Source organism: Mesorhizobium sp. WSM3859 (assembly GCF_002295065.1).
In the GTDB taxonomy this organism is placed as follows: Bacteria; Pseudomonadota; Alphaproteobacteria; order Rhizobiales; family Rhizobiaceae; genus Mesorhizobium.
This window is the reverse complement of record NZ_NSGG01000005.1, coordinates 229060-344402: the sequence shown is the minus strand read 5'-3', so window position 1 is coordinate 344402 and position 115343 is coordinate 229060. Positions and strand designations below refer to the sequence as shown.

The window sequence follows — 115343 nt, the reverse complement described above, 5'->3', positions numbered from 1 at the left end:
CGCCGTTCCCACGGCGCTGGCCATGGTCGCGCGGCTGACGACGCCGTTCCGCGAAAAGCATCCTGGCGTCACCTTCTCTATCCTGTCGCGCACCTCGATCGAGGTGCTGACGCTCCTCGGCAATTTCGACGTCGATGCCGGCATCACCTATCTCGACAACGAGCCGCTTGGGCGCGTCATCAGCGTGCCGCTCTATAACGAGCGCTACCAGTTGATCACGGCGGTCGGGAACCCCTATTCCGACCGCGACAAAGTGACGTGGGCCGAGATCAGCCAGCTACCGCTTTGCCTGCTGACGCCGGACATGCAGAATCGCCGCATCATCGACCAGCATCTGGCGGAGGCCGGCGTGCAGGTGCGGCCCACGCTGGAATCGAATTCGATGATCGTTCTGTTCTCGCATATCCGTACAGGCAAATGGTCGTCGATCATGCCGCTCAACCTCGCGGAAACGTTCGGCTTTTCGGAGCCGATCCGGGCCATTCCGATCGTCGAGCCGGACGCCAGCCACACGGTCGGTCTGGTGGCGGCGCCGCGCGAGCCGCACACGCCGCTGGTGCAGGCGCTGCTGGGCGAGGCGATGGCGCTGGCGGACGATTTCCGCCGCCATCGCTAGGCTAGAGAATGCGAGCCGCCGCTTCTTGATAGAAAATTTCTATCGATCGACGGGAGCGCTTTATTGATTTCGGAGGTTTCCTCTGATTTCGTAAGGACTTAGCGATATTGCGCCCTATGCATGTCGTTGCCCCGAAACCGCTCTATATCCTGGGGTGACATACATTGGCCGCCACGACCAGGGAGGGCGCTGCGTGACCATGCAGGCCGCAAGTACCGAGATCGCGTCGCGCACGGCGTCGATCATTGACGAGATGAAGGGCCTCGAAGGCCCGCTGCTGCCGATCCTGCACAGCATACAGGAAGAGTTCGGGCACGTTCCGAAGGATGCGCTGCCGGTGATCGCCGACGGGCTGAATCTTTCCCGCGCCGAAGTGCACGGCGTTGTCAGCTTCTATCACGATTTCCGCGCCAAGCCGGCCGGACGGCACGTGCTGAAGCTCTGCCAGGCGGAAGCCTGCCAGTCGATGGGCTCGGAAGCGGTCGCGGCCAAGGTCAAGCAGCTGCTCGGCATCGGTTTCCACGAGACCACACGCGACGGATCAGTTACACTGGAGCCGGTCTACTGCCTCGGGCTTTGCGCCTGCTCGCCATCGGCGATGCTCGACGGCGAAGTCATTGGCCGGCTCGATGACGAGAAGATCGAAGAGATCGTCGCGGAGGTGCGTTCATGATCCCGCGCATCTATATCCCCGCAGACTCCGGCGCGCTGGCGCTCGGCGCCGAGAAGGTCGCCAGGGCGATCGAGAAAGAGCTCAAGGAGCGCGGCGTCGAGGCCAAGATCGTGCGCAACGGCTCGCGCGGCGCCTATTTCCTGGAACCGATGGTCGAGGTGGCCACGGCCGAGGGCCGCGTCGCCTACGGCCCGGTCAAGCCGTCCGACGTCAAGAGCCTGTTCGACAGCGGCTTCCTCAAGGGCGGTCACCACAAGCGCTGGCTGGGCGCGCCCGACAAGATCCCCTTCTTCGCCAAGCAGACCCGGCTGACCTTCGCGCGCTGCGGCATCAACGACCCGCTGTCGCTCGATGCCTACAAGTCGCTGGGCGGCCTGCGCGGCCTGCAGAACGCCGTCGCCATGGCGCCGGCCGATGTCGTCAAGCAGGTTACCGAGTCCGGCCTGCGCGGCCGTGGCGGCGCCGGCTTCCCGACCGGCATCAAGTGGAAGACGGTGCTGGATACTGCGGGCGCGCAGAAATACATCGTCTGCAACGCCGACGAAGGCGACAGCGCTACTTTCGCCGACCGCATGATCATGGAAGGCGATCCCTTCGTGCTGATCGAAGGCATGGCGATCGCCGGCATCGCGACCGGCGCGACCAAGGGTTTCGTCTATATCCGCTCGGAATATCCGCATGCGGTGGCGACGATGAACAAGGCCGTCGCGATCGCCCGCAAGGCCGGCGTGCTGGGCCTCAACGTCCTGGGCTCGCCCAACGCCTTCGACATGGAGATCCGCGTCGGCGCCGGCGCCTATGTCTGCGGCGAGGAAACCTCGCTGTTGAACAGCCTCGAAGGCAAGCGCGGCGTGGTGCGCGCCAAGCCGCCGCTTCCCGCCATTCAAGGGTTGTTCGGCAAGCCGACGGTGATCAACAATGTCATCAGCCTGGCCTCGGTGCCGATCATCATGGACAAGGGCGCCGCCTACTATAAGGATTTCGGCATGGGCCGCTCGCGCGGCACGATCCCGATCCAGATCGCCGGCAACGTCAAGCATGGCGGCCTGTTCGAGACAGCCTTCGGCCTCACCCTCGGCGAAATCGTCGACGAGATCGGCGGCGGCACGGCTTCGGGCCGGCCGGTGAAGGCGGTGCAGGTCGGCGGACCACTCGGCGCCTATTTCCCGCGCGCGCTGTTCGACACCCCCTTCGATTATGAGGAATTCGCCAAGCGCGACGGACTGATCGGCCATGCCGGCATCACCGTGTTCGATGACAGCGCCGACATGCTGAAGCAGGCGCGCTTCGCCATGGAGTTCTGTGCCATTGAAAGCTGCGGCAAGTGCACGCCCTGCCGCATCGGCTCGACGCGCGGCGTCGAGGTTCTCGACAAGGTCGCCGCAGGCATCGAGGCGGAGAAGAACCTCGCTTTGGTCACCGACCTCTGCAACACGATGAAGTTCGGATCGCTCTGCGCGCTGGGCGGCTTCACGCCTTATCCGGTGATGAGCTCGATCACGCATTTCCCCGAGGATTTCAAGCCCGCGCCGGCGCGCGTGGCGGCTGAATAGGAGCTGGCAGATGAACATCAAGGCCGACTTCCCGACGCTCATCGAAGAGATCGACTACGGAACGCCGGAGTCGAAGGCGACGAAGCAGGTCACGCTGATCGTCGACGGGCAAAGCATCACGGTGCCGGAAGGCACCTCGATCATGCGCGCGGCTATGGAAGGCGGGGTCGAGATTCCGAAGCTTTGCGCCACCGACATGCTGGACTCTTTCGGTTCCTGCCGCGTCTGCTTGGTCGAGATCGAAGGGCGCGGCGGCACGCCGGCCTCCTGCACGACGCCGGTCGGCGAAGGCATGGTGGTGCGCACCCAGTCGGACCGGCTCGACGCCATCCGCCGCGGCGTCATGGAGCTCTATGTCTCCGACCATCCGACCGGCTGGAACGAGAAGGCCGGCACCGGCGCCAGCGAATTCGACGCGGTGGCGAAGTCGGTCGGCCTCACCGAGAACCGCTACGGCACCGAAGGCCGCAACCACGTCAAGGAAGATGGCGGCGTCGCGCCCGGCCATGGCTCGCTCGCGGTCGACTATATCGCCCGTGACGAATCCAACCCCTATTTCACCTATGACCCGGCGCAGTGCATCGTCTGCTCGCGATGCGTGCGCGCCTGCGAAGAGGTGCAGGGCACCTTCGCGCTGACCATCGAGGGCCGCGGCTTCGAATCGCGCATGGTCGCGGGCATGCATGAGGATTTCATCGCTTCGGAATGCGTCTCCTGCGGCGCCTGCGTGCAGGCCTGCCCGACCGACGCGCTGCGCGAGAAGACCGTGCTCGAAAAGGGCATGCCTGAGCGCTCGGCGGTCACCACTTGCGCCTATTGCGGCGTCGGCTGCTCCTTCAAGGCCGAGGTGAAGGGTGACGAAGTCATCCGCATGATGCCTTACAAGGACGGCAAGGCGAACCACGGCCATTCCTGCGTGAAGGGCCGTTTCGCTTACGGTTATGCCACCCACAAGGACCGCATCCTGTCGCCGATGATCCGCGAGAAGATCTCCGATCCGTGGCGCGAAGTGAGCTGGGAAGAGGCGATCGCCCATACGGCGAAGGAATTCCGCCGCATCCAGTATCAGTATGGACGCACCGCGATCGGCGGCATCACCTCCTCGCGCTGCACGAATGAGGAGACCTACCTCGTCCAGAAGCTGGTGCGGCAGGGCTTCCGCAACAACAATGTCGACACCTGTGCGCGCGTCTGCCACTCGCCGACCGGCTATGGCCTCGGCCAGACCTACGGCACCTCGGCCGGCACGCAGGATTTCGATTCGGTCGAATTCACCGACGTTGCCGTCGTCATCGGCGCCAATCCGGCTTCCGCCCATCCGGTCTTCGCCTCGCGGCTGAAGAAGCGGCTGCGCCAAGGCGCAAAGCTGATCGTGCTCGATCCGCGCCGCACCGAGATGGTCAAGTCGGCGCATGTCGAGGCCGACTATCACCTGCCGCTGAAGCCCGGCACCAATGTGGCGGTGCTGACGGCGCTGGCGCACGTCATCGTGACCGAAGGCCTGTTCGACGAAGCCTTCATCCGCGAGCGCTGCGACTGGGCCGAGTTCCAGGACTGGGCGTCGTTCGTTGCGCTCCCGGAAAACAGCCCGGAGACGGTCGGCAAGCTGTCGGGCGTCGACCCGGAAGCCATCCGGGGCGCTGCGCGCCTTTACGCCAAGGGCGGCAATGGCGCGATCTATTACGGCCTCGGCGTCACCGAACACAGCCAGGGCTCGACCACGGTGATGGCGATCGCGAACCTTGCCATGGCGACTGGCAATATCGGCCGTCCGGGTGTCGGCGTGAATCCGCTGCGGGGCCAGAACAACGTGCAGGGCTCGTGCGACATGGGTTCCTTCCCGCATGAGCTGCCGGGCTACCGCCACATCTCGGGCGAAGCCGTGCGCGACATCTATGAGAGCCTGTGGGGCGTGAAGCTGGACGACGAACCCGGCTTGCGCATCCCCAACATGCTGGACGCCGCCGTCGACGGCTCGTTCAAGGGCATCTACATCCAGGGCGAGGACATCCTGCAGTCCGATCCCGACACCAAGCACGTCGCCGGCGGCCTCGCCGCGATGGAATGCGTGGTCGTGCACGACCTCTTCCTCAACGAGACGGCCAACTACGCGCATGTCTTCCTGCCGGGCTCGACCTTCCTCGAGAAGGACGGCACCTTCACCAATGCCGAGCGCCGCATCAACATGGTGCGCAAGGTCATCGAGCCGAAGGCGCGCTACGCCGACTGGGAAGCGACGCAGGAGCTTGCCCGCGCCATCGGTCTCGACTGGAACTACACGCATCCGTCTGAGATCATGGACGAGATTGCCAAGACGACGCCGAGCTTTGCCGGCGTCTCGTTCGAGCTGCTCGACCGCGTCGGTTCGGTGCAGTGGCCCTGCAACGAGAAGGCGCCGCTCGGCACGCCGATCATGCATGTCGACGGCTTCGTGCGCGGCAAGGGCAAGTTCATCCGCACCGAATATGTGGCGACCGACGAGCGGACCGGTCCGCGCTATCCGCTGCTGCTCACCACCGGCCGTATCCTGTCGCAATACAATGTCGGCGCGCAGACAAGGCGCACCGAGAATGTCGCGTGGCATGCCGAGGACCGGCTGGAGATCCATCCGCACGACGCCGAGGTGCGCGGCGTGCGCGAAGGCGACTGGGTGCGGCTGGCCAGCCGCTCCGGCGAAACCACGCTGCGCGCGCTGATCACCGACCGCGTCTCGCCCGGCGTCGTCTACACGACTTTCCACCACCCGGACACGCAGGCCAACGTGATCACCACGGACTTCTCGGACTGGGCGACCAACTGTCCGGAATACAAGGTCACCGCCGTGCAGGTGGCGCCGTCCAACGGGCCGACCGATTGGCAGAAGGACTATAACGAGCAGGCCAAGCAGAGCCGTCGCATCGCGCCGCTGCAGGCGGCGGAGTAGTCTTGACCGCGCGGCGCAAAGCCACGACGCAAATCTCGCGGCTGGCGCATCGCGCCGGCGGCACCGCTGCCGCGAACCGTATGGTGCCGGAAGAGACGCCGGTGGCGTTCTCCTTTGCCGGCACAACGCATGCCGTGATGATGGCGAGCCCCGCCGATTTCGAGGATTTCGCGCTTGGCTTCTCGCTGACGGAAGGCATCATCGCCGACCCGAAGGAGATCGAGGCGATAGAGGTCGAGGATCTCGGCGCCGGCATCGACATCCAGATCCGGCTGAAGGACCAGGCCAACACGCGCTTCCAGGCGAGGCGGCGCCGGCTGGCCGGGCCTGTCGGCTGCGGCTTGTGCGGCATCGAATCCATCGAGGAGGCGATGCGCTCGGTCGACGCAGTTGGTGCGTCACGGCTTACGCTTCAGGCCAAGGACGTCACAAGCGCCGTCCGCCTGCTGTCGAAGCAGCAGCCGCTGCATTCGGAGACCGGCGCGGTGCATGCCGCGGGTTTCTATGTTCCCGGAAAGGGCATCGTCATGGCGCGCGAGGATGTCGGCCGCCACAATGCGCTGGACAAGCTCGCCGGCGCGCTGGCCAAGGCCGGCGTCGACGGTTCGAGCGGCGCCGTCGTGGTGACCTCGCGCGTCTCGGTCGAGATGGTGCAGAAGACGGCCGCCATCGGCGCGGCGATCATCATGGCGGTTTCGGCGCCGACGGCGCTTGCCATCCGGACGGCGGATACCGCCGGCATGACGCTGGTCGCGCTGGTGCGCGGCGATGATTTCGATATTTTCACCCACCCTGAACGGGTGGCTTCCGGAGTTGCCAAGCATGTCGCATGACGAAGACCACATCACCAGCACCAGGGAAAAGCTGGTGCGCATGGCCAACCAGATCGCCACCTTCTTCCATTCGAAACCGCGCGAGGAAGGCATCGCCGGGCTGGCCGAGCATATCAACAAGTTCTGGGAGCCGCGGATGCGACGCCAGCTCTTCGAGATGCTGGATGCCGGCACGGAGCATTTCGACGACCTCGTGATCGCGGCCTCGGCCAAGATCAAGCGGCCGCCGACGGCGGAGCAGGCCGACAAGAGCGTCGGCTATGCAAGACAGGCATAGACCGGAAGGGTCGCGCGGACGGCGCGAATAACCCGGCAACAAAGGTCTTACATTTCAACTCGCTAAAGTTTGTCTGCCGGAAGCGGGCTGCTTCTGCTATGGTCCGACGGCAGGAGATCGTCTGGCCGGGCGGGATAGTTGCGTGAGGCCTATCGAGACCAGATACGCCCGTAGCGGGGATGTGCGGATCGCCTATCAGGTGATCGGCCAAGGTTCGTTCGATCTGGTCTTCGTGCCGGGCTTCATCTCCAATCTCGACCTGCAATGGGAAGACGAAGGTTACAGCCGGCTCTTGAAGCGGCTTTCCGCCTTCTCGCGGCTGATCCTGTTCGACAAGCGCGGCACCGGGCTTTCCGATCGCGTCGACACCCACCATTTGCCCAGCCTCGAGACGCGCATGGACGACGTGCGCGCGGTGATGGATGCCACCGGCAGCGGCCGCGCCGCGATCCTCGGTGCCTCGGAAGGCGCGCCAATGGCGATGCTGTTCGCCGCCACCTATCCCGAGCGGACACGGGCGCTGGTGCTCTATGGCGGCTACGCGCATTTCCACAAATGGGTGATGCCGCCGGAACGGCTGGAAGCGTTCATCGAGACCGCGGAAACGTCCTGGGGCACCGGCGCCACCTTGCCCAATTTCGCACCGGGACGGGTCGACGATACCCACTTCACCCAGTGGTGGGCCCGGTTCGAGCGGCTGTCGGCCAGCCCGACGGCCGCGGCAGCGCTTGCCCGCATGAATGCAGGCATAGACGTGCGCGACATGCTCGGGACGATCAGCGTGCCGACATACCTGATCCATCGCCGTAACGACGCCCGTGTCGACCCCGACGCCAGCCGCTTCCTGGCCAGGAAGATCCCCGGCGCCCGCCTGGTCGAGATTTCGGGGCGCGACCACCCGATCTGGACCGGAGACGTCGACCGCGTGGCCGACCTGATCGAGGAATTCCTGACCGGGGAGCCGGCGGTCGCGGATGTAGAGCGCGTGCTCGCAGCACTGCTGGTGACGCGCATCTACGACACCGCGCGACTTGGCGATCGCTTGTGGAGCGAACGCAGCCTGCGCTTCCAGGAGAACTGGCGCATGCTGGTCGGCCGCCATGGCGGGCGCGTCGCCGGCACGCATGGCGAGCTGATGATTGCGCGTTTCGATGGCCCGGCGCGTGCCGTTCGCTGCGCGGCGTTGCTGCGCGAGGCGGCGCAAGAGATCGGCGTGGCGAGCGCGCAAGGGGTGCATGTCGGCGAGATCGAGGTACGTGGACCGCCGACGGGTCTGACGGCGCGTGTGGCCATGCAGCTTGCCGCCCATGCCGAACGCGGCCACATCCTCTGCTCAAGGCTGGTGGCTGAGCTGGCGGCGGGTTCCGGGCTGCATTTCACTGATGCCGGGCGCATCAGCCTCGACGAATTGGACGAGCCGCTGGCGCTGGTGCAGGTGACGGCCGAGCAGCATCTGGAGCCGGCCTGCCGCCCCAAGCCCAAGCCGGCCGAACCGGCAACGCTGACGGCTCGCGAGAGCGAGGTGGTGAGCCTGATCGCCGACGGCAAGAGCAATGCGGCGATCGCCGCCGAGCTGGAGCTCAGCGAGCACACGGTCAAGCGGCACGTCGCCAATATCCTGCTCAAGCTCGACCTGCCGTCGCGGGCGGCGGCGGCGGCATTCTCGGCCAGACATGCTGGCCCGGACGGGCCATGAGAGCCATGGCGCTTTCGGGCGAAGCGGTCGGGACGCCGTAAGAGGTATCAATTATCCCCATGCAGGCAGCCAGGAAGGCACTGCGGGGCCATGGAGAGACAAGATGTTGACCAAGACAAAGACGGTGGACGGCGCGGCGATCAAGAAGGCGATCGAGGGCCGTGACGGCAAGTTGCTGTCGAGCTTCTACACCGACGATGCGCTGGTGCGCGTCGTCGACCGCAACAACCCGCCGAGCAAGCCGCGCGAAATCCGCGGCCGGGCGGCGATCAGCATCTTCTGGGACGATATCTGCAGCCGGGCGATGACCCACAAGGTCGATACCACCATCGCCGAGGGCGACAACCTCGCCTTCATGCAAGCCTGCGCCTATCCGGACGGCACGAAGGTGGTCTGCGCGGCGATGCTGGAGCTGAAGAACGGCCTGATCGCGCGGCAGACCGTCGTGCAGGCCTGGGACGAATAGCCGACTGCAGAACAAATCAAAACAATCGTGAGGGAGTACCGAGATGTTCAGCGCCAGATGGCAGGTCGACGCCAGGTTCGGGCACAAGCAGACCGCACTTGAGCTGATGCGGAAATGGGAGCGCGAGATCGGCTCGCAGGTCGGCCTGGCCGACTTGAATTTCCGGCTCATGACCGGCTCGATCGGCGCACGCGAAGCGACGATCGAATCCCACCACGAGGTCGAAAGCCTTGCCCAGCTCGAAGCGTTCTTCGCCAAGATCGCCAAGATCGAAGCGCACGCCAAGTGGGGCAAGGAATTGGAGCCCTATGTGGTGTCGGGCACCAGCCAGTGGCAGATCTTCCGGATCGTGGAATAGCTGCGTCGAAGAGCCGAGGCCGTGAGGCGGCGGCGAGCATGATGGCAGAAGAGGCTGCGATCCAGGTCGCCACTTCTCGGCCTTAGATCGACCAAATGAGGACCGGAGCCGGTCATGACATGGCAGTCGCTTTGGCTGCCGTGTCATGGCTCTCCTGGGCCATGCCCCGCTGGTCCTTTCGGGCGAAGCGGCGGGGACCGGATTGGTGCAGTGTGCTCTTCCTGCACCATCCAACGCATCCGCCCGATGAGGCGAACAAACGAAGCAAAACATGCGTCGCGTCGACGCCGTGGCGCTGGCGCAATCAAGGGAGCAAACCGATGACCGACGAAGCCCATGCAAAACTGCGTGAAAGCCTGCGCGGGGAGGTGATCCTGCGCGACGATGCCGGCTATGACGAGGCCCGCAAGGTCTATAACGGCATGATCGAAAAGCGCCCGCTGCTGATTGCACGCTGCGCCGATATCGCCGACGTGATCACCGCCGTGAAATACGCACGCGACAACGATCTTTTGATCGCCGTTCGCGGCGGCGGACACAACGGTGCCGGATTGGGGATTTGCGACAACGGCCTTGTCATCGACCTGTCGACGATGAAAGGGGTCCATGTCGATGCGAAGACACGCACCGTGCGGGTCGGGCCCGGCTGCACCTCGGGTGACGTGGACCATGCCACCCATCCCTTCGGGCTCGCTGTTCCGGCCGGGATCGTCTCGACCACGGGCGTCGCCGGCCTGACGCTCGGCGGCGGTACAGGCTATCTCACGCGCAGATACGGTCTTACCATCGACAATCTGGTCGAGGCCGATCTGGTGCTGGCCGACGGCACCGTTGTGACAGCCAGCAAAAGCGAGAATCCTGACCTGTTCTGGGCGCTGCGGGGCGGCGGCGGCAATTTCGGCGTCGTGACCAGCTTCCTGTTCCAGGCCCATCCTGTGAACATGATATTTGGCGGCCCGGTGTTCTGGGAGGCCAAGGATGCCCTTGCCGTCATGCAGACCTATCGCGACTATCTGCCGGAGGCGCCGGAAGATCTCGGCGCCTTTGTCGGCCTGAAGACCGTTCCTTCGACCGATCCCTTCCCGCGCGAATATTGGGGCAAGCGCGCCTGCGCCATCATCTCCTGCTACAACGGCACGGAAGAGGACGGGCGCAAGGCGATGGCGCCGCTGCTCGACAATCTGCCGCCGCCGATCTTCAACTGGATGGGCGTGATGCCGTTCCCGGCCTTGCAGGCCATGTTCGACCCGCTGCTTCCGAAAGGCCTGCAATGGTATTGGAAGGGCGATTTCGTCAAATCGCTTCCCGACGAAGCCATCGCCACCCATATCGCGCACGCCGCCGAAGCGCCGAGCGAATTGTCGCTTATGCATCTTTACCCGATCGACGGCGCCGTTCGCCGTGTCGGCAAGAACGAAACGGCATGGAATGCGCGCGACGCGACGTGGTCGATGGTCATCGCCGCCATCGATCCCGATCCAGGCAAGGCCGCCGACCTCACCAAATGGGCCAAGAACTACTGGGCGAGCATCCATCCCCATAACGGCGAAGGCGGCTACGTGAATTTCATGATGGAGGACGAAGGAGAAGCGCGCGTGCAGGCGAGCTATGGCGCGAACTACGAGCGGCTTAGCCAGGTGAAGCGCATCTACGATCCCTTTAACGTCTTCCGGGTCAACCAGAACATCAAGCCCGCGGCATCGGCGGAGCAAGGCAGGACGGCCGCCTAGATCTCACGCTGCCCCCCCGGCACAGAGATCGAGGTCGGATTGCCATCCGATTTTGCGAAGGGCAAATCGGGCAATCCGACCTCTCCCACAATCTCCCACAAGGGGGGACTATCCGTGCGCCACCATCACGTGACGGACGGCGGTGTAGTCTTCCAGCGCGTAGAGTGACATGTCCTTGCCGTAGCCGGACTGTTTCAGGCCGCCATGCGGCATCTCGTTGGTCAGCATGAAGTGGGTGTTGATCCAGGTGCAGCCATATTGCAGACGGGCGGCGGTCGCCATGGCGCGCGCGACGTCCTTGGTCCACACCGACGAGGCAAGGCCGTAGTCGCTGTCGTTCGCCCAGTTCACCGCCTCGTCGACATCCGAGAAGCGGGTGATGGAGACGACCGGGCCGAACACCTCGCGGCGCACGATCTCGTCTTCCTGCAGCGCGCCGGCGACGACCGTCGGCTGGTAGTAGAAGCCGGAGCCCTCGCCCGGCTTGCCGCCGGTGGTGATCTCGATGTGCTTCAGCTCCGAGGCGCGCTCGACGAAGCTCGACACACGGTCGCGCTGTCGGCGCGAGATCAGCGGGCCGATCTCGTTCTCGGTGTCGTCGGGCTGGTTGTATTTGATCGTCGAGACCGCCGAGGAGAGGTCGGCGACGAGCCTGTCGTAGATCTTCTTGCCGGCATAGATGCGGCAGGCGGCGGTGCAGTCCTGGCCGGCATTGTAATATCCGAAGGCGCGCAGGCCGTTGACGACGGCGCCGAGGTCGGCGTCGTCGAAGACGATGACGGGCGCCTTGCCGCCGAGCTCCAGATGCGTGCGCTTGACCGACTTGGCTGCCGCCTGCAGCACCTTCTTGCCGGTGGCGACGTCGCCGGTGATCGAGATCATGTTGACCTTCGGGTGGTTGATCAGCGTGTTGCCGACACTGTCGCCGCGGCCGAGCACGACGTTGACGACGCCCTCGGGGAGCACCTCGGCGAGGATCTTCGCCAGCTTCAGCGATGTCAGCGGCGTCTGTTCCGAGGGCTTGAAGACGACCGTGTTGCCGCCGCCGATTGCCGGCGCCAGCTTCCAGGCCATCATCATCAGCGGATAGTTCCAGGGCGCGATCGAGGCGACGATGCCGATAGGGTCGCGCCGTACCATCGAGGTGTGGCCAGCAATATATTCGCCGGCCACCTGGCCGGGCATCGAGCGCACCGCGCCGGCGAAGAAACGGTAGCAGTCGACGATCGCCGGGATCTCGTCATTGAGCACTGCGTTGATCGGCTTGCCGCAATTCAGCGCCTCGAGCGCCGCGAACTCCTTCGCGTCGGCCTCGATGCGGTCGGCGATCTTCAATAGGTAGCCGGAGCGCTGCGCCGGCGTGGTGCGCGACCAACTGACGAACGCCTTCTCGGCGGCACTGACAGCAGCCTCGATCTGCGCCGGGCTCGCCTCCGGCAGGTTGAGGATGGTTGCCCCGGTCTTTGGATTGAGGATCGGCTCCTCGGTTTCGGTGCCCTTCTCGAATTTCGAGCCGATGAGCATCTGGGTGTCCATTGGGGTTCTCCTTGAAGAGAAGTGAATGGTGAATTGTCAGTAGTCATTAGTCAGTAGTCGGTAGTGGCCGGTCTCAATTCATTCCATTCACCATTCACCATTCACCATTCACTACTCACTATTCGCTACTCACTATTCACTACTTTCCACTCCCCGCGATCTGGTCGCCGTCGCGGGTCAGGTAATAGGCAGAGAAGATCGGCAGCAGCGTCACCAGCACGACGACCATGGCCACGACATTGGTGACCGGACGCTGGCGCGGCCGAATCAGCTCTTCCAGCATCCAGATCGGCACCGTCTGCTGCTGGCCGGCGGTGAAGGTGGTGACGATGACCTCGTCGAAGGACAGCGCGAAGGCAAGCATGCCACCGGCCAGCAATGCGGTCGCGATGTTGGGCAGCACGACATGCCGGAAGGTCTGAAAACCGTCGGCGCCGAGATCCATCGAGGCCTCGATCATCGATCCCGAGGTGCGGCGGAAGCGGGCGACGGCGTTGTTATAGACGACGACCACGCAGAAGGTGGCGTGGCCGAGCACGATCGTCCAGAACGAGAAGGGAATGTCGGCGAGCGAAAAGGCCGAGCGCAGCGCGATGCCGGTGATGATGCCGGGCAGCGCGATCGGCAGGATGACCAGCAACGAAATGGCTTCGCGGCCGAAGAAGCGGGTCTGCGAGACGGCCGCCGCGCAGAGCGTGCCGAGCACCAAGGCGATCGCCGTCGAGATGGCAGCGACGCGGACCGAAAGCGACAATGCATCCCAGACGTCCGGCCGGTTCCAGGTGACGGCGAACCATTGTGTGGTGAGCCCCGGCGGCGGCCAGACGAAGCTCTTCTCTTCAGTCGTGAAGGCATAGACGAAGATCAGGAGGATGGGCAGGTGCAGGAAGAGCAGGCCGCATGCGGCGGCGATCTTCAGGCCGAGCGGAGCACGTTGACCACGATCAGAGCGCATCGAAAGCCCCCATGCGCTTGGCGCCCCAGAGATAGAAGCCCATGACGACAACGGGCACCACGGTGAAGGCTGCCGCGAGCGGAATGTTGCCGGCGGTGCCCTGCTGCGAATAGACGGCCTGGCCGATGAAAAGCCGCGAGGTGCCGATGATCTGCGGGATGATGTAGTCGCCCAAGGTCAGCGAAAAGGTGAAGATCGAGCCGGCGACGATGCCGGGCAGCGCCAGCGGGAAGAGGACATTGCGGAAGGTCTGCCCCGGCGAGGCACCGAGATCGGACGAGGCCTCGACCAGATTGCCGGGAACGCGCTCGAGCGCGGCCTGCACCGGCAGGATCATGAAGGGCAGCCAGACATAGACGAAGACGATGAAGGTGCCGGTGAAGGAAACCGACAGCGAGTTGCCGCCGACGATCGGCAGCGACAGCCAGCCGTCGAGCAGCCAGAGCAGGTTCAGCTTGGCGAGCAGCCAGGTGAGGATGCCTTCCTTGGCGAGGATCAGCTTCCAGGCGTAGATCTTGACCAGATAGCTCGACCACAGCGGCAGCATGACGCCGAGATAGAACAGGGCCTTCCAGCGGCCGCGCGCATAGCGCGCCGCGTAATAGGCGATGGGGAAGGCGATGACCGCCGAGGCGAGCGTGACGAGCGCCGCCATCGTCACCGTACGCAGGATGATGTCTAGATTGGCGGCCTGGAACAGGTCGCCATAGGTCTTCAGCGTGAACTCGCGATTGATGAGGCCCGAGAACTCGTCGATCGAGAAGAAGCTTTGCGCGAGCAGGGCAAACAGCGAGCCGATATAGACGATGCCGAGCCAAAGCAGCGGCGGGGCGAGCATCAGGAGAAGCAGGAACTTCGGGCGGCGCCAGAACAGGTCGGAGAGCGCGCCGCGCAGGCCGCCGCTGCCGGGCAGGATGGCGGGGGTGGGATTGGATTGAACAGCGGCGATCGTCATGGCGCCACCGTGCCTTCGTGGAGGACATGGGAAAGGCCGAGTTCCTTCGCGCCCCCCTCTGGCCTGCCGGCCATCTCCCCCACAAGGGGGGAGATCAGCCGTCGCCTGCGATTTCGCCAGTCACCAAAGTCGGAAGGATGAGTGGGGCGCCGAAGCTGCCAATCTCCCCCCTTGTGGGGGAGATGGCCGGCAGGCCAGAGGGGGGCGCCGTAGAGCGCTACGCTTGTCAAAGTTCTGCGAAGCACGGTCATGCCGGCTCGTCCATCAGGTGCAGGCTATCGCGATTGAAGGTCAGCAGCACCGCTTCGCCTTCCGCCGGCAGCGCCGTTCCCGCCGGCACCACCGCATGCAGCCGCAGCCCATCGGCATCGAGCGCCAGCCTCGTGGTGGCGCCGAGATAATTCGTGCCGACAAGGCGCGCGGCGACACCGTCGCCACTGGTCGCGCTTAAAACGCGGATGGATTCCGGGCGCAGGCTGCCCCAGCGATGCTGGCCGGAATAGCGCTGGACGAAATCCGGCGGCAGCACGTTGGACGAGCCGACGAAATCGGCGACGAAGCGCGTGTTCGGCCGCTGGTAGATATCTTCCGGCGTGCCGACCTGCATGATCCTGCCGTCGTTGAAGACGGCGACGCGGTCGGCCATGGACAACGCCTCGCCCTGGTCGTGGGTGACGAAGACGAAGGTGATGCCGAGCACCTTCTGCAGCGATTTCAATTCCTCCTGCATGTTCTCGCGCAGCTTGAGGTCGAGCGCGCCGAGCGGCTCGTCGAGCAGTAGCACCTTGGGCTGGTTGACCAGGGCACGGGCGAGCGCGACGCGCTGGCGCTGGCCGCCGGAGAGCTGGCCGGGACGGCGCGCGCCATAGCCCGGCAGTCGCACCAGCGACAGAGCCTCCTCGGCCGCCTTCAGCCGCTCGGCCTTGCCGACGCCCTTGACCATCAGGCCGTAGGCGACGTTGTCCAAGACGTTGAGATGTGGAAACAGCGCGTAGTCCTGGAAGACGGTGTTGACGTTGCGGCGATAGGGCGGAACGCCTTCGGCGCGCTCGCCGAAGATCGAGACCGAGCCCGCCGTCGGCTGCTCGAAGCCGGCGATCAGTCTGAGGCACGTCGTCTTGCCGGAGCCGGACGGCCCGAGCATGGCGAAGAACTCGCCCGGCGCGATCTCGAGGTCGACCGCGTCGACCGCGCGCACGCTGCCGAAATGGCGCGAGACTTTTTTGAAGGAAACGGCAGAGGTCATGGGCCTGTTCGTTTCGTTGCCGGTTTAGAGGATGCGCGACGCCCTACCTCCCCCTCGATGGGGGAGGTCGCGGCGAAGCCGCGGGTGGGGTGACTGGCGCGAACCTATCAGACAGCCCCGACCCCGACGCTCAAGCGTCGACCCTCCCCACAGGGGGAGGGTAAAGAGTGTTACCGCCCGCCGATGACGCCGATATAGTCCGACACCCAGCGGTAATAGGGCACGCACTGGTCGTTCTGGCTGGCGCATTTCGACACTGGCGTCTTCCAGAACTTGATCTTGTCGAAATTGTCGTAGCCGTTGGTCTTGCAGCCTTCGTCGCCAAGCAGCTCATTGCCCTTGCAGGCGGCGGGCACAACGGGCAGCGAGCCGAACCAGGCCGAGACATCGCCCTGGACCTTCGGCGACAGCGAATGCTCGAGCCACATATAGGCGCAGTTCGGATGCGCGGCGTCGGCTTCCATCATGGTGGTGTCGGCCCAGCCGGTGACGCCTTCTTCCGGCACGGTCGAGGCGACCGGCTTCTTGGCGGCGACCAGCGTGTTGACCTGATAGGGCCAGGAGCCGGAAGCGACCACGCCCTCGTTCTGGAAGTCGTCGACCTGGATCGCGGCATCGTGCCAGTAGCGGCCGACCAGCGTGCGTTGCGTGCGCAGCAGATCGAGCGCCGCCTTGTACTGGTCTTCGTTGAGCTCGTAGGGGTCCTTGATGCCGAGTTCCGGCTTGTGGAACATCAGGTAATTGGCCGCGTCGGCGATGTGGATCGGACCGTCATAGGCCTGAACACGGCCCTTGTTCGACTTGCCGTCGGGCAGCTTCATTTCCTCGAAGACGACGTTCCAGCTCTTGGGCGCTTCCTTGAAGACGTCGGTGTTGTACATCAGGATGTTCGGGCCCCACTGATAGGGAACGCCGTAATGCACCTTGTCGACGGTGAACCAGGGCGCGTCCTTAAGGCGGTCGTCGACGGTCTTCCAGCTCTTGATGAGATCGGTGTTGATCGGCTGCACGCGCTTGCCGGCGACGAGGCGCAGCGATGCATCGCCCGAAGCGGTGACCAGGTCGAAGCCGCCCTCGTTCATCAGCGAGACCATCTCGTCCGAGGTGTTGGCGGTCTTGACGTTGACCTTGCAGCCGCTTTCCTTCTCGAAAGCCGTCACCCAGTCATAACCCTTGTCGGTCTCGCCGCGCTCGATATAGCCCGGCCAGGCAACGATGTTGACCTCGCCCTCGCCCTTGCCGATTTCCTTGACCTGGGCCATGGCCTGGCCGGAAAAAGTCAGCGCGACAGTCAGCGCCGTGCACGACTTCAGGAATGCATTCATCGTCGATCTCCCATTTTGGCGCATGACCCCGAAACCGGTCCGGTTTCGGAAAGGATCATGCGCAGACTCAAAAACGACAGGACACATTGTGCTCTGTCAGCAGCGCTCTCAGGGCGCGGCTTTGTTCCCTCGGCGAAAGGTGCTGTGAAAAATCCGGTTTCGCAAATTCATTTATCAGAAAGCCGATATCGGTTTTTCCGATATCAAAAATGCCTTCAGGCCAATGCCGTGACCAGCCAGCAGGCGGCAATGAAACGAGCCTTCCCGTCCGCCACGAAAGGCTTGAATGCAGCAGGCAAGGCCGCGGTGATTTTCTCCGCCGTCGCCTGGTCAACCTCGCGCAACGCAGCGCCGACCGGCCCTAGCCGGGTGGCATAAGTCATCAGATGGCTTTCGGCGATCTGACACGGGACGTCCGCCTGTTCGACTTCGATCGACGACCAGCCGCTTCGTTCAAGAATCTGCCTCACCTTGGCGCCGTCGGCGAAGGCAAACTGCCCCGGCGCGTCGGGGTCCGGCGCGGGTGCTTGCGGCAGGAAGGGTGCGGCCGCTCGCGCTGCGGTCGTCATGAAATCATTCTCGCGCGGACTGCGCCAAGCGACAAAGGCGAGTTTGCCGCCGCGCCTTGCGGCCCGTCTTATGTTGGTGAACGCCGCCACGGGATCGTCGAAGAACATGACGCCAAAGCGCGAGACAACGGCATCGATGCGGCCGGATTCGAACGCATATGTCTGGGCGTCGCCGACTTCGAAACTAGCGTTCGCCACCTCTTCCACCCGCGCGCGCTCCGTTGCCAGGGCGACAAGCGGTCGCGAGATGTCGAGGCCGACACATCGGCCGCCATTGCCGACGCGGCGCGCCATCGCCAGGGTCGTGGCGCCGGCGCCGCAGCCAATGTCCAAAACCGTGCCCCCTTCCCCAGGATAACCGGCATCCACCACCAGGCTCTCGAACGGCGCCAGCACGCCGTCAAGGACGGGCTGCATCTCGACCCATGCCTTGCCGCTGGCGTCGTTCCAGAGAGCGGCTTGCTGTGTGTTCGGCTGCGCGGATTGCGGCATGGCGGACCTCGCTTTCAGTTGCCCTCATCGATCCCTGCCGGCACTCTACGAATTCAAGCCGGCCGTTTCACGCTTTTCCTGGAATTGCTTCACCGGCGGACCATGCGCTGCGACTGGGCAAGGCCGATGAAGTCGCGCGCGGCCTGCGGCAGGCCGGAGCCGCGGCGCCAGACGGTGCCAACCTGGACGACCGGCAGCGAGCCGGAAATATCGCGCGATTCGATGCGGTCGCCTTCCAGCGACCAGGGCCGGTAGACGAGGTCCGGCAGCAGCGCCACGCCGGCGCCGGTGGCGACCAGGCTGCGCACCGCTTCCACGGAACGCGTGCGGAAGGCGACATGAGGTCTCGCGCCGATCGCCGACAGCAGCTTGCCGGTGTTCTCCTCGATCTCGTCGACGGTGAGCATGATCAGCGGCTCGGAGGCGATATCGCCGATCGAGATGATGTCGGCGCTGGCCAGCCTGTGGCTGAGCGGGATCCACAGCCGGTAGGCCGAGACTTCCAGGATTTCCGACTGCAGCGCGGTGCGATCGCGCAGGTTGGACGTCACCATGACGGCAATGTCGAGCTTGCCGCCGACCAGAAGATGCTCGAGATAGTCGCCATTGTCCTCGATGGCGGAGACCTCGACGCCGGGATAGGCGCGACGGTAGCGGGCGAGCAGATCGGACAGCACGTAGCCGGCGACCAGCGAGGTGACGCCGAGCTGCAGGCGCCCGCCCACGGCGGCCTGATCGCTGAAGAAAGAACGGCGCGCATCCGAGACATCGGCCAGGATCTTGGTGGCGTGGCGCAGGAACTGGTGGCCCTTATGGGTGATGTTGAGGCCGCGCGGATGGCGCTCGAACAACTCGACGCCGAGATCGCTCTCCAACTCCTTGATCGCCTCGGTGACCGAAGACTGCGAGATGGAGAGATTCTGCGCGGCGCCCGAGACGGTGCCCTGCTCGGCGACGGCGACAAAGAACTGCAATTGGCGGATGGTGAAGGCCATGGCCGGACTAAACACCGGCGTGACCGGGAAAGAAAGCGGGCTTTGTCTCGGCGGTTAGGCTGCCGCGATGCTGAGCCGCGCGCCGGCCCGGCTCAGCGCGGCGGCTATGTCGGGTGGCGGCGGCTGGTCGGTGGCGAGCTCGGAAAAGCCGTCGAAGCCGCAAACCCTGACCAGCCCCTGGCGGCCGAACTTGGTATGGTCGGTGACGACCAGCGAGCGCTGGCCGCGCGACAGCACCATGCGGGCGAACTCCGCTTCCTCCAGCTCGTAGTCGGTCAGGCCGGCGTCGGCGTCGACCGCGCCGATCGAGATCACCGCATGATCAACCGAAAAGCGGCCGACGAACTCGATCGCCGAAATGCCGAAGGCCGCGCCCGAATCGCTGCGCAGCTCGCCTCCCGCCATATAGACTTTGTTGCCGTTCACCGTCGCCAGCGTGCGCGCGATGTCGGAAGAATTGGTGACCACCGTCAACCGACGATGGCCGAGCAGCTCGCGCGCCAGGAAGGATGTGGTCGTGCCGGTGTCGAGCATGATCGCCTCGCCATCGCGGATCGTGGCCGCGACCATCCTGGCGATCAGGCGCTTGGCTTCGGCATTCTCGCGCATGCGGCGTTCGAACGGCGCCTCGCCCACCATCGAGGTAAGGCCGACGGCGCCGTGCATCTTCAGCACCGACCCGTCATCGGCGAGCGGCTTGACGTCGCGCCGAACCGTCTCCTGCGAGACGCCGAGACGTTCGGCAAGGCTGGCTATGGTGATCGTGCCCTCCTCGCCGAGGAGCCGCAGGATTTCGCCATGCCGTTTCGAGTGGATCATATGGATGTCCGGGATTTTGACCGAATTTAAGGCTTTGACAACGCTTTGAAAGGAGTTGCTTATATTTTCGGGCAAAACACCCAAAAAAATCGCAGCTTTTGATTGACAGCTCCGCCACCTCGGCATGAGAGTGGTTGCAAGTCACAAGGGCTCGGAACTGCTAAGGAGGGTGATGGCAGAGCCGCAACCTAGCGACCAGATCGTCTGGAACCAGCCAGGCGCGAGCTTTTATCGAATCCGCGGGGGCGGATGCCGGGATCCTAAACCTGGCCAAGGGGCTCGTCGGTGCGGTGCGGGATACCGATCCTGGCGTCTCGCACCGACGAGGCTTCTTTGTTTTATCCCATCGTCGTTTTCCGTGGGACCGGTTGAGGCCGGAGCGAAGCCGTGAGCGCCGAAGACCGAATCCGCGCCTTGCCGTGCTGGAGCGGCAGCATCGAGATCGAGCCGCTGCCGGGCGGCCTCAGCAACGCCAACTTTGTCGTCACCGACGCGGCCGGGCGGCATGTAGTGCGCTTCGGCCAGGATTTTCCGTTCCACCACGTCTTTCGCGAGCGCGAGGTGATGACGGCCCGGGCGGCGCATGCGGCTGGATTCGCGCCGGCCGTGCATTATGCCGAACCCGGTATTCTGGTGACGGCGTTTCTCGGGGCGAAGACCTTTCTCGCCGAAGACGTGCGGGCCAATCTTGGCCGCGTGGCGGCGCTGCTGCGCGGCTTCCATCGCGAGATGCCGAACCATGTCTCCGGCGCAGGCTTCATGTTCTGGGTGTTCCACGTCATCCGCGACTACGCGCGCACGCTGGATGAAGGCGGCAGCCGCAAGAAGGATCAGTTGCCCCGCTATCTTTCGCTGGCCGACGAGCTCGAGCGGGCGCAAAAACTGCTGCCGATCGTCTTCGGCCACAACGATCTTTTGCCGGCCAATATCCTCGACGACGGCAAACGGCTGTGGCTGATCGATTTCGAATATGCGGGCTTCAACACGGCGATGTTCGATCTTGCCGGCGCCGCCTCCAACGCCGGCCTGAACGATGACGAATCCTTCGCCTTCCTGACCGCCTATTTCATGAAGGAGCCGGACAGCGAGATCCGCCGTTCGCATGCCGCCATGCAATGCGCCTCGCTGCTGCGCGAGGCGATGTGGAGCATGGTCTCCGAGCTTTATCTCAACGCGCCCGGCATCGACTATGTCGCCTACACCGAGGAAAACCTCGTCCGGCTCGACGCGGCGCTGGAAAACTATCGGACGAAATACGGGACAAGATCATGAGTTTGCCCAGCCATGCCGGGATCGTCGTCATCGGCGGCGGCATCATCGGCTGCTCTACCGCCTATCATCTGGCGCGCGACCACAAGGCCGACGTGGTGCTGCTCGAGCAGGGCAAGCTGACCTCGGGCTCGACCTGGCACGCCGCCGGCCTGGTCGGGCAATTACGCTCGTCGGCCTCGATCACGCGCGTGCTCAAATATTCGGTCGACCTCTACAAGGGCCTCGAGGCCGAGACCGGCCTGGCGACCGGCTGGAAGATGACCGGATGCCTGCGGCTGGCGACCACCGCCGACCGCTGGACCGAATTCAAGCGACTGGCGACCACGGCCAAAAGCTTCGGCATGGATATGCAGCTTCTGTCGCCGGCGGACGTGAAGCGCATGTGGCCGCTTATGCAGACGGGCGACCTCGTCGGCGCCTCGTGGCTGCCGACCGACGGGCAGGCAAGCCCCTCCGACATCGCCCAGTCGCTCGCCAAGGGCGCGCGCATGCATGGCGCGAGACTGTTCGAGGACGTGCGCGTCACCGGCTTTGCGATGAAGGATGGCCGCATCACGGCGGTGAAGACTTCGAAGGGCGATATCGCCTGCGACAAGGTGGTGAACTGCGCCGGGCAGTGGGCAAGGCAGGTCGGCGCGATGGCCGGCATCAATGTGCCGCTGCAGCCGGTCAAGCATCAGTATATCATCACCGAGAGGATCGAAGGGCTGGCCAACGACGCGCCAACGATCCGCGACCCCGACCGCCGCACCTATTTCAAGGAGGAGGTCGGCGGGCTGGTGATGGGCGGCTATGAGCCCAACCCGCAGGCCTGGGCAACCGGCCTTCCCGGTGGCGACGTGCCCAACGACTGGGAGTTCCGCCTGTTCGACGACGATTACGATCATTTTGAACAGCATATGACGCAGGCGATCGCGCGCGTTCCCGCCTTGGAAACCGTCGGCGTCAAGCAGATGATCAACGGACCGGAAAGTTTCACGCCGGACGGCAACTTCATCCTCGGCGCGGCGCCCGAATGCGCCAACATGTTCGTCGGCGCAGGCTTCAACGCCTTTGGCATCGCATCCGGAGGTGGCGCCGGCTGGGTGCTGGCGCAATGGGTGGTCGACGGCGAGGCGCCGCTCGACCTGTGGGTGGTCGACATCAGACGTTTTTCCGGCCTGCACCGCGACCGTGACTGGGTGCGCGACCGCACGCTTGAGGCCTATGGCAAGCATTACACGATCGGCTTCCCACATGAGGAATATCTGTCGGGACGGCCACGCATCGTCTCGCCGCTCTATGAGCGACTGAAGAAACATCGCGCGGTGTTCGGCTCCAAGCTTGGTTGGGAGCGGCCGAACTGGTTCGCGCCGCATGGCGCGGCCGCCGAGGACGTCTACTCGATGGGCCGCCAGAACTGGTTCGGCCCGGTCGGCGACGAGCACCGTCATGTGCGTGAGAAGGTCGGTATCTTCGACCAGTCCTCCTTCGCCAAATACGAGCTGACCGGCATGGACGCGCTGAAGGCGCTCGACTGGATCTGCGCCAACGACGTCAACAAGCCGGTCGGACGGCTGACCTACACGCAGCTTCTCAACACGCGCGGCGGCGTCGAGGCCGACCTCACCGTGTCGCGGCTGGGCGAGGAGCGGTTCTACATCGTCACCGGCACCGGCTTCCGCACGCATGACCTGTCCTGGATAAGCGATCATATCGGCTCCGGCCTCGACGCCAGGCTGACCGACGTCACGGAGGAGTATGGCACGCTGTCGCTGATGGGGCCGCGCGCCCGCGACGTGCTGTCGGCGGTGACGGAGGCCGACGTCTCGAACGCCGCCTTCCCCTTCGGCCATGCGCGCGAGATCGCAATTGCCGGCCATAGCGTGAAGGCGCTACGCGTCACCTATGTCGGCGAGCTCGGCTGGGAGCTGCATGTGCCGATCGACGCCACCGGCAAGGTTTTCGACGCGCTGATGTCGGCGGGCAAGGCGCATGGCATTCGCCCGGTCGGCTACCGGGCGCTGGAATCGCTGCGGCTGGAAAAAGGTTATCGCGCCTGGGGTTCCGACATCACGCCGAACGACACGCCACTGGAAGCGGGGCTGGGCTGGGCGGTGAAGCTCCGCAAGAACACGGACTTCGTCGGACGCAAGGCGCTGGAGGTGGCAGCCGGCAAGGCGCCGACGAAACGCTTTGCCGGCTTCACGGTGGACGACCCCGCGATCGTGCTGGTCGGCCGCGAGACGATCCTGCGCAATGACGAGCCGGTGGGCTACCTCACCAGCGGCGGCTACGGCTACACGGTGAAGAAGAACATCGGCTATGGCTATGTGCGCAATGCCGACGGCGTCAGCGACGAGCTCCTCGCGTCCGGCGATTATGACCTGGTGGTGGCAATGGAACGCACGCCGGCAAAGATCCATCTCGAGGCGATGTACGACCCGGCCGGCGCGAAGATAAAGGCTTGATCCGCGCAGCGCGGGGTCAGCTGACGCGCAGCGCCAGGCAACGGCTCGGCACAGTGTCACCCTCGCCGGGCATCGAGGCATAGGGCCGCGTCTCTTCGAGGCGGGTTATCGTGCCGCGCGCTTCCATCTCGGCGATGCGCTCCGCAAAGCCGGCATCCCACAGCGTATTCTTGACGGTCAGCACGATGACCCCGCCTGGACGGCAGATGCGGATCAGCTCGTCCAGGCCCTCGACCCCGACATGGCCCGAGGTGAAGACGCCGGCCGAAATGATGCCGGCATAGGCGCCGTCGGCGAAAGGCAGCGTGTCGCCCATCGCCAGGCGATGCAGCGCCGTGTAGACGCCCTTGGCGCCGGCCTTGTCCAGCATGCCTTGCGAGATGTCGAGCGCCTCGACCCGCGGATAGCCGGTGATGGCCAGCCATTCGCCGATCAGGCCGGTGCCGGCGCCGGCGTCGAGCAAGGGTTCGGCGCCGCGCGCCAGGTGGCGGGCAAGCAGCGCCAGGCAGATCGTCGGATGGCGATAGCCGGCGGCCGACATGTCGGCGTCGTAGGTGTCCGCCCAGCTGTCATAGATGGCGGCCACGTCTTCCGGCCGCTTCGCCGCATAAGCGGCGCCCAGCGCGCTGTTCTGCTTGCCGTCTGCCATCGCCACTCCCGACACCCCGACTCTCGTTCAATGGATGATAGCCAAGCCGTTAAAATTGTGGAACCGTCAGAGCCATAGCAAATGGCGTGAAGCGGGGACACGACATGACCGACGAATTGCGCGCAGTACTGGCGGCCGTTCCGGTGCTGGCAGGCTATGATGGACCGCTGGAGCGGCTCGGCGGCCTCACCAACAGGGTCTACAGAGCGGGCGACGTGTGCCTGCGCATTCCCGGCAAGGGCACGGAGGAATATATCAACCGCGCCAATGAGGCGGTGGCGGCGCGTGAGGCGGCCAAAGCCGGCGTCAGCCCGGACGTGCTCCATGCCGATCCGGCGACCGGCCTGATGGCGACGCGCTTCATCGCCGGCGCCGAGACGATGTCGCCGGAGAAATTCAAGGCGAGGCCGGGCAGCCCGACGCGGGCTGGCCAGGTCTTCCGAAAACTCCATTCTTCCGGCGCCGTGTTTCCCTTCCGCTTCGAGCTGTTTGCGATGATCGACGACTATCTCAAGGTCCTGTCGACCAAGGATGTGGCGCTGCCCGCCGGCTATCACGACGTGGTGCGCGAGGCAGGCGCGGTGCGCGAGGCGCTTGCCACTCACGCCATCCCGCTTACCGCATGCCATTGCGATCCGCTCTGCGAGAATTTCCTCGATACGGGTGAGCGGATGTGGATCGTCGACTGGGAGTATTCCGGCATGAACGATCCGCTGTGGGACCTTGGCGATCTCTCGGTCGAGGGCAAGTTCGATGCGGGTCAGGACGAGGAATTGATGCGCGCTTATTTCGGCGGCGAGGCGCGGCCGGCGGAGCGCGGACGCGTCGTCATCTACAAGGCGATGTGCGACCTACTCTGGACGCTGTGGGGCCTGATCCAGCTCGCCAACGACAATCCGGCCGAAGATTTCCGCGCCTATGCCGACGGGCGCTTCGCCCGCTGCAAGACGCTGATGGAGACGGCGGAATTCTCACGTCACCTGGCAGCTGTGCGCCTGGGCTAGACCAATCCCGGCTTTCTACCTGAAGACCCTTTGTATCTCGTTCAGCGATCCTGTTTCGTCGGACTTTTTGCAATACCAGATGAGCAGCGCGATGCTGCCGATGGGGAAGAATCCCGCAAGCAGCTGGTGCCAGCCGCTTCTGTTGATGTCATGCAGCCGGCGCGCGGTCATGGCAAGTGTCGGCAGAAGGACGGCAAGATTCCAAAGCGACGAGACGGCTTCGTTTCCCACAAAGATATCGACTATACCCATAAGAACGGCGACGATGATGATGAAGAGGTAGGAATACCAGAACTCCGAGCGGCTGGCCCTGCCGGAAAAGTTCACATAATTTCGAAAAAAACTTGAGATCGCCTCACCGAAGTTCATCGACGGCGGCGTGTCACCAAAACGATTGACGCCGGCTGGCGGCGCCCTCAAGACAACAATGGCAGGCCGAGAAGGATTAGAACTATCAGCCAATGCCATATCGAGAAACTGCCCATGATTTCCCCCAACACCCCAATCTCGGGAGCTATGGATATCCTGCCTACCCCGCCGGAATCAATCGCAGATTGCACCCAATAGGCGATTTGCACCGCAAAATACTTTCCGGATGGAAGGGTAGGATGAGGTGGCCCGAGTCTAGTTCACGCCCTTCGGCACGTTCTCGGGAGGCACTACGGTTTCCACCACCTTCTGGCGATGGAAGATGAAGATGCCGGCAAGCACGACGATAGCCGAGCCGGCCAGAATGCGCGGGCTCGGCACATCGCCGAAGAAAACCAGGCCAAAGACGATGGCCCACAGAAGCAGGCTGTAATGCAGCGGCGCCAGCGTCGAGGCCGGCGCCAGCTTCAGCGCCCTTGTGATCATCAGATGAGCCGCGCAGGAAACGACGCCGAGCAGAAGCATGGCGCCGAAATCGAGCGCGGACGGCGTGCTCCAGGCGCCGATGGTGAGCAGGCCGCCGACAATCAGCGTGCCGATGGTCTGCCAGGTGACCAAAGACGTGTCGCTGGTGCCGCGCAGGAGACGGCCAAGGATGATGGCGAAGCCGAAGGCGATGCTGCCGACCAGCGCAAAGCCTGAAGACATGGAGAAGGCGGCCGAGGACGGCTTCAGGATGATCAGCACGCCGCAGAAGCCGACCAGGATCGCCAGCCAGCGACGCCAGCCGACCTTTTCGCCGAGCAGAAGGTGCGACAGCGCCGCGACATAGATCGGCCCGGCCATATAGAAGCTCATCACGTCGGCGAGCGGCAGGTAGACGACCGCGGCATAGAAAAGCCCGGTGTCGGTGGTGGTGGCGACGACGCGCAGGAGCTGCAAGATCGGCCGGTCCATGTGGAACAGCTTGCCCGTGCCCTGGTTGGCGATCATCGGGCCGAGCACGATGAAGGCGCCGATCGAGCGGATCAGCACCACTTGTCCGACCGAGAAGGAAGCGACCAGCCATTTGCCCATCGCATCGTTCAGCGCGAACATGAAGTCGCCGGCCAGCATCAACAGGATGCCGGCGAGCAACATGTTCCTGATCGTGAAATTGCGGGCGAGCGAAGCCATGCCGCTCCCTAGCCGCAAGCAGCCGGTTTGACGAGGGAAATCCGGAGAATCGGTAAGACCAGCACCGGAAATCGGCTGGTTCTAGCCGGCCCTATGCCGCCGGTTCACCTGCGCTGGCCGGCCGGCGATCGACAGCCGCGTCTCCTGCCTGGTCCGCTCGGCGACGACCTTGCCCCTGGCGATGACGCACAGACGTTCGGGGCGCAAACGAACGGCCTCGATCGCACTGCCGGCGTCGAGCACGACGAGGCTGGCGCGCTTGCCGACGGCGAGGCCAAGGTGGTCGAGCCCCATGATGGCGGCGTTGACGTTGGTGACCATGTCGTAGCAGCGCGCCATGTCGGCCGGGCTCGACATCTGCGCGACATGCAGGCCCATGAAGGCGACGTCGAGCATGTCGGCGGTGCCCAGCGAATACCAGGGGTCGAGCACGCAATCCTGCCCCCAGCCAACCCGGATGCCGAGCGCCAGCATCTCCTTCACCCGGGTCAGGCCGCGCCGCTTCGGGAAAGTGTCATGGCGCCCCTGCAGCATGATGTTGATCAGCGGGTTGGGGATGGCCGAAACACAGGCCTCGGCGATCAGCGGCAACAGCTTCGAGACGTAGTAATTGTCCATCGAATGCATCGAGGTGAGGTGGGAGCCGGCCACCCTGCCCTGCAGGCCGAGGCGCTGCGTTTCATAAGCGAGCTGCTCGATATGGCGCGACAGCGGATCGTCGGTCTCGTCGCAATGCATGTCGACCATCAGGCCGCGTTTCGCCGCGATCTCGCAAAGCTCTGTCACCGAGCGGGTGCCGTCGGCCATGGTGCGCTCGAAATGCGGAATGCCGCCGACGATGTCGACGCCCATATCGAGCGCCCGGACAGTATTCTTGAGCGCCGTCGGCGAGCGATAGAGGCCGTCCTGAGGAAACGCCACCAGCTGCAGGTCGATATAGGGCGCGACGGTTTTCTTGACGTCGAGCAGGGCTTCCACCGCGAGCAACCGGTCGTCACAGACATCGACATGGCTGCGGATGGCGAGCAGGCCCATCGACACGGCCCAGTCGCAATAGGCGAGCGCACGCTCGCGTACGGCCTCATGCGTCAGAAGCGGCTTCAGCTCGCCCCAGAGCGCGATGCCTTCGAGCAGCGTGCCAGACCCGTTGATGCGAGGAATGCCATAGGACAGAGTGGCGTCCATGTGGAAATGCGGATCGACGAAGGGCGGCGAGACCAGATTGCCGCGGGCATCGATCTCCGTCGGCGCGGAGCCCGGCAGTTTCTGCTCGAGGGCCATGATGGTTTCGCCGGCAATGCCGATATCGGCAATTCTGCCGTCCGGCAGCGTGCCGCCGCGCACGATGAGGTCGAAATCCATCCGTCGTCACCCTTTCCCAAGAATCGGCAATCACCGTGGCCGAAAAGACAGCCTCGCGCAGCCTTTTCTTTCGCCTGCAGCCGAAAGGTTCCATCGCGCCGCAACTCGCTCTATAAGCCGCCTCGCGCCCTCGTGGCGAATCCGAAATTCTTTGCAAGTCAGACACAGGATCGGCCGTTGTTTCGCTTCTTCCGCTCGACGGAAAATCAGCGCCTTATCGCGAGGCTGGTGAGGGAATCCTTTCACGAGCATAAATTCGGCTATGGCGCCGCCATAGCGTCGATGCTGGTGGTTGCCGCCATGACCGGCGCCAGCGCCTGGATCCTGCGCGAGATCACCAACGAATTCGTGGTCTTCAAAAGGCTCGACCGCGTCAACCTGATCGCGGCCGGAGTCGCGGCGATCTTCCTGCTCAAGGGCCTCGCCACCTTCGTCCAGGCCTATTTCATGAGCCGCGTTGGCAATGCCATCATCGCCGATCGGCAGCGCAAGATCTACGATCGCATTCTGGCGCAAGGCATCGAGTTCTACCATTCGACCTCGTCGGCCGATCTGATCGCCCGCATGACAAACAACGCGCAGGCGGCGCGCAGCGTGCTCGATCTCGTCGTGACGTCCTATGTGCGCGATCTGGTGACGCTGATCGTCCTGGTCGGGGTCATGATCTGGCAACAGCCGGCGCTGTCGCTGATCTGCTTCGTCGTCGGGCCGGTTGCGATCTACGGCGTCAACCGCATCCTGAAGCGCGTCCGCAATATCGCCGCCTTGGAGTTCCGCTCGCTTGGGCAGATCGTTCACGTCATGCAGGAAACGGCGATCGGCGTACGCGTCGTCAAATCCTTCAACCTTGAAGGCGCGATGCGCAAACGCATGTACCAGGCCGTCTCCGACGTCGAGAACCGCGCCAACAACATCGCCACGCTGGAGGCGGCCACCAGCCCGGTGATGGAAACCATTGCCGGCCTGGCAATCGCCGGCGCGGTCTTTATCAGCGGGTTTCTGGTGTTGCAGGGCGGGCAGATGCCGGGCAACATCATGGCCTTCATCGCATCGCTGCTGCTCGCCTATGAGCCGGCTAAGCGCCTGGCCCGCGTTCGCATCTCGCTTGAGACCGGCATCGTCGGCGTGCGAATGATGTTCCAGCTCGCCGACCGGCCGCTGACGCTCGCGGAAAAACCTGGCGCCAGGCCGCTGCGAGCGGGGCCGGGCGAAATCCGCTTCGACAATGTCAGCTTCGCCTATCCGGAAAGCCCACCGGTGTTCGAGGACTTCGACCTGACGCTCGAGGCCGGCAAGATGACGGCGCTGGTCGGGCCGTCCGGCAGCGGCAAGTCGACGATCCTCAACCTGATCATGCGCATGTACGACCCGCAGACCGGCAGAGTGATGTTCGACGGCCAGGACATTTCCTTCGCGACGCTCGATTCGCTCAGGAAGAAGATCGCCTATGTCAGCCAGGACACGTTCCTGTTTGCCGGCACGGTCATGCACAATATCCGCCTCGGCCGTGAGGACGCGACCGATGAAGAGGTGATCGCCGCCGCCAAGGCCGCCAATGCGCATGACTTCATCAGCGCCATGGCCAAGGGCTACGAGACGGAGGTCGGCGAGAACGGCTCGCTTTTGTCCGGCGGCCAGCGCCAGCGCATCTCGATCGCACGCGCCATGCTGCGCAATGCCGAGATCCTGCTGCTAGACGAAGCGACGAGCGCGCTCGACGCCGAATCGGAAGCGCTGTTCCGCGACGCGCTGCAGCAACTGACGGTCGGACGCACGACGATCGTCATCGCGCACCGGCTGTCGACCGTGCACCAGGCCGACACCATCGTGGTGCTGGAACACGGCAAGGTGCTGGAAAGCGGCCCGCACAAGACCCTGCTCAAGCAGGGCGGACTCTACCAGAAGCTGTATGAATATCAGCTGATGCCGTAGCAGATCCACCTTCTCCCCTTGTGGGAGAAGGTGGATCGGCGCGCAGCGCCGAGACGGATGAGGGGTGTTGGAAGAAACGAGGCACTGAAGAATAGGGTGCTTCATGCGTCCTTTTCTTCATTATCGCGATCCTTCCAACACCCCTCATCCGTCGCCTTCGGCGACACCTTCTCCCACAAGGGGAGAAGGGAAGACCTCTTACTCCGGCACTTTCCGCACCGCGCCCTTGTCGGCGCTGGTGGCGAAGGCGGCGTAGGCGCGCAACGCGGTCGTCACTTTCCGCTTGCGCTTCTCGGCCGGCTTCCATGCGTCGGCGCCCTTGGCGTTCATCGCCGCACGGCGCGCTTCGAGCTCGGCGTCGCTGATGGCGAGCCGGATGGTGCGGTTGGGGATGTCGATCTCGATCGTGTCGCCTTCCTGGACCAGGCCGATCGCGCCGCCCTCGGCGGCTTCCGGCGAGACGTGACCGATCGAAAGGCCCGACGTGCCGCCGGAGAAGCGGCCGTCGGTGATCAGCGCGCAGGCTTTGCCGAGGCCCTTCGACTTCAGGTAGCTGGTCGGATAGAGCATCTCCTGCATGCCGGGGCCGCCGCGCGGCCCTTCATAGCGGATGACGACGATGTCGCCGGCCTTGATCTCGTTGCCGAGGATCGCCTTGACGGAAGCGTCCTGGCTTTCGAAGACGCGGGCCGGGCCGGTGAATTTCAGGATCGACTCGTCGACGCCGGCGGTCTTCACGATGCAGCCGTCGAGCGCCAGATTGCCCTTCAGCACGGCAAGGCCGCCATCCTTCGAGAACGGCGTCTTGGCCGAGCGGATCACGCCCGTTTCGCGGTTCGTGTCGAGCTCGTCCCAGCGGCGGTCCTGGCTGAAGGCCACCTGCGTCGGCACGCCGCCGGGGGCGGCGCGGAAGAAGTCGCGGACATTCTCGGCCGAGCTGCGGGAAATATCCCAATGGTCGAGCGCTTCGCCGAGGGTGGCGGTGTGCACGGTCGGCAGGTCGCGGTTGATCAGGCCGGCCTGGTCGAGCTGGCCGAGGATGGCCATGATGCCGCCGGCGCGGTGGACGTCCTCCATGTGGACGTCGGACTTGGCCGGCGCGACCTTGCAGAGCACCGGCACCTTGCGCGACAGCCGGTCGATGTCCTCCATAGTGAAGTCGACCTCGCCCTCATGGGCTGCGGCAAGGATGTGCAGCACCGTGTTGGTCGAGCCGCCCATGGCGATGTCGAGCGCCATGGCGTTCTCGAAAGCGCCCTTGGAGGCGATCCTGCGTGGCAGTGCCGTCTCATCGTCCTGCTCGTAGTAGCGCTGGGCGAGATCGACGACGAGATGGCCGGCCTCGACGAACAGTCGCTTGCGGTCGGCATGGGTGGCCAAGGTCGAGCCATTGCCAGGCAGCGACAGGCCGAGCGCCTCGGTCAGGCAGTTCATGGAGTTAGCGGTGAACATGCCGGAGCAGGAACCGCAGGTCGGGCAGGCCGAGCGCTCGATGACCTTGACGTCCTCGTCGGAAATCTTGTCGTCGGCGGCGGCGACCATGGCGTCGACCAGGTCGAGCGCCTGCGCCTTGCCGGCCAGCACTACCTTGCCGGCCTCCATCGGGCCGCCCGAGACGAAGACGGTCGGGATGTTGAGGCGAAGCGAGGCCATCAGCATGCCAGGCGTGATCTTGTCGCAATTGGAGATGCAGACCATGGCGTCGGCGCAATGCGCGTTGACCATGTATTCGACGGAATCGGCGATCAGCTCGCGCGACGGCAGCGAATAGAGCATGCCGTCGTGGCCCATGGCGATGCCGTCATCGACGGCGATGGTGTTGAACTCCTTGGCGACGCCGCCGGCCTTCTCGATCTCGCGCGCGACGAGCTGACCGAGGTCCTTCAGATGGACATGGCCCGGCACGAACTGGGTGAAGGAGTTGACCACGGCGATGATCGGCTTGCCGAAATCCGAATCCTTCATGCCGGTGGCGCGCCACAGGCCGCGGGCGCCTGCCATGTTGCGGCCATGGGTGGTGGTGCGGGAACGATAGGCGGGCATTGAATTGTCCTTGCTAGCTGGCCGCGCCGGTGCGCGGCGGGCGGCGCTCAAAATTAGTCGGCAGCGGTTATAGCGATCACGACCCGGCCTTGCCACAATTTTGCGCTGCGCCAGGATTCTTCCGGAAAATTTCAAATCGCTGTCGGATCGGGCGCATCCAGGCCGTCCTTGGCAGACGGCAAGAGATGGCACCATTCTCGGGGTCAGCCGTTCCAATGTAACAGCAGGAAGCAACCAAGGAGCACGACATGCAGAAGATCACCACCTTCCTGTGGTTCGACACTCAGGCCGAAGACGCCATGAACCACTACATCTCCATCTTCAAGAATTCGAAGGTGCTGAGCGTGACGCGCTGGCCTGAAGGCCATCCGCAGCAAGGCCAGGTGCTGGTCGCCTCCTTCGAACTCGACGGCGTTCAGTTCCTGGCACTCAACGGCGGGCCGCAGTACAAGTTCACCGAAGCGATCTCACTGTCGATCGACTGCAAGACGCAAGCTGAGGTCGATCATTTCTGGACCAGGCTTACCGAAGGCGGCGGCGAGCCGGGGCCTTGCGGGTGGCTGAAGGACAAGTTCGGCGTTTCCTGGCAAGTGGTGCCGGAGCAGCTGCCGCGGTTGCTTCAAGATCCCGACCGGGGCAAGGCCGGACGCGTCATGGACGCCATGATGAAGATGGGCAAGATCGAGATCGACAAGTTGGAAGCGGCGGCGAAAGGGTGAGAATTAGTGAGTAGTGAATGGTGAATGGTGAATGGTGAATGGTGAGCGATAGCAGCCACTCTTTCCCGACTACTACTCACTATTTACTATTTACTATTTACTACTCACTACTCACCATTCACCATTCACCAGAATCACGCCGCCTTGTCGCGGACCTGGTAGTCCTTGACGGCGGTGAAGCGGATTGCTTTCCAGCGCTCGGCCTCGTAGTTCAGCGAGAAGGCGTGCTGGGCGAGGAAGACCGGATCGTTGTCGAGATCGCGGGCGATGTCGCCGCGATGCGATTCGATGAAACGCTGCACCTCCGCCTTGTCGTCGGCCGCGATCCAGCGGCAGACGGAAAAGCGCGACATCTCGAAATCCACCGGCAGCGTGTATTCGATGTTGAGCCGTTCCTTGAGCACGTCGAGCTGCAGCGCGCCGACGACGCCGACGATGGCCGGCGAACCGTCCTCCGGCGAGAAGAGCTGCACCACGCCCTCCTCGGCCATCTGGTGCAGAGCTTCCTTCAGCTTCTTGGCCTTCATGGCGTCGCCGAGGCGCACGCGGCGCAGGATTTCGGGCGCGAAGTTCGGCACGCCCCGGAACAGGATCTCCTCGCCCTCGGTCAGCGTGTCGCCGATGCGCAGCGTGCCGTGATTGGGAATCCCGACGACGTCGCCGGCAAAGGCCTCGTCGGCGGTGACGCGGGTGCGGGCGAAGAAGAATTGCGGTGCCGAGAGGCTCATCGGCTTGCCGGTGCGCACCAGCTTGGCCTTCATGCCGCGCTCCAGCTTGCCGGAACAGACGCGCACGAAAGCGATGCGATCGCGATGGTTGGGGTCCATGTTGGCCTGGATCTTGAAGACGAAGGAGGTCATCTTCTCCTCCGTCGCCTCGACCAGACGTTCGTCGGCTTCCTGGGCGCGCGGCGGCGGGCCGTAGGCGCCGAGCGCCTCGATCAGGTCGCGCACGCCGTAATTGCGAAGCGCCGAGCCAAAATAGACGGGGGTCAGATGGCCCTCGCGGAAGGCTTCCACGTCGAGCGGACGACAGGCCTCGCGGGCGAGCTCCAGCTCCTCGATGAAGTCGTTGCGCTCGTTTTCGGGCAGCAAGCCCGCGACCCGGTTGGAATCCGGACCGTTCACAGGCGTGCGCTCCTTCTCGTCGTCGCTGCGGCGCACCGCGTTCTGCGCCAGATGGTAGGTGCCCGAAAAAGTCCTGCCGCGGCCGATCGGCCAGGTGACGGGAGCGGTGTCCAGCGCCAGCTTCTGCTCGATCTCGTCGAGAATCTCGAACGGATCGCGGCTCTCTCGGTCCATCTTGTTGACGAAGGTGATGATCGGGATGTCGCGCAGCCGGCAGACCTCGAACAGCTTCAGCGTGCGCGGCTCGATGCCCTTGGCGGCGTCGATGACCATGACGGCCGAATCCACCGCAGACAGCGTGCGATAGGTATCGTCGGCGAAATCCTCGTGGCCGGGCGTGTCGAGCAGGTTGAAGACGTTGTCGTCATATTCGAAGGTCATCACCGAGGTGACGACCGAGATGCCGCGCTCGCGCTCGATCTTCATCCAGTCGGACCGCGTCTGGATGCGGTCCTTCTTGGCCTTGACCTCGCCGGCAAGCTGGATAGCGCCACCGAACAGCAGCAGCTTTTCGGTGAGCGTGGTCTTGCCGGCGTCCGGGTGGGCGATGATCGCGAAGGTGCGGCGGCGCGATACCGCCTGTTCGATGTCTTCTGCCAATTTGATGGAATCCTGTCTGTGGCGCGGGCTTCTAGCAGCGCTTACCCGGCATGTCGACAGTTTCAGGCAGATCGGCTCGCCGGGAGGCGTGTTCGCCGCCATGGCGGGGTCTGCTCATAGTCAGGCCTCGCCATGTTCCGTGCGGCCGTACCTGGTAATCCACCGTATTTCCGAGCGCCCGACGCCGATGTCGTGCAGCAGGTAGTCAGGCAATTCGTCCAGTCTGGCCCGGTCCCTGCGAATGCGCACGATGCGCGCGAGGGCATGTCCCGCGGCACGAGATATCGCAACGGCAGCCGCGAAGAAGCGGCTGAGCGCGGGCCGGTCGGCGACGAGTTCCCGCCCAAAGATGGTCATGGTCGTGTCTCCTTGTTGAACGATGAATTCGGGAGGGCACCGAAGGCCCTCCCGAAGGCTTCTTGGAGAGATCAGGACCGGTCGCGCTTGCAGCTCAGATGCCGCAAAGCTTCACGGTCCGCGCGGTCAGGCGGCGGCGTAAGCCGTCGTCGGATCGAACAGGCGCTTCACCTCGGTGACCTTGGTCGCCGGGAAGCCGCTCATCTTGGCGTGGCGCTGGATGATCGCCTCGTCCTTGGCGAGGTAGACGCAGAACGTCTTGTCGTCCGTCACGAAGGATTCCACCCACTGAATGTCCGGCCCGAGTTCGGCCAGAACGGCATTCGAGGCCTTGGAGGCGTCGCGAAGCTGCGCGCGCTCGAAGGTGCCGACCTTGGGAATTTCGCGCTCGATGATGTACTTCTGCATTTTGCAATCTCCTTGATCTGAGGTTCAAATGCCGCCGGGCACTCGATCAGATCGGTGCCGGTGGCATCCCTGGGGCGGCTGGGGTAAACTCTCGCTTGGCCCGCCAGGCAGGCGCAGATTTACGGAACAGGCGGCCGACAGTCCTTACGCCGGCCTTATCTTCTTCTGATCCTTTACCCATTGTCGTTGTGGGGGGCGCTGCCGATGGGAATTTATAGCTTCGGCGACTTCGAGCTTAACGAGGATACGCGCGCACTTCGTCTCGCCGGGGGCGAGATCGAGACGCAGCCTTTGGTGTTCGATTTCCTCGCCATCCTGCTGCGGCATCAGGACCGCGCCATGAGCAAGGACGAGCTGCTCGAAACGCTATGGCCCGGCGTGACGGTGACCGAGGCTTCGCTGCAGCGCGTGGCGAGCCTTGCCCGCAGCATTCTTCGCCAGGGCGGCATGGAGACGGCGCTGCGCAACCTGCCCCGCTTCGGTTACCGGATCTGCCTCGACAAGCTGGCCGCGGCGGAAACGGCAGCTCGGGCCGATGCGGGCAGCAAGCCCTCAAGCCCAGGCTCGCCGATCCTGGCCGCACGCGCCGCCGCCGCGGCGCGAAAATGGCACGAGGCCGCGGCTGCTTTCGCCGAGGCGGATGCCGCCGACGAGTTGCTGACGGCCGACCTCGAAGAATGGGCACTGGCGCTGGAATGCCTGGGAAGGCCGTCAGAAGCGATCCCGCTCCTCACGCGCGCGGCGACGGAATACGGCGTGGCCGGCGCACGCCTGCGAGCGGCTTCCCCGGCAATCACCCTCGCCATGATCCATCTCGAGAGAGGAGAGCTTGCCGCGGCCAACGGGTGGCACAAGCGTGCCGCGCAGCTGATCGACAAAGCGACCGAGAGCAGGGAACATGGGCTCTGGTGCTGGATGGGCGCGCGCATCAAGGGCGCGGAGGCCGAGCCGGAGCATGCGCTTGCTCTTGCCGAGCAAGCTTTCGAGGTCGGCAAAAATCTCGAAGACCCAGTCGTGGAATCGCTCGGTCTCATCTATCGCGGCTTCTTCAAGCTCTGCCTTGGGGAAACAAAATCCGGGCAGGAGGACCAGGATTTTGCCGCGGCACTCGGTCTCTCCAGCGACGTCGACCCGATCGTCGGCGGCATCCTCTATTGCAATATTTTGTGGGCCTGCCGGAATTTCGGCGACTGGGCGAGGGCCAATCAATGGACCCTCAGCTACGAGGGCTGGTGCAGAGGGCACGGGCTGGAGGAACTCACGGGCTCGTGCCGGCTGCACCGGGCCGAGGTGCTCGGCGTTCATGGCACGCTGAAGGAGGCTGAGGCGCTGGTGCGCGCGGCGCTTGATCAGCTTGCGCTCGACGCGCCTTGGGCAACGGGCGATGCGCTGCGCGTCCTGGGTGACATTCATCTTGCCGCCGGCGATTTCGCCCAGGCGGAAGCAGCCTATCGCGCGTCCCACGCCGCGGGCTGGGACCCGCAGCCCGGCCTTGCGCTGCTGCAGCTCGAGCAGGGGCAGGCAGAGGCCGCTTTCAGCGCGCTCGAGCGGTCCCTGGTTGGGAACCGCTGGCCAACCCTGCAGCGGCGGGGCATGGTTCTCGCCACGCTTGCCAAGGTCGCAGCGCGGACCGACCGGCCGGAGCGCGCCAACGAAGTGATCGCCGAACTGGAACGTGAGCCGCAGCGTTGGCCGATGGCCTCAATCCGGGCGCTGGCCGCCGAGGCCAAGGCGGAACTGTTCATGCGGGAGAATCGCCTCACCGAAGCGGTGCGGGAGCTGCAGATCGCATGCTCGCACTGGGCCGAGATCGGCTCGCCCACCAACTGCGCGGAGGCCAGGCTTTCGCTCGCGGCGCTGCTCGTCCAACTCGGCGACCGAACCGGCGCGGAGCTGGAACTTGGCACCGTTCTAGCGGTCGCGAAGAAAGTGGATTCGCCCCGACTCATGCGGCGCCACGAGGCGCTCACGGGCCTGCTTGCCGGTGCTCAGACGACGGCAGCTGCCGGCGCGTAAGTCATGCTTGCCGCTTGAGGTCCGCCCAGGGCGGTGGCATGACGGGGAAAAAACTCCCCAAAGGCCGAGCATGAGCAGCGCAAAGCAAGTCATCGTCATCGGCGCCGGTATCATCGGCGCCTCGATCGCCTGGCATTTGGCGAAGGGCGGCGCTCGCGTCACTGTGGTGTCAGAGAGTGGCGCCGGCGGCGTGGCGACGCCCAATTCCTTCGCCTGGATCAATGCCAGTTGGGGCAATCCCGAGACCTATTTCCGGCTGCGCACCCGCGCCATGGCCGAATGGAAGCGTTTGGCGGGCGAGTTGCCCGGGCTGCCGCTCGCCTGGTGCGGCGGCCTTTGCTTCGACCTGCCGCCGGACAGGCTCGAAGCCTATGCGGCCGAACACTCGTCATGGGGCTACGGCATCGAGCGCGTCGACGCCAAGCGGGCGGGGCAAATCGAGCCCAACCTCGTCGAGCCACCTGACTTCGCCGTCTACGTCGCGGAGGAAGGCGTGGCCGAGCCGGCCGCAACTGCCGGGGCGCTGCTGGCGGACGCCGAACGGCTTGGCGCGCGCGTGATCGCCGGCACCGTGGAGAGGCTCGCGCTGACTGCAGGCCGGGTCACCGGCGTGGTCGTTTCCGGCGAAACCATCAGCGCGGACGACATCGTCATCGCGGCCGGTACGGGCGCGCCGGCGATCGCCGCAACGGCTGGTGTCAAATTGCCAATCGAGACGCCGCCCGGCTTGATCGTGCATTCCCGCCCCTACAAGAAGCTGCTGAACGGGCTGGTGCATGCCGAGAGATTGCATATGCGCCAGACGGCCGAGGGCCGCATCATCGCCGGCTCGGATTTCGCCGGCGGAGATCCCGGCGAGAACCCTGGGGCTACGGCGCGCGACTTGTTCGCGGTCATGAAGGCTGCATTGCATGGCGCGGACGGGCTGGAATTCGAATTCCACACGGTCGGCTACCGGCCCAATCCGGTCGATGGTTTTCCGATCATCGGGCGTGCCGAGAGCGTCGACGGCCTCTACATCGCAGTCATGCATTCGGGCATCACGCTGGCGCCGGCCGTCGGTCTCTTTGTTGCGCGCGAGATCATCGAAGGCGAGCGCGATCCGCTGCTAAAGCCTTACGGGCGGGGGCGTTTTGCGTAGTCGAACTCGTTGCCGGGCGACGTCTGTAGAGAGGTAGCGCTCTACGGTTAGCCGTATAGCGCCCACCGGGCCGTTGCTGGGGCAAAAGGCCGGACGCTGGTGCTGTCCCGGGTCATGGTCACGAAGCTCGACTGCGGAATCTCATGCCATGCGCGGCCATCGCGGTCGAAAGGTTCGGAGACGATGCAGCGTCCCGCGCGTTTGGCGAAGGCCGCGGTATAGAGGGTCGGCGCGTGATCGTCAGTGGCGTAGCGAACGGCGTGAAGCGCCTTCCCATCGCTGAAGGCGGCCGTGAGCTTCAGCGACGGCTCGACGCCGGCACGGCGCGAAGCCTCGATGACATGACCTGTGACACGTGACACGGCGCCATATGGATCGATCGAGAGTCCAGCGCCGAGCATCAGGCGGAAGAGCAATTCGGAATCCGTTGTCCCCTCGAGCTGATCGAACAGCGCATCGGAAAGCGCGTTCTCCAGCCGGCGGCGGATCTTTTCAAAACCGCCGATCTGGCCGTTATGCATGAACGACCACTGGCCCGAGATGAACGGGTGGCAGTTCATGCGGCTGGTGGCGCCGCCGGTCGAGGCGCGGACGTGGGCAAGGAATAGCCCCGACTTGATCTGCCGGCCAAGGCTTTTCAGATTGGGGTCGGACCAGGCCGGCAGGATGTCGCGGTAGAGGCCCGGCTCCGGCCGATCACCATACCAGGCCACGCCGAAGCCGTCGGCATTGGTTGGAGTTTTCGCCTCCCGCGCGTGACTGCTCTGCGCAATCAGTGAATGGGAAGGCGCGGCGATGACGTCTTCGAGGAAGATCGCGTCGCCGAGATAGGCAGCCCACCTGCACATTGTCCTGTCATCCCTTTGCTCGTGCGTTTTCAGGCGCGCGAATGATTTCCATTCGCCGCTCGTTGGGCGCCACAGATGACAGGGCAACGGTTTAACGTCCTTACGCCGCGCTTATGTTTTGCTGATCCTTGGTTCAGCCCGCCAGCGCCAACGGGGCCACGGCCGGCGCAAATGGCCGGATGCTGATGCCGCCCCTCGTCATGGTAACGAAGCTCGAGGGCGGGATCGCCTGCCAGTCGCCGCCGTCGCGGTCGAAGGGCTCGGAGACGATGCAATGGCCGGCGCGCCTGGCGAAGGCGCCGGTATAGAGCGTCGGCGCATGGTCGTCGGTGGCATAGCGCACGGCGTAGAGCGCCTCGCCATCGGAAAAGGCGGCCGTCAGTTTCAGGGCCGGCTCGATGCCGGCGCGGCGCGAGGCTTCGACGACGCAGCCGGTTGGCCGCGACACCGCGCCTTGCGGGTCCGTCGCCAGCCCCTGATCGATCATCAGGAGAAAGAAGAGTTCGGAATCGGTCGTGCCCTCGCGCTGGCCGAAGACGTCGTCGGAGAGCGAATTCTCCAGCACGCGGCGGATCTTTTCGAAGCCGCCGATCTGGCCGTTATGCATGAACGACCAGCGGCCGGAGACGAACGGGTGGCAGTTCATGCGGCTGGTGGCGCCGCCGGTCGAGGCGCGGACGTGAGCGAGGAACAGGCCGGATTTGATCTGCTGGCAAAGGCTTTTCAGGTTGGGGTCCGACCACGCCGGCAGGATGTCGCGGTAAAGGCCGGGCTCGGGCCGGTCGCCATACCAGGCGAGACCAAAACCGTCGCCATTGGTCGGCGACTTGGCTTCCTGGGCGCAGTGGCTTTGGGCGATCAGCGAGTGGCAGGGCGCGGTGATGATGTCTTCGAGGAAGACTGCTTCACCAAGATAGGCCGCCCACCGGCACATCGCATTCCACCATCTATCAGGCGCGATCCATCAGAGCCGCCGGCTCCTTGACCGCGTGCGAGCCTCTGTTGTGCGTGCGCTCATAGAGTTCGCGCACGATTCGGCTCGCCGTAGTTTCGAACAGAAACGGCAAGAAAGCGTGAACAAGCGCGGCGCCTGCCGCCATCGACAGGCGCGAGCAGAACCAGGCGGCAAAGGCCATGTGGCCGAAATAGGTCTCGCCGACCTTCTCCGGATGCGAGGTGAACAGTGCCGTAACCCGTGTCGTCATGGTGATCCCTCCTGCCGGGATGAGTCCCGATGGTGAGTATCGTGCCATAGAGCTTTGGTTCATCGGTCCCAAATTGTCCTTGCTTTTGGCTGTTTGGTGAGACATTTTCCCAATATGACTGCCGATATTGATAAGATTGATCGAAGATTGCTGGCCGAGCTGCAGCGCGACGGCACGCTTTCGGTCGACCAGTTGTCGGAGCGGGTGGCACTTTCACGCAATGCCTGCTGGCGGCGCGTCAAGCGGCTGGAAGAGGACGGCGTCATCACCGGCCGCGTGGCGCTGGTCGATGCCGACAAGCTGGGGCTCGGCCTCTCGGTCTTCATCCTGATCCGCACCTCCAACCACGACCCGGAATGGCTGCAGAAGTTTCGCGCGGCGGTGACCGGCTTTGCCGAGATCACCGGCGTCTATCGAATGTCGGGCGACCTCGACTATGTGCTGAGAGCCCGGGTCGCCGACGTGAAGGCCTATGACCGCCTCTACCAGCGGCTGATCGCCAAGGTGGCGCTGTCGGATGTCTCGGCCTCCTTCGTCATGGAGGAGATCAAGGAGACGACCGTGGTGCCGGTGGAACTGCGCTGACGCGGAACCGCCTTGAAAGAAAGGCGTTGATAGCTCTGCTGCCGGGTTGACCGAATCGGCCCCTGCGCCGATAGGAGTGGGCTCATGCGCACCGCTGTCTATCCTACCTCCGTCATCGGCCCCACCGTCGGTTTCGTCAGGCTCCCGCATGGCGAGGGCCTGCCTCTGCCGGCCTATGAGAGCGCGGGCGCGGCCGGCATGGATTTGCGGGCCGCGGTGCCAGAAGACAGGCCGCTGCTTATTCTGCCGGGAAAGCGGGCCCTGGTGCCGACCGGGCTTGTCCTGGAAATCCCGGAAGGCATGGAAGGCCAGGTGCGGCCACGCTCGGGCCTTGCCTTCAAGCATGGCCTCACCGTCCTCAATTCGCCCGGCACTGTCGACAGCGACTATCGCGGCGAGGTGAAAGTGCTGCTGGTCAATCTCGGCGACGAGGACATCGCCGTGACGCGCGGCATGCGCATCGCCCAGATCGTCTTTGCCGCGGTGACGCAGGTTACGATCGAAGAGCGCGCGCTGGCCGGCGGCACGACGCGCGGCGCGGGCGGTTTCGGGTCAACCGGCACGGCTTGATGCAAGTTCCAAAGCTGGTCATTTTCGACTGCGACGGGGTTCTGGTCGATACCGAAAACCTTGCCAATTGGCGCCTCGCCGAATGGCTGAGCGCCGCCGGCTTTGCGACGAACTTCGAATATTGCCGCAAGAATTTTTCCGGCCGCAGCATGGCCTCGGTGCAGAAAGAGATCGAGGAGACGACAGCGGTCCGGCTCGGCGCCGACTTCGTCGAGCGTTGGAATGCCGGCCTGCCGGATCTTTTTTCACACGGCGTCGAGGCGATCCCTTATGTGCGTGAGTTCGTCGAGGCCGTCCGCGCCGCCGGCATCGCCTATTGCGTCGCTTCCTCTGCGCGGGTGTCGAAAATGCACATCACGCTCGGCCAGACCGGCCTGTTGCCGCTGTTCGAGCATGCAATGTTTTCCTCGACCATGGTCGGGCGCGGCAAGCCGTTCCCGGACCTGTTCCTGCATGCGGCCAAGACCATGGGCTTCGCGCCCGCCGATTGCATCGTCATCGAGGACAGCGTCGCGGGAACGCAAGCCGGCATTGCCGCCGGCATGCGGGTGTTCTCCTACCACGCCGATCCACTCACCGACCGCGATGGCCTGGCAGCCGCCGGCGGCATTCTGTTCGACGACATGCGGGAACTGGCAGGGCTGGTGCCGATCCGCTGATCATGCCCGGCTGCGCACCGCAAAACACCGTGCTAGCGTGGGCACATCCGAGGGGTGCGGTCCATGATTTCCATACTATGCCGTTTCATGCTCGCCTGCCTGCTGCTGCCGTGCCTGTGGGCGGCCGCGCTGGCCCAGGACGTCAGCTTTCCGGAGCTGAGCAGCGCTGTCGGAGGTCGTCAGGACGTCACCTATCTTGATCTTGCCAAGATGGTCGTCCCCGACCTGAAGGCAGGCGCCAACGGCTTCTACGACGGCAGCGCCCCAATCGATGTGCGCGACATCCTCGGCGGCGAAGAGGGCGGCTCGCCGCCCGAGACCGTCAACCTGCCGAACGCGGCGGTGCTCGCCGTCAAGGCCGGCGGCAAGGACCGATTGGTGATACTTTTCGACCTCGGCCAGTCGCAGGACAGCGCCGAAGGTTTCGCGGTGCTGGCGCTCTACGACCTGGCGGGCAAGCCAAAGCTGCTCGATGCTGTGAATGTCGCAGTCGACAGGCTCACCTCTTTTCGCGAACCTGCCAAAGTTTCGATCGCCGCCGGCGACGATGCCATCGTGACCACGAGCACGCATTTCAACTCGAACCAGGGCTATGCCGGCACCATGCTGATCATGGTCCACAACGACCGCTTCTCGCTGATCGACGCGATCTATACGTTCGACGAAAATTACTGCGCCTACCGGCGCACGCAAAACCTGGCCTTCCAAAGCCTTGGTGGCCAGAAGCCTTATGCGCGCCTAAAGGCCACGGTGACGGACGCGACGGTGCCAAGCGGCGAAAGCTGCGACGAGGTATCGCCAAAGGCCAGCTCTCACGACATTTCCGTCACCTATCGTTGGGACAAGGCCAAGTCGCGCTATGTCCGGAATTCCGATGCCTTCGAGAAATTGTCAGCAGAGAACGAGAAACGCTTCTGAAGGAAACGCATTCATTTGCCCGGTCCCGGCCCGCGCGATAGATTTCCCCCCACGACCCCGCTCGTGATTGAGGACCCGCCATGGACAAGGGCAAGATTTTTCGCGACCTGCATGCCTCCACCTTCGTCATGCCCAACCCCTGGGACATCGGCACGACAAAGCTTCTCGCTTCATTCGGCTTCAAGGCGCTGGCTACGACCAGCGCCGGCTTCGCCTTCTCGCGCGGCCTGCCGGACGGCGCCGTGACCTTCGAGGCCATGATCCACCATTGCCGCGATGTGACCGCGGCAACCGACCTGCCGGTTTCGGCCGATCTGGAGCGCGGCAAGGGAGACAGCCCCGAGCAGGCGGCCGAGACCATCTTCGCGGCGGAGGCCGCAGGGCTTGCCGGCTGCTCGATCGAGGACCACACGGGCGACCCCGCCAACCCGATCTATGATTTCTCTCATGCCGTCGAACGCGTCGCGGCCGCCGTCGAGGCGGCCAGGGCGCTCAAGCGCGATTTCGTCTTCACCGCGCGGGCCGAGAATTTCCTCTGGGGCAAGACCGACCTCGACGACACCATCAAGCGGCTGCAGGCCTTCGAGAAGGCCGGCGCCGACGTGCTTTATGCACCAGGCATCGGCGACGTCGAGATGGTGCGCACGATCTGCTCGTCGGTGAGCCGTCCAGTCAATGTGATGGCGCGGCCGGGCTTCACCATCGCCGACCTCGCCACGGCCGGCGTCAAGCGCGTCTCGCTTGGACCGTGGCTGACCAATTTCGCCTATGGCATGCTGGAGACGGCGGCGCGCGAAATCCAGCAGGACGGCACGTTTGGCTTCACCCGCGTGGCAATGCCGTTCGGCAAGCTGCAGGCGCTGTTTCGCGGCGGCGCGGCCGAACTGGACTAGACCGGCTCCCGCGCCGAAACCGCCTTGTGCAGGTGCACCATCATGGCGGCCGCGAAAAGCGGCGTCAGCAGGTTGAGCAGCGGCACGGAGAGGAACAGGGCGATGACCAGCCCGGCCAGGAACACCGTGCCGGCATATTTGCGGCGCAGCGCCTTGGCCTCCGCCTCCGGGCGGAAACGCATGGCGGCGAATTCGAAGAATTCGCGGCCGAGCAGATAGCCGTTGACGATGAAGAAGGCGGCAATGTTGATGCCCGGCACCAGAAGCAAGAGCAGCGCCACGATATTGCCGAGGACCACCACGCCGAAGAATTTGATCGCCAGCGCCAGCGAATGCAGCGCCGGCACGGCGCGGCCGGGCGGATCGTTGGGATAGTCGGTACGCTCGACCACTTCGGCGACATCGTCGAGGAACAGACCGGCGACGACCGCCGTGACCGGGGCGATGAGCAAAGCCATCCCCACCGCCAGCACGATGCCGGCAATGATGGCGCTGAGCCACCCGGCCCAGGATGGCAGGCCCGGCAGGAGCGTCTGCAGCCACGGCCAGGTCAGCCATTCGAGCAGGCTTTCCAGGCCGAGCCACAGCGCCAGCAGAGCGAGCAGCGTCAGCCCCAGCGTCTTCAGGAAGACAGAACGGAATTCGGGCGAGAACAGCCGGCTGGCGGCGGCGCGGGCAGCATCTAGGATCACGGCGGGTGCAGACCCCTTATCGAGAAACGACGCCCCCGAGATAGGCGGCGAGGGAGAGCGGCGCAACTGCAAGGCGAGATCGTCGCCGACCGTTCACGTTTTTCCCGCGATCGCTCCTGCCCGCCTGGCGGGAATGGTCATTGCCGCAACGCCGGCGACGACGAAACCCATGCCCCCCCAGGCGGCCGGCCCCAGGCTTTCGCCCAGGAAGACGGCGCCGATGCCGGCAAGGCCGGCATCGCGGAAGGCGATGGCGATTTTCGGGGTAGGCAAAACAGCGGCAACTCGCTAGACCCGCGCCCGGCCGGCATGCCAGATAGCCGGGTGGGTTCTGGGCGGAGATTTTGATGCCGGAATATGACGTGCTTTGCATCGGCAATGCCATTGTCGACATCATCGCGCAATGCGACGAGGCTTTTCTCGAGACCAACGGCATCATCAAGGGCGCGATGAACCTTATCGACGCCAGGCGCGCCGAACTGCTGTACAGCCGCATGGGGCCGGCGATCGAGGCTTCCGGCGGCAGCGCCGGCAACACCGCCGCCGGCGTCGCCAGCCTCGGCGGACGGGCCGCCTTCTTCGGCAAAGTGTCGAACGACGCGCTGGGCGAGATCTATACGCACGACATCCAGGCCCAGGGCGTGGCCTTCGACACCAGGCCGCTTACAGGCCAGCCGCCCACGGCGCGCTCGATGATCTTCGTGACGCCAGACGGAGAGCGGTCGATGAACACCTATCTCGGCGCCTGTGTCGAGCTTGGTCCCGAGGATGTCGAGGCCGACAAGGCGTCCGGCGCCAGGGTGACCTATTTCGAGGGGTATCTGTGGGATCCGCCGCGCGCCAAGGAGGCCATCCGCCAGACTGCAAGACTGGCGCATGCGGCCGGCCGCGAGGTGTCGATGACGCTGTCGGATTCCTTCTGCGTCGACCGCTACCGCGACGAGTTCCTCGAGCTGATGCGCTCCGGCACCGTCGACATCGTCTTTGCCAACAGCCATGAGATCAAGTCGCTCTACCAGACCGCTTCCTTCGAGGAGGCGCTCGGCGCCATCCGCAAGGATTGCAGAATAGCCGCCGTCACCCGTTCCGAGAAAGGCTCGGTCATCGTGCGCGGCGACGAGACCGTCATCATCGAGGCGACGAAGATCAAGGAGCTGGTCGACACGACCGGCGCCGGCGATCTCTATGCCGCCGGCTTCCTTTACGGCTACACGACCGGAGGCAGCCTCAAGGAGTGCGGCGACCTCGGCTCGCTGGCGGCCGGTTTGGTGATCCAGCAGATCGGCCCGCGCCCGCGCCAGAATCTGCGCCGCGAGGCCGAGCAAGCGGGATTGCTCTAAGGTCTCTCACCTCTCCCCTTGTGGGAGAGGTCGGATTGCCCCGATTTGTCCTTACAAATCGGATGGCAATCCGGGTGAGGGGTAAGCAGCACCAAGCTGGAGCACCCCTCATCCGGCTCGGCGCTGCGCGCCGATCCACCTTCTCCCACAAGGGGAGAAGGAAGAACGCCAGCTGTCGCGCCCCTGTCACAGAGCGCTCCTACACGCGAAGATAGGGCGTTCCGCGACTGACTTTTTTCGGCACGCCAAACCAGGGGTGTGAAGATGCAAGCCAGCAACCTGCCGGGCCGCGGCGTCCGTTGCCGCCGCAATCTGTGCTTTCCGCAATAGAATTTCGGCAACCGCCGGCGCCTGGGGAGGAGCGCGGGCCACAAGACGAACGCATGACCAGACTTCAGACTCCACCCGAGGGGATTTCGCAAGAGACCTTGGCAGGCTTAGTGACCGAAGCCGTGCAGCAGACATTGATGCAGCAAGGTGTGCTGCTGGACGCACAGGCCCTGGTTTCAGCCAGCGCGCTCGCCGGCAGCGTGGCGGCCGCCCTTCCTTTCCTGCCGCCGGCGCAGCGCAATGCGATCGATTCCTTCAAAGGTGATTGGACCGCGCTCGTGTCCGAGTTCTTCCGCTCGGTGCCGGAGAGAATCGCAGGCGGAAGTCCGACGGTGTCCGATCAGGCTTCAGGGCGCGTGCCGGAGGCGGGAAGGCCTCAAAATATCGCGGAACGCGCGGCCGATCTTCAATCGATGCTGCTTGAGGATTGGGCCGGCGAGGTCGCCGGCTCGACCTATCTGGAAGAGAAGCTGCGCATTCCGCGGTCGACACTGCATCGCTGGCAAAGGCGCGGCGAGGTCGTCGCGTTGCGCAAGGGCGGCCGCAAACATGTCTTCCCACTGGCCCAATTCGTCGACGGCAGGCCGGTCCTGGGTATCAGCGACGTGCTGTCGGCGATCGGCAATCCGAGGCTTGCCTGGTTCTGGCTGACCCGCCCCGAGCCCGAGCTAAGTGGCCGCGTCCCTATCGAGATGTTGAGGGAAGACATGGTCGCGGACGTGGTCCGCGCCGCGCGCACCGTGTCCTGAGCGGTTCCGGCGGTAAGGTTTCTGCGCAGCCGCGCGACGGAGTTTAGCCGGATAATTAAGTGTGATATAACTGTAATAATTGGCACATTTGGCACATTCCCGAGATTCTTTGGTGTTTCGATTGTATAAAGTGTGCAATTTGTCCCAATTTTACAAATATATGACGTGATATTTGGGCAACAAGACCTTTATAAGAGTCAAAATGTCGCCTTTCCGACACAATCTCTGTTGTGCGCGACCGCCGATTGGGCCATGTCCACAGCGAAGAAGCGGCGCCGGTGCGCGTACTTTTTCAACGATGGGGACGGGGGTGGCAAAAGCCGAACGGCATGTCAGGCCTGTCTTGAACCTTTGACTGGAGATTCAAGAAAATGAACATCAAGAGCCTTCTTCTCGGCTCCGCTGCGGCCCTGATCGCAGTTTCGGGCGCCCGCGCCGCCGACGCGGTGACCGTTGCCGAGCCAGAACCGGCCGAATATGTGAAGATCTGCGACGTCTATGGCGCGGGTTACTTCTACATACCCGGCACCGAGACCTGCCTGCGCATCGGCGGCTATGTCCGCTATGACGCGGGCGTCGGCGATGTCGGCTCGTTTGACGGCCCAAGAGCGTCGACGTCCAAGACGGTGATGTCCAGAACACCTGGTATAAGAACACCCGCTTCACGCTGAAGACCTGGACCGGCCAGGAAACCGAACTCGGCACGTTGAAGACCTACACCGAAACACGCTTTAATTTCGGTGACAGAAACCTCGTCACCGATGCACGCGGCAACGTCGACAACAATCCCGCCGCCAACAAGGCGACCGACCTGCATTTCGCCTGGATCCAGCTCGGCGGCTTGCGCGTCGGTAAGGATGAGACGCCTTATGACCAGTTCATCGGTTATGCCGGCAATGTCATCCAGGACACGATCATCCCGTATGGCATCAAGGACACCAATGTCGTCAGCTACTATTTCGACGCCGGCAGCGGCTTCTCGGGTGTCGTCTCGCTCGAAGAAGGCTCCGGTGTCACCGGCACCATCGACAGCTATGTTCCGCACGTCGTCGGCGGCCTGAAGTACAAGGGCGAGTGGGGCGCGCTCACTGGCGTCGTCGCCTATGACAGCAATTACGAGGAAGTGGCCGGCAAGGTTCGCCTCGATGTCAACGTCAACAAGGAACTATCCCTGTTCATCATGGCCGGCTACGGCACCGACGACAACCTGAGCGACGATGCGGGCAACGCAATCGATGCCCACGGGCGCGGCTTCTACAAGCCATGGGGCGGCAACTGGGCTGTATGGGGTGGCGGCACCTACAAGTTCAACGACAAGACGTCCTTCAATGTCCAGGCATCCGCCGACGACGACAAGAACTATGCGTTGGCGGCAAACGTCGCCTACACCATTGTCCCGGGCTTCACGATCACGACCGAAGTTGACTGGGATCACTTCGGCCACTTCGACGACGGCACCCCGTTCGGCAATTGGACCAAGGCCGACAAGAAAGACAGCGTCGGCGGCATCGTCCGCTCCCAGCGCAATTTCTGATCGACCCTGCAGGCCCAACCGAAAGGCCCGCGGCATCGCCGCGGGCCTTTTGCCATTTGGATCGGCCGAGAAGCCGTTGCGCCGGCCCGTCAATTCCCCGCCGTATAGGCCGCGATCGCCGCCATGTTGACGATGTCCGAGTCTTTGGCGTTGAGCGAGACGATCTGGACCGGCTTGTTCAAGCCGACCAGTAGAGGGCCAATGACGGTCGAGCCGCCGAGTTCTTGCAGCATCTTGGTCGAGATCGAGGCCGAGTGGAAGGCCGGCATGATCAAGACATTGGCCGGGCCGGTCAGGCGGATGAACGGATATTGCGCCATGGCGCGCGGGTTCAGCGCCACGTCAGCCGCCATCTCGCCGTCATACTCGAAATCGACGCGGCGCTTGTCGAGGATGCGTACCGCCTCCTGCACGCGCTCGGAGCGCTCGCCCTGCGGGTGGCCGAAGGTGGAATAGGCAAGCATGGCAATCCTCGGCTCATAACCCATGCGGCGGGCAAAACCCGAGGCCTCCTCGGCGATGTCGGCGATCTGCTCGGCGTTCGGCATGTCGTGTACGGCGGTGTCGGCGACGAGCACGGTTCTGCCGCGCGCGAGCACGATCGACACGCCGATCACGCGGTGGCCGGGCTTGGCGTCGATGATGCGGCGCACATCGTCCAGCGCGGTGGAATAGTTGCGGGTGACGCCGGTGACGATGCCGTCGGCGTCGCCCAGCGCCACCATGCAGGCGGCGAAATGGTTGCGGTCGTTGTTGATCAGGCGCTGGCAGTCGCGGAACAGGAAGCCTTTTCGCTGCATGCGCTCGTAGAGATAGTCGGTGTAGATGCCGTTGCGGCGCGACAGCCTGGCGTTGATGATCTCGATGCCCTGCTTGTTGAGATCGATGCCGGCGTTGCGGGCGTTATCCTTGATGACGTCGTCGCGGCCAAGCAGGATCGCCGTGCCGAGCTTCTGGTTCACATAGGAGACGGCGGCGCGCATCACCTGCTCCTCCTCGCCTTCGGCGAAGACGATGCGCTTGGGCTGGCGGCGCACGCGATCATAGATGCGCTGCAGGGTCGAGGCGATCGGGTCGCGGCGGGCGGACAGTTCCTGCGCGTAGCGGTCGAGATCGAGGATCGGCTTGCGCGCGACGCCCGATTCCATCGCGGCCTTGGCGACCGCCAGCGGGATCGCCGAGATCAGGCGTGGGTCGAACGGCACGGGGATGATGTAGTTGGGACCGAATTTCGGCCGGTTGCCCTGATAGGCGGCGGCGACATCGTCCGGCACGTCCTGGCGCGCCAGCTCGGCCAGCGCGCGTGCCGCCGCGATCTTCATCTCGTCATTGATGGTGGTGGCCCGGACATCCAGCGCGCCCCGGAAGATATAGGGGAAGCCCAAAACGTTGTTGACCTGGTTCGGATAGTCCGAGCGGCCGGTCGCCATGATGGCGTCGGTGCGGATCTCGCCCACCTCCTCGGGCGTGATCTCCGGATCGGGGTTGGCCATGGCGAAGATGATCGGGTTCTTCGCCATCGACTGCACCATGGCGGTGGTGAGCGCCCCCTTGGCGGACAGGCCGAGGAAGACGTCGGCGCCGTCGAGCGCCTCGGCGAGGCTGCGCGCCTCGGTCTTGACCGCATGCGCCGACTTCCACTGGTTCATGCCTTCGGTGCGGCCCTGATAGACGACGCCCTTGGTGTCGCACAGGATGACATTTTCCGGCGCAAAGCCCATCGCCTTCATCAGTTCGATACAGGCGATGCCGGCCGCGCCCGCGCCGTTGCAGACCATCTTGGTGGTCTTCATGTCGCGGCCGGTGACCTCCAGCGCGTTGATCAGCCCGGCGGCCGAGATGATGGCAGTGCCATGCTGGTCGTCGTGGAAGACGGGAATGTCCATCAGCTCGCGCAGCCGCTGCTCGATGATGAAGCATTCCGGCGCCTTGATGTCCTCGAGATTGATGCCGCCGAAGGAAGGCCCGAGGAAGCGCACGCAATTGATGAATTCGTCGGCATCCTCGGTATCGACCTCGAGGTCGATGGAATCGACATCGGCGAAGCGCTTGAACAGCACCGCCTTGCCCTCCATGACCGGCTTGGAGGCCAGCGCGCCGAGATTGCCGAGGCCGAGGATGGCGGTGCCGTTGGAGATGACGGCGACCATGTTGCCGCGCGTCGTGTAGTCGAAGGCGCGGCTCGGATCCTCGGCGATGGCGCGCACGGGAACGGCGACGCCCGGCGAATAGGCGAGGCTCAGATCGCGTTGCGTCGCCATCGGCTTGGTGGCGACGATCTCCAGCTTGCCGGGCCGCCCCATGGCGTGGAATTCCAACGCCTCCTCGGGGCTGACGGAGGGGCCGTTGCTTTCGGTTTTCCTGGCCATGATGCCTGACGTTTTCCTCACCAATTCGCGCTCTTGAGGCGAGCGCATTCTTTTGAATTACCGCTTAAGGCCATACTCCGCCGCTGTAAACCGCCAAGCGATCAAGTGACGGTGTCCGTACGCGCTGCCGGCGAAAGTCAAATCTTGCCCGATGAGATCGCGGCAATCTCGCGCAGGTGCTCGCGCACCGGGGCCCAGCGCGTCAGCCCGGAGGTGCCGGCGAACGGCCATTCGGAGAAGGGCGGATCATTGCTTCCCTTGCGTTGCTTAAGCGCCGAGAGATAAGCCATCAGTTCCAACCGTTCCGCCTTTACCCTTTCAAGCGTGCGGCCGCGGATCTCCTCCCGCGGTATGGCGCGGTCGCGAAGCCGCTCGACCGCGCGGCGGATCGCGGCCGGCTCCGGCTCGACGATCATGCAATAGTCCGGATCGAAATAGACGTCGCGCCCGCCGATGCTCGGTGTCGAGACGATCGGTAACCCAGCCAGCAGATACTCCATGCTGGAATACATCGCCCCTTCGACGGCGGACAGGCACAGGCCGACCGCGGCCTGGTTGTAGACATGGTTGACCTCGGCGGAGGTCAACCTGCCGGGCAGGCCATCAACGAGCGGATTGGCGATGCTGTGAAGCGGCGATTGCGCCTGCAGGCGGCGGATGAAGGCGCGGTCGCCGGCCGGCGGCAATTCGCCGATCGAGGACGTCACATGGACCAGTTTTTCGATCTCGAAAGCGAGATAGTGCCGCTTGGTGTGCGAGATGCGGCCGTTGTAGACGGCATCGTACTCGACCGGCACGTCCGGCAGCGGCCGGAAGACGTCTTCCGAAATCATCAGATTGTGGTTGGAGAAGATCGCTTTGCCGCCAACGCCTGTAATCAGGCGTCGCTCCTCTTCTGTGTTGCAGAGGAAGATCAGCTCGTGTTTGGGGCAAACTCTGGCGAACCAGGCGAGATCCTTGCGTATCTGCTCGATGACGGCAAGCCGCTCCAGCGTCCAGTTCGGCATCAGAAGGAAGGTAGCGCGCCGTGGCGCAAGGCGTCGGCAGAAGGCGGCCAGAGCGTAGAGCGGGCGCCTGCCGCCGACAGGTACATAGAGGATCAACGGATCGCGATTGAAAATGTGAAGAGGCATGTCGATGCTGCCATCGAGGTCTGAAAGCGGCCCGCGCGCCGGAAGGATGAAGGGCAACCGTATCCGCGTCCACGCCTTGATTTTGGTTCTGGTTCGGTTGGACCGGTTAGTGGCAAGAAGCCTAATACGGCCGAGCGGCGAGCCGGCGGGGCCGACCATTTCCTCGAACGTCTCGTGCCCGTCCTTCTTCATCGTCCCGCCCTTCTCCTGCCGGCGATCCATATGTCGGCCGACGGCATGAGGCAACATTCCTTCCGCACCCTGTCCTGCTGATGACGGCAACCGCCCAGTCTTCCCCTGCTTTTCGCGCCGACGGCATTAAACCGGGCTGCCAGTTCTGCTAGCGTCCGGGCATGAACATGCACATGCCGACCGACACAGACGCTCAGGAGACGACGACGCCTGCGCCCGCCACCGGCGGCGTCACACCGATGATGGAGCAATATATCGAGATCAAGGCGGCGAACCCTGACTCGCTTTTGTTTTACCGCATGGGCGATTTCTACGAGCTGTTCTTCGACGACGCGGAGAAGGCGAGCCAGGCCCTCGGCATCGTTTTGACCAAGCGCGGCAAGCACCAGGGGCACGACATCCCGATGTGCGGCGTGCCGGTGCATGCGGCGGACGACTATCTGCAAAAGCTGATCGCGCAGGGTTTTCGCGTCGCCGTCTGCGAGCAGATCGAGGATCCGGCCGAAGCTAAGAAACGCGGATCCAAATCCGTGGTGCGGCGCGACGTGGTGCGGCTGGTCACACCGGGCACCATCACCGAGGACAAGCTGCTTGCGCCCTCGGAATCAAGTTTCCTGATGGCGCTCGGCCGCGTGAAAGGCGGCGCGGCCAGCCAGGCCGGCTTTGCCTTGGCCTGGATCGACATTTCGACCGGCGCCTTCCGCGTCGCCGAGACGAGCGCCGAACGGCTGCTTGCCGACATTTTTCGCGTCGACCCGCGCGAATTGATCGTCGCCGAGCCGGTCTTCCACGATCCGGAGCTCAGGCCGGTCTTCGATGTGCTCGGCCGGGTCGCCAACCCGCAGCCGCCTTCGCTGTTCGATTCGGCCTCCGCCACAAGCCGCATCGCGCGCTTCTTCGAGGTCGCGACGCCCGACAGTTTCGGCACCTTCTCGCGCGCCGAACTGTCGGCGATTTCCGGCGCCATCGCTTACGTCGAAAAGACGCAAAAAGCGGAACGCCCGCCGCTGTCGCGTCCCGAGCGCGAGGAGCAGGGCTCGACGCTGTTCATCGACCCGGCGACGCGCGCCAATCTCGAACTGCTGCGCACGCTCTCCGGCAGCCGCGACGGCTCGCTGTTCAAGGCGATCGACCGTACGGTGACCGGCGGCGGGGCGCGCTTGCTCGCCGACCGGCTGATGGCGCCGCTGACCGACCCGGCAGCGATTGCCGCCCGGCTGGATTCGGTCTCCTTCTTCCGCTCCGAAACGCGGCTCTGCCAAGGCTTGCGGGCGAGCCTGAAAAGTGTCGCCGACATGCCGAGGGCGCTATCCAGGCTGGCGCTCAACCGCGGCGGACCGCGCGACCTCGGCGCGCTGCGCGCCGGCTTCGAGGCGGCCCGCGCGATCGCCGAATTGTTCGCGGCCGCCGCCCTGCCCGCCGAACTCGCTGCGGCGCTGGCCGCGATCAAGGCCTTGCCCGAGGCGCTTGCCCGCCATCTCAGCGAAGCGCTCGACGACGAGCTGCCGCTGATCAGGCGCGACGGCGGCTTCGTGCGCACCGGCTATCACGCCGAGCTCGACGAGATGCGGGCGCTGCGCGACGAATCGCGAAAAGTGATCGCGGGACTGGAGCGCTCGCTGATCGAGGAAACCGGCATCCGCTCGCTGAAGATCCGGCACAACAATGTGCTCGGCTATTACATCGAGGTGACCGCCAACCATCACTCGATCATGACCGGCAGCGACGCCGCCAAGGCGCGCTTCATCCATCGCCAGACCATGGCCAACGCCATGCGCTTCACCACGACGGAACTGGCGGAGCTGGAATCGAAGATCGCCAACGCCGCCGACAAAGCGCTCGGCATCGAGCTCGCCGCCTTCGACCGGCTGACCGCGGAAGTAGTGGGTGCGGCGGACAGCATCCGCGCCGGGGCGGAAGCGCTTGCCGCTCTGGACGTGTCGGCGGCATTGGCGCTCTTGTCCGAAAGCGAGGGATGGTGCCGGCCACTGGTCGATGCCGGCCTCGCCTTCGAGATTGTTGGCGGGCGCCATCCGGTGGTCGAACAGGCGCTCAGACGTTCCGGCGAAGGTCCGTTCGTCGCCAATGATTGCGACCTGTCGCCTGAGGGCGGGGCAAAAGCCGGCGCCATCTGGCTGCTCACCGGCCCCAATATGGGCGGTAAATCGACATTCCTCAGGCAAAACGCACTGATCGCCATCCTTGCCCAGACCGGCTCCTTCGTGCCGGCGCAAAGCGCCCATATCGGCGTCGTCGATCGCCTGTTCTCGCGCGTCGGCGCCTCGGACGACCTGGCGCGCGGCCGCTCGACCTTCATGGTCGAGATGGTCGAGACGGCGGCGATCCTCAACCAGGCCGGCGAGCGGGCGCTGGTGATCCTCGACGAGATCGGCCGCGGCACGGCGACCTTCGATGGGTTGTCGATCGCCTGGGCGGCGGTCGAATATCTGCACGAAAAGAACCGCTGCCGGGCGATTTTCGCCACGCATTTCCACGAGATGACGGCGCTGGCGGGCAAGCTCCCCCGTCTCCACAACGTCACCATGCGGGTCAAGGAATGGGAAGGCGATGTCGTCTTCCTGCACGAGGTCGGCAAAGGTGCGGCCGACCGTTCCTACGGCGTGCAGGTGGCGCGGCTGGCCGGCCTTCCGGAAGCGGTCGTCGCCCGCGCCAAGGAAGTGCTGCATCAGCTGGAAGAGGGCGAGGTTTCGGGCAAGACCAACCGGTTGGTCGACGACCTGCCGCTATTTTCAGTGGCGGTGAAGCGCGAAGCCCCGAAACCGGCAAAAAGCGATGCGCTGGGCGAAGCGCTCGGCGCGATCAATCCCGACGAGATGACGCCGCGCGAGGCGCTGGAGGCACTCTACCGGCTGAAGGGACTGGCGAGCCGGTAATCAAAACAATCGGAACATCGGCGTCACCAGCCCTGCCGACTGGAACCAGCCGAGCAATTCGACCGCGAGTATCGCCGCAAGGAAGTAGGAGCCGTCGATGGCGGTCCGCTTCAGCGCCACCGCGTCGAAGGTGACGGGAGACGGGCTCAGGACATCGTCGTCATCGCGCCGCAGGCGGGGAAAGAAGGCCGGTACGCTGCGACGATAGCGCCGATAGGGCTCGCCAAAGATGGCATCCAGCGCGACCACTTCGCGCGCCGCGACATAGGAAAAGACCAGGCAGGCGAAGACAAAGAGAAACGCCGAAAGGATCAGCGACCCGAATGTCAGCCCGACGCCTGCCAACCCAAGGGCCGAGAAGAAATAGAGCGGGTTGCGCGTATAGGCATAGGGGCCGGTCGTGACGAGCTCACGGTTCTTGCGTCCGCCAACATACAGCGATGCCCAGCAGCGGCCGCCGATGCAGATGAGGATCAGCACGGTACCCGCAAATTCCAGCACTTCGCGAAAGGTGCTGCCTTGCGACCAGCCGCTCTCCGCAAGCAGGCCCGGCGCCAGGAGGACGGGAGCAGCCAGCCAAAGGAAGCGTATCCTTCTGCCTTGTTGAAAAACCGGCGCGGAAAGCGGCATCGGGGACTTCTTCTGCATTTGCATCGCCTCAATCGTTGCGCAGCGCGGCTCCCTTGTCGGTCCAGGCCGGCGGCAGTCCCATCCGATCGCCGACAAAGCCGACCAGTCCGGGTGATTTGCCGAATGCCTTGCAGGCCGGGTATTTCGGCTCCCTGCCGAGCATGGCGCGCATCTCCGCCCTGGTCGGGAGCGACGGCAGCGTGCCGAAGGGCGTCTTGCCGGTGACCAGGAGCTTGCTGAAATCTTGGCCGAATTTCGCCGCCAGGTCGTAGGCGTCGCCCTCGCGCGCGACCCGGCCCGAATCCAGCAGGGCGTTCGCGCCACGCCCCCAGATCATGGCCGCCGCCTGCTTGCCGTTGTCACCAACCGCTTCGGCTTCAAGCGACAGGCTGCCCAATCCGATCGGCAGGCGCGGAACCGGAATACGCATTTCGGGCAGCGCGACGGAAACCGCGGTGGACGCGACCTTCGACACGCCCACCGCCAGCGCATTCGTCGGCGTCGCATGCGTTACCATTGCGTGGACCGTCAGGTCGGCCGGCTCGGTCAGGGCGACCACTTGAAAGCGCTGGCTGAGGCCGGAGCAGAGGGTCCTGTCGACGGCATTGGCGATCAGGCCGCGTTGCGCCGGCGTCAATGTCGATTTTCCAGCGGCGGGCGGTGAAAAGCCCGTCGGAATGATCCGAACGGTTTTTGCCGCAAGCACGTCGTCCTTGCTCACCCGCATCAGCGAGCGGGCCAACCAACCGTCCGACGGTTTCAGCTCGTCATAGGATTGCAGCGAGCCCACCTGATCCAGCGGCGCGGACGCGCAGCCGACCGCGAGCATGCTCAAGACCAGCACAAACGGCCATATTATGCGATGGTCGGCGCGGCAAGCGCGCCGATCGGCCAGGCCGCGACCGATGTGAGCCTCGCGACGGGAACGCAAGCAAGCTGCCATGGATGCCTCTGCATGGGTGTGCCCGGCGGGGCGTGTTGGGGAGCATCAATAATTGCACTCAGTGCAATAAATTGATGGCGTCATTATGGCGAGGCGCAATGACGGGACTTGAATATGCGCCAAATTTCCTGTCGCATCCGGGGAGCGGTCATGGCAGGAGCGCTCCATGAACGATGCGCCAAAACCAGAAGGCCTGCGCGAGCGGAAGCGGCGGGAAACATCCCGCCGCATCGCCGACGCCGGCCTGAAAGCTTTCCTGGCCAATGGCTATGACGCGACCACGCTCGACGAGATAGCTGCCGCCGCCGGCATCTCGCGCCGGACGTTCTTCCACTATTTCCAGAGCAAGGACGAGGTGCTGCTTGCGACTCTGGGCAACTACGCAAGCATGGTCAAAGCGTTGATCCTTGCCGAGCCGCCAACCGGATCGACGATGGACATCGCCCGCGGCGCATTGCTCAATCTTGCCGGCAGCTTCCAGGCATCAGAAATGATGGCGACCGCCAAACTCATGCGAGAAAGCAAGACGCTGCGCTCGCGCACGCACGCAGGCTACCTGCAGCTCGAGCAAGCCATCTTCGACGGGTTATGCGAGTTGCGGCCGGACCAGGCCCGCGACAGTCTGCGACTGGTCGCCCTGGTGGCGGTCGTCGCGTTGCGCCTGGCCGTGGAGACATGGCAGCAGCAACATGCCAGGCATCCGCTGGAAGGATATGTCCGGGATGCCTTTGAAAGGCTGAAAACCGAGATTCGATAAGTCCAGCCGCCCGAGATGTCGCAAAGAACAAAAGCTATGTTGACTCATTGTACCGACCGGTACAATGTCGACTATCGATAATCGAAACCGACAGGAGATCTCATGAGCCGCCCGCCACTGCCACCCTTCACGGCCGAAACGGCGGCGCAAAAGGCGCGCCTTGCCGAGGATGCCTGGAACAGCCGCGACCCGGAACGGGTTTCGCTCGCCTATACCGAGGACAGCGTCTGGCGGAACCGGGCCGAATTCGTCTCGGGCCGCGGCAAGATCGTCGGCTTCCTCAAGCGCAAATGGGCGCGCGAGCTCGACTATCGGCTGATCAAGGAGGTGTGGACCTGGAACGCCAACCGCATCGCGGTGCGCTTCGCCTATGAATGGCGCGACGACAGCGGCCACTGGTTCCGCTCCTACGGCAACGAGAACTGGGAGTTCGACGAGGCAGGGCTGATGCGCCGCCGCGTGGCGAGCATCAACGACCTGCCGATCGCCGAGCACGAGCGGAAATATCACTGGCCGCTCGGCCGCCGGCCCGACGACCATCCCGGCCTTTCGGAACTCGGACTGTAAAGCCCGCGAATGCGCAGGATCGCGCCCGATCGCGACGGGCTGCTGGCCATGATCGCCGAGGTTTTCCGCGAGCATGGCTATGAGGGCGCCAGCCTGGCCCTGATCGGCGAAGCGACGGGGCTGGGCAAAGGAAGCCTGTACCACTTCTTTCCCGGCGGCAAGGAAGAGATGGCGAGAGCCGTCATTGCCCATATCGACGGCTGGTTCGAGGACAATGTCTTCGCGCCGCTGCGCGACAGCTCCGACCCGTCGGCGGGGATCGAGCATATGCTTGCGGCGACGGACAGCTATTTCCGCTCGGGACGGCGCGTTTGCCTGATCGGCGCCTTCGCGCTGGACGAATCGCGCGACCGCTTCGCCGGCCAGATAAGGGACTATTTCGGCCGCTGGGTCACGCATCTCGCCGATGCGCTGGCGCGATCCGGGCACACGCCGGGCGAGGCCAGCGAGCTGGCCGAGGAAACCGTCGCCGCCATCCAGGGCGCGCTCACGCTTGCCCGCGCCGCCAACGACCTCGATGTGTTTTCAAGGGCCTTGCGCCGACTGCGGATGCGGCTTGGGCTACCAGTCGGGATCTAGAGCCGGTCGCTACAAGGGCTGGAAGCGAAAGCCTGTTTCGGTCCGGGAAACCCGGCCGACGCCCGGCGAATCGAGATGCGCTCCGGCAACGCACCAGGCGTTGTCGGCGGCAAGGGCCAAGATCCGCAGCCGGGTCGCCCGCGCCTGTTCCTGGTCGGCGTCGAATTCCCAGGCGACCTCCGGCCGCTCGAACTGGAGCGACGGCACATGGACGAGGTCGCCCCAGACCAACAATGTTTCGCCGCCGCTCGTGACGCGAAAGCATGTGTGACCGATTTCGTGGCCCGACGCCGCGACCGCCTCGATATTCGCGCTCAGGCGCTGGCCAGGGTCCAACGGTTCTGCTCGATCATGGAAGCGGCTCAACCTCGCTACCGACCGGAACATGTCGAGCTCGGCTCGAGGCACAAGCAGGCGAGAGAGTTGCGGAAAGCCGTCCTTCCCATCCGGACGGACGAGCCCGTGGATATGGTCGAGATGGGTGTGGGTGAACGCAACCGTGCGAATCCGGTCGATGGCGATCTTCGCCTCGCTCAGCGCCTGCGGCAAAAGCCCCATCGTCGGGTGCCAGGCGTTCGAGGAACCCGTGTCGATCAGCGTGATTTCATGGCTGTCGTCGATGGCAAAGGCATTGACCGACAATCTGAGCGCGCCGTCGAAGAGCGGCACCTGCGACGGGAAATCGTCGCCGAAAGGCTTGTCTCCCGGCTGGCGCATCCGCCTGACCGGCATGTCGACGTAACCGTCGCGCAGCGAGGTGACTTTGATGTCGCCGATTTTGTAGGTTGCGTGACGGGACCCGTCTGAAACTCGTTCCACCGCTTACTCTCTTTCAGCCGCACATGTGAGGTTTCAGCTAGATCATCTCGAGCCCGCGCTTGCGCGTCGGCGGCGGGAAGGCGCGGTCGAGATCGGCGAAATCCTCGGGCGTCAGCTTGATGTCGAGCGCGGCGGCGTTCTGGCGGACATGCTCCTGGCGGCCGGCCTTGGGGATGGCGATGACGCCCGGCTGCGCCATCACCCAGGCGAGCGCGATCTGCGCCGCAGTGGCGTTGTGCCGGGCAGCAACGGCCTCCAGCCGCGCATTGCGGGCGAGCGCGCCCTGCTCCACCGGCGAATAGGCCATCAGCGGGATGCCGCGCTCCGTGCACCATGGGGCCAGATCGAACTCGGGGCCGCGCCGCGACAGGTTGTAGAGCACCTGATTGGTCTGGACATTGCCGCCCCCTTTCAAGCCGACCAATTCCTCCATCTCGTCCGTGTCGAAATTGCTGACGCCCCAGTGGCGGATCTTGCCTTCCCTCTTCAAGATTTCGAAGGCCTCGACGGTTTCGGACAGCGGCACGCTGCCCGGCCAATGCAGCAGATAGAGATCGATGCGGTCGGTGGCGAGCCGTTTCAGGCTGGCCTCGCAGGCGCGCTTCACGCCGGCGCGCGAGGCGTTGGACGGCAGTACCTTGGAGACCAGGAAGGTCTCGTCGCGGCGCCCGGCGATCGCGTCGGCCACCACCTCCTCGGCGCCACCGCTGGCATACATTTCGGCGGTGTCGATGAGCGTGATGCCGAGGTCGAGCCCGAGCTTCAGCGCCGCCACCTCATCGGCGTGGCGGCGGCGGTCCTCGCCCATTTTCCAGGTGCCCTGGCCCAGCACCGGAACGGCCTCGCCGGACGGCAGCTTTAGGGTTCTGACTGTTGACGGCATGGCTTTCTCCGCGTGGGGCCGGATCGCAGCACAGCCAAAACCGGAAATCCAGACCAAAGCCGCCTGGCCGCCTGGATTTCCCGGGAGCGGGTTGGAGCGGTTCAGCGTTTCGCGGAACCGCCGAACCGCTCCAAGTATTTGTTTCTACGCAATTCCAGACGGAAAACCGCTACACACTTTTCCTGGAATTGCTCTACTTCGCCGGGTGCTTGGCGAGCCAGTCTTTCATTTCCTTGATCTCGGCTTCCTGCGCCTTGACCACGCCTTCGGCGAGCTTGCGGATTTCCGGATCCTTGCCGTTGGCGATCACCACCTTGGCCATGTCGATGGCGCCCTGATGATGCGGGATCATGCCGCGGACGAAATCGACATCGGCATTGCCGGTGTATTTGATCATCATGTCCTTGTGCATCTTCTTCATCGCCGCCTCATAGCCCGCCGTGGCCGGGCTCTGGGCGCCCATGGCCATCTTGGACATGTCGTGCTTCATCTCCTCCGACGAGGCCGGAACGCTTTCGAGGAAAACGGCAATCAGCATTCCCGCCGCCATCAAAAGCAGCACGATTTTCTTGGCCAGGGTCATTCAGGTCTCCTTGTGGTTGAGGTCCGTATCTGGGGGCTTCGTTCAGAGTTTCAACGTCCTCAGCCGCAAAGCATTGGTAATGACCGACACCGACGACAGGCTCATCGCCGCCGCCGCTATCATCGGCGACAGAAGCGTGCCGGTGAGCGGATAGAGCACGCCGGCCGCGACCGGCACGCCGAGCACGTTGTAGAGGAAGGCGAAGAACAGGTTCTGGCGGATGTTGCGTATCGTCGCCTGGGCCAGCGTGCGCGCCCTGACAATGCCGTTCAAGTCGCCCTTGACCAGCGTGATGCCGGCGCTTTCGACCGCGACATCGGCGCCGGTGCCCATGGCGATGCCGACATCGGCGCCAGCCAGCGCGGGCGCATCGTTGACACCGTCGCCGGCCATGGCAACGCCAGCGCCGCTCGCGCGCAGTTGCTCGACCAGCGCGCCCTTCTCATCCGGCAGCAGGCCGGCGCGGACCTCGTCGATGCCGAGCTTGCGGGCGATCGCTTTTGCCGTGCGCTCGTTGTCGCCGGTTGCCATGATGATCCTCAGACCCTTGTCATGCAGGGCCTTGATCGCCTCGGCCGTCGTTGCCTTTACGGGATCGGCCACGGCGACGATGCCGGCGAATGCGCCGTCGACGGCCACGAACATGGCCGTCTTGCCGTCGGCCTGCATCGCCTCCGCACTGGCCGCCGGCGTTTCGACGCCGAGGTCCGCCATCATCGCCGCATTGCCGAGCGCGACCTTCCTGCCGGACACCGTTCCCGAAACGCCCTTGCCGGTGACGGCTTCGAAATCGACGGCTTCAGCCAGCTTCAGGCCGCGCGCGACGGCGCCCTCGACGATCGCCTCGGCCAGGGGATGTTCCGAGCCCTTTTCAAGCGCTGCCGCAAGGCCCAGCAGCCCGTTCTCGTCGATGTCTCCGGCCGCGACGACATCGGTTAGCCTGGGTTTGCCCTCGGTCAACGTGCCGGTCTTGTCGACGATCAGCGTGTCGACCGAGGCGAAACGCTCAAGCGCCGCCGCTTCCTTGATCAGCACGCCGGCATGCGCGCCGCGTCCGGTCGCCGTCATGATCGACATCGGCGTCGCGAGACCAAGCGCGCAGGGACAGGCGATGATCAGCACCGACACGGCCGAGACGATGGCGAAGATCAGGCTCGGCTGGGGACCGAGGAGCGCCCAGGCGATGAAGGCGATGATGGCGACCAGCACCACGGCCGGAACGAAATAGAAGGACACGCGGTCGGCCAACCCCTGGATCGGCGCGCGCGACCGCTGCGCCTTGGCGACCATCTCGACGATGCGCGACAGGGTGGTCTCGGCGCCGACCTTCTCGGCGCGCATGACCAGGGAGCCGTTCTTGTTCAGGGTGCCGCCGGTAAGCGCGGAGCCTTCCGTCTTCTCGACCGGCAGCGGTTCGCCCGTGATCATCGATTCATCGATCGCCGAGCGACCTTCCAGCACGGTGCCGTCGACGGGAACGGCATCGCCCGGACGGATGCGCAGCCGGTCGCCGGTCTGGACGCTGTCGAGCGGCACATCCTTCTCGGCGCCCTCGGCGCCGATCAGACGCGCCGTCTTCGGGGCAAGGTCGAGGAGCGCGCGAATGGCCGAGCCGGTGCGCTCGCGGGCCCTGAGTTCCAGCACCTGGCCGAGGAAGACGAGCGCGACGATCACGGCAGCAGCCTCGAAATAGACCGGGACGGCGCCGTCATGACCGCGGAACTGATGCGGGAAGATGTCCGGAAACAGGGCCGCGACCACGCTGTAGAGATAGGCGGCGCCGACGCCCAGCGAAATCAGCGTCCACATGTTGGGGCTGCGGTTGAGGATCGATTCCCAGCCGCGATGGAAGAACGGAAACGCCGCCCAAAGCACCACCGGGCTCGCCAGCGCCAGCTCTACCCACGTTTTCGTCCGGCCGTCGATGAGACTTTCGAAGCTGAGGCCCAGCATCGGCGCCATGGCGAAGATCAGGAGGGGCACGGAAAGCGCCGCGCTGACCCAGAACCGGCGCGTGAAATCGACCAGCTCGGGATTCGGGCCTTCGTCGCCGGTCGGCACGCCCATCGGCTCAAGTGCCATGCCGCAGATCGGGCAAGAGCCGGGCTTGTCGCGGATGATTTCGGGGTGCATCGGGCAGGTGTACTGCGTTCCCTTCGGCATCTGCTGCGGCTCGGGCCGGCCGGCGAGGTATTTTGCCGGCTCCGCTTCGAACTTGCCTTGGCAGCCGGCGGAGCAGAAATAGAAGGCTTGGCCATGATGGCGCAGAAAGTGCCTGGCGCTGGCGCGGTCGACGCTCATGCCGCAGACAGGATCGGTGGCCGTCAGGTAGCTCTCCGGCTCGGCAACGAATTTGTTGCGGCAGCGCTCGCTGCAGAAATGAAAGGTTCGTCCGCCATGCTCGGCCGTCGGCTTGCCGGCCGCCGGATCGACTGTCATGCCGCAGACAGGATCGCGAATCACCGCTTCGGCCGCGGTCGCTGCAGTTTTCGCGGAGCAGCAGGATGCGCCGTGCGAGTGATGATGGTTGTGGTCGGAATGGGTCATCAGCAATGCCTCGGAATTCTCGAATTGTGGCGGAGGTAGTCCTTCCAGCAACTGGAAGGTCAAGGGGCGACCCTCGCGATTTTTTGCCTGTTGCGCCGCGCCACGGCAGACTGGAAGCATCCTCCCCAGAATTAGCGCGCGCCAAACACGGCGGCCATGCTATGCACGCCGCCGTTTTGAGCTCAGCGAACCGCACCCGATGAAATGCCTCGTCATAAATCTCGACCGCTCCACCGACAGGCTGGCGCATGTGACAGCCGAATTCGAGCGAGCCGGCATGACTTTCGAGCGTGTCGCCGCGGTGGACGCGCTGGCCCGGCCAGACCTGGCTTCGATGCCGATGGGCAAGAGGCCGGTCTCACGGACACGGCTGACGGATGGCGAGATCGCGTGCCTGTTAAGCCACAGGATCTGCTGGTCCGCCATCGCGGCCGGCGACGACGCCTTTGTCGCGATCTTCGAGGACGACGTGGTGCTTTCGGAAAAAACCGGCCCGCTGCTGGCTGACCGGAGATGGATTCCGGCAGACGCCGATATCGTCAAGCTCGAGACGTTCTTCCACAGAACTGTCGTCGGACTGAACACGGTTTCTGCCGGCCATGGCTTCTCGGCAAGAAAGCTGTACGACGTTCATATGGGCAGCGCCGGCTACGTCGTGTCGAAGAAAGCCGCCGGCGCTCTTCTGGAGGCGACGCGGGAAATTCGCTTCCCCGTCGACCATGTGCTGTTCAACCCGGAGCTCGAGACGTCATCCGGCAAGGTGGTCTACCAGCTGTGGCCGGCGCTCTGCGCGCAGGAGCAATTCCTCGGGCGGGAAAGGGTCAGATTCCCAAGCCTGCTCAAGCAGGATCGCCAGGAGCAGCATGCCCTCAGGGAGGTTCGTCAAAAGCCAAGGGCAGCCGTGTACGACAAGGTCCGCCGCGAGGTTCGGCGGCTATCGCTGCAAATCGCGGATTCATGTCGGTTGCGGCGGTGGATGATTGTGCCTTTGGCCCATGGCGGGAAGCGCATCCGCCGGCCCCATACACAGCGCCGCGAAAACGCGCTATAGACGCCGCCGAATGGCAAAGATCTCCTTGAAACTCAACGAAATCATCGATGGCGACACTTTGCGCCGCGACCTGACCGCGCTGACGTCGGCAAGCGCCGGCGACGGTTCGGGACCGGCGGTTCGCACTGCTGTCCTCCAATTGCTCAAAGCCAGGCTGGCGGAGGGGCGCAAGATCGCCGAGGCCATGCTCAAGGAGGATGGCGGCGGCAATGCCTGCGCCGAGCGAATCTCGCATCTGATGGATGAGCTGATCCGGGCGCTCTATGATTTCGCCGCCACCCATGTCTACCGGGTCAAGAACCGTTCAGTGGCCGAGCGCATGGCGGTCGTGGCGGTCGGCGGCTACGGCCGCGGCACGCTGGCGCCGGGCTCCGATATCGATCTCCTGTTCCTGCTGCCCTACAAGCAGACGCCATGGGGCGAGCAGATCGTGGAGTACATGCTCTACATGCTGTGGGACCTGGGGCTGAAGGTCGGCCACGCCACTCGCAACATCGAGGAATGCCTGCGGCTGTCGCGCAGCGACATCACCATCCGCACCTCGATCCTCGAGGCCCGTTTCCTGTGGGGTGAACAAAAGCTCTATGAAGAACTGCTCACCCGCTTCGACCACGAGGTGGTGCGCACGACCGGGCCGGAATATGTGCAGGCCAAGCTTGCCGAGCGCGACGAGCGGCATGCCAAGGCCGGCGAAAGCCGCTACCTGGTCGAGCCCAACGTCAAGGACGGCAAGGGCGGCCTGCGCGACCTGCAGACGCTGTTTTGGATCGGCAAATATTTCTACCGCGTGCGCACCGGCGAGGAACTGGTCGAGAAAGGCGTCTTCACCGAAGCCGAATACCGCGAGTTCCAGAAGGCGGAGGACTTCCTGTGGGCGGTGCGCTGTCACATGCACTTCCTTACCGGCAAGGCGGAGGAGCGGCTGCATTTCGACATCCAGCGCGAGATCGCCGAACGTCTGGGCTACACGACGCATCCCGGCCTGTCGGCGGTCGAGCGCTTCATGAAGCACTATTTCCTCGTCGCCAAGGATGTCGGCGACCTCACCCGCATCTTCTGCGCGGCGCTCGAGGAAGAACAGGCCAAGCATGTGCCGGGCTTCAACCGCATCTTCCTCACCTTCCAGCGGCGCAAGCGCAAGCTTGCCGGCACGTCCGATTTCATTGTCGACAACCACCGCATCAACATCGCCGACGATGGCGTGTTCGAACGCGACCCGGTCAACCTGCTGAGGTTGTTCTGGTTCGCCGACAAGCATGGGCTGGAGTTCCATCCCGACGCGCTGAAGCTGCTCACCCGCTCGCTCGGCCTGGTCAACAAGTCGCTCCGGCGCGACGAAGAGGCCAACCGACTGTTCCTCGACATATTGACCTCGGACCGCAACGCCGAGCTCAATCTCAGGCGCATGAACGAGGCCGGGCTGCTCGGCAGGCTGATCCCCGACTTCGGCAAGATCGTCGCCATGATGCAGTTCTCGATGTACCACCACTACACGGTGGACGAGCACCTGATCCGCTGCATCGGCGTGCTGGCCGAGATCGAGCGCGGCGATGGCGAGAAGATCCACCCGCTGGCGCATTCGCTGATGCCGGGGCTGAAGAAGAGCCGCGAGGCGCTTTATGTCGCGGTGCTGCTGCACGACATCGCCAAGGGTCGGCCGGAGGATCATTCGGAGGCTGGCGCCAGGATCGCGCGGCGCATCTGTCCGCATATGGGGCTGTCGGCGGCCGATACCGCGACGGTCGCCTGGCTGGTCGAGAACCATCTCGTCATGTCGATGACGGCGCAGACGCGCGACCTCAACGACCGCAAGACAACCGAGGATTTCGCCTCGATCGTGCAGTCGGTCGAGCGGCTGAAGCTGCTTCTGGTCCTCACTGTCTGCGACATACGCGGCGTCGGGCCGGGTGTGTGGAACGGCTGGAAGGGGCAGTTGCTGCGCACGCTCTATTACGAGACCGAGCTGCTGCTGACCGGCGGCTTCTCGGAAGTGTCGCGTGCGCAACGCACCGCCGCCGCGCGCGAGCGGCTGGCCGAGGCGCTCTCGGCCTGGCCGGCCAAGGAGCGCAAGCGCTATGTCGCGCAGCACTATGAGAACTATCTGCTGACGGTCGACCTCAAAGACCAGCTGCGACACGCCGAATTCATCCGTGAGGCGGATGCGGCGGGCAAGAAGCTCGCGACCATGGTCAAGACGCATGAATTCGAGGCGGTGACGGAGATCACCGTGCTGGCGCCGGACCATCCGCGCCTGCTTTCGATCATCGCCGGGGCATGTGCTGCGGCCGGCGGCAACATCGTCGACGCGCAGATCTTCACCACCTCGGACGGACGGGCGCTGGACACCATCCTGATCTCGCGGGAGTTCGATCTCGACGAGGACGAGCGCCGCCGCGCGGAGCGGGTCGGCCGGCTGATCGAGGACGTGCTGTCCGGCAAGAGCTGGCTGCCCGAAATGATCGAGAAGCGCACCAAGCCGAAGCGCGGCGCCAAGGTATTCAGGATTCCGCCCCGCGCCGAAATCCGCAACACGCTGTCCAACCGTTTCTCGGTGATCGAGGTCGAGGGGCTGGACCGGCCAGGCCTGCTCTCCGAGATCACCGGCACGATCTCCGACCTGTCGCTAGACATCGCCTCGGCGCATATCACCACCTTCGGCGAAAAGGTCATCGACACGTTCTACGTCACCGACCTGACCGGACAGAAGATCGACAGCCCGACGCGCACGGCCACCATCCACAAGCGGCTGATCGATACGCTGGAAGGCAGTTCGTCGGAACGCAACGGCAAGGCCAAGGTGGCGGCCGAGTGACCATCCATTTGACGCAATTTCCCTGGCAGTCCTTCCCGGCATGAGCCTCGTCAAGAAATTCGCCACCGTCGCTTCCGGCACGCTGATGAGCCGCGCCTTGGGTTTCGGCCGCGAGATGCTGATGGCGGCCGCGCTCGGCACCGGGCCGGTCGCTGACGCCTTCAACGCCGCCTTCCAGTTTCCCAACACCTTCCGCCGGTTGTTCGCCGAGGGCGCGTTCAACGCCGCTTTCGTGCCGCTCTTCGCCAAGGAGATCGAGACGCACGGCAACGAAGGCGCCAAGCGCTTTTCGGAGGAAGTGTTCGGCGTGCTGTTTTCGGCGCTGCTGGCGCTCACCATTGCCATGGAACTGGCGATGCCGCTGATCGTGCGCTACCTGGTGGCGCCGGGCTTCGCCGACATTCCGGGCAAGTTCGAGACGACCGTCACGCTCGCGACGATCATGTTCCCGTACCTGATCTGCATGTCGCTCGGCGCCATGATGGCGGGCATGCTGAACTCGCTGCGCCGCTATTTCGCGGCGGCGATCGCGCCCGCCTTCCTCAACATCATCCTGATCGGCGTGCTCGCCTATGCCTGGTATCATGGGCTGGACGCGCATGATGTCGGCTTCGGCCTGTCCTGGGGCGTGCTGGCGGCGGGCATCGTGCAGCTCGCGATCGTCTGGATCGCGGTGCGCCATGCCGGCATCTCGATCGGCTTTCGCCGTCCGAAAATGACGCCGAACGTCAAGCGGCTGCTGATCCTGGCGCTGCCGGCGGCGATCACCGGCGGCATCACCCAGATCAACCAGTTGATCGGCACGGCGATCGCCTCGGCGCAGAACAGCGCCGTGTCGTCGCTCGCCTATGCCGACCGCATCTATCAATTGCCTCTCGGCGTCGTCGGCGTGGCCGTCGCCATCGTGCTTCTGCCGGAACTGTCGCGGGCGCTGAAATCGGGCAATCTGGTCGAGGCCGCGAACCTGCAGAACCGCTCGGTCGAGTTCACCCTGTTCATGACGCTGCCGGCGGCGGCGGCGCTCTGGGTGATGTCGGAACCGATCGTGCGGCTGGTCTATGAGCGCGGGGCGTTTGCCGCCAACCACTCGACGCCGATCGTCGCCTCGATCCTGGCGATCTTCGGCCTCGGCCTGCCGGCCTTCGTGCTGATCAAGGCCTTCACACCAGGCTATTTCGCGCGCGAGGACACGCGCACGCCGATGATCTTCGCAGCCATTTCGGTCGGCGTGAACGTCGCCACGGCGCTGACGCTTTTTCCCTCGATGGGCGCGCCGGGCATCGCGGTCGCTTCGGCGATAGCCGGCTGGGTCAACGCGCTGATGCTGCTCGGCATGCTGATCAGGCGGGGACATTGGGGCCGCGACATCCCGCTCTTGAAGCGGATTCCACGACTGGTGCTGTCGGCGGTGATCATGGCGACCGCCCTTTATTTCGCCGAGCACTACTTCGCCGCCAGGCTCGGTTCCGGCTCGCCGCTGGTGGTGAAGGCGACGACGCTGTTCGCGCTGGTCGGCGGGGGTGCGGCGCTCTACTTCATCGCCGCCTTCGGCACCGGCGGCGCCGATTTCGGCATGATCCGGCGGAATATCGGGCGAAGCCGTAACAGCTAGGCGCTATGGGGACTGAACCCGTCCTCTACGCAAATTGTTCAGCCGACAACGCTCGTGTATTACCCCCTTCAGCGAGTCTGTTGGAGAAGAGTTGAATGCAAACGTTGTCGCTTGACGATTTCGTCGATGACAAACCATGGCGCGACGACATTCCTTTGCTGGAGGACATTCCCAGCGGCGATCTCATAGCCGGCGTCCGGATTCAACGGTTGATCACACGTGCCGACAAGCGCGGCGACCTCACTGTCCTCATGTCGTCGCTGTTGCAGCCCGTCGCTCCGCCACCGCATATATATCTGGTATCGGCCGAGCCGGGATCCATCAGGGCATGGGTCTATCACAGGCGACAGTTCGACCGACTCGCTTACACCAACGGCGACATAAGAGTTGTCCTTTACGATCTGCGCACGGACAGCCCGACATACGAAAAGCTCGATGTTTTTGATTTCGGGTCGGCAAACAAGGCGTTGCTGACCATTCCGCCCTATGTCGTTCACGGCGTTCAGAACAGGGGCAAGAGCACGGCGACATTCGTCAACATGCCGACGAATGTCTACGATCCCGAAAATCCCGACAAATCGCGCATACGTTTCGATCATCCCAGCATTCCATATCGCTTCGAATAAACGTGCCGCTGTTTTCCGTCATCATGGCCACCTACGATCGCGGTAGGCACATACTGCCGTCGATCCATTCGGTGCTGCGCCAGACCTGCCAGGACTTCGAACTTTTGGTTGTGGGCGATTGCTGCACGGACGAGACCGAAAATGTCGTGAGGGCGCTGGCATCTCCTCAAATCCGCTGGCTGAATCTGCCCGAGCGAGGTGGCAGCCAATCCTTCCCCAACAACGCGGGCATCGAGATGTCGCGTGGGCAACACATTGCCTATCTGGGGCATGACGACATATGGGCGCTGGACCACCTCCAGGCCCTGGCGGGTCTTTTCGAGCGAGACCCACAACTGGATTTTGCCGTCGGCGGCGCGCTCTTTCATGGCCCTAGAGGAAGCAATTTTCGACTGGTGACCGGCATATTCGGCGAACCGGACGCCGCTTTAAAACACTTCTTCCCGCCTTCGAGTTTCGGCCACCGACGCGACGTCACCGATCGAATGGGAAAATGGCGCGCCCCCGGGGAGATCGCTCCGCCCGTCGACGCGGATTTCCTGCTGCGGGCGGCTAGGTCCGGGATGACGTTTGTCTCGACACAACGCATCACCGTGCAGAAATTTGCGGCTGGTCACCGCTATCTGAGTTACATCAGCCACGCTTCGGACGAGCAGGAACGAATGGCTCGGCGCATGCTGCTGCCCGGATATGATGGCTATCTCGCGTCGGAACTGGTCAAGGCGAAGGCCGCCGGTGCTTTCATGATCGTCACTTATCCCGACTACGAGCAGTATGAAATCGGTCAGCTTGCCACTCAGAACGCGACGAACAAGGGCATCGTGCGACCGGATTTGCGCGCTCTGCGGCATGACGAGATCATCAAGCCGGACAATTCTCCAAAAGCGCTCGACTGGTGCCCGTTCCAGGCAGGCGACGACGAGCGCATGCGCTGGGTGGGCAGCAACCCGCGGCCAAAGCTGCTCGTGCCGTTTGCATATGCCGGCAGGGCCCGGATCAGCCTGGATCTCTGGCATCCTCTGCCCAACGCGCTGGCCAGGCTCACACTTTCCGTAGATGGCCAACCAATTGCTGCAAGAATTTCCGCTGTGCGCCAACAAGGCAACCCTGTGGCGAGCGGAAGCGACGTTTGAAGCGAAGCTGCGAAAGGACAATCATACTGTCCTCGAGCTCCGTCTCAACAAGTTGCAGCGGCCGGCAGGACAGCGCACCGGCATCGGCATGGGCGACATCAAGATCACCCCGTTGGGGTGGCGAAGCGTTGTTGCAAAGGGCACGCAGTTGCTGACCAAGTTTCGTCCGACCCGCTGATATCTCTTGCCGGTTGTTCGCCCTTCGTCCATAAGCGCGCCGTCGCAAGACTTTCGCCGCGCGCGGTTTCCAGCCGCATGATTGGCTCCAAAAAGTCTGCAACTTTTTGGAATCATGCTTAGACGGCCCTCCACAAGCCATGAGGAACTCATGTCCGCTTTCAAGCCACTCGTCTTTTCGGGCGTCCAGCCGACCGGCAATCTGCATCTCGGCAACTATCTCGGCGCCATCAAGAAATTCGTCGCCCTCCAGGAACAGTCCGACTGCATCTATTGCGTCGTCGACCTGCATTCGCTGACGGCGCAGCTGGTCCACAAGAACCTCGGCGACGAGACGCGCTCGATCACCGCGGCGTTCCTGGCCTCCGGCATCGACCCGAAGAAGCACATCGTCTTCAACCAGTCGCGGGTCATGCAGCATGCCGAGCTCGCCTGGATCTTCAATTGCGTGGCGCGCATCGGCTGGATGAACAAGATGACGCAGTTCAAGGACAAAGCCGGCAAGGACCGCGAGAATGCCTCGCTCGGCCTGCTCGCCTATCCGAGCCTGATGGCCGCCGACATCCTGCTCTACCGCGCCACCCATGTGCCGGTGGGCGAGGACCAGAAGCAGCATCTGGAACTCACCCGCGACATCGCCCAGAAATTCAACAACGACTTCTCCGAGAAGATCGCCGCGCTCGGCGTCGGCGTGAAGATGCAGGTCGGCGAGGAGACGGTGAACGGCTATTTCCCGATCACCGAACCGGTGATCGGCGGCCCGGCGGCGCGCATCATGAGCCTGCGCGACGGTTCGAAGAAAATGTCGAAGTCCGACCCCTCGGACCTGTCGCGCATCAACCTGACCGACGATGCCGACACCATCTCGAAGAAGATCCGCAAGGCCAAGACCGATCCGGAGGCGTTGCCGAGCGAGGTCGACGGGCTGGAAAGCCGGCCCGAGGCGGAGAACCTGGTCGGCATCTATGCCGGCCTTGCCGAAATCTCGAAGGAAGACGTGCTGAGAGAATATGGTGGCCAGCAGTTTTCCGTGCTTAAGCCGGCGCTTGCCGATCTTGCCGTGGAGAAGCTGGCGCCGATCGCTGCCGAGATGCGCCGTATCGAGGGCGATCGCGCCTATGTCGACGCCGTGCTCAAGGACGGCGGCGACCGGGCCCGCGCAATGGCCGACGGCACGATGAAGACGGTGCGCGACATCATCGGCCTGCTGCAGGACTGATCGACACTCTAAGTAGTTGTTTCGACGCAATTCCGGACGGAAAACCGCTACACACTTTTCCTGGAATTGCTCTGGGACCATTGCCACGCCGGGCGGCGGCTTGCCGCCGGTCCGTGGCGGTGGCAGATTGCGGCCGAATTGATACCGAGCAGATAGACATGGTCTCCAAACGCCTCAGCCGCGAAGCCGGCCATCGCCGCAAATTCCTGGCGATCATCGACGACACGCCCGAATGCGAGCGCGCCGTCGCCTACGCCTCGAAGCGGGCGCAGCACACCAGCGGCGTGCTGGTGCTGCTCTATGTCATCGAGCCGGACGACTTCCAGCATTGGCTGGGCGTGGAAAAGATCATGCGCGAGGAAGCAAACGCGACAGCGCGCGGAGCCCTCGACGGCTACGCCAGCAAGGTGCGCCAGAGCGTCGGCATCGAGCCGGAGCTGGTGGTGCGCGAAGGCAAGCCAACCGAAGAGATCCACAAGCTGATCGAGGAAGACCAGGACATCGCCATCCTGGTGCTGGCGGCCGGCGCCGGCAAGGAAGGCCCGGGGCCGCTGGTCAGCGCGGTTGCCGGCCGGGCCGCGGCTTTCCCAATTCCTGTTACGGTGGTGCCGCAGAATCTGTCGGACGAGGAGATCGACAGCCTAGCCTGAGGTGTATCGATATTCCGGTGAGGCCGGTCTGCAAATGACGGCTTCCTGCGCTTCCGGTGCTCACGTACGAAAAGTACGCTCCGCTCCGGTTCTCGGAATCCAGCCAGTTTGGTCGCTTCGCGCCCGTCTTCGACTCCGACTCGGCCTGACCGGAATCTCGATACACCTCGAAGTCTGCGATAGAAGCTGTAAAAACATTCCGCCAGCCAGCCATTCCTAGCGACGCGTTTCGCTTGAATGTCCAGCCGATAGAGCCTATTTAGAACTATTCCAAACTATCGGCCCGAGAAGGGCCTGGAGATACCCATGTTCATCCAGACCGAATCGACGCCGAACCCGGCGACGTTGAAGTTTCTTCCCGGCAAGGAAGTGCTGCGCGAAGGTACCGCCGATTTCCGCAACGCCGAAGCCGCGGCGGAGGCTTCGCCGCTGGCCGGCCGGCTGTTCGAGATCCCGGGCGTCACCGGCGTCTTCTTCGGCTATGACTTCATCACCGTGACCAAGGACGGCCCGGACTGGCAGCATCTGAAGCCGGCCATCCTCGGCGCCATCATGGAACACTTCATGTCCGGCACCCCGGTCATGGCCTCGACCGCCCCGGCGCGCGAAGCCGGCGAGACCGGCGAGTTCTACGACAAGGCCGACGAAGAACTGGTGCTTACCATCAAGGAACTGCTCGACACGCGCGTGCGCCCCGCGGTTGCCCAGGACGGCGGCGACATCACGTTCCGCGGCTTTGAGAACGGCACCGTGTTCCTGCACATGAAGGGCGCCTGCGCCGGCTGTCCGTCCTCGACGGCGACTTTGAAGCACGGCATCCAGAACCTGCTCCGGCATTTTGTTCCGGAAGTGCAGCAGGTCGAGCAGGTCGCCTGACAGTTCCACACCGCCGGCCACTCGGCGGAGCGAATTCTTCCCAACTCCAAAAACAAAAAACCGGGCCCCAACAGCCCGGTTTTCTGTTTTTGGACGTCTTGTTGTTGCCTAGACGGTCCGCCTGCGAAACTTTTTCACGCCTACATCACGATGACTTTGGCGCCGACCGACGTGCGGTCGTAGAGGTCGATAATGTCCTGGTTCATCAGCCGGATGCAGCCCGACGACATCGCCTTGCCGATCGAGAACCATTCCGGGCTGCCATGCAGGCGGTAGCCCATGTCGCCGCCCTTGTTGAAGAGGTACATGGCGCGCGCGCCGAGCGGATTCTTCAGTCCCGGCTCCATGCCGCCGGCGAACTTGGCGAGCTCGGGCTGGCGCCTGATCATCTGCGAAGGCGGCGTCCAGGTCGGCCACTCGCGCTTCAGCGCGATATGGGCGGTACCGTGCCACTCGAAACCCTCGCGTCCGACGCCGATGCCGTAACGGATCGCCATGCCGTCGCCCTCGATGAAGTAGAGGAACTTATTCTGGGTATCGACAATGATGGTGCCCGGCCTCTCCGAAGTGTCGTATCGCACTTCCTGGCGGTGAAACCTCGCTGGAACCTTCTCGATCGGGACGCGCGGCAGCTGATAGCCGGCATCGGTCATCGCGCCATAGTTGTTGGTGAACAACTGCCCGCCGATGGTGCTGCAGCCGCTGACAGCGGCCGACAGCGCAAGGGCGGCGAGGATTGCAAACGACTTCAAGCGCATGAAAAGGTCCGACGCCCTGTCTGTGTATCAGCGGCTCGAGTCGGCCGCTTTCTCAGCCATCATTCATGCTGGCATTTCTTTTGCTTGCCAAGCGCGCACTGCCTATATGCAAGGCCTTACGTGCCGGTAGATGCCGAACTGCGGCATTTCCGCAACAGGCCTCACAGGATTGTGAAGCAAAATCAATGGGGCAGCCCGAAGGCTGCCAGAACCCACGGAGAACGCCATGAATGTCGGTGATGCCGCCGAGCGTTCCGGCCTGCCGGCCAAGACCATTCGCTATTACGAGGAGATCGGCCTGATCCGTCCGGCGCGGGCCGAGAACGGCTATCGCGATTACTCCGGCGACGACGTCCACCGGCTTGCCTTTCTGCGCCGCGCGCGCAATCTCGGCTTCTCAATCGACGATTGCAGGCAGCTGATGGCGCTCTATCAGGATCGCGACCGCGCCAGCCACGACGTGCGCGAGATCGCCGCCGCCCATGTCACGGCGATCGAGGAAAAGGTGCGCGAATTGCAGTCGATGCGCTCGACGCTGCAGAAGCTGATCCACGCCTGCCACGGCGACGACCGACCGGACTGCCCGATCCTGGACGACATGGCGGGCGCGGCCTGAGGTCGGAGATTTATCAGCGCTTCCAGAAATCGCGGTGCGGAGCGAGCAGCTCATCCGCGATTTCGGGGAACGGACCGAAGACCTCGATCTTCTTCTGCCCGGAGGCGAATACGGTGCGCGAGGCGAGGTTCATCGTCGGATTCGCCTCGTGATCGCCGGTGAGCGCCAGGAGATCAGTTTCCTCGAAGCCGTAGACCAGCCGGCCGATATTCGCCCAGTACATCGTGCCGGCGCACATCGCGCAAGGCTCGCCGGTCGTGACCAGCGTGCATTGCCAAAGGAACTCCGGCTCATAGGCCGCCGCCGCGCGGCGGGCGAGCTCGGTCTCGGCATGGCGCACCGTGTCGAGATTGCCCTGCCGCATCAGCACCTGATCGTCCGGCCCAACCAGCACGCAGCCGAACGGATGGTGCCCATGCGCCGCCGCCTCGCGCGCGACGGCGTCGGCGGAACGGAGGTGGGCAAGCATCTGATCACGGGTCATGGGAAAAGTTCCTCTCACGGCGAGATTGCTGCCGAGGCATATGATTAGCAAGAGCTGATCTCGCCTGAACCAGGGCTCAAGATACCGCGCCAGCCAGGATTTCGCCTCGCATGAATTCGTCACCTTCCAAGGAAGAATACATTCGCGGCAACGTCCACACCAACACCGTCGAAGGCTTTTTCTCCATCTTCAAGCGCGGCATGAAGGGCGTCTATCAGCATTGCGGCGAGCACCACTTGCATCGCTACCTTGCCGAATTTGATTTTCGCTATCCGAACTGCGTCGCCCTTGGCGTCGATGACGGCCCGCGCGTCTCACTATCGCGGACCTGCTTGACGATAAGCACAAACACTACTTCCGCACGATCCAGTCGAGCATGTCTTTATTCTATCGCACCTCTATTTCTGGAGAGCGTCAATCACTTTCACGTCCGGTTTGCCGGTGCAATTGTCCCACATCACAAGGGATAATTCGGCTTCATTGAGCGAGCCGAGCTTAGGATCGTTCTTCATTGCCTCGTGAAACGCCGACTCCATCGCCACCATCAAATTGTGGTCGCTCTCCAGGTACTCCTTGCAGGTGACTTTTGCGGTATCGACCTTGTCTTCCGCGAAGGCTGGTAGAGCAAGTGTGACGAAGGCGACTGATAATGCAATAATGCGAGCCATCTATTCCTCCCTCGCAAGAACCTCCGTATCTGGCGCCTAATGAGCATATAATCGAAGCGACCTCCCTTGGGGAGGGGCAGGCTTCCTACTGCGGCTGTAGGAGACAATACTCCTATCGCACTCGTGATTTGTCGACCAGATAATCGCCCCACGTGGCGGGGTTCAAACCGTGACAAAATCTGGCATGGTGCCTCCCATGCCCATCGTGTCCCCGATTCCCCTCAATCCGTTGATCGACGGCCGCCAGTCGGAGCGCGCCATGCTGGTGCGGCGCGGCGTGCAGCGGCTGCTGACCGAAATGGGCGCGCATGTACTGCCGGAGCTTTCCCTGGCCACCGGCCGGCGCGCCGATCTCGTCGCGCTGACCAGGCAGGGCGACATCTGGATCATCGAGATCAAATCCTCGATCGAGGATTTTCGCGTCGACCGCAAATGGCCGGACTACCGCCTGCATTCCGACCGCTTCTTCTTCGCCACCCATCCAGGCGTGCCGCAGGATATCTTTCCCGAGGAATGCGGCTTTATCCTCTCTGACGGCTACGGCGCGGAGATCCTGCGCGATGCGCCGGAGCACCGCATGGCGGCTGCGACGCGCAAGGCGCTGATGCTGCGGATTGCCCGCGCTGGCGCCGCGCGGCTCTTGGCAGCAGAGCTTGCCGGCGTCGCGGTGCCGGCGCTGGATGGCGAGAGCGAATAGGTCTCCTCGCGAGGGTTGGATGCCGGCGTCTTTGCCATCGACGTCCGGCTTGAGCCAGGGCTCAAACTGACCCCTCGCGTGCCGTGACAAGAATTTTCGCCCCGCACCGATGATTTCCGCCGATCCCGATTGTCTTCACCTACAGGCGCATCCGGATGGCCGGCGGCCTGGAAAGAGGTGATCACATGAAACCGTTGCAAAATCAGAATGTCGTCGTCGTTGGAGGCAGCCGGGGTGTCGGCCGCGCCATCGTGGAGGCCGCGCTTGGCGCGGGAGCGACCGTGCTTGCGGTCGCCCGCGGCGCCGCCGACCTGAAGCAGCTTGCCTGGGAACGGCCGGGCTTGAAGACTCTCAGCATGGACGCGACGGCGGAAGCCGCGCCGCAGGCGGTCTTCGATGCGCTGGCACCAGACGTGCTGGTGGTCTGCGCGGGGGCGCTCGCTGCTGCCGCGCCGATACAGGACCAGAGCTGGGAAGTCTTCTCGGCGAATTGGGAAATGGACGTCAAGGCATCGTTCCTGTTCTGCCGGGAGGCCCTCAAGGGTCGACTCAAGGCGGGCAGCCGGGTGGTGCTGATCGCCAGCGGCGCCGCCATCACCGGCGGACCGCCGAATTCAGGCGGCTATGCCGGCGCCAAGCGCATGCAGATATTTTTGGCCGGCCATTGCCAGAAGGAATCGGACCGCCTCGGCCTCGGCCTGCGCTTCATGGCGCTTTCGCCGTCCCGCATCATGCCGGGCACTGGGGTCGGCGATCGCGGCATCGGCAGCATCGCCGCCTATATGGGCATCCGCCCGGCCGACTTCCTTGCCAGCTTGAGCGACATGCAGACGCCAGACGATGTCGGACAGGCGGTGGTGCAGCTCGCGACGGGCAAGCCGCAGGGCAGTTCCTTCACGGTGAGCGGCAGCGGCCTTGCGGCGGCAGCATGAGGCGCGCAGGATGGCGGCCGAATTCAGCGCCCTGGGCTTCCCATGACTAACGCCGACGGCCCTATCGAGCCTTTGGGCCGGTCAGGCCGGCCGGTCCTCGACCGACTGGCCTTCGAGCGCCTGAGCGTCGCCCACCGCCGCGCGCTCAAGCTGCATTGCTACCGGATGTTGGGCTCGCTCAACGAGGCCGAGGATCTCGTCCAGGAGACGTTCCTCAGGGCCTGGCGCGCGCGGTCGCAATTCGATGGACGCGGTTCGGCGCGCGGCTGGCTCTACGCGATCGCCACCAAGAGCTGCCTCAACGCGATCAAGGCACGATCGTCGGTGCGGCGCATTCTGGAGCAGCCCGAACGGCCGGCCTCCGTAGGTGCGGCAACCGGCGGACCGACCACGGAGCTAGCCTGGCTGGAGCCATATCCGGACGCGGAGCTGCCGGACATTGCCGACGACAGGCCTGGCCCGGAAGCGCGCTACGAGGCCCGCGAGGCGGTGCGGCTCGCCTTCGTCGCGGCGATCCAGCTGTTGCCGCCCAGGCAGCGCGCCGCGCTGCTGCTATGCGATGTGCTTGGATGGTCCGCCATCGAGACCGCGCAATTGCTCGGCGGAACCACGACCTCCATCAACAGCGCCCTGCAGCGGGCCCGCGCGACGCTGGGCGGTTACTACACGCAAGGCCGTGCGCTGCAGCGATCAAAGCCTAGTTCGGACGAAAGCCTGCTGCTCGAACGCTATATGCAGGCCTGGCAGGCCGACAATCTCGACGGACTCGTCGAGCTGCTGCGCGATGACGCCGTCTACCACATGCCGCCATGGCGGGAATGGTATCGCGGACATCAGGCAATCGGCGCTTTTTTGGGAAGCGTCTGGGGCAATTTTGCCGGCTATCGGGCGGTGGCTACCGGGGCCAACGCCCAGCCGGCAGTGGGCGTTTACGCGCTCGGTCATCAGGATTCGATATGGCGGCCGCATTCGCTGCATGTCATCGAAGCCGCCGACGGCAAGATCGCCTCGCTGACGATCTATGTCCCGCCGCTCGGCCCCGCCTTGTTCGCGGCCTTCGGCCTGCCGCCGGAACCTTTCGTGCCCTGAGTGATCAGCCCAGATCTTCTTCCGCCCCGCTGGCCGCCGGTGCCGTCAGCAGCACGGCGGCTCCGAGCAGCGCGGCAATCAGCGAGCCCGCGAGGATGCCGACCTTCACGGCGTCCTGCAGCGCCGGGTCGCTGGCGAAGGCGAGCAGGCCGATGAACAGGCTCATGGTGAAGCCGATGCCGCAGAGCAGCGAGATGCCCAGCATGTGCAGCCAGCCGGCATTGACCGGCAGGTCGGCAAGGCCGAAGCGGATGGCCAGCGCCGAGGAGCCGAAGACGCCGGCCAGCTTGCCGAGAACAAGGCCGGCGGCGACGCCCAGCGTCAGCGGCTCGACAAGGGTGGCAAAGCTCAGGCCGCCTAGCGAGACGCCGGCATTGGCAAAGCCGAAGATCGGGATGACCAGGAAGGGCACGAGCTTGTGCAGGCCGTGCTCAAGGCGATGCAGGGGCGAGTGTTCTGTATCGTGGCTGATGCCGGGAGAACGTTCCAGGGGGATGGTGAGCGCCAGCGCGACGCCGGCCAGCGTGGCATGCACGCCCGACTTCAGCACCAGCACCCATAGCACGGCGCCGAGCAGCAGATACGGCCAGAGCTTCATGGCCCGCATGCGGTTGAGCACGACCAGCAGAGCGATAACCGCAAAGGCGGCGCCGAGATAAGCGAGCGACAGGCCGCCGGTGTAGAACAGCGCGATGATGATGACGGCGCCGAGATCGTCGATGATGGCGAGAGCGGTGAGGAAGACTTTCAGCGAGGCGGGCACGCGGCTGCCGAGCAGCGAGAGCACGCCGAGCGCGAAGGCGATGTCGGTGGCGGTGGGGATCGCCCAGCCGGAGAGCGCTGCCTGATTGTCGCGGTTGATCAAGACATAGACCAGCGCCGGCACCACCATGCCGCCGGCGGCGGCGATGCCGGGCAGCACGCGGCGCGGCCAGGTCGAGAGCTGCCCGTCCAGCATCTCGCGCTTGATCTCGAGCCCGACCAGCAGGAAAAACACCGCCATCAGCCCGTCATTGATCCAATGCGAGACGCTGAGCGGCCCGAGATAGGCGTGGAGGACGGCGAAATAGGTTCCGGCTAAAGGCGAGTTGGCGACGATCAGCGCAAGGGCTGCGGCTACCATCAGGATGATGCCGCCGGCGGCCTCGCCGTCGAGGAATTCGCGCAGGATCGATGTCGGCCGCTCGTCCAAAGCCTGCATTTCGACCCCTCACTTTCCTCTCGGCGGCGCGATGATGCGCAAACTTCAACGGCCGGGCAAGCGTCACAATTTTGCGAACGCCGGCCGCCCCTCATCTGCCTGCCGGCATCTTCTCCCCGTAGAACGGGGAGAAGGGCGCTCTCGCGCAGGATTTCGCTAATCTCCGACGGCGCGTAAGGGAGCCAGCGTTGCGGGCAGCCCCTTCTCCCCGTCACTATACGGGGAGAAGTGCCCGGCAGGGCGATGAGGGGCAGCGCCGGCTTTGGTGGTTTGGGTCTTCGCCACCAACCGAACCCGAGGTCGGCCGAAGCGCGTTATGCAGTACGTCCAGCCAACTCAGCGCGGCGCCCGCTTGGCGAGAATCCGCTGCAAGGTGCGGCGATGCATGTTCAGCCGGCGCGCCGTCTCGGACACGTTGCGGTCGCACATTTCGTAGACGCGCTGGATGTGCTCCCAGCGCACACGGTCGGCCGACATCGGGTTTTCCGGCGGCGCGGCGCGTTCGCCGGAGGTGCGGGTGAGCGCGGCGAAGACATCGTCGGCATCGGCGGGCTTGGAGAGATAGTCGATGGCGCCGAGCTTCACCGCCGTCACCGCGGTGGCGATGTTGCCATAGCCGGTCAGGATGATGGCGCGGGCGTCGTCGCGCTTTTCGCGGATGACTGCCACGACATCAAGGCCGTTGCCGTCGCCGAGGCGCATGTCGACCACCGCATAGGCCGGCGGATGGGCGCGCGCCTTGGCGACCGCCTCTTCCACGCTTTCCGCCGTCTCGACCACGAAGCCCCTGGTCTCCATGGCCCGGGCCAGGCGGGTGAGGAAGGGCTTGTCGTCCTCGACGATGAGCAGCGAGGTGTCCTCGCCCTCAACCATTGCGCCAGCCGTTTCGTCTCCGCTCATCTTATCGGCACCCTATTGACCAAAAGCACACCCGTCGAAACGAATTCCGGCGAAGGCGCTCGAAGTCCATGTTTTTCGGGCATGCCGCTTTTCCAGACACAATTTTGGGCGACATGCTTCACTTTTACGCAGATACAGTCCCGCAAGAGCAATGTCCATTTTTTAGAGCCGGCAACAGAGCTGTCATGCGGTAATTGCAAGGTTTAGGCACCATCCAACGAAGGTTACGCATTGTCGAACATGGTGGCCGAGGCCTGTCCTTGGTTGAGGAAGAGGCCGCGCGGCCAGGATATCTGCACTACCGCGCCTTCGCCGAGCCCGCTCGAATTGCGGAAATCGATGGTGGCGCCGGAACGCTCCAGCAAGGTCTTGGCGATGAACAGTCCGAGCCCCAGGCCGCCGCCGGCTTCCGTGCCCTGACGCGTCGACATATAGGGTTCGCCGATGCGGTCGATGATCTCGGCCGGGAACCCGGGCCCGTCATCGATGATGGAGAAGGTGACCGTCTCATTGTCCCAGCTCCAGCTGACGGTGACCGACTTGCGGGCGAAATCGACGGCATTCTCGACCAGATTGCCGAGCCCGTAGATGACGCCGGGGTTGCGCTGGCCGACTGGCTCGGGGCCGATGCGCTCGCCGGGCCGCAGCCGGATCGAGATGCCGAAATCGCGGTGCGGCGCCGTCACCTCCTCGATCAGCGAGGTGAGCGGCATGCGCGACAGATGTGCTTCGCCTTCCGAGGAAAGGCTGGTCAGCCGCTTCAGGATCTCGCGGCAGCGTTCGCTCTGCGAGCGCAGGAGCTTGACGTCCTCGCCATATTTCGGGTCCTTGCCGAGCGCCTTTTCCATCTCCTTGGCGACGACGGTGATGGTGGCCAGCGGCGTGCCGAGCTCATGCGCGGCGGCGGCAGCCAGCCCGTCCAGGGCCGAAAGATGCTGCTCGCGCTGCAGCACTAGCTCGGTGGCGGCCAAAGCGTTGGCGAGCAGGCGCGCTTCCGCCGCGACGCGAAAGGCATAGATGGCGGTGAAGGCGATCGAGGCGAACACAGCCATCCACATGCCGGCGACATAGATGAAGGGCATCGGCAGCGGCGCTCCTTCGTACCAGGGCAGCGGCAGGTGAAAGAACACCAGAAGAGTTGCCGCCAACATGACCAGCGCGCCAAGCACAGCAGTCATCCGCAGCGGCAAGGATGTCGCCGAAATGACAACAGGCACGGAAAGCAGCACCGAGAACGGGTTGGTCAGGCCTCCGGTCATGTAAAGCAATCCGCTGAGCTGGATGCCGTCGAAGGTGAGGATGACGAAGGCCGAAAGCGGGGTGAGCCGATGCGCCGCCGGATAGCGGAAGGTGAGCCACAGATTCATCCAGGCCGAGCAGGCGATCAGCGCAAAGCACATCGACACCGGCAAGGGGAATTTCAAGCCATAGGCAACGACGAGCACCGCGACGCTCTGGCCGACGATGGCCAACCAGCGCAAACGAACCAGCGTGTTGAGCCGCAGCCGCTGGCTTTGCTGAGTATCGGGCGCGCGCAGGATGTTGATCATGGTCAAGGATTACAGCCGCAGGAGCGGAAGCGATAGAGCATCGTCACGTTCCCCGCGGCTTGGCACGGCTGGTGGCGGCTGCCAGCAGCGGGTTTTCCGGCCAGACATGCTTTGGGTAGCGGCCGCGCATGTCGGTGCGCACATCCGCCCAGGAGCCACGCCAGAAGCCTGGCAAGTCGCGCGTCGTCTGGATCGGCCGGTGCGCCGGCGACAGAAGCTCCAGCATCAGCGGCACCGTGCCGTTGGCGATGGAAGGATGCCGGTCGAGGCCGAACAACTCCTGCACCCGGACCGCCAGCACCGGCCATTCGCCGTCATAGCGGATCGGAACATGGCTGCCGGACGGCGCGTCGAAATGGGTCGGCGCCAGCGCGTCGACCTTGCGCTGCAGGTCATGCGGAAGAAGCGCCATGAGCGCGGAGGACAAAGTCCCCGGCTTGATGGCCGCGAAGGAGGCATCGCCGGAGAGAAACGGCAGGAGCCAGTCGTCGAGGCGCCCAACAAGCGCGTCGTCCGAAACGTCGGGCCAGGGTGCGCCGAGGCCGCGATGGAGCCAGCCGAGCCGCTGCCGTAGGGTTTCGGCCTCCTTGCCCCAATCGAGCAGCGCCAGGCCGTGCTCTCTCACGGCGTCGAGAATGGCGCGGTCGGCATCGGCGCCGGAGGGCGCGGGCAGCATGCGTTCAGACAGGGTGATGGCGCCGAGCCTGGCAGTCTCGCGCACGCGCACGGCGCGGCGTTCGCGGTCGAAGCTCGTCTCGCGCTTCGTCTCGATGCGATCGGCAAGAGCGGCGCGGATATCCGCCTCGCCGACCGGCGCGGCCGCGGTGATGCGGGCGTTCTGCGCCTTGCCCTGCAGGTCGGCGACCACGAGCCAGGTTTCGTTGGCGAGTGGATCGGCGGCATCGACCATGGCGCCTGAACCGTTGGCGAGCACGAAGCGGCCGCGCTCGCCGCGCGCCCTCGCCACGCGATCCGGCCAGGCATGGATGAGGAGGGCGCCGGCAGAGGCCGCCTCGCCGCCCTGCCCGCCACCGGCCTGTCTGGCCAAACGCTCGGCGAGCTGCCTGGCGGCATTGGCGCGCGGCGATTTCTCGCCGCGAAACCGGATCAGCCGCCGCTCCAGATCGGCGCTGTCGCCGCCCAGCCCACGCTCGGTCAAAAGCACGGCAACCGTCGCCGCTTCTAGCGCATGGCCGGTCTTCGCCGCTTCGGCCACCATATGCGCCAGCCGCACCGGCAGCGCCAGCTTGCGCATGGCGGCGCCTGCTTCCGTCAGCCGCCCTGTCTCATCGATGGCGTGCAGCGCCTTGAGCAGAACCCTTGCTTCGTTGAGCGCCGGGGCCTGCGGCGGATCGAGGAAGGACAGGCTCGACGGATCGGCGACGCCGAAGGCGGCGCAGTCGAGCAGCAGGCCGGAGAGATCGGCCTCGAGGATTTCCGGCGGCGTGAAGGCGGGAAGCGACGCGGTCTGCTCGGCGCGCCACAGGCGCACCGCCACACCGGGTTGCGTGCGTCCGGCGCGGCCGGCGCGCTGGTCGGCCGAAGCCCTGCTGACGCGCACCGTCTCCAGCCTGGTCAGGCCGCTCGCCGGCTCGTAGCGCGGCAGCCGCGACAGGCCGGAATCGATGACGACGCGCACGCCGTCGATGGTGATCGAGGTTTCGGCGATGGAGGTCGCCAGCACCACCTTGCGGCGGCCGGCCGGCGCCGGCCTGATCGCCTGGTCCTGCGCCTTGTTGTCGAGCTGGCCGTAGAGCTGAACGATGTCGGTGTCGGCCGCGACACTGCCCGCGAGCCGCTCGGCGGTGCGTTCGATCTCGCGCTGCCCGGGCAGGAAGGCGAGCACGCTGCCCTGCTCGCCAGCCAGGGCCGCGCGAACCCCCCTGGCCATGGCGTCCTCGATCGCCGTGCCGGCCGGCCGCTCGTCATAGCGGATCTCGACCGGATAGGCCCGGCCCTCGCTTTCGATGACCGGCGCCTCCGACAAAAGCTTCGCCACGCGCGCGCCGTCGAGCGTCGCCGACATGACCAACACGCGCAGGTCGGGACGCAGCGCGCCCTGAACGTCGAGCGCCAGCGCCAGGCCGAAATCGCCATCCAGCGAACGCTCATGGAATTCGTCGAAGATCACCGCCGAGACGCCCGGCAGCTCCGGATCGTCGAGGATCATGCGCGAGAGCACGCCTTCGGTGACGACCAGGATCTTTGTCCGCGCCGAGGTCCGGTTCTCCATGCGCATGGCGTAGCCCACCGTGCCGCCCGGTTCTTCGCCGAGCAGTTCAGCCATGCGGCGGGCGGCGGCGCGGGCGGCGAGCCGCCGCGGCTCAAGCAGCACGATCCGGCCCTGCCCCAGCCATGGCGCGTCGAGCAGCGCCAGCGGCACCAGCGTCGTCTTGCCGGCGCCGGGCGGCGCCACCAGCACGGCGCTGTTGCGCTGCGCGAGCGCTTCGCCAAGTGCCGGCAGCACGGCTGTGACCGGGAGCTCCGGCAAGGATTTCGTCGTCATGTCGCCCGCATATCAGCGGTCGCGGTCGCCATGCAACGTATGCGCTCAAAGCCTGGTGCGCGAAAACGGGTTCCAGCGCACGGTGCCGAGCCTGACCTCCTCGCGCACCATCGTTAGCAGGCCTGACGCGCCGACCACCGTAAGGCCAACCAATGACAGCCAGTCGGGATATTCGTGGAAGAACAACGCGCCGAGGATGACCGCCCAAACGATCTGCGAATAATGCGTCGGTGCGATGCGGTTTGCCGGTGCGTATTTGACCGCCAGCAATTGCAGCAGCTGCCCGCCGGCGGTGAAGAGGCCCGCCATCATCAGCCAAACCAGTTGCCCGAAATTGGGGAGCGAGAACGACGAGGCGGCCGCGCCGACGCCATTGAAGACAAGGCCATAGCCGACCAGCGCGCCGAGAATCGTCGTGCGCTTTTCCTGCTGGGCGAGCGAGCGCATCAGGATGACGCTGGTGGCGGCGAGGAAGGCGTTGGCGAAGGCGGCGAGATGGCCAAGATGCAATTCGCGGAAACCCGGCCGCACCACCAACATGACACCGACAAAGCCGGCGACCACGGCGAGCCACCGCCAGGGACCGACCCTCTCCTTCAGGATGACCGTCGACAGGATGGTGACGAGCAACGGCGCCAGGAAAATCAGCGCGTAGACTTCCGCCAGCGGAATGGTGGTGAAGGCAAAGACGCTGAGCACGCCGGAAGCGATGCCGGCCAAGGCGCGCGCCTGCACCGCCCAAGGCCTTCTGGTGCGCCAGAAGTCACGCCAGCGTTCGTCACCGGGCTTGGTGAAGAACAGGAAACAGCCGGCAAACAAGGTCGAGAAGAAGCCGATCTCGAAGACTGCCCGCCCAGGCTCTTGATGACGGCGTCGCTGAACGAATAGCTTGCATAGGCGATCAGGGCGAGCAGGATTCCGTTCGGCATACCATTTCCGGGAGAGAAGACGTGAAGATACTGGCGCTGGGGGCACATCCCGACGACATCGAGATATTCATGTTCGGTACGCTGGCCGCCTATGCCGCGCAAGGCGCAGAGCTGACTTTCGCCATAGCCACCGATGGTGCCAAAGGCGGCACGGGCGACCCCAAGGCGCTTGCCCGCTTGCGGCGCAAGGAAGCGGCCAAGGCGGCGGGCCTGCTCGGCGTCGAGCCGCGCTTCCTCGACTTTCCCGATGGCGAACTCGTCGCCGATGCCGCGCTTATTGCGGCGCTGAAGACGCTGATCGGCGAGGTGAAGCCCGACCTCGCCATCACCCACGCGCCCTACGACTATCATGGCGACCACCGCGCGCTGTCCGACGGCGTGCGCATCGCGGGATCCTTCGCGGTGCCGGTACTGCATGCCGACACGCTCGGCGGCACCGGTTTTTCGCCGACGCATTATGTCGAGATCACGCAACATTGGGAGATCAAGGCGAAAGCGATCCGGGCGCACCAGTCGCAAGGTCCGGAGCACTATGTGCACAGGGCACGCCTCCAGAACGAGTTCCGCGCCGGCCAGTGCAACGGCGCCTCCGGCGCGCTGGCCGAGGCCTTCCGCTTCGAGCCGATTTTCCCCTTCGCCGACATACGCGCGCTGTTGCCGCCGGCGCCGGCGATCCGGCCGCTGACGGCAAGGCCCAACCCTACCACCGGGGCCGGCTGACCGCGGCGGATACAGGTCCGGCGTTCATTTCCCAACGATTTCAACGACGCGTTTCGCAATGCTGCAACGCAGCAACGAATTCGCTTGCGTTGTTTAGTAAAAAGAGCATCACTAAACAAATTACTAAACATCGGCTGTGCAGCGCGGCGCCAAGGCGACGCATAGCGCGCGCCTGTTTAGGCCCTCGGAGGAGCGAGGGTTGAGGGGCTCTTGAAACCGTCATTCGGACGCGTTTCGCAAATGGGAGGTAAGGCATGAAATCGACCTTGAAACTGGCGTTGGGACTGGCCTCGGCGATCACTGCATCAACAGCCGTCTCGACCGCCGCGCATGCGGAAGACCTGACTCTGTGCTGGGCGGCCTGGGATCCGGCCAACGCGCTCGTGGAACTGTCCAAGGACTTCACCAAGGAAACCGGCATCGGCATGAAATTCGAGTTCGTGCCGTGGACCGAATACGCCGCTCGCTTCCTCAACGAGCTGAACTCGCACGGCAAGCTCTGCGACCTGATCATCGGCGACAGCCAGTGGATCGGCGGCTCCGCCGAGAATGGCCATTACATCAAGCTGAACGACTTCTTCGACAAAGAGAAGATCAGCATGGATGATTTCGTGCCGGCGACCGTCGTCGGCTATTCGGAATGGCCGAAGAACACGCCGAACTACTGGGCGCTGCCGGCCATGGGCGACGTCGTCGGCTGGACCTACCGCAAGGACTGGTTCTCCAAGCCCGAGTTGCAGAAGGAGTTCAAGGAGAAATATGGCTGGGACCTCGCCGCGCCGACCACCTTCGACCAGCTGAAGCAGATCGCCGAGTTCTTCCAGAAGCGCCAGATCGACGGCAAGACCGTCTACGGCGCCTCGATCTATACCGAGCGCGGCTCTGAAGGCATCACCATGGGCGCCATGGACGTGCTCTACAGCTTTGGCTTCCAGTATGAGAACCCGAAGAAGCCCTACGAGATGGAAGGCTTCGTCAACTCCGAGAAATCGGTGAAGGGGCTGGAGTTCTACAAGGCGCTCTATGACTGCTGCACGCCGCCCGGCGCCTCCAACAGCTATATGGGCGAGGGCGTCGACGCCTTCAAATCGGGACAGGTGGCGATGCATATGAACTTCGCCTTCACCTGGCCCGGCCTGCAGAAGGACGAGAATGTCGGCGGCGACAAGATCGGCTACTTCGTCAACCCGAAGGGTCCCGACGGCGACCAGTTCGCGCAGCTCGGCGGCCAGGGCATCTCAGTGGTGTCCTATTCCGACAAGCAGGAATCGGCGCTGAAATACATCAAGTGGTTCGCCAACAAGGACGTACAGGCCAAGTGGTGGTCGCTCGGTGGGTATTCCTGCCTGAACGCCGTCGTCAAGGATCCGAAGTTCCCGTCGAGCCAGCCTTACGCGCAGACCTTCCTCGACTCGATGGCCATCGTGAAGGACTTCTGGGCCGAGCCGAGCTACGCACAGCTGCTGCAGGCCTCGCAGAAGCGCTTCCATGACTATGTCGTTGCCGGCCAGGGTTCCGCCAAGGACGCGCTGGACGGCCTGGTCAAGGACTGGACGCAGGTCTTCCAGGACGACGGCAAGATGTAAGGCTCCTCCCGAGCCCGACCCCGCCGGAGATTTCAGGTCTAATCGACCTGAAATCTCCGGCTCTAAAAATCAGAGTAGAGCATGATGTCGTCCGAAAACCGCGAACCACTTTTCGGCATCGTGCTCTGGTCCCGTGCCGCCCTTGGCACGGGACGCAGTTCAGATAAATTCCATCGCTGAGACCGACCCGTGACCGAAGCAGGACTTACCATGCTCAATCGGACTGCGGACAACGTTGCCCGGGCGACCCCGGAGCCGTTGGCCAGAAAGATCCGGGGTATCAGCGACAAGGGCCTCGCCTGGCTGTTCATCTCGCCGACGATCCTTCTGCTGCTTGCCATCAACATCTTCCCGCTGTTCTGGGCGATCTATCTGTCGTTCACCAACTACCGCGCCAACCGCCCCAACGAGGTGGTGAAGAACCTCGGCCTCTCTAACTACCAGCGCATCCTCGGCGACCAGGACATCTGGATCGCCATGCAGACGACTGCACATTTCGTGTTCTGGACGATCCTGCTGCAGACCGTGATCGGCTTCACGCTGGCCTGGCTGATCGACCGCAAGTTCCGCGGCCACGCCTTCTGGACGACCATCATCCTGGTGCCGATGATGTTGTCGCCGGCGGTGGTCGGCAATTTCTGGCGCTTCCTCTACGAGCCGCAGATCGGGCTGTTTTCCTATGTCATCTCCTTCGTCACCGGCATTCCGCCGACGAATGTGCAGATGCTGTCCAATGTCGAGCTGGCGCCGTGGGCGATCATTATCGTCGACACCTGGATGTGGACGCCCTACGTCATGCTAATTTGCCTCGCCGGCCTGCGTTCGATCCCCGAATACATCTACGAGGCGGCCGAGGTCGACCGCGCCTCGAACTGGCGGCAGTTCTGGTCGATCACGCTGCCGATGGCGCTGCCCTTCATCATGCTGGCGGTTCTGTTCCGCGGCATCGAGAACTTCAAGATGTTCGACATGGTCAACCTGCTCACCGGCGGCGGACCGGGCTCGACCACCGAGGTTGCCTCGATCACCTTGAAGCGACAAGCCTTCGAAAGCTGGCGCACCGGTTATTCCTCGGCCTTCGCCATTATCCTGTTCGTCGCGGTGTTCGGCCTCGCCAACATCTACGTCAAGGCGCTCAACAAGGTGAAGCAGAGATGAGCCTGACCACCGCCCATTCTGTCGTAGCACCTTCGGCAAACTCGAAGCGGATCGCCGGCGTCATCATCGTCGCCTATGCACTGATCTCGATCGTGCCGCTGCTCTGGATCTTTGCCACCAGCTTCAAGACACCGCCAGACTCGATCGCCTATCCGCCGAAGATCGTCTTCCAGCCGAGCCTGGAGGGCTATTGCAACCTGTTCACGACGCGCACCAGGCAAACGCCGGAATACATCAATTCGCTGGGGCCGGCGACCGGGCTCTGCGACGAGACCGTGCGCAAGCGCAACATGGTAATCGCCGGGCCGTCGAATTTCGTGCCGCGCTTCGTCAACTCGCTGATCATCGCCTTCGGCTCGACCTTCTGCGCCGTGTTCCTGGGCACCCTCTCGGCCTATGGCTTCTCGCGATTCAAGGTGCCGCTGGCCGACGATCTTCTGTTCTTCATCCTGTCGACGCGCTTCATGCCGCCAATCGCGGTGGCGATCCCGATCTACCTGATGTACCGCGAGCTCGGCCTGTCCGACACCGCGCTCGGCATGATCCTGCTCTACACAGCGGTCAACGTCTCGCTGGCGGTCTGGCTGCTCAAGGGCTTCATCGACGAGATCCCGCGCGAATATGAAGAGGCGGCGATGATCGACGGCTACACGCGGCTGCAAGCCTTCTGGCGCACCGTGCTGCCGCAGGCGACCACCGGCATCGCCGCGACCGCCATATTCTGCCTGATCTTCGCCTGGAACGAATATGCGTTCGCCGCGCTGCTGACCTCCGGCACGGCGCAGACCGCGCCGCCCTTCATCCCGACCATCATCGGCGAAGGCGGCCAGGACTGGCCGGCAGTGGCGGCGGGCACAACCATCTTCCTGGTGCCGATACTCGTCTTCACGATCCTGCTCCGCAAGCAATTGCTGCGCGGTATCACCTTCGGCGCGGTGCGCAAATGATTGATGTGGGAACAAGTCGACCCCCACACCGTCGAGCTTCGCTCGACACCTCTCCTCCGATCGACGGGGGAGAGGAGGGGCGGGAACTTCATTCAGCCAGGCTCCCTTCCTCTCCCTCCGGAGGGGGGAGAGGTGGCGCTGCGAAGCAGCGACGGAGTGGGGGAACCACTTGGCAAGCATCTCTCCCTCTAAACGGGGAGAAGGAAGGGAGGAACGCATGAGCCGCACTGTTGTCTCCAAGCGCTCCTCTTGGCCGCGCTGGGCAAGGCGCGGCCTGATGGAAAACATCGCGACGGCGATCATCGCCATCGGCTTCCTGATGCTTTTTCAGCACTTCGCGCTGTCGCTCTACACCTATTCCTTCATCACCATGCTTGCCGGCACGGTGATGTTCATCATCGTCTCGAAATTCCCGGAATAACGATGGCCGAGATCCGCGTTCAGAACCTGAGGAAAGCCTTCGGCGCATTCGTCGCCGTGCAGGATTCCAATTTCGTCGTCGAGGATGGCGAGTTCTTCGTCATGCTGGGGCCGTCCGGCTGCGGCAAGACGACGACGCTGCGCATGATCGCCGGCCTCGAGCTGCCCACCGGCGGCAAGATCCTGCTCGGCGGCGAGGATGTCACCATGCGCCGGGCGCGCGAGCGCGACATCGCCTTCGTCTTCCAGCTCTTCGCGCTCTATCCGCATATGAACGTGCGCAAGAATATCGGCTTCCCGCTGCTGGCGCAGGGCATGCCTTCGGCCGAGCTCCGCAGCCGCGTCGAGGAGACCGCGAAGCTGCTGCGCATCGATCATCTGCTCGACAAATCCGTCTCAGGTCTTGCCGGCGGCGACCGCCAGCGCGTCGCGCTCGGCCGCGCCATCGTGCGGCGGCCAAAGTGCTTCCTGATGGACGAGCCGCTCGGCACGCTCGACACCGAGTTCCGCGATCTGATGGTGCATGAGCTGCGCGAGCTGCATAATCGCATCCACGCCACGACCGTCTATGTCACGCACGATCAGATGGAAGCGATGTCGATGGCCGACAAGATTGCGGTGATGAACCACGGAGTCATCGAGCAGTTCGGCACACCGCGCGAGATCTACGACCGGCCGGCGACCATGTTCGTGGCCGATTTCATCGGCTCGCCGCCGATGAATTTCCTGAAATTCGGCGGCGGCCTGGCCAAGGGCGCGAAGGAGATCGTCGTTCAGGGCGCCAAGGTTGCGGTGCCGGAAGTGCGCGAGGACGTGGCGCCCGCTGACATGGCGCTCGGCATCCGGCCGGAGCATATCCGCTTCGACGACGGCTCGAAGCTGCGCGGCGCAATCTACGGCACCGAATATCTCGGCACCACACAGATCGTCGCCGTCGAGACGGCCGACGGCATCATCAAGGCGCGGGTGCCGGCCGGCATCCATCTCAGCCCCGGCGAGCAGGTCGGGCTGACGTTGAGCAGCGCGCGGCTGTCGCTGTTCGAAAAGGGTTCCGGCCGCGCGGTCAGGACCGCCATGCATGATCAGGAGGCGCGCCATGGCTGATGTCCGTATCCAGGGCGTGACCAAGAGTTTTGGCGACACCGTCGCGATCGACAATCTCGACCTCACGATCAAGGACGGCGAATTCGTCGTGCTGCTTGGGCCGACCGGCGCCGGCAAGACGACGACGCTCAGGCTGATCGCCGGGCTGGAGCGGCCGGACAGCGGCACGATCCATATCGGCGGTCACGACGCGACGGCGCTGTCGCCGGCCGAGCGCGACACCGCCTTCGTGTTCCAGCAATACTCGCTCTACCCGCATCTTTCGGTGTTCGACAACCTCGCCTTTCCGCTGCGCTCGCCGGCGCGGCGGTTCCCGGAGGAAGCGGTGCGCCGCCGCGTCGAGGAGGTGGCGCGCATGGTGCGCATCGATCACAAGCTCGACAACCGTTCGACCAAGCTGTCGGGCGGCGAGATGCAGCGCGTCGCCATCGGCCGCGCGCTGGTGCGCAAGCCGGCGATCTACCTGATGGACGAGCCGCTGTCCTCGCTCGACGCCAAGCTGCGCGCCGATCTGAGGCTCGAGCTGAAGCGCATCCAGTCCGAGCTCGGCGCGACCATGCTCTATGTCACCCACGACCAGATCGAGGCGATGACCATGGCCGACCGCATCGGCATCCTCGCCGACGGCGTGCTGGTCCAGATCGGCACGCCGCGCGCGATCTATTCGGAGCCGGCAAACCTTCATGTCGCAGCGCGCCTCGGCCAGCCTGCGATCAACCTGTTGCCGGCTGGCCTCTTGCCCGACGGCGGCGCGCCGACCGGAACGAAGACGATCGGCGCCCGCACCGAGCATCTGGCGATCGAGAAGGCGGCGAACGGCCATGCCGACGGCGTCGTCGACTGGGTCGAGCATCTCGGCGACCAGAACCATCTACATGTGACGGTGGGAGCGAAGAAGCTGGTGACGCTGACCGATCCCGACACACCTTTAGCCAAGGGGGACAAGGTGACGATCCGCTACATCGCGCCGCTCTATTTCGGCTCGGACGGGCAGAGATTGATGTAGCTGGGACTGATGTAGCCGCCTCACGCTTATATTCGCACGATCGCAGATACGGACTGGACGAAATCCATGAAGCACTTTTTCAACCGCAAGGACACGATCGTCACCGAAGCGCTCGACGGCTTCCTCGCCACGGCGGGGTCGGGCACGCTGGCCCGCCTCGACGGCTATCCCGAGATCAAGGTCGTGCTGCGCGCCGACTGGGACAAGACGAAGGTGGCCGTGGTTTCGGGCGGCGGCGCCGGGCATGAACCCTCGCATGCGGGCTTCGTCGGCGCCGGCATGCTGACGGCGGCCGTCTCCGGCGAGATTTTTGCTTCGCCGAGCGTCGAGGCAGTTCTGGCGGCGATCCGCGCCACGACCGGCCCCGCCGGCTGCCTGCTGGTCGTCAAGAACTACACCGGCGACCGGCTCAATTTCGGACTGGCCGCCGAAAAGGCGCGTGCCGAAGGCCTCGCGGTCGAGATGGTGATCGTCGCCGACGACATTGCCCTGCCGGACATCGCGCAGCCGCGCGGCGTCGCCGGCACGCTGTTCGTGCACAAGATCGCCGGGCACCTGTCGGAATCCGGGCATGACTTGGCCTCGCTTGCCGCGGCGGCCCGCATGGCGGCCAAGGATATCGTTTCGCTCGGCATCTCGCTCTCCTCCTGCTCGATCCCGGGGCAGGCGCGTGAGGAGCGTTTCGGCGCGAATGATGGCGAGCTCGGACTCGGCATCCATGGCGAGCCTGGCGTCGAGCGCATCGCGCTGCAGAGCGCCGGCGCGCTGGTCGCCATTATGGCCGAGCGCCTCGCCGCGCGGCTCGATACCGGCAGCCGCTATGCGCTCTTGATCAACAATCTCGGCTCGGTGCCGCCGGTCGAAATGGGGCTGATCGCCAATGCAGTGTTATCGTCCTCGCTCGCGAAGGCCGTGGCACTGGTCATCGGCCCTGGGCATCTGATGACGGCGCTCAACATGAACGGCTTTTCGCTGTCGCTGATCAAGCTGGATGCGGAACGCGAGAAAGCGCTGCTGTCACCCGTCGGCCCGCATGCCTGGCTCCCGGCAAAACCGGTTCGCCAGCCGGTCGTGGTGGCGGTGTCAAAGCCCGCCATCGGCGTAACCACAAGGCCGGCCAGCCGCGATGCGGCCGCGGAGCGGCTGATCAAGGCCGTCTGCCAGATGTTGATCTCGCTCGAAGAGCCGCTCAACGCCCTCGACGCCAAGGCAGGCGACGGCGACACCGGCTCGACCGTGGCGACGGGCGCGCGCAGCATTCTCGAGCGCATCGATACGCTGCCGCTTGCCGACAAGGCCGCAACCGCCGCCGCAATCGGCGATACGCTAGGCACCTCGATGGGCGGTTCCAGCGGTGTGCTGTTGTCGATCTTCTTCACCGCCGCGTCGCAGTCGCTCGGCGCCGGCGCGCCGCTCGGCAAGGCCTTGCTTGCGGGGTTGGACCGGATGACCTTCTATGGCGGGGCCAGGATCGGCGACCGCACCATGGTCGATGCGCTGGAGCCGGCGCTGAAAGCCCTTGACGCGAGCGGGCTGGAAGCGGCCGCCAAGGCGGCGCGGCTGGGCGCCGACGCGACCGCCGCGATGCAGAAGGCAAAGGCCGGCCGTTCCGCCTATATCGGCAGGCAACTCGACGCCGCGGATCCCGGCGCCTTCGCGGTCGCCGAAGTTTTCGCTGCCGTGGCGGCGCTGTTCGCCCCGGCATGAAGGACGGACGATGGCCGCGGCCGATTTCTCCAGACTGATCGCGGCGGCGGCCGACACGATCGCGGCGCATGCCGAGGAACTGACGGCGCTCGACCAGGCGATCGGCGACGGCGACCACGGGCTGAACATGAAACGGGGCTTCGAGGCCGTTCGGGCCGAAGCGGACGCCTTCGCGGCCAAGCCGCTGCCCGATGCGCTGAAAGCGGTGGGTACCAAGCTGGTGATGACCGTGGGCGGCGCCTCCGGGCCTCTGTTCGGCACGCTGTTCATGGCGCTCGGCAAGGACCTGCCGGCGGCACCCGATCGAGATGGACTGACGGCGGCGTTCGGCAAGGCGATCGAGGCGGTGGCCGCGCGCGGCAAATCGCAGGTTGGCCAAAAAACCATGCTCGACGTGCTGCAGCCGGTGTATGAGGCGCTGGCGCAAGGCAAGACGGCTGGCGAAATCGCCAAGGCAGCGGACAAGGCGGCCGAGGCCACGGTGCCGATGAGGGCCCTGCGCGGGCGCGCTTCCTTCCTGGGAGAGCGCTCGATCGGGCACATGGACGCCGGAGCACGATCGACCGCGCTTCTGGTGCGCGCGGTCGCGGAAGCGATAGAGGGCAATTGATGAGCAATGTCGGGATCGTCATCGTGTCGCATTCGCCCTTGGTTGCCGAGGGCACGGCCGACATGGTGCGCCAAATGGTGGGCGACGAAGTGCCGCTTGCATGGTGCGGCGGAAACGGCCATGGCGGGCTCGGCACCAGCGTCGAGGCGATCATGGGCGCGATCGACAAGGCCTGGTCGGAAGCGGGCGTCGCCATCCTGGTCGATCTCGGTGGCGCCGAGACCAACTCGGAGATGGCGGTCGAGATGATCGGCGAGCCTCGCTCGCACAAGATCATCGTTTGCAACGCGCCGATCGTCGAGGGCGCGGTGATGGCGGCGACCGAATCCTCCGGCGGCGCCTCGCTCAAGGAAGTGGTGGCGACGGCGCATGAATTGTCGCCGTCGTGAACGAACGGGAACCGTCTGAATGTCAGCATCCGCCGAAGCAACGGTCCTGATCACCCACGCGGTGGGGTTGCATGCGCGCCCTTCGGTGAAGTTCACCAAGCTCGCCAAGACGTTCGCGGCCGAGGTGGAGGTGGCGGTCGCGGCGAACGGCCCCTGGTTCGACGCCAAGAGCATCGTCAAGGTGATGGCGGCCAAGGCGCCCAAGGGGACGCTGCTTCACATCCGCGCCAAGGGCGACGGCGCAAGCAAAGCGGTGGCGGCATTGGTCGACCTGGTGCAGCGTGACTTCGACGAGGATGCGGATCATGCCCGGTCCGCTTGAGACCGATCTGAACGACGCCAAGCCGGCAAGGAACGCGGGCCATGCGGGTTGAGGGTATCCCCGCCTCTCCCGGTTATGCCGAAGGCCCGCTGTTTGACCTCGACCAGCCTACGGCCAGCTACAAGGCCAAGGCGAGCGCCGAGGAAGAACAAGCGGCACTGGTGAGCGCAATCGGCAAGGCCGTCGGCCGACTGGCGGCGCTGATCGAAACCGCGGATGGCGACGCCGCCGGCATTCTCGAATTCCACATCGCCATGCTGGAGGACGATGCATTGAGCGGTCCGGCCCTGGCGGCGATCGGCTCCGGGCAGCCGGCGGACGCCGCATGGCGCGCGGCGCTGGACGGTGAGATCGCAGGCTACGAAGCATCCGACCAGGACTATTTCCGCGCGCGCGCCGCCGATCTGCGCGACATCCGCGACCAGGTGCTGCGGGCGCTGAGCGAGGAAGGCGGGGTCGCGGCGCCGCCGGGCGCGATCCTCTATGGCGAGGACATCGCGCCGACGCGTTTCCTCGAAACCGATTGGAGCGAAGGCGGCGGCATCGCGCTCAAGCGCGGCAGTACGGCCAGCCATGTCGCCATGCTGGCGCGCTCGCGCGGCGTACCGATGGTTGTCGGTCTCGACGCTCCTGCCGCACCGATCGCGGGCGACGCGCTGCTCGATGCCGAACACGGCGCGATCATTTTCTCACCGTCGCCGGCCGAGACCGAAGCCTTCCGGCAATCGGCCTCCGTCTTCGCCGACCGCCTGGGCGCGGCGAAGACATTCCTGACCGCGCCGGCCGTGACCAAGGCCGGCACCGCGGTGCGCGTGCTGGTCAACATCGCCTACCCTTCCGATGTCGAAGGTATCCAAATCGAGACCTGCGACGGCGTCGGCCTGATGCGGACGGAATTCCTGTTCGGCAAGACACTGCCGGACGAGGAGACGCAATACCACGCCTACCGCAAGGTGCTGGAATGGGCCGGCGGCAAGCCGGTGACGATCCGCACCGTCGATGCCGGCGGCGACAAGCCGGTGCAGGGTTTCACCGTCGAGGAGACCAATCCGTTTCTCGGCCTGCGCGGCATCAGGTTGTCATTGGCGCGGCTCGATATCTTCCGCGTGCAGATCCGGGCATTGCTGCGCGCGGCCATCCACGGCAATCTGAGGGTGATGTTCCCGATGATCGCCACGCCGGAGGAGTATGCCCAAGCCGCAGCGCTGTTCGCGCAAGAGCAGGCAGCGCTTGCCGCGCAGGGCGTGGCGCACCGGTTGCCGCCGCTTGGCATCATGGTCGAGGTGCCTTCCGTGGCGCTGGCGCCGGAGGATTTCGCCGATGTCGCCTTCTTCTCGATCGGCTCCAACGACCTGACGCAATATGTGATGGCGGCCGCGCGGGACAACGCCGCGGTCGCCCATCTCAATTCCGTTCGCCAGCCGGCGGTGCTGCGGCTGATCGCGGCGGTTGCCGCCTTCGGACTTGAGAAGGGGATTCCGGTCAGCCTCTGCGGCGATGCCGGCGGCGATCCTGCGGCCATCCCGGCACTTCTCGAGGCTGGCTTGCGCGACCTCTCGGTCGCCCCTGCTCAACTGGCGATGGCCAAGGCGGCCATCGCGGACGCGGCGGTATAGGCGCGTGGCCGAGCTCGCCAAGACACCGGAGCCGGGATCGGAAGAGGCGATCCGCGCCTACAAGACGATCCTGTCGCATGTCATCGACCAGCGCCCGTCCGGCATGCGCCAGCGCCTTGCCGACGCGCTCGGCAAGCACCGCAGCTTCGTCACGCAGATATCGAGCCCCACCTATTCGATCCCGATCCCGTCAAAGCATCTGCCCTCCATCTTTTCCGTCTGCCATTTCAGCCAGGCCGAGCGCGACCAGTTCATGGCCGCCTATCACCAGGCGCATCCCGGCAAGGCGCCCGCGGCGTCCGGGCCGCGCAAGACACGCCATGTCTCGCTGATCGTGCCGGATTTCGGCGACGACAAGCAGAACGCGGCGCTCGACCGGGCGATCAACGACTTCATCCAGAAAATAACCAGCATCGCCGGCAAGGGCAGCGGCTAGCGGGAGCATGGGAGGACTGCCATGAAGAAATTCATCAATTCGGTGGAGACGGTGCTGACCGAAAGCCTCGACGGCTTTGCGGCGGCCCATGCCGATATCCTCGTGCTTGGCGACGACCACAAATTCATCCGCCGCAAGCAGCTGAAACCCGGCAAGGTGGCGCTAATCTCGGGCGGCGGCTCGGGCCATGAGCCGCTGCATGGCGGACTGGTCGGTCACGGCATGCTGGACGCCGCCTGCCCCGGCCAGGTCTTCACCTCGCCGACGCCCGACCAGATGCTTGCGGCCGTTGAGGCCGTCGACACCGGCGCCGGCTGCCTGTTCATCGTCAAGAACTACGAAGGCGATGTGATGAATTTCGACATGGCTGCCGAGATGGCGGACGGCGTGCTCAAGGTGGTGACCAATGACGACGTCGCGGTCGAGAACTCGTCCTACACGACCGGGCGGCGCGGGGTTGCCGGCACGCTGGTGGTTGAAAAGATCGTCGGCGCCGCGGCCGAGCAAGGCATGGCCCTGCCCGCGCTCAAGGCGCTGGGCGACCGTGTCAACGCTGCGACGCGCTCAATGGGCGTGGCACTGACCAGCGGCACGGTGCCCGCCGCCGGCAAGCCGACCTTCGAGATCGGCGACGGCGAGATGGAATTCGGCGTCGGCATCCATGGCGAGCCCGGCCGGCGACGCGACGCGCTGAAGAGCGCCGATGCCATCGCCGAGGAGGTCTGCACGGCGATCGCCGGCGATCTCGGCGACCGCGCCAAGGGGCCGGCGCTGCTGTTCGTCAACGGCTTCGGCGGCACGCCGTCGATGGAGCTCTATCTGATGTACAACAGCGCCCGCAGAATATTCGAGAAACGGGGCGTGACGGTGATCCGCTCGCTTGTCGGTTCGTATGTGACATCGCTCGACATGGCCGGATGCTCGATCACACTGACCATGCTCGACGATGACATGACGGGGCTGTGGGATGCTCCGGTGCACACGGCGGCGCTGCGCTGGGGGATGTAAAGCAATTCCAGGAAAAGTGTGAAGCGGTTTGCCGGCCGGAATTGCGTCAAAACAAAGAGATAGGGCGGTTCTGCGTTTCCGTGAAACGGTGAACCGCTCTAGGCGTCGCTGGCTTCCCCGGTGCTTTTCTGGCAAGCATGCGTGAAACGTTGCTGCTGCCCTGAACGATGCTGCCCGAGCTTTCGCCTGCCCAGGAAAAACTGCTGATCAACCTTGCCGACCCCGAGGCGCCAGCCGATTGGGACAAGGACGTTTCCGCAGGCGACCTGTTGGCGCAGCTGGCCAATGCCGAGTTCCACGGCGTGCTGCCGATCGTGCTGCGCAAGCTCCGGGAACGCGGCGACGCCAATCTGCCGAAAGACGTGAGGCTGCTGCAGAAGCTGATCGAGTTGCGCGACCAGATGACGACGGCGACCGGGCAGTCGATGCTGCTGCAATATCACGGCGACCGCATCATGAAGGCGCTGGCGGCGAAAGGCGTTCCGGCCCGGATCGTCAAGGGACCAGTGTTCGCGCGCAGGCTCTACCGCCAGCTTGCCGACCGGCCGTTCACCGACATCGACATCCTCGTCGCCCCTACCAGCATCGAGGCGGCCAACAGGACGATCGCCGAATGCGGCTTCGTGCTCGGCAGCGGCGAGACCGAGTCGCACGCGCTGCAGGAATTCAAATGGCTGGAGAAAGAGAATTCCAGTCTGCTGATCGAATTGCACGGCAACCTGGTGCATGACACCGGCATGCGCAGACGCCTGTCGCTCGGCTTCCGGGAGTTGCAGGCGATCGACGGCGGCGAAACCGACACGCCGGCCGCACTTCTGACCATCGCCATCGTCCATGCCGCCGGCGGCCACAAGTTCCACAGGCTGCAGCTTTGCGTCGACGTGCTGCAAGGCGTGCGGGCGCTGAGATCGCCGGAAGAGGAAGCGCGGCTGCTGGAGGCCGCGCGCATGACCGGCATCGAGCTCGAGCTGGCGACGGTCCTCAACGTCACCGGGCGCCTTTTCAGCGCGCCGCGCGCGATCGAACTCGCCGACCGCATCAAGCCGGACCTTTCGATACGACTGGCGAAGTGGCTGATCACCGGCAACATGCTGCTTCGCGTCAACTCGCGCGAGAAGCTGCGCTCGCGCCTCAGCCGCGACGCCTTCCGCTGGGTGCAGCGGCTGGCGCGGGCGCGGCCCTATCCGGCCTGACGCAGCGCGGCGCGGATCAGCTGCGCCGCTTCCACCGGCCTCGCGCCCGCTTCCAGGGTGAAGGTCGGCACCGTCTTGACCAATGCCGCGATCGTCGCCATCCGCCTTTTCTGCAGCGGCAAAAGGCCGGTCATGCCGGTCCTCACATTGTCGGCGGCCAAAGCCACCATGGCATCGGTCCTCGGCATGGGCACGAGCCTTGTCTCGCCGTCGGTCGAGCGGGCAAGATGAAGAAGCGCCGCGATCGGCCTGGCGCGCACATCCTCGACGCGGATGATCTGGCCAAGGCGATCGAGCGACACGGCCTGCTCGCCCTCCGCATCCCATGTCTCGCCAAGGCAGGGCGACACGAAAGGCAGCATCGCCGCGGTGTTGCGATGGATCTTCACTTTGCGCGGCATGCCCCAGGCCGCGACGCCGTCCTGTGCCACCCTGAGGATCATGACGTCGTCGGAACAGAGGCCGAAGCCCTGCGAGGCGAGCGCCAGCGACGTCGTCGACTTGCCGGTGCCGCTCGGCGCATGGACCAGCACAAGCGCCTCGGTGCCCGGCAACGTCAGGCCGGCCGTGTGCAGCATGTGCTGCCCTCCGGCATCGAGCGCGGCATCCAGCACCATCATCAGCAGCGTCCATTTGATCTTGCTGTCCGGATGAACGCGGATTTCGGCCCTGCCCTCCTCATCGCCGATCGACAGCGTCTGCTGGCCTGGAAAGACCAGGTGGAAGACGTCTCCGGCGTCGATCATCCGGCAATGGCCATCGAAGGGCACTTCGCCGTCGAACGCCAGTTTTCCCTCGGGATTCTCGGACAATTGCGGCGTTTCGACAATGTTGACGCGAAAGCCGGGCTGGGCAGCCTCGCTCACGCGCAGGGCGCCGAGCATCAGGTCGAAGCTCGGCCAGAGGTCGGCGCGGGCGGCGGTGACGCTTATGACCTGCCCTTTGAGGTCGTAGAAGAAGGTCCGGTCGCTCAAGCGGCGGACGCCTTCACGCTGGGCGGATGGCGGTAGATTTCCACCATGCCGGGCTGGCTGTCGCTGACCACCGGCTTGCCGTCGAGGCAGACCCAGCAATGCGCCGACAGGCGCGGCTCGTGCATCGATTTGGCATCAACGCCGAAACGCAGCTCCGGGTCGAGACCGGCCATCCGCAGAAAACGGAAGCCGAGCAGACCCTCGCGAAGACATCTGCGGTCGCGCATGAACCAGGGCCGCCGCACCGTTCGGTTGACGCGTTGCACGATGTAGGTCCAGGGCAGGTCACGATAGGGCGCAGCCGACCGCAGGGGCGCCAGCTTCAACACGCTTTCGAAATCGCGCCGGCCAACCAGCACCGGCAGCAGCCGGGCGCTGAGCCACAAATGGGCACGAAACAGAATGCGCAGAAGAGGTCCGTCGGTCATCACGCGCCCGTGTCGGCGAGGATGCCTTCGGCCACCAATTCGGCGGCCAGCTCGGCCATATCCTGGTCGAGCGTCGCCTTGTCGACCTCGAATTCATCCGACAGCAGGTCGATGATCTGGTTGAGGCTGCGCGCGCCATCGACCTTGTCGAGAAAGGCCTCGGTCGTGTCGTTGCAGGTGTAGAGCTGGCCGCTGCGCGCCAAGAGCACGACGGCGCCGTCGCCGACATGCTGCACGGACGCATCGTCCACCATCCGAAGCACCGTTTCAGAGCCGATTTCAGCCATCTGCCCGCTCCCTTCGATCGAGAGCAATTAGCGCGGGGGCGCGATGCTGTCCATTGTCTGGAGATGCCGCATCCTCGGCCAGGACGGCCTTCCCAGCCCGGGGTTGCCTTGCTGCCCTTGCGTAAGTTATGAGTCCGCCGGGCTTTGGGGAGTGATCTGTATGCGTTACAATTGGGAACGGGCTCCGACGGCGTTCGAGCGCCACCGGAAGGCGCTTGCGGCGGCTATCCTGATCGCCGGCGGGGTCGGGCTGATGCTGGCGGCGCTGCCGCTTTAAGCCGGCTTATATCACGGACAGCGACAGCGACGCCTCCACGGAGGCGCCGAACAGAGACGTTTGCCGGCGATGTCGACCAAAATGCAGGAAGACATGGCCGCCACGCGCGGCTTAGTCTATGGCATGCGGCAGAACGTTTCTTGGGAGGAAAGCGGATGGCCTCACGCTATCACGAAGTCTATGAGGGCTGGAAACGCGACCCCGTAGGGTTCTGGGCCGAAGCGGCGAAGGCGATCGACTGGTATAAGCCGGCCGCAAAGGTCTTCGACCCGACGGAAGGCGTCTATGGCCGCTGGTTCGTCGGCGCTTCCTGCAACACCTGCTACAACGCCCTCGACCGTCATATCGCCGGCGGCCGCGCCGACCAGCTGGCGCTGATCCATGACAGCGCGATCACCGGCACGATCCGGAAATTCACCTATGCCGAATTGAAGCGCGAGGTGGTCGCGCTGGCCTCGGTGATGAGGCATCGAGGCGTCGGCAAGGGCGACCGCGTCATCATCTACATGCCGATGGTGGCGGAAGCGGCGATTGCGATGCTGGCCTGCGCCCGCATCGGCGCCGTGCATTCGGTGGTGTTCGGCGGCTTTGCCTCGCATGAGCTCGCCACCCGCATCGACGACGCCAAGCCGAAGCTGATCGTCAGCGCTTCCTGCGGCCTGGAGCCCGGCCGCGTCGTCGCCTACAAGCCGCTGCTCGACAAGGCGATCGAGATGTCGAAGCACAAGCCCGACGCCTGCCTCATCCTGCAGCGCGAGCAGCTGCGCTGCGAGATGAAGGACAATTACGATATCGACTATGCCGATGCGGTCGCCCGCGAGCGCGCCGCCGGCGCCAATGTCGACTGCGTGCCGGTGCTGGCCACCGACCCGCTCTACATCATCTACACCTCCGGCACGACCGGCCAGCCGAAGGGCATCGTGCGCGACAATGGCGGCCATATGGTCGCGCTGAAATGGACGATGGACAACGAGTTCGGCGTCAAGCCGGGCGAAGTGTTCTGGGCGGCGTCCGATGTCGGCTGGGTGGTCGGCCATTCCTACATCGTCTACGGGCCGCTTTTGCATGGCTGCACCAGCGTGCTGTTCGAGGGCAAGCCAATCGGCACGCCGGACGCCGGCACCTATTGGCGGGTGATCTCCCAGCATGGCGTGGTCGCGCTGTTCACCGCGCCGACGGCGTTCCGCGCCATCAAGGGTCAGGACCCCAGGGGCGAGTTCGTGCCGAAATACGACCTGTCGAAGTTCCGCACCCTGTTCCTCGCCGGCGAGCGCGCCGACCCCGAGACCATCAAATGGGCCGAACAGAAGCTCGACCGGCCGGTGATCGACCATTGGTGGCAGACCGAGACCGGCTCGCCGATGACGATCAATCCGGCCGGTCTCGGGCTGCTGCCGGTGAAATACGGATCGCCCGGCGTCCCGATGCCGGGCTACGACATCCGCATCCTGGACGACGCCGGGCACGAGGTGCCGCGCGGCACGCTGGGCAACGTCGTGGTCAAGCTGCCGCTGCCCGCCGGCTGCCTGCCGACGCTGTGGAATGCCGATATCCGCTTCCGCCAGGCCTATCTCGAAGAATTCCCCGGCTACTATAAGACGGCTGACGCCGGCATGATGGACGAGGACGGCTATCTCTACGTCATGGCCCGCACCGACGACATCATCAACGTCGCCGGCCACCGTCTCTCGACGGGCGCCATGGAAGAGGTGCTGGCCGCGCACCCGGATGTCGCCGAATGCGCCGTCATCGGCATCGCCGATGCCATGAAAGGCCAGGTGCCGCTGGGCTTCGTCGTGCTCAATGCCGGGGTGGCGCGCGACACCGGCGCGATCGAAAGCGAGGTGGTGGGGCTGGTGCGCGAGCGGATCGGACCGGTCGCCGCCTTCAAGACGGTGGTGACGATCAAGCGGCTGCCCAAGACACGCTCCGGCAAGATCCTGCGCGGCACGATGCAGAAGATCGCCGACAAGGAGGAATGGACGATGCCGGCAACCATCGACGACCCCGTGATCCTCGACGAGATCACGGCGGCCTTGAAGGGACGCGGCATCGGAGTGTAGCAGCCCGGCAGACGGCCGCGTTAACGACGAATTAACCACTTTGTCCTGCGCTGCAATCGCTTGTTGTGCAGCGCAGCAGCGGACTTTAAAGTTCGTTTTGGGGGGCCATACCGAAAGCACGGCATGGCTCAGCTCAAAACGACATTTGGCGGCGTCGACATTCTGCGAATCCTGGCTGCCGCCGTGGTGATGTTCCATCACTATGGCTTCTGGGTCTGGACCTTCCCCGACGGCATTTCGGCACGCACGACCGGCGGCGTCCCGCCCCGTCCCGAAGATGGCCTTTGTTGGCTCCGGCTGGGTCGGCGTGCAGGTGTTCCTGATCGCGACCGAGTCCCCTATCCGGCTGCAGCTCTACCGCACCCTGTTCCGTTATGGATTGAAGGCCGCCTGACGCGACTGCCGGTCGCGCCGGTGTGGAATTGTTTGCATTCGGCATGATATCGAGGCGCAAATCAGTGCAAGTATTCGAGCCTCAATCCGTGAGCCTGTTCCAACGATCGAGACGTCCTCGACCCGCGCCGCGGGAGCGCCTTGTCATGGATATGCGCGACACGATCGTCTATGCGATCGGCGACGTGCATGGCTGTCATGAAGAACTGCGCGCGCTGGAACAGAAAATCGAGCTCGATGCACAGCAGTTCCGCGGCCGCAAGATCATCATCATGCTGGGCGACTATATCGATCGCGGGCCGCATTCGCGGCGCGTGGTCGACCATCTGATGGCGCCGCCGCCGAGGGGCTTCCAGCGCGTCTGCCTGGTGGGAAACCATGAAGTCGCGCTGCTCCTCTATCTGGACGGTCATCTGTCACGTGAAACCTGGCTCGGCTATGGCGGCCGCGAGACCCTGTTCTCCTACGGCGTCGACCCCGACCGGCTGATAAGCCTCTACGGTTCGAGCGCCCAGGCGGACGCGCGCATACGCGAGGCCATTCCCGCCAGCCATGTCGACTTCCTGCGCACGCTGCCGGCGATGGTCTGCTCCGACCAATTCGTCTTCGTGCATGCCGGCATCCGGCCCGGCATAGCGCTCGAGGCGCAGGACGAGGACGACCTCCTCAACATCCGCGAGGAGTTCTTCGAGGCGGCACACCGGCTCGACCGCTGGGTGGTGCATGGGCACACGATCGTCGACGTCCCGACGCTCGACGGGCGCCGGCTCGACATCGACACCGGCGCCTTCCAGACGGGGCGGCTGACCGCGCTCAGGATCGTCGGCAAATACGGCCGGCTGCTGTCCTCACGGGACTGAAGAGAGCGCAGCTTCGCTCCTCAGGTCGGCGCGAGCTCAGGCTCGGCGGCACCGTAGGACAGCAGGTCGCCCTGCCATTTGCTGCGCTTGAGGAACTGTTCCCAGGTCAGGGCATTCGGATCGATCTTCCGACTCCACGTCAGATCGCGCCCGGGGGCATAGTAGCCGTATTCGACAGCGTATTCGACCATGCCTACCAATTCGCGCACGAGATGCTCGTCGTCGGCGAAACCCGGAAAATGGCGCAACAAGTCTTCGCGCGAGTACGCCGAGACGTAGCGTGCGCGCTTGCCGGTGACGCGTACGAACGTTTCCACCATTTGTCGCGCCGAGATAAACTCGCCGATCACCGGCAGGACTTCGCCGGCATATCGCTCCGGATTGTCAAAGATCTCGCGCACTGCTGGACCGGGCGCGGTGAGCGGGTCGCAGAACGGCATGGGAATATCGGGCGGCAGGTATATGGCGAAATTTATGCCATCCTCTGTGCCTTGCGGAACGTAGTATTCCAGGAAGTTGGTGTAATAAAACGCCAGGTACACGAACGAGCTGCGGATGGGCAGGCCGCGAATGTAATCCCCTATCTTTGCCTTGTCCGTGAAATGCGGCGCCCACTTGGTACCTCCGGTGATCGCCTCGACATTTTCGAGCCCGGTGAACACGACGTGTTCGACGCCCGCGGCCACTGCTGCATCGGCCAACTCCTTGCCGAGGTTGAGTTCGGGTTCCGCAGGCGGCACCTTGACGATCGTCGGCGTCATCAAGAACGCCCCAGCCGAGCCTTTCATCGCTTCGGTCAGCTCGGCCTGCCTGCCGAGTTCAAGCGGCGCCACCACGATTTCGGCGCCCTTCTTGGCCAAGGCCTGCGCGGGTTGGCTGTCAAGGCGCCGTGTCAGCGCGCGTACCCGGTAACGCCCACTGTCGAGCAACGCGTTGGCGACGCTACGGCCCTGCTTGCTCGAGGCGCCAGCAACGGTGATCAGAGGTTTGGAAGTATCTTTCTGGCTCATGTTGGTTCTCCTGTTCTCAGGTTGAAACCGCTCTGTGTCCGGCTGACGAGCACACCGGGCATGCCGAGAGCGGTTCCCAGCTTCATCGGGAAGTATTTCGGGTCTTTCGCGGTATTTTTGAAATTCTAAAAATGTTCAGCTACTATCCATTTCATGGATACCAAGCGCCTGGATCTCAACCTGTTGGTTACCCTCGAAACGCTGCTGATCGAGCGCAATGTCACGAAAGCGGCCGCCCGACTGCATCTGAGCCAGCCGGCCGTAAGCGCCCAACTGAATCGTCTCAGGCAGGAGTTCGACGACCAACTTCTAGTTCCTGCCCAGCGAGGGATGACGCCGACGGTCAAGGCAATGGAGTTGCTCGATCCTTTGCGCCAAGCCCTCGACCAGGTTCGAGCCACGCTCACCTCGCATCGGAACTTCAATCCGGCTAGGGCCAAGCTGACCTTCGCGATTGCTTGTACAGACTATCTGCAAGCCGCGGTGATCAAGCCACTCGTCGTGGAACTCAGGACGCGAGCGCCCGGTGTTCGCGTCGCGATACGCAACCTGGACCTGCCGCAGCTGGAAGCGCAGATGGCGAAAGGCGAGGTGGACCTGGCGCTGATGATGCCGCAAGCGGCCCCGCCGGGACTTCGGGCTCGGCACCTGTTCGACGAGCGCTACGTGCTTATCGGCCGCAGGAAGCATCCGCGGCTGCGGGATGGAATAACGGTCGCTGAGTTTGCCGCGTTAGAGCAGGTGGTGGTATCCCTGGACGGCGGCGGGTTCGTGACGCCCGTGGACAGTGCCTTGGCCGCTCTCGGATACAAGCGTAACGTGGTGCTCTCCGCGGCATCGTTCCTGTTCCTCCCCGAGATCGTGTCCAATTCGGACTTCGTCGCGCTCGTCCCTGAACGGCTGGTGCGCGGCTCCGCAAACAAGCTCGAAGTGATGGACTGCCCATTTCCCGTCGAAGGCTTTGCAGTGGGAATGGTGTGGCATGAGCGCGGTCACGGACACAGCGGCCAGCGCTGGATCCGTGAGGCCATCGTCTCGCTTGCCGCGCATCGATCCTCGTCTCGGGCGCGCAACAATCCCAGCTAGGCAGCCCGCTTGGCGCGCGCTTCCGACTTCTCCAGATAATAGCTCGAGTAGCGGTCGAAGAACCTTTCCGAGCCGCCGAGCGAGCCATATCTCACGAGCTTCTTCAGGTCGACCTTGTTGAGCACCGCCCCAATCACCTTGTTGGCGATATAGGGCTCCGATTCCAGCATCGAGCGCACCATGGTGCGCGGCGTGCGGCCCCATTCGGTGACCAGCACGAAGCCGTCGACCAGCGGCGCGAAGGCCTTGGCGTCGACCACGGGTCCAAGCGGCGGCAGGTCGACGATGATGTACTCGAACGTCTCCTTGGCGTTCTCGATGAAGCGCCGCATGCCGGCCGAGCCCAGCAGCTCGCTGGTGTGCGAGAACTGGCCACGCAGCACGGCTGGAATGATCGCAAGCTTGGTCTGGCGGTCGACCTTGCCGACCGACTGCCAGGTCTGGCCGTTGACCACCGCTTCCATCAGGCCTTGTTCGGCCTCCATGCCGAGGCTGCGGCTCAAGCCTGGATTGCGCAGGTCGCCGTCGACGAGCAAGGTCTTGGCGCCGTTTGCGGCAAGCAGGCCGGCGAGATTCGCGGCCACCGTCGATTTGCCTTCGCCCGGCAGCACCGAAATGACGCCGATGACCCGGCTGCCGCGATCCTCCATCACGACGTCGAAGGCGATCTTGGCGTTGCGCAGCGTCTCGGCGAACATCGAAGCCGGGGCATCGATGCTGACGCGCATGCGAGCCCGCCTCTCGGCCGAGGAGAGGCTGGCCACCTTGCCGTCGGCCGGGAGGTCGTCGGCCTTGGAATCCTTGGCCCTGCCGCCGCCGATCGTCGGCAGATATCCGAGGAATTTCAGGCCGGCGCGATCGCGAATATCCTCGCCCGTCCTGAAGAAGCGCTCGTTGAACTCGTTGAGGCCGCCGAAGCCGGCGCCAAGCATCAGGCCGAGCACCAGCGACAGCGCCAGCACACGCATGGTGCGAGGGCCCGAGGCTGCGAGCGGCATGGTCGCGTCGGAAATGATGCGGACCTTGCCAACCGGGAATGACTGCTGCTGCGAGGCTTCCTCATAGCGGCTGAGGAAGGTCTGGTAGAGTGTGGTCAGCGCCTGCGCCTGCTGTTCGAGTTCCTTCAGCTTCACCTGCGACTGGTTGTCGATCGAGCTCTTGCCGGCGGCGGTGGAAATCTTGTCGCGAAGCGCGGTCTCGCGCGTCTGCGCCACTTCGAAGTCGTTGCGGTAGCTTTCGGTGATCTGCTTCAGCTGCCCGAAAATCTGCGCCGCGACATCGGCTTTTTCCTTGGCCAGCGCGACCGCCTGCGGGTGATCCTTGCCGAAATTGGTCTCGACGTCCTGCAGGCGCTTGGTAATGGCCAGATAGCGGGTCTTGAGCCCGATGATGACCGAGCTGCTCGGCTGGTCAGCCGCTATGGCCGAATCATTGAAGGCGCTTTCCGAGCCGCTGTCGACGATCGCCTTGTACTGCTGGTAGCGGGCGCTGGCGCGAGCCGTATCGGCCTGCGCGACGATGAGCTGGGCGTTAAGGTCGGCGAGTTGCTTGTCACTCAGCAACTGGCCGTCGCTGTTGGCGGAAAGGCCGTGCTCGGCCCTGAATTTCTCGACCGCCAGCGAAGCGGCCTGCGAGCTTTCGCGCAACTCGGTCAGCCGGCCCTGCAGCCATACGGCCGCGCGCTCGGTGGCGTCGAAACTGGCGTTGAGCTGGTCGGCGAGATAGGCGTCCGCATAGGCCTTGGTGATGGCTGTGGCGAGTGCCGGGTTTGTCGCCTGATAGCCGATGCTGATGACATTGGAGCGGCTGACTCGATCGGCCAACAATCCTGTCTGCAGCATATAAACCGCGTAGTCATGGGTCGCGGTCTTGATCATGGCTTCGCGCGTGGCCGCATCGACATTCTGGATGCCGGGGAGTTGATCGGCGGCGTTGCCGCGGAAATAGGCGACGATGCCGCGCAGGAACCCGATGCCCTTGGCCAAAGCCGATTGGGGCGGGCTCATGAAGTCCTGGTTCTGGTCGAGCTTCAACTTGTCGACCACCTCCGACGCCAGCCGCGCCGAATTGAGGATCTCGATCTGGCTGAGGATCGTCGCGTCGGTCTGCTGCGTGGCGCTGGCAGCCGAGATGTCGTCCATGACCTTGTTCATGCCCTCGTCGATCAGGACGCTCGCCACGGACATATACTGCTTGGGCGTGGTCTGCAGATAGATCAAGCCGAGGAACAGGCCGATGACGGCGCAGATCGCCACCACCTTGGCCTGACGGGCGGCCATGCCAAGCAGACGCTCGACATCGATGAAGTCTTCACCCTTTTCCTGATCGGCACTGGGCAACGGCATCCTCTTGTCGAGAGGGAAGTTGGCATAGTTCATATTCGGTCCAATTCCAGGTTGCAGGCGCTATCGGCCTTGGTAGATCGGCGTCGTGACCAGAAAAGACCGCGCAACGTTGTTGCCAGGATGCGCCGGGCCTGAAGGCCCGGGCGCCTGAGTGGCTGTCGCGCCATCGCGAAACCGCATATGCACCCAAAAGATGGGCATTATGCGGCTACTTCCCGGCGCTCATGCGACCGGACGAATTGCTGCAGCATTTCGAAGACAGGGCCTTTCATGTCGTCGCGCGCCAGGGCGAAGGCGATGGTGGCCTCGATGAAGCCTTCCTTGGAGCCGCAGTCGAACATGCGGCCATCGAAAGGCTGGGCGTAGAAGGGCTGGCTCTGAGCGAGGCGTACCATGGCGTCGGTGAGCTGGATCTCGTTGCCGGCGCCGCGCTGCTGATTGCCGAGCAGCGCGAAGATCTCCGGCTGCAGCACGTAGCGGCCATTGATGTAGAAATTCGACGGCGCCTTGGCGGGCGCCGGCTTTTCGACCATCTCGGTGACCTGGAAGCCGGAGCCGACCTCGTCGCCGCGGCCGACAATGCCGTATTTGCTGGTTTCGGCGGGGTCGCAGCGCTCGACGGCGATCACATTGCCGCCGGTCCGCTGATAAAGATCGACGGTCTCGGCAAGGCAGCCGCGTGCGCCGAAGGACACCATGTCGGGAAGCAGCAGCGCGAAGGGCTCATTGCCGATCACGTCGCGCGCACACCATACGGCATGGCCGAGGCCCTGCGGCGACTGCTGGCGGATGAAGGAGGTGGCGCCGGCCACCGGCAGCAGGTTTTCCAGCGATTCGAGCTGCGCCTTCTTGCCGGTCTGCTCCAGCGTGTCGATCAGTTCAGGATGCAGGTCGAAATAATCCTCGATAACCGCCTTATTGCGCCCGGTGACGAAGACGATGTGCTCGATGCCGGCCTCGAACGCCTCGTCGACGGCATATTGCACGACGGGCTTGTCGACGACGGGGAGCATTTCCTTCGGCATCGACTTGGTTGCCGGCAGGAACCGCGTTCCGAGCCCCGCCACCGGGATGACTGCCTTCCTGACTTTCTGCATCTGGTCTTCCTTCTGAGAGAAAAAGATTTCTACCTGTCGCCGGCTATCAAATCGCCGGCATGCTTCATCTCCCCGCCCCCACGGCGAACCTGTGCCGCAACCCTTCTCAGCCGCACCGCGATGGGCATGCTCATATGCCCGATCGCGGCCGGATCCCTAAGCGCCGCTCCGATTGCCTTGAGCGGCGCGCGCGCCTTGATGTGCTGGACCAGGGACAGGAACGACGCCGCCTTGCGCAGGCTGCGGCCGCGTCTCGCGAACGCCGCCTGGGCGCTGGTGTCCATGGGATATGCCGCCGCGAAGGCGGCGTCGGCGCGCGTCATCGCCTCGACGTGGTGCAATTCGAGCACGCGCGAGATCGAGCCGGTGCGGATATGATAGACATAGCCGACGGTTGGCTCGACAACGCAACGGCCTCCGCTGGCCAGCGCGCTTGCAAGCAGAATGTAGTCCTCGCCGATGCGCAGCTTCTCGTCGTAACGCAACCTGTTGTCGTTGAGGAAGCGGCGCTGGAAGATCGGCTTGAGATAGCCAAGATTGAAGCGCGATTCGAAGACCAGATTGCCGGCGATATAGTCAGCCAGCGAGATTTCGCGAAGCGTTTCCAGATAGCCGGCCGGGAACATGGTGTCGTCGGGCGTGCCGTCCTCGCGCACCACCTGGACATTGTCGACGGAGATCTCGGCGCCGACCGCTTCCGCCCGCGCGATCATCGCCGCCATACGGCCGGGAAGAACGGCGTCGTCGGAATCCAGCACCGCTACCCAGCGGCCGCGCGCGAGGTCGAGGCCGGCATTCCTGGCGCCGCCTGGGCCGCGATTCTCCGGCAGCGCCACCACCTTCACGATGTCTTCCGGGTAAGCGCGCGCCACTTGAAGCGTGCCGTCGCGCGACTGGTCGTCGACGACGATAACCTCGACGGTGACACCGAGTTGCGCGATCGCGCCGGTGATGGCGCGGTCGAGGGTGGCCTCCGCATTATAGGCGGCGATGACGAAGCTGACGTCAGGCTGCACGCTTGTTCCCTTGCTCTGGCGAAGTGAGGCCGTACTGGCGGATTTCACGGACGCCGACCAAACCGGAGACGACACCAACGTGCATAATGCCGCGCAGCACGCTGCGGTTCCGTCGCACCGGGCTGATCGCGGTCAAAATCGCCATGCCGAAGCAGTAAGCGGCCTTGGCCGAAGCCAGCCCGACCTGGCCGGCACGGCGGATGCCGCCGGCGCCGCGCCCGATCAAGTGGCCATGCGTCTGGCCGAAGCGGAAGCGGCGGCGGCGCAGCCAGTCGAACGCGGCCCTGGCGCGCGGCACGACCTCGTCGACAAAGGCTTGCGGCGCAAAGGCGATGCGGCCGCCGGCCTTGACCATGGCATCGAAGAACTCGGTATCCTCGCCGCCGGTCTGGCCGCGCGCCAGGCTGAAGCGCCGGCCGCGCAAGCTCGCATCGGTCGTTCTGAGCAGCACATTGCAGGTGTAACCGGTGCGGATCTCGCCACGCACCCAGACCGGCAAGGTCGAGTGGAAATCGCCCTTTTGCATCCAGTCCGGCGCGTCCTGGCGATAATGCGCCCGCACCGGCCCAAGTACCGCCGCGGCGCCGGTGGCATCGGCCGTCGCCATCAACTTGACCAGCCAGCCGGACGACGCCGTCTCGTCATCGTCAATGAAGGCGGCGAAGTCCGACACGCTGGCGTCGAGGCAGGCGTTGCGGGCAATCGAGATGTTGCGCGCCGGCGCGTGGCGATAGCGGACCGGCAGCTTCAATTCCTCGGCCAGCGCCTTCACCAGCTTCTGGGCGCTGGGTTCATCGTCATTGTCGGCAACAACGATGCCGACCTCCAAACCTTCAGGCTTCTCCAGCGCGGCGACGGAGCGCAGCGTGTCGGCCAGTTCCGGCCGACGGAAGGTGCAGATGCAGATGTCGATCGAACGGCCGGCCATCACGCCACCTTGCGCTGCGAGCGCGGCGTCAAAAGCTGCTGCCAGAAACCGACGGACCAGCCGAAATGCATGACCATGGCAGGAACTCCGGCCAACGCGATGCTGGCGTTGCGCTGGCGCACCGCCGTCGCCAGGCCGTAGCCGAGGCACACCGCCGCCCACAAAAGGAACGGCACCGCCGCCAGCCAGTGGACGAAGGAGAACAGGGCCAACAGCACCACGGGCGCCACCAGCAGCGGGATCATTTGCCGGACCTTCGGCACCATGCGGTGCTTGAGCACATTCCTGGCGCGGCCGCGGCCATAGCCGAGATATTGGAGATAGAGGCTCTTCAGCGTCGAGCGCGGATAATAGATCATCTGCGTCGTCCCGCTCATCCAGATGCGGTAGCCGGCCTGGCGCAGACGGTAATCGAACTCGGCGTCCTCGTTGTGGCTGAAGCTCTCGTCATAGCCGCCGACATGGCTGAAGGCGGCGATGCGTATCAGCGCGTGGTGCCCGTGGTCGACCCATTCGCCCTCGGACATGTGCCGATGCTTCGAGCCGCCGGTGCCGAGCTTGGAATTCTGCGCCGCCGCCACTGCCTTCTGCACGGCGCCGGTGCCGGCGGTCAGCATCGAAACGACGACCGAATCAGCGCCGGTGGTAAGCACCTCCTCGACCAGCCGGTCGCAGTAATCGTCCGGATAGCCGCCATGCGCGTCTATGCGGATGAGATAGTCGGCGCCTTCGCCGAGGGTCGCCACCGCCAGATTGACGGCGGCGCTTTGCAGACGCTTCGGATTGGCGAGCAGGATGACCCGGGGATCCTTCGCCACGATCTTTTCGACGATGGCCTGCGTGCCGTCGGTGCTGCCGCCGTCCGCGACGACGATGCGGCCGCCGAGCCGCGCCGCCGCGGGCCGCAAGCGGTCGAGCAGGCCGCCGATATGAGCCGCCTCGTTGAGGCAGGGAATGATAATCAGGATCGACGGATTTGCCTGCGTCATCAGTCTTTGCGCGTCCTTTGCCATCATGCCGCCGCCGCAAAAGCCGATGGCATGGCGGTGAGGCCACGCAGCTTTTCGACGAAGGCCGCACAGTCGCTACGGTCGTAGCTCCAGGTCCGAGGACTGCGCGCCAACACCCGCGACTTCAGGGCGCGGTATATGTCCTGATCCATTCGGCCGAGCATCGCCTCAAGACCTTCGGGCGTCGCCTCGGACAGAAGCACGCCGATGTCCTGCCCTTTGAGGAACCGGCCGGTTTCGGTGCCGGCCATCGAGATCGGCACGGCGCCGAAGCGGCAGCCCTCGTAGAGGCGGTTGGGAAGCAGCCATTCGGAATTCTGGCCGGCTTCGAAGAAATCGATCGCCCAGGAAAAGTGCACTTGCCCGTAGATGGCCGCCATGTCTTCCGGATTGCGGTAAGCCCCACCGAACGAAAGCCAGGGCTCGGCCTCGACGAAGCCATGAAAATCCGGAAACTCGGACAGCGCCGGGCGGCCTCTGAGCACGACCTCGAAACGCCCCGCCTGCCGGCGGGTGAAGTCGGCCAGCAGTTCCAGTGAGCGGCGGCAGCGCAGCGCGCCGAACCAGCCGATTCGCCAGGGCGGCGTCGCCGGGCTGTCGTCCTCGAACGAATGCGCTGCGACCACGGATGCCGCCTCGAAATATTTGTTCTCGATCAGCTCGACAGGCGCGCCGATCTGCCCGAAGGGCTCGAAATAATTGGCGATGAAGGCCGGCGAGCTGGTCACCAGAAGCTTCACGTCGCGGGCGAGATGACGCTCGGCGCCACGCAGTGTCCGGCCGACAAAATCGTCGCGCAGGACCAGGCGATGGATGTCGAGGCATTCATAGACGATGGGCACGTTCGCCCCGAGGGCGGCATTGGCGCGGCGGGCAAGCGCCAGCATTTCGAGGTTTCGCGCGATGATGAGATCGGGCCTTGGCATGTCGCCCAGCTTCGCGCCGATCGACATCGCCGCCTTGGCGACTGCCCCGAGACGCTGCGCGAATCGGCCGTCGC

At 64.5% G+C, this 115343-nt stretch carries 104 protein-coding genes and 4 pseudogenes (2 of these 108 only partly in view); 61 read left to right on the top strand and 47 right to left on the bottom strand.

Annotated elements, in window-relative coordinates; all coding sequences use genetic code 11:
• The 10 genes from CK230_RS14180 to CK230_RS14135 form a co-directional block, all read left to right on the top strand.
• On the top strand, nt 1–616 hold the 3' portion of the coding sequence (locus CK230_RS14180; protein WP_095817773.1) for a LysR family transcriptional regulator. It extends 284 nt beyond the left edge of the window; the window shows 616 of its 900 coding nt (coding positions 285–900); the start codon falls outside the window, past its left edge; it ends in the stop codon at nt 614–616.
• Between the two features lie 193 nt (nt 617–809).
• Nucleotides 810–1289, top strand: coding sequence for a formate dehydrogenase subunit gamma (locus CK230_RS14175; protein ID WP_095817772.1), 480 nt, complete (start codon nt 810–812; stop codon nt 1287–1289).
• Nucleotides 1286–2842 (top strand): NADH-quinone oxidoreductase subunit NuoF, encoded by a 1557-nt coding sequence (locus CK230_RS14170; protein WP_095817771.1) that lies wholly within the window; start codon nt 1286–1288, stop codon nt 2840–2842. Before CK230_RS14175 ends, CK230_RS14170 begins: the two co-directional genes overlap by 4 nt.
• Nucleotides 2843–2852: 10 nt before the next feature.
• A complete protein-coding gene (gene fdhF, locus CK230_RS14165; protein ID WP_095817770.1) occupies nt 2853–5765 on the top strand; it encodes a formate dehydrogenase subunit alpha in 2913 nt (970 codons plus the stop codon).
• Nucleotides 5766–5767: 2 nt separating this feature from the next.
• Entirely contained in the window at nt 5768–6598 is an 831-nt protein-coding gene (fdhD, locus tag CK230_RS14160) for a formate dehydrogenase accessory sulfurtransferase FdhD (protein ID WP_095817769.1), read from the top strand.
• Nucleotides 6588–6875: a formate dehydrogenase subunit delta gene (locus CK230_RS14155; protein WP_095817768.1), complete on the top strand. Its 288-nt coding sequence runs from the start codon at nt 6588–6590 to the stop codon at nt 6873–6875. The genes fdhD and CK230_RS14155 overlap by 11 nt, the downstream gene beginning before the upstream one ends.
• A gap of 142 nt (nt 6876–7017) precedes the next feature.
• A complete protein-coding gene (locus CK230_RS14150; protein WP_095817767.1) occupies nt 7018–8571 on the top strand; it encodes an alpha/beta fold hydrolase in 1554 nt (517 codons plus the stop codon).
• Between the two features lie 103 nt (nt 8572–8674).
• On the top strand, nt 8675–9037 hold the full coding sequence (locus tag CK230_RS14145) for a nuclear transport factor 2 family protein (protein ID WP_042645780.1): 363 nt from the start codon (nt 8675–8677) through the stop codon (nt 9035–9037).
• A 43-nt stretch (nt 9038–9080) separates the two neighbouring features.
• A complete protein-coding gene (locus CK230_RS14140; RefSeq protein WP_095817766.1) occupies nt 9081–9395 on the top strand; it encodes a hypothetical protein in 315 nt (104 codons plus the stop codon).
• 320 nt (nt 9396–9715) lie between these two features.
• Nucleotides 9716–11125 (top strand): FAD-binding oxidoreductase, encoded by a 1410-nt coding sequence (locus tag CK230_RS14135; RefSeq protein ID WP_095817884.1) that lies wholly within the window; start codon nt 9716–9718, stop codon nt 11123–11125.
• A gap of 108 nt (nt 11126–11233) precedes the next feature.
• Here the strand turns inward: CK230_RS14135 and CK230_RS14130 are convergent, their stop codons facing one another.
• From CK230_RS14130 to CK230_RS14090, 8 genes are all read right to left on the bottom strand, one after another.
• Nucleotides 11234–12661, bottom strand: a complete 1428-nt coding sequence (locus CK230_RS14130) for a gamma-aminobutyraldehyde dehydrogenase (protein ID WP_095817765.1) — start codon at nt 12659–12661, stop codon at nt 11234–11236.
• 139 nt (nt 12662–12800) lie between these two features.
• Nucleotides 12801–13616 carry an ABC transporter permease gene (locus CK230_RS14125; protein ID WP_095817764.1) on the bottom strand — a complete coding sequence of 272 codons (816 nt, stop codon included), beginning with the start codon at nt 13614–13616 and terminating at the stop codon, nt 12801–12803.
• The gene (locus tag CK230_RS14120) at nt 13606–14571 is read right to left on the bottom strand and encodes an ABC transporter permease (protein ID WP_095817763.1); all 966 of its coding nucleotides are present in this window, start codon (nt 14569–14571) and stop codon (nt 13606–13608) included. Before CK230_RS14120 ends, CK230_RS14125 begins: the two co-directional genes overlap by 11 nt.
• A 247-nt stretch (nt 14572–14818) precedes the next feature.
• Complete coding sequence (locus CK230_RS14110; RefSeq protein WP_095817762.1) at nt 14819–15817, bottom strand: ABC transporter ATP-binding protein; 999 nt, start codon at nt 15815–15817, stop codon at nt 14819–14821.
• A 170-nt stretch (nt 15818–15987) separates the two neighbouring features.
• Nucleotides 15988–17142: an ABC transporter substrate-binding protein gene (locus CK230_RS14105; protein ID WP_095817761.1), complete on the bottom strand. Its 1155-nt coding sequence runs from the start codon at nt 17140–17142 to the stop codon at nt 15988–15990.
• 215 nt (nt 17143–17357) lie between these two features.
• Complete coding sequence (locus CK230_RS14100) at nt 17358–18203, bottom strand: class I SAM-dependent methyltransferase (protein ID WP_095817760.1); 846 nt, start codon at nt 18201–18203, stop codon at nt 17358–17360.
• A gap of 89 nt (nt 18204–18292) precedes the next feature.
• Nucleotides 18293–19198, bottom strand: coding sequence for a LysR substrate-binding domain-containing protein (locus CK230_RS14095; protein ID WP_095817759.1), 906 nt, complete (start codon nt 19196–19198; stop codon nt 18293–18295).
• A gap of 54 nt (nt 19199–19252) precedes the next feature.
• The gene (locus CK230_RS14090) at nt 19253–20017 is read right to left on the bottom strand and encodes a DeoR/GlpR family DNA-binding transcription regulator (RefSeq protein WP_095817883.1); all 765 of its coding nucleotides are present in this window, start codon (nt 20015–20017) and stop codon (nt 19253–19255) included.
• Nucleotides 20018–20404: 387 nt separating this feature from the next.
• Here CK230_RS14090 and CK230_RS14085 point away from each other — a divergent pair, with 387 nt between their 5' ends.
• On the top strand, nt 20405–21289 hold the full coding sequence (locus CK230_RS14085) for a phosphotransferase family protein (protein ID WP_095817758.1): 885 nt from the start codon (nt 20405–20407) through the stop codon (nt 21287–21289).
• Nucleotides 21286–23739 (top strand): FAD-dependent oxidoreductase, encoded by a 2454-nt coding sequence (locus tag CK230_RS14080; protein ID WP_095817757.1) that lies wholly within the window; start codon nt 21286–21288, stop codon nt 23737–23739. The genes CK230_RS14085 and CK230_RS14080 overlap by 4 nt, the downstream gene beginning before the upstream one ends.
• A gap of 16 nt (nt 23740–23755) precedes the next feature.
• Here the strand turns inward: CK230_RS14080 and CK230_RS14075 are convergent, their stop codons facing one another.
• On the bottom strand, nt 23756–24388 hold the full coding sequence (locus CK230_RS14075) for a class I SAM-dependent methyltransferase (RefSeq protein ID WP_095817756.1): 633 nt from the start codon (nt 24386–24388) through the stop codon (nt 23756–23758).
• A gap of 104 nt (nt 24389–24492) precedes the next feature.
• Between CK230_RS14075 and CK230_RS14070 the strand changes: the two genes are divergently transcribed.
• On the top strand, nt 24493–25392 hold the full coding sequence (locus CK230_RS14070) for a phosphotransferase family protein (protein WP_095817755.1): 900 nt from the start codon (nt 24493–24495) through the stop codon (nt 25390–25392).
• 15 nt (nt 25393–25407) lie between these two features.
• Here the strand turns inward: CK230_RS14070 and CK230_RS14065 are convergent.
• The 3 genes and pseudogenes from CK230_RS14065 to CK230_RS14055 all read right to left on the bottom strand — a co-directional run bounded on the left by CK230_RS14065 (nt 25408) and on the right by CK230_RS14055 (nt 28299).
• Nucleotides 25408–25877: pseudogene (locus CK230_RS14065) on the bottom strand (DUF805 domain-containing protein).
• Between the two features lie 139 nt (nt 25878–26016).
• Nucleotides 26017–26937 (bottom strand): DMT family transporter, encoded by a 921-nt coding sequence (locus CK230_RS14060; protein WP_095817754.1) that lies wholly within the window; start codon nt 26935–26937, stop codon nt 26017–26019.
• A gap of 81 nt (nt 26938–27018) precedes the next feature.
• A complete protein-coding gene (locus CK230_RS14055; protein ID WP_095817753.1) occupies nt 27019–28299 on the bottom strand; it encodes an amidohydrolase family protein in 1281 nt (426 codons plus the stop codon).
• Nucleotides 28300–28476: 177 nt separating this feature from the next.
• Between CK230_RS14055 and CK230_RS14050 the strand changes: the two genes are divergently transcribed.
• A complete protein-coding gene (locus CK230_RS14050; RefSeq protein WP_095817752.1) occupies nt 28477–30231 on the top strand; it encodes an ABC transporter ATP-binding protein in 1755 nt (584 codons plus the stop codon).
• A gap of 198 nt (nt 30232–30429) precedes the next feature.
• Here CK230_RS14050 and ilvD read toward each other — a convergent pair whose 3' ends face one another.
• Nucleotides 30430–32274, bottom strand: a complete 1845-nt coding sequence (gene ilvD, locus CK230_RS14045) for a dihydroxy-acid dehydratase (RefSeq protein ID WP_095817751.1) — start codon at nt 32272–32274, stop codon at nt 30430–30432.
• 248 nt (nt 32275–32522) lie between these two features.
• On the opposite strand from ilvD, the gene CK230_RS14040 reads away from it, so the two are divergent.
• On the top strand, nt 32523–32993 hold the full coding sequence (locus CK230_RS14040; RefSeq protein WP_095817750.1) for a VOC family protein: 471 nt from the start codon (nt 32523–32525) through the stop codon (nt 32991–32993).
• 134 nt (nt 32994–33127) lie between these two features.
• On the opposite strand, the gene CK230_RS14035 is transcribed toward CK230_RS14040, so the two are convergent.
• From CK230_RS14035 to CK230_RS14025, 3 genes are all read right to left on the bottom strand, one after another.
• Nucleotides 33128–34720, bottom strand: coding sequence for a peptide chain release factor 3 (locus CK230_RS14035; protein ID WP_095817749.1), 1593 nt, complete (start codon nt 34718–34720; stop codon nt 33128–33130).
• 120 nt (nt 34721–34840) lie between these two features.
• Nucleotides 34841–35077, bottom strand: a complete 237-nt coding sequence (locus CK230_RS14030; protein WP_095817748.1) for a DUF1127 domain-containing protein — start codon at nt 35075–35077, stop codon at nt 34841–34843.
• Nucleotides 35078–35203: 126 nt separating this feature from the next.
• The gene (locus tag CK230_RS14025; protein WP_095817747.1) at nt 35204–35485 is read right to left on the bottom strand and encodes a DUF4242 domain-containing protein; all 282 of its coding nucleotides are present in this window, start codon (nt 35483–35485) and stop codon (nt 35204–35206) included.
• Nucleotides 35486–35671: 186 nt separating this feature from the next.
• Here CK230_RS14025 and CK230_RS14020 point away from each other — a divergent pair, with 186 nt between their 5' ends.
• Together CK230_RS14020 and CK230_RS14015 are read left to right on the top strand one after the other, a co-directional pair.
• Entirely contained in the window at nt 35672–37501 is a 1830-nt protein-coding gene (locus CK230_RS14020) for a winged helix-turn-helix domain-containing protein (RefSeq protein WP_176480094.1), read from the top strand.
• Nucleotides 37502–37571: 70 nt separating this feature from the next.
• Nucleotides 37572–38642, top strand: a complete 1071-nt coding sequence (locus CK230_RS14015; protein ID WP_095817745.1) for an FAD-binding oxidoreductase — start codon at nt 37572–37574, stop codon at nt 38640–38642.
• Between the two features lie 47 nt (nt 38643–38689).
• On the opposite strand, the gene CK230_RS14010 is transcribed toward CK230_RS14015, so the two are convergent.
• The 3 genes from CK230_RS14010 to CK230_RS14000 all read right to left on the bottom strand — a co-directional run bounded on the left by CK230_RS14010 (nt 38690) and on the right by CK230_RS14000 (nt 40695).
• On the bottom strand, nt 38690–39490 hold the full coding sequence (locus CK230_RS14010; protein ID WP_095817744.1) for a class II glutamine amidotransferase: 801 nt from the start codon (nt 39488–39490) through the stop codon (nt 38690–38692).
• 133 nt (nt 39491–39623) lie between these two features.
• The gene (locus tag CK230_RS14005; RefSeq protein ID WP_095817743.1) at nt 39624–40424 is read right to left on the bottom strand and encodes a class II glutamine amidotransferase; all 801 of its coding nucleotides are present in this window, start codon (nt 40422–40424) and stop codon (nt 39624–39626) included.
• Between the two features lie 16 nt (nt 40425–40440).
• Entirely contained in the window at nt 40441–40695 is a 255-nt protein-coding gene (locus CK230_RS14000; RefSeq protein ID WP_095817742.1) for a DUF6356 family protein, read from the bottom strand.
• Between the two features lie 114 nt (nt 40696–40809).
• Between CK230_RS14000 and CK230_RS13995 the strand changes: the two genes are divergently transcribed.
• From CK230_RS13995 to CK230_RS13975, 5 genes are all read left to right on the top strand, one after another.
• Complete coding sequence (locus CK230_RS13995; RefSeq protein ID WP_095817741.1) at nt 40810–41280, top strand: Lrp/AsnC family transcriptional regulator; 471 nt, start codon at nt 40810–40812, stop codon at nt 41278–41280.
• A gap of 84 nt (nt 41281–41364) precedes the next feature.
• Entirely contained in the window at nt 41365–41850 is a 486-nt protein-coding gene (gene dut / locus CK230_RS13990) for a dUTP diphosphatase (protein WP_095817740.1), read from the top strand.
• Nucleotides 41850–42509 (top strand): HAD family phosphatase, encoded by a 660-nt coding sequence (locus CK230_RS13985; RefSeq protein WP_176480093.1) that lies wholly within the window; start codon nt 41850–41852, stop codon nt 42507–42509. Before dut ends, CK230_RS13985 begins: the two co-directional genes overlap by 1 nt.
• 63 nt (nt 42510–42572) lie before the next feature.
• A complete protein-coding gene (locus tag CK230_RS13980) occupies nt 42573–43427 on the top strand; it encodes a hypothetical protein (RefSeq protein WP_095817738.1) in 855 nt (284 codons plus the stop codon).
• Nucleotides 43428–43507: 80 nt separating this feature from the next.
• Nucleotides 43508–44320, top strand: a complete 813-nt coding sequence (locus tag CK230_RS13975; RefSeq protein ID WP_095817737.1) for an oxaloacetate decarboxylase — start codon at nt 43508–43510, stop codon at nt 44318–44320.
• Here CK230_RS13975 and CK230_RS13970 read toward each other — a convergent pair.
• Both CK230_RS13970 and CK230_RS13965 read right to left on the bottom strand, forming a co-directional pair.
• The gene (locus CK230_RS13970) at nt 44317–45012 is read right to left on the bottom strand and encodes a sulfate transporter family protein (protein ID WP_095817736.1); all 696 of its coding nucleotides are present in this window, start codon (nt 45010–45012) and stop codon (nt 44317–44319) included. The two genes, CK230_RS13975 and CK230_RS13970, sit on opposite strands and share 4 nt — an antisense overlap.
• A gap of 93 nt (nt 45013–45105) precedes the next feature.
• A complete protein-coding gene (locus CK230_RS13965) occupies nt 45106–45285 on the bottom strand; it encodes a hypothetical protein (protein WP_095817735.1) in 180 nt (59 codons plus the stop codon).
• A 74-nt stretch (nt 45286–45359) separates the two neighbouring features.
• Here CK230_RS13965 and CK230_RS13960 point away from each other — a divergent pair, with 74 nt between their 5' ends.
• The 3 genes and pseudogenes from CK230_RS13960 to CK230_RS13950 all read left to right on the top strand — a co-directional run bounded on the left by CK230_RS13960 (nt 45360) and on the right by CK230_RS13950 (nt 48965).
• A complete protein-coding gene (locus tag CK230_RS13960; RefSeq protein ID WP_095817734.1) occupies nt 45360–46352 on the top strand; it encodes an adenosine kinase in 993 nt (330 codons plus the stop codon).
• A 383-nt stretch (nt 46353–46735) separates the two neighbouring features.
• Nucleotides 46736–47431 (top strand): antitoxin Xre/MbcA/ParS toxin-binding domain-containing protein, encoded by a 696-nt coding sequence (locus CK230_RS13955; RefSeq protein ID WP_095817733.1) that lies wholly within the window; start codon nt 46736–46738, stop codon nt 47429–47431.
• 371 nt (nt 47432–47802) lie between these two features.
• Nucleotides 47803–48965: pseudogene (locus tag CK230_RS13950) on the top strand (porin).
• Between the two features lie 89 nt (nt 48966–49054).
• Here the strand turns inward: CK230_RS13950 and CK230_RS13945 are convergent.
• Together CK230_RS13945 and CK230_RS13940 are read right to left on the bottom strand one after the other, a co-directional pair.
• Nucleotides 49055–51334, bottom strand: coding sequence for an NADP-dependent malic enzyme (locus CK230_RS13945; protein ID WP_095817732.1), 2280 nt, complete (start codon nt 51332–51334; stop codon nt 49055–49057).
• Nucleotides 51335–51471: 137 nt separating this feature from the next.
• The gene (locus CK230_RS13940) at nt 51472–52716 is read right to left on the bottom strand and encodes a glycosyltransferase (protein ID WP_245429909.1); all 1245 of its coding nucleotides are present in this window, start codon (nt 52714–52716) and stop codon (nt 51472–51474) included.
• A gap of 116 nt (nt 52717–52832) precedes the next feature.
• Here CK230_RS13940 and mutS point away from each other — a divergent pair, with 116 nt between their 5' ends.
• Nucleotides 52833–55553, top strand: coding sequence for a DNA mismatch repair protein MutS (mutS, locus tag CK230_RS13935; RefSeq protein ID WP_245429908.1), 2721 nt, complete (start codon nt 52833–52835; stop codon nt 55551–55553).
• Here the strand turns inward: mutS and CK230_RS13930 are convergent, their stop codons facing one another.
• Together CK230_RS13930 and CK230_RS13925 are read right to left on the bottom strand one after the other, a co-directional pair.
• Nucleotides 55554–56201, bottom strand: coding sequence for an isoprenylcysteine carboxylmethyltransferase family protein (locus CK230_RS13930; protein WP_176480092.1), 648 nt, complete (start codon nt 56199–56201; stop codon nt 55554–55556).
• Between the two features lie 10 nt (nt 56202–56211).
• A complete protein-coding gene (locus CK230_RS13925; RefSeq protein ID WP_245429907.1) occupies nt 56212–57012 on the bottom strand; it encodes a DUF3313 domain-containing protein in 801 nt (266 codons plus the stop codon).
• 280 nt (nt 57013–57292) lie between these two features.
• Here CK230_RS13925 and CK230_RS13920 point away from each other — a divergent pair, with 280 nt between their 5' ends.
• From CK230_RS13920 to CK230_RS13910, 3 genes are all read left to right on the top strand, one after another.
• Nucleotides 57293–57883, top strand: a complete 591-nt coding sequence (locus CK230_RS13920; RefSeq protein WP_095817728.1) for a helix-turn-helix domain-containing protein — start codon at nt 57293–57295, stop codon at nt 57881–57883.
• A 102-nt stretch (nt 57884–57985) separates the two neighbouring features.
• Nucleotides 57986–58450, top strand: a complete 465-nt coding sequence (locus tag CK230_RS13915; protein ID WP_095817727.1) for a nuclear transport factor 2 family protein — start codon at nt 57986–57988, stop codon at nt 58448–58450.
• A 9-nt stretch (nt 58451–58459) separates the two neighbouring features.
• Complete coding sequence (locus tag CK230_RS13910; RefSeq protein ID WP_095817726.1) at nt 58460–59029, top strand: TetR/AcrR family transcriptional regulator; 570 nt, start codon at nt 58460–58462, stop codon at nt 59027–59029.
• Between the two features lie 9 nt (nt 59030–59038).
• On the opposite strand, the gene CK230_RS13905 is transcribed toward CK230_RS13910, so the two are convergent.
• The 4 genes from CK230_RS13905 to CK230_RS13890 all read right to left on the bottom strand — a co-directional run bounded on the left by CK230_RS13905 (nt 59039) and on the right by CK230_RS13890 (nt 63861).
• Complete coding sequence (locus CK230_RS13905) at nt 59039–59848, bottom strand: MBL fold metallo-hydrolase (RefSeq protein WP_095817725.1); 810 nt, start codon at nt 59846–59848, stop codon at nt 59039–59041.
• A gap of 37 nt (nt 59849–59885) precedes the next feature.
• Nucleotides 59886–60731, bottom strand: coding sequence for an aldo/keto reductase (locus CK230_RS13900; protein ID WP_095817724.1), 846 nt, complete (start codon nt 60729–60731; stop codon nt 59886–59888).
• 193 nt (nt 60732–60924) lie between these two features.
• Nucleotides 60925–61314: a DUF305 domain-containing protein gene (locus tag CK230_RS13895; RefSeq protein WP_095817723.1), complete on the bottom strand. Its 390-nt coding sequence runs from the start codon at nt 61312–61314 to the stop codon at nt 60925–60927.
• 42 nt (nt 61315–61356) lie between these two features.
• The gene (locus CK230_RS13890; RefSeq protein WP_095817722.1) at nt 61357–63861 is read right to left on the bottom strand and encodes a heavy metal translocating P-type ATPase; all 2505 of its coding nucleotides are present in this window, start codon (nt 63859–63861) and stop codon (nt 61357–61359) included.
• Nucleotides 63862–64060: 199 nt separating this feature from the next.
• Here CK230_RS13890 and CK230_RS13885 point away from each other — a divergent pair, with 199 nt between their 5' ends.
• The 8 genes from CK230_RS13885 (at nt 64061) to CK230_RS13850 (ending at nt 74017) form a co-directional block, all read left to right on the top strand.
• The gene (locus tag CK230_RS13885) at nt 64061–64912 is read left to right on the top strand and encodes a glycosyltransferase family 25 protein (protein ID WP_095817721.1); all 852 of its coding nucleotides are present in this window, start codon (nt 64061–64063) and stop codon (nt 64910–64912) included.
• Nucleotides 64913–64922: 10 nt separating this feature from the next.
• Nucleotides 64923–67724: a [protein-PII] uridylyltransferase gene (locus CK230_RS13880; protein ID WP_095817720.1), complete on the top strand. Its 2802-nt coding sequence runs from the start codon at nt 64923–64925 to the stop codon at nt 67722–67724.
• 40 nt (nt 67725–67764) lie between these two features.
• A complete protein-coding gene (gene murJ, locus CK230_RS13875; RefSeq protein WP_095817719.1) occupies nt 67765–69336 on the top strand; it encodes a murein biosynthesis integral membrane protein MurJ in 1572 nt (523 codons plus the stop codon).
• Between the two features lie 95 nt (nt 69337–69431).
• Entirely contained in the window at nt 69432–69962 is a 531-nt protein-coding gene (locus CK230_RS13870) for a dTDP-4-dehydrorhamnose 3,5-epimerase family protein (RefSeq protein WP_095817718.1), read from the top strand.
• A gap of 2 nt (nt 69963–69964) precedes the next feature.
• Nucleotides 69965–71095: a glycosyltransferase family A protein gene (locus tag CK230_RS13865; RefSeq protein ID WP_245429906.1), complete on the top strand. Its 1131-nt coding sequence runs from the start codon at nt 69965–69967 to the stop codon at nt 71093–71095.
• Nucleotides 71096–71423: 328 nt separating this feature from the next.
• The gene (gene trpS / locus CK230_RS13860; RefSeq protein WP_095817717.1) at nt 71424–72491 is read left to right on the top strand and encodes a tryptophan--tRNA ligase; all 1068 of its coding nucleotides are present in this window, start codon (nt 71424–71426) and stop codon (nt 72489–72491) included.
• A gap of 158 nt (nt 72492–72649) precedes the next feature.
• A complete protein-coding gene (locus CK230_RS13855; protein WP_095817716.1) occupies nt 72650–73141 on the top strand; it encodes a universal stress protein in 492 nt (163 codons plus the stop codon).
• Nucleotides 73142–73447: 306 nt separating this feature from the next.
• Nucleotides 73448–74017 (top strand): NifU family protein, encoded by a 570-nt coding sequence (locus CK230_RS13850; protein ID WP_095817715.1) that lies wholly within the window; start codon nt 73448–73450, stop codon nt 74015–74017.
• Between the two features lie 140 nt (nt 74018–74157).
• On the opposite strand, the gene CK230_RS13845 is transcribed toward CK230_RS13850, so the two are convergent.
• Nucleotides 74158–74775 (bottom strand): L,D-transpeptidase, encoded by a 618-nt coding sequence (locus CK230_RS13845; RefSeq protein ID WP_095817714.1) that lies wholly within the window; start codon nt 74773–74775, stop codon nt 74158–74160.
• A gap of 226 nt (nt 74776–75001) precedes the next feature.
• Between CK230_RS13845 and cueR the strand changes: the two genes are divergently transcribed.
• Nucleotides 75002–75391 carry a Cu(I)-responsive transcriptional regulator gene (gene cueR / locus CK230_RS13840; protein WP_095817713.1) on the top strand — a complete coding sequence of 130 codons (390 nt, stop codon included), beginning with the start codon at nt 75002–75004 and terminating at the stop codon, nt 75389–75391.
• 13 nt (nt 75392–75404) lie between these two features.
• Here cueR and CK230_RS13835 read toward each other — a convergent pair whose 3' ends face one another.
• Entirely contained in the window at nt 75405–75875 is a 471-nt protein-coding gene (locus CK230_RS13835) for a nucleoside deaminase (RefSeq protein ID WP_095817712.1), read from the bottom strand.
• Nucleotides 75876–75969: 94 nt separating this feature from the next.
• Between CK230_RS13835 and CK230_RS13830 the strand changes: the two are divergent.
• Nucleotides 75970–76177, top strand: a pseudogene (locus CK230_RS13830) (transposase); the annotation flags it as partial.
• 96 nt (nt 76178–76273) lie between these two features.
• Here CK230_RS13830 and CK230_RS32465 read toward each other — a convergent pair.
• A complete protein-coding gene (locus CK230_RS32465) occupies nt 76274–76543 on the bottom strand; it encodes an HdeA/HdeB family chaperone (protein ID WP_141246025.1) in 270 nt (89 codons plus the stop codon).
• 196 nt (nt 76544–76739) lie between these two features.
• Here CK230_RS32465 and CK230_RS13825 point away from each other — a divergent pair, with 196 nt between their 5' ends.
• The 3 genes from CK230_RS13825 to CK230_RS13815 all read left to right on the top strand — a co-directional run bounded on the left by CK230_RS13825 (nt 76740) and on the right by CK230_RS13815 (nt 79261).
• Nucleotides 76740–77240, top strand: a complete 501-nt coding sequence (locus CK230_RS13825) for an MmcB family DNA repair protein (RefSeq protein ID WP_164772367.1) — start codon at nt 76740–76742, stop codon at nt 77238–77240.
• Between the two features lie 185 nt (nt 77241–77425).
• Complete coding sequence (locus tag CK230_RS13820) at nt 77426–78172, top strand: SDR family NAD(P)-dependent oxidoreductase (RefSeq protein ID WP_095817881.1); 747 nt, start codon at nt 77426–77428, stop codon at nt 78170–78172.
• Between the two features lie 42 nt (nt 78173–78214).
• A complete protein-coding gene (locus CK230_RS13815; RefSeq protein WP_095817711.1) occupies nt 78215–79261 on the top strand; it encodes an RNA polymerase subunit sigma-70 in 1047 nt (348 codons plus the stop codon).
• Between the two features lie 4 nt (nt 79262–79265).
• Here the strand turns inward: CK230_RS13815 and nhaA are convergent, their stop codons facing one another.
• The 5 genes and pseudogenes from nhaA to CK230_RS13790 all read right to left on the bottom strand — a co-directional run bounded on the left by nhaA (nt 79266) and on the right by CK230_RS13790 (nt 86347).
• Entirely contained in the window at nt 79266–80462 is a 1197-nt protein-coding gene (nhaA, locus tag CK230_RS13810; RefSeq protein ID WP_095817710.1) for a Na+/H+ antiporter NhaA, read from the bottom strand.
• 336 nt (nt 80463–80798) lie between these two features.
• Nucleotides 80799–81362, bottom strand: a complete 564-nt coding sequence (locus tag CK230_RS13805) for an ActR/PrrA/RegA family redox response regulator transcription factor (RefSeq protein ID WP_095817709.1) — start codon at nt 81360–81362, stop codon at nt 80799–80801.
• Nucleotides 81363–81586: 224 nt separating this feature from the next.
• Nucleotides 81587–82912 (bottom strand): ActS/PrrB/RegB family redox-sensitive histidine kinase, encoded by a 1326-nt coding sequence (locus CK230_RS13800; RefSeq protein WP_176480100.1) that lies wholly within the window; start codon nt 82910–82912, stop codon nt 81587–81589.
• A gap of 43 nt (nt 82913–82955) precedes the next feature.
• Nucleotides 82956–85418, bottom strand: a complete 2463-nt coding sequence (gene hrpB / locus CK230_RS13795; protein WP_095817707.1) for an ATP-dependent helicase HrpB — start codon at nt 85416–85418, stop codon at nt 82956–82958.
• A gap of 45 nt (nt 85419–85463) precedes the next feature.
• Nucleotides 85464–86347: pseudogene (locus tag CK230_RS13790) on the bottom strand (DMT family transporter).
• A 21-nt stretch (nt 86348–86368) separates the two neighbouring features.
• Between CK230_RS13790 and CK230_RS13785 the strand changes: the two are divergent.
• The 15 genes from CK230_RS13785 (at nt 86369) to CK230_RS13710 (ending at nt 100569) form a co-directional block, all read left to right on the top strand.
• Entirely contained in the window at nt 86369–87067 is a 699-nt protein-coding gene (locus CK230_RS13785; RefSeq protein ID WP_095817706.1) for a PIG-L deacetylase family protein, read from the top strand.
• Between the two features lie 254 nt (nt 87068–87321).
• Nucleotides 87322–88653, top strand: coding sequence for an ABC transporter substrate-binding protein (locus CK230_RS13780; RefSeq protein WP_095817705.1), 1332 nt, complete (start codon nt 87322–87324; stop codon nt 88651–88653).
• Nucleotides 88654–88863: 210 nt separating this feature from the next.
• A complete protein-coding gene (locus tag CK230_RS13775; protein ID WP_095817704.1) occupies nt 88864–89811 on the top strand; it encodes a sugar ABC transporter permease in 948 nt (315 codons plus the stop codon).
• Nucleotides 89808–90758 (top strand): carbohydrate ABC transporter permease, encoded by a 951-nt coding sequence (locus CK230_RS13770; protein ID WP_095817703.1) that lies wholly within the window; start codon nt 89808–89810, stop codon nt 90756–90758. Before CK230_RS13775 ends, CK230_RS13770 begins: the two co-directional genes overlap by 4 nt.
• Before the next feature lie 217 nt (nt 90759–90975).
• A complete protein-coding gene (locus CK230_RS13760; protein ID WP_095817701.1) occupies nt 90976–91179 on the top strand; it encodes a hypothetical protein in 204 nt (67 codons plus the stop codon).
• Nucleotides 91180–91181: 2 nt separating this feature from the next.
• Nucleotides 91182–92282 (top strand): ABC transporter ATP-binding protein, encoded by a 1101-nt coding sequence (locus tag CK230_RS13755; protein ID WP_095817700.1) that lies wholly within the window; start codon nt 91182–91184, stop codon nt 92280–92282.
• Nucleotides 92275–93288, top strand: a complete 1014-nt coding sequence (locus CK230_RS13750) for an ABC transporter ATP-binding protein (RefSeq protein ID WP_095817880.1) — start codon at nt 92275–92277, stop codon at nt 93286–93288. The genes CK230_RS13755 and CK230_RS13750 overlap by 8 nt, the downstream gene beginning before the upstream one ends.
• Before the next feature lie 66 nt (nt 93289–93354).
• Nucleotides 93355–94995 carry a dihydroxyacetone kinase subunit DhaK gene (locus CK230_RS13745; RefSeq protein ID WP_095817699.1) on the top strand — a complete coding sequence of 547 codons (1641 nt, stop codon included), beginning with the start codon at nt 93355–93357 and terminating at the stop codon, nt 94993–94995.
• A 10-nt stretch (nt 94996–95005) separates the two neighbouring features.
• Nucleotides 95006–95605 (top strand): dihydroxyacetone kinase subunit DhaL, encoded by a 600-nt coding sequence (dhaL, locus tag CK230_RS13740; protein WP_095817698.1) that lies wholly within the window; start codon nt 95006–95008, stop codon nt 95603–95605.
• Complete coding sequence (dhaM, locus tag CK230_RS13735) at nt 95605–95994, top strand: dihydroxyacetone kinase phosphoryl donor subunit DhaM (protein WP_095817697.1); 390 nt, start codon at nt 95605–95607, stop codon at nt 95992–95994. The genes dhaL and dhaM overlap by 1 nt, the downstream gene beginning before the upstream one ends.
• A 19-nt stretch (nt 95995–96013) precedes the next feature.
• Entirely contained in the window at nt 96014–96316 is a 303-nt protein-coding gene (locus CK230_RS13730; RefSeq protein WP_095817696.1) for an HPr family phosphocarrier protein, read from the top strand.
• Between the two features lie 41 nt (nt 96317–96357).
• Entirely contained in the window at nt 96358–97932 is a 1575-nt protein-coding gene (gene ptsP / locus CK230_RS13725; protein ID WP_095817695.1) for a phosphoenolpyruvate--protein phosphotransferase, read from the top strand.
• Nucleotides 97933–97936: 4 nt separating this feature from the next.
• Nucleotides 97937–98368: a hypothetical protein gene (locus tag CK230_RS13720; protein ID WP_095817694.1), complete on the top strand. Its 432-nt coding sequence runs from the start codon at nt 97937–97939 to the stop codon at nt 98366–98368.
• A 21-nt stretch (nt 98369–98389) separates the two neighbouring features.
• Nucleotides 98390–99376 (top strand): dihydroxyacetone kinase subunit DhaK, encoded by a 987-nt coding sequence (gene dhaK, locus CK230_RS13715; protein ID WP_095817693.1) that lies wholly within the window; start codon nt 98390–98392, stop codon nt 99374–99376.
• Nucleotides 99377–99543: 167 nt separating this feature from the next.
• Nucleotides 99544–100569 carry a nucleotidyltransferase family protein gene (locus CK230_RS13710; protein WP_095817692.1) on the top strand — a complete coding sequence of 342 codons (1026 nt, stop codon included), beginning with the start codon at nt 99544–99546 and terminating at the stop codon, nt 100567–100569.
• Here the strand turns inward: CK230_RS13710 and CK230_RS13705 are convergent.
• From CK230_RS13705 to CK230_RS13695, 3 genes are read right to left on the bottom strand one after another with little or no spacing between them, the layout of a single operon-like run.
• Nucleotides 100557–101543 carry a serine kinase gene (locus CK230_RS13705; RefSeq protein WP_095817691.1) on the bottom strand — a complete coding sequence of 329 codons (987 nt, stop codon included), beginning with the start codon at nt 101541–101543 and terminating at the stop codon, nt 100557–100559. The two genes, CK230_RS13710 and CK230_RS13705, sit on opposite strands and share 13 nt — an antisense overlap.
• Nucleotides 101540–101971, bottom strand: coding sequence for a lasso peptide biosynthesis B2 protein (locus CK230_RS13700; protein ID WP_095817690.1), 432 nt, complete (start codon nt 101969–101971; stop codon nt 101540–101542). The genes CK230_RS13705 and CK230_RS13700 overlap by 4 nt, the downstream gene beginning before the upstream one ends.
• Complete coding sequence (locus tag CK230_RS13695; RefSeq protein ID WP_095817689.1) at nt 101971–102258, bottom strand: PqqD family protein; 288 nt, start codon at nt 102256–102258, stop codon at nt 101971–101973. The genes CK230_RS13700 and CK230_RS13695 overlap by 1 nt, the downstream gene beginning before the upstream one ends.
• Before the next feature lie 432 nt (nt 102259–102690).
• Here CK230_RS13695 and CK230_RS13690 point away from each other — a divergent pair, with 432 nt between their 5' ends.
• From CK230_RS13690 to CK230_RS13685, 3 genes are all read left to right on the top strand, one after another.
• Nucleotides 102691–104598, top strand: coding sequence for a propionyl-CoA synthetase (locus CK230_RS13690; RefSeq protein ID WP_095817688.1), 1908 nt, complete (start codon nt 102691–102693; stop codon nt 104596–104598).
• 123 nt (nt 104599–104721) lie between these two features.
• Nucleotides 104722–105039, top strand: coding sequence for a hypothetical protein (locus CK230_RS32455; protein WP_176480091.1), 318 nt, complete (start codon nt 104722–104724; stop codon nt 105037–105039).
• A 98-nt stretch (nt 105040–105137) separates the two neighbouring features.
• A complete protein-coding gene (locus tag CK230_RS13685) occupies nt 105138–105851 on the top strand; it encodes a metallophosphoesterase family protein (RefSeq protein ID WP_245429904.1) in 714 nt (237 codons plus the stop codon).
• A 20-nt stretch (nt 105852–105871) separates the two neighbouring features.
• Here CK230_RS13685 and CK230_RS13680 read toward each other — a convergent pair whose 3' ends face one another.
• Nucleotides 105872–106861, bottom strand: a complete 990-nt coding sequence (locus CK230_RS13680) for an NmrA/HSCARG family protein (RefSeq protein WP_095817687.1) — start codon at nt 106859–106861, stop codon at nt 105872–105874.
• 153 nt (nt 106862–107014) lie between these two features.
• Between CK230_RS13680 and CK230_RS13675 the strand changes: the two genes are divergently transcribed.
• Nucleotides 107015–107947 carry a LysR family transcriptional regulator gene (locus CK230_RS13675; RefSeq protein WP_095817686.1) on the top strand — a complete coding sequence of 311 codons (933 nt, stop codon included), beginning with the start codon at nt 107015–107017 and terminating at the stop codon, nt 107945–107947.
• Here the strand turns inward: CK230_RS13675 and CK230_RS13670 are convergent.
• The 6 genes from CK230_RS13670 to CK230_RS13645 all read right to left on the bottom strand — a co-directional run.
• Nucleotides 107944–110325, bottom strand: coding sequence for a polysaccharide biosynthesis tyrosine autokinase (locus CK230_RS13670; protein ID WP_095817685.1), 2382 nt, complete (start codon nt 110323–110325; stop codon nt 107944–107946). The genes CK230_RS13675 and CK230_RS13670 overlap by 4 nt on opposite strands.
• 167 nt (nt 110326–110492) lie before the next feature.
• Entirely contained in the window at nt 110493–111389 is an 897-nt protein-coding gene (galU, locus tag CK230_RS13665) for a UTP--glucose-1-phosphate uridylyltransferase GalU (RefSeq protein ID WP_095817684.1), read from the bottom strand.
• A 29-nt stretch (nt 111390–111418) separates the two neighbouring features.
• The gene (locus CK230_RS13660; protein ID WP_095817683.1) at nt 111419–112405 is read right to left on the bottom strand and encodes a glycosyltransferase family 2 protein; all 987 of its coding nucleotides are present in this window, start codon (nt 112403–112405) and stop codon (nt 111419–111421) included.
• Entirely contained in the window at nt 112395–113333 is a 939-nt protein-coding gene (locus CK230_RS13655) for a glycosyltransferase (RefSeq protein ID WP_095817682.1), read from the bottom strand. Before CK230_RS13655 ends, CK230_RS13660 begins: the two co-directional genes overlap by 11 nt.
• A complete protein-coding gene (locus CK230_RS13650; protein WP_095817878.1) occupies nt 113333–114322 on the bottom strand; it encodes a glycosyltransferase family 2 protein in 990 nt (329 codons plus the stop codon). Before CK230_RS13650 ends, CK230_RS13655 begins: the two co-directional genes overlap by 1 nt.
• 23 nt (nt 114323–114345) lie before the next feature.
• Nucleotides 114346–115343, bottom strand: the 3' portion of a protein-coding gene (locus CK230_RS13645) for a glycosyl transferase family 1 (RefSeq protein WP_095817681.1). It continues 169 nt past the right edge of the window; the window shows 998 of its 1167 coding nt (coding positions 170–1167); its start codon lies off the right edge, out of view; the stop codon is at nt 114346–114348.

Excerpts from the sequence above, each read along its gene's own strand:
- CK230_RS14005 (WP_095817743.1), bottom strand. The coding sequence starts at position 40,424 with ATGTGCCGGTGGGCGGCCTATCTTGGTGAAGCAGTCTTCCTCGAAGAC.
- CK230_RS14170 (WP_095817771.1), top strand. The coding sequence starts at position 1,286 with ATGATCCCGCGCATCTATATCCCCGCAGACTCCGGCGCGCTGGCGCTC.
- murJ (WP_095817719.1), top strand. The coding sequence starts at position 67,765 with ATGAGCCTCGTCAAGAAATTCGCCACCGTCGCTTCCGGCACGCTGATG.
- CK230_RS13670 (WP_095817685.1), bottom strand. The coding sequence starts at position 110,325 with ATGAACTATGCCAACTTCCCTCTCGACAAGAGGATGCCGTTGCCCAGT.
- CK230_RS13680 (WP_095817687.1), bottom strand. The coding sequence starts at position 106,861 with ATGAGCCAGAAAGATACTTCCAAACCTCTGATCACCGTTGCTGGCGCC.
- dut (WP_095817740.1), top strand. The coding sequence starts at position 41,365 with ATGCGCACCGCTGTCTATCCTACCTCCGTCATCGGCCCCACCGTCGGT.
- CK230_RS13960 (WP_095817734.1), top strand. The coding sequence starts at position 45,360 with ATGCCGGAATATGACGTGCTTTGCATCGGCAATGCCATTGTCGACATC.
- CK230_RS13745 (WP_095817699.1), top strand. The coding sequence starts at position 93,355 with ATGAAGCACTTTTTCAACCGCAAGGACACGATCGTCACCGAAGCGCTC.
- dhaL (WP_095817698.1), top strand. The coding sequence starts at position 95,006 with ATGGCCGCGGCCGATTTCTCCAGACTGATCGCGGCGGCGGCCGACACG.
- CK230_RS14130 (WP_095817765.1), bottom strand. The coding sequence starts at position 12,661 with ATGGACACCCAGATGCTCATCGGCTCGAAATTCGAGAAGGGCACCGAA.
- CK230_RS13885 (WP_095817721.1), top strand. The coding sequence starts at position 64,061 with ATGAAATGCCTCGTCATAAATCTCGACCGCTCCACCGACAGGCTGGCG.
- galU (WP_095817684.1), bottom strand. The coding sequence starts at position 111,389 with ATGCAGAAAGTCAGGAAGGCAGTCATCCCGGTGGCGGGGCTCGGAACG.
- ptsP (WP_095817695.1), top strand. The coding sequence starts at position 96,358 with ATGCGGGTTGAGGGTATCCCCGCCTCTCCCGGTTATGCCGAAGGCCCG.
- dhaK (WP_095817693.1), top strand. The coding sequence starts at position 98,390 with ATGAAGAAATTCATCAATTCGGTGGAGACGGTGCTGACCGAAAGCCTC.
- CK230_RS13980 (WP_095817738.1), top strand. The coding sequence starts at position 42,573 with ATGATTTCCATACTATGCCGTTTCATGCTCGCCTGCCTGCTGCTGCCG.
- CK230_RS14125 (WP_095817764.1), bottom strand. The coding sequence starts at position 13,616 with ATGCGCTCTGATCGTGGTCAACGTGCTCCGCTCGGCCTGAAGATCGCC.
- CK230_RS13760 (WP_095817701.1), top strand. The coding sequence starts at position 90,976 with ATGAGCCGCACTGTTGTCTCCAAGCGCTCCTCTTGGCCGCGCTGGGCA.
- CK230_RS14105 (WP_095817761.1), bottom strand. The coding sequence starts at position 17,142 with ATGAATGCATTCCTGAAGTCGTGCACGGCGCTGACTGTCGCGCTGACT.
- CK230_RS13820 (WP_095817881.1), top strand. The coding sequence starts at position 77,426 with ATGAAACCGTTGCAAAATCAGAATGTCGTCGTCGTTGGAGGCAGCCGG.
- CK230_RS14110 (WP_095817762.1), bottom strand. The coding sequence starts at position 15,817 with ATGACCTCTGCCGTTTCCTTCAAAAAAGTCTCGCGCCATTTCGGCAGC.
- CK230_RS13955 (WP_095817733.1), top strand. The coding sequence starts at position 46,736 with ATGACCAGACTTCAGACTCCACCCGAGGGGATTTCGCAAGAGACCTTG.
- CK230_RS14060 (WP_095817754.1), bottom strand. The coding sequence starts at position 26,937 with ATGGCTTCGCTCGCCCGCAATTTCACGATCAGGAACATGTTGCTCGCC.
- CK230_RS14030 (WP_095817748.1), bottom strand. The coding sequence starts at position 35,077 with ATGACCATCTTTGGGCGGGAACTCGTCGCCGACCGGCCCGCGCTCAGC.
- CK230_RS13920 (WP_095817728.1), top strand. The coding sequence starts at position 57,293 with ATGAACGATGCGCCAAAACCAGAAGGCCTGCGCGAGCGGAAGCGGCGG.
- CK230_RS14040 (WP_095817750.1), top strand. The coding sequence starts at position 32,523 with ATGCAGAAGATCACCACCTTCCTGTGGTTCGACACTCAGGCCGAAGAC.
- CK230_RS13710 (WP_095817692.1), top strand. The coding sequence starts at position 99,544 with ATGCTGCCCGAGCTTTCGCCTGCCCAGGAAAAACTGCTGATCAACCTT.
- nhaA (WP_095817710.1), bottom strand. The coding sequence starts at position 80,462 with ATGCAGGCTTTGGACGAGCGGCCGACATCGATCCTGCGCGAATTCCTC.
- CK230_RS13675 (WP_095817686.1), top strand. The coding sequence starts at position 107,015 with ATGGATACCAAGCGCCTGGATCTCAACCTGTTGGTTACCCTCGAAACG.
- CK230_RS13855 (WP_095817716.1), top strand. The coding sequence starts at position 72,650 with ATGGTCTCCAAACGCCTCAGCCGCGAAGCCGGCCATCGCCGCAAATTC.
- CK230_RS13870 (WP_095817718.1), top strand. The coding sequence starts at position 69,432 with ATGCAAACGTTGTCGCTTGACGATTTCGTCGATGACAAACCATGGCGC.
- CK230_RS13900 (WP_095817724.1), bottom strand. The coding sequence starts at position 60,731 with ATGCCGTCAACAGTCAGAACCCTAAAGCTGCCGTCCGGCGAGGCCGTT.
- CK230_RS13910 (WP_095817726.1), top strand. The coding sequence starts at position 58,460 with ATGCGCAGGATCGCGCCCGATCGCGACGGGCTGCTGGCCATGATCGCC.
- CK230_RS13815 (WP_095817711.1), top strand. The coding sequence starts at position 78,215 with ATGACTAACGCCGACGGCCCTATCGAGCCTTTGGGCCGGTCAGGCCGG.
- CK230_RS13650 (WP_095817878.1), bottom strand. The coding sequence starts at position 114,322 with ATGACGCAGGCAAATCCGTCGATCCTGATTATCATTCCCTGCCTCAAC.
- CK230_RS13915 (WP_095817727.1), top strand. The coding sequence starts at position 57,986 with ATGAGCCGCCCGCCACTGCCACCCTTCACGGCCGAAACGGCGGCGCAA.
- CK230_RS14015 (WP_095817745.1), top strand. The coding sequence starts at position 37,572 with ATGAGCAGCGCAAAGCAAGTCATCGTCATCGGCGCCGGTATCATCGGC.
- CK230_RS13755 (WP_095817700.1), top strand. The coding sequence starts at position 91,182 with ATGGCCGAGATCCGCGTTCAGAACCTGAGGAAAGCCTTCGGCGCATTC.
- mutS (WP_245429908.1), top strand. The coding sequence starts at position 52,833 with ATGCCGACCGACACAGACGCTCAGGAGACGACGACGCCTGCGCCCGCC.
- CK230_RS13895 (WP_095817723.1), bottom strand. The coding sequence starts at position 61,314 with ATGACCCTGGCCAAGAAAATCGTGCTGCTTTTGATGGCGGCGGGAATG.
- CK230_RS13930 (WP_176480092.1), bottom strand. The coding sequence starts at position 56,201 with ATGCAGAAGAAGTCCCCGATGCCGCTTTCCGCGCCGGTTTTTCAACAA.
- CK230_RS14010 (WP_095817744.1), bottom strand. The coding sequence starts at position 39,490 with ATGTGCAGGTGGGCTGCCTATCTCGGCGACGCGATCTTCCTCGAAGAC.
- CK230_RS13945 (WP_095817732.1), bottom strand. The coding sequence starts at position 51,334 with ATGGCCAGGAAAACCGAAAGCAACGGCCCCTCCGTCAGCCCCGAGGAG.
- CK230_RS14055 (WP_095817753.1), bottom strand. The coding sequence starts at position 28,299 with ATGGATTTCGACCTCATCGTGCGCGGCGGCACGCTGCCGGACGGCAGA.
- CK230_RS14080 (WP_095817757.1), top strand. The coding sequence starts at position 21,286 with ATGAGTTTGCCCAGCCATGCCGGGATCGTCGTCATCGGCGGCGGCATC.
- CK230_RS32455 (WP_176480091.1), top strand. The coding sequence starts at position 104,722 with ATGGCTCAGCTCAAAACGACATTTGGCGGCGTCGACATTCTGCGAATC.
- CK230_RS14140 (WP_095817766.1), top strand. The coding sequence starts at position 9,081 with ATGTTCAGCGCCAGATGGCAGGTCGACGCCAGGTTCGGGCACAAGCAG.
- CK230_RS14155 (WP_095817768.1), top strand. The coding sequence starts at position 6,588 with ATGTCGCATGACGAAGACCACATCACCAGCACCAGGGAAAAGCTGGTG.
- CK230_RS14000 (WP_095817742.1), bottom strand. The coding sequence starts at position 40,695 with ATGACGACACGGGTTACGGCACTGTTCACCTCGCATCCGGAGAAGGTC.
- CK230_RS13750 (WP_095817880.1), top strand. The coding sequence starts at position 92,275 with ATGGCTGATGTCCGTATCCAGGGCGTGACCAAGAGTTTTGGCGACACC.
- cueR (WP_095817713.1), top strand. The coding sequence starts at position 75,002 with ATGAATGTCGGTGATGCCGCCGAGCGTTCCGGCCTGCCGGCCAAGACC.
- CK230_RS14075 (WP_095817756.1), bottom strand. The coding sequence starts at position 24,388 with ATGGCAGACGGCAAGCAGAACAGCGCGCTGGGCGCCGCTTATGCGGCG.
- CK230_RS13940 (WP_245429909.1), bottom strand. The coding sequence starts at position 52,716 with ATGTTGCCTCATGCCGTCGGCCGACATATGGATCGCCGGCAGGAGAAG.
- trpS (WP_095817717.1), top strand. The coding sequence starts at position 71,424 with ATGTCCGCTTTCAAGCCACTCGTCTTTTCGGGCGTCCAGCCGACCGGC.
- dhaM (WP_095817697.1), top strand. The coding sequence starts at position 95,605 with ATGAGCAATGTCGGGATCGTCATCGTGTCGCATTCGCCCTTGGTTGCC.
- CK230_RS13700 (WP_095817690.1), bottom strand. The coding sequence starts at position 101,971 with ATGACCGACGGACCTCTTCTGCGCATTCTGTTTCGTGCCCATTTGTGG.
- hrpB (WP_095817707.1), bottom strand. The coding sequence starts at position 85,418 with ATGACGACGAAATCCTTGCCGGAGCTCCCGGTCACAGCCGTGCTGCCG.
- CK230_RS13825 (WP_164772367.1), top strand. The coding sequence starts at position 76,740 with ATGCCCATCGTGTCCCCGATTCCCCTCAATCCGTTGATCGACGGCCGC.
- CK230_RS14090 (WP_095817883.1), bottom strand. The coding sequence starts at position 20,017 with ATGATCCACTCGAAACGGCATGGCGAAATCCTGCGGCTCCTCGGCGAG.
- CK230_RS14095 (WP_095817759.1), bottom strand. The coding sequence starts at position 19,198 with ATGGCCTTCACCATCCGCCAATTGCAGTTCTTTGTCGCCGTCGCCGAG.
- CK230_RS13985 (WP_176480093.1), top strand. The coding sequence starts at position 41,850 with ATGCAAGTTCCAAAGCTGGTCATTTTCGACTGCGACGGGGTTCTGGTC.
- fdhF (WP_095817770.1), top strand. The coding sequence starts at position 2,853 with ATGAACATCAAGGCCGACTTCCCGACGCTCATCGAAGAGATCGACTAC.
- CK230_RS13775 (WP_095817704.1), top strand. The coding sequence starts at position 88,864 with ATGCTCAATCGGACTGCGGACAACGTTGCCCGGGCGACCCCGGAGCCG.
- CK230_RS13685 (WP_245429904.1), top strand. The coding sequence starts at position 105,138 with ATGGATATGCGCGACACGATCGTCTATGCGATCGGCGACGTGCATGGC.
- ilvD (WP_095817751.1), bottom strand. The coding sequence starts at position 32,274 with ATGCCCGCCTATCGTTCCCGCACCACCACCCATGGCCGCAACATGGCA.
- CK230_RS14135 (WP_095817884.1), top strand. The coding sequence starts at position 9,716 with ATGACCGACGAAGCCCATGCAAAACTGCGTGAAAGCCTGCGCGGGGAG.
- CK230_RS13890 (WP_095817722.1), bottom strand. The coding sequence starts at position 63,861 with ATGACCCATTCCGACCACAACCATCATCACTCGCACGGCGCATCCTGC.
- CK230_RS32465 (WP_141246025.1), bottom strand. The coding sequence starts at position 76,543 with ATGGCTCGCATTATTGCATTATCAGTCGCCTTCGTCACACTTGCTCTA.
- CK230_RS13845 (WP_095817714.1), bottom strand. The coding sequence starts at position 74,775 with ATGCGCTTGAAGTCGTTTGCAATCCTCGCCGCCCTTGCGCTGTCGGCC.
- CK230_RS13995 (WP_095817741.1), top strand. The coding sequence starts at position 40,810 with ATGACTGCCGATATTGATAAGATTGATCGAAGATTGCTGGCCGAGCTG.
- CK230_RS13925 (WP_245429907.1), bottom strand. The coding sequence starts at position 57,012 with ATGCTCGCGGTCGGCTGCGCGTCCGCGCCGCTGGATCAGGTGGGCTCG.
- CK230_RS13805 (WP_095817709.1), bottom strand. The coding sequence starts at position 81,362 with ATGAGCGGAGACGAAACGGCTGGCGCAATGGTTGAGGGCGAGGACACC.
- CK230_RS14100 (WP_095817760.1), bottom strand. The coding sequence starts at position 18,203 with ATGCCGCAATCCGCGCAGCCGAACACACAGCAAGCCGCTCTCTGGAAC.
- CK230_RS13730 (WP_095817696.1), top strand. The coding sequence starts at position 96,014 with ATGTCAGCATCCGCCGAAGCAACGGTCCTGATCACCCACGCGGTGGGG.
- CK230_RS14025 (WP_095817747.1), bottom strand. The coding sequence starts at position 35,485 with ATGCAGAAGTACATCATCGAGCGCGAAATTCCCAAGGTCGGCACCTTC.
- CK230_RS13975 (WP_095817737.1), top strand. The coding sequence starts at position 43,508 with ATGGACAAGGGCAAGATTTTTCGCGACCTGCATGCCTCCACCTTCGTC.
- CK230_RS14145 (WP_042645780.1), top strand. The coding sequence starts at position 8,675 with ATGTTGACCAAGACAAAGACGGTGGACGGCGCGGCGATCAAGAAGGCG.
- CK230_RS13780 (WP_095817705.1), top strand. The coding sequence starts at position 87,322 with ATGAAATCGACCTTGAAACTGGCGTTGGGACTGGCCTCGGCGATCACT.
- CK230_RS13690 (WP_095817688.1), top strand. The coding sequence starts at position 102,691 with ATGGCCTCACGCTATCACGAAGTCTATGAGGGCTGGAAACGCGACCCC.
- CK230_RS14120 (WP_095817763.1), bottom strand. The coding sequence starts at position 14,571 with ATGACGATCGCCGCTGTTCAATCCAATCCCACCCCCGCCATCCTGCCC.
- CK230_RS13770 (WP_095817703.1), top strand. The coding sequence starts at position 89,808 with ATGAGCCTGACCACCGCCCATTCTGTCGTAGCACCTTCGGCAAACTCG.
- CK230_RS13655 (WP_095817682.1), bottom strand. The coding sequence starts at position 113,333 with ATGGCCGGCCGTTCGATCGACATCTGCATCTGCACCTTCCGTCGGCCG.
- CK230_RS13835 (WP_095817712.1), bottom strand. The coding sequence starts at position 75,875 with ATGACCCGTGATCAGATGCTTGCCCACCTCCGTTCCGCCGACGCCGTC.
- CK230_RS13695 (WP_095817689.1), bottom strand. The coding sequence starts at position 102,258 with ATGGCTGAAATCGGCTCTGAAACGGTGCTTCGGATGGTGGACGATGCG.
- CK230_RS13800 (WP_176480100.1), bottom strand. The coding sequence starts at position 82,912 with ATGATCAACATCCTGCGCGCGCCCGATACTCAGCAAAGCCAGCGGCTG.
- CK230_RS13880 (WP_095817720.1), top strand. The coding sequence starts at position 64,923 with ATGGCAAAGATCTCCTTGAAACTCAACGAAATCATCGATGGCGACACT.
- CK230_RS14070 (WP_095817755.1), top strand. The coding sequence starts at position 24,493 with ATGACCGACGAATTGCGCGCAGTACTGGCGGCCGTTCCGGTGCTGGCA.
- CK230_RS13850 (WP_095817715.1), top strand. The coding sequence starts at position 73,448 with ATGTTCATCCAGACCGAATCGACGCCGAACCCGGCGACGTTGAAGTTT.